The organism is Azospirillum thermophilum, assembly GCF_003130795.1.
GTDB classification, from domain to species: Bacteria; Pseudomonadota; Alphaproteobacteria; order Azospirillales; family Azospirillaceae; genus Azospirillum; species Azospirillum thermophilum.
Genome location: NZ_CP029352.1, coordinates 57,672 through 165,000 on the forward strand (window position 1 = coordinate 57,672; position 107,329 = coordinate 165,000).

Annotated in this window: 94 protein-coding genes, 2 pseudogenes and 1 riboswitch (2 of these 97 only partly in view); of the genes and pseudogenes, 44 read left to right on the forward strand and 52 right to left on the reverse strand. The window is 71.6% G+C overall.

Annotated features, from left to right (window positions below; all coding sequences use genetic code 11):
* From DEW08_RS00285 to treY, 6 genes are all read left to right on the forward strand, one after another.
* Positions 1 to 1,003: the 3' portion of a patatin-like phospholipase family protein gene (locus DEW08_RS00285; protein ID WP_281262030.1), read on the forward strand. It extends 218 nt beyond the left edge of the window; only the last 1,003 of its 1,221 coding nucleotides appear in the window; its start codon lies off the left edge, out of view; the stop codon is at positions 1,001 to 1,003.
* Positions 1,004 to 1,202: 199 nt separating this feature from the next.
* Positions 1,203 to 1,454: a hypothetical protein gene (locus tag DEW08_RS00290; RefSeq protein WP_109323557.1), complete on the forward strand. Its 252-nt coding sequence runs from the start codon at positions 1,203 to 1,205 to the stop codon at positions 1,452 to 1,454.
* Positions 1,455 to 1,695: 241 nt separating this feature from the next.
* Positions 1,696 to 2,004 carry a hypothetical protein gene (locus tag DEW08_RS00295; protein WP_109323558.1) on the forward strand — a complete coding sequence of 103 codons (309 nt, stop codon included), beginning with the start codon at positions 1,696 to 1,698 and terminating at the stop codon, positions 2,002 to 2,004.
* Between the two features lie 116 nt (positions 2,005 to 2,120).
* A complete protein-coding gene (locus DEW08_RS31795; RefSeq protein WP_245986027.1) occupies positions 2,121 to 4,148 on the forward strand; it encodes a putative maltokinase in 2,028 nt (675 codons plus the stop codon).
* On the forward strand, positions 4,118 to 7,696 hold the full coding sequence (gene treZ / locus DEW08_RS31800; RefSeq protein ID WP_245986029.1) for a malto-oligosyltrehalose trehalohydrolase: 3,579 nt from the start codon (positions 4,118 to 4,120) through the stop codon (positions 7,694 to 7,696). The genes DEW08_RS31795 and treZ overlap by 31 nt, the downstream gene beginning before the upstream one ends.
* A gap of 41 nt (positions 7,697 to 7,737) precedes the next feature.
* A complete protein-coding gene (treY, locus tag DEW08_RS00305) occupies positions 7,738 to 10,467 on the forward strand; it encodes a malto-oligosyltrehalose synthase (protein WP_245986030.1) in 2,730 nt (909 codons plus the stop codon).
* A 111-nt stretch (positions 10,468 to 10,578) separates the two neighbouring features.
* On the opposite strand, the gene DEW08_RS00310 is transcribed toward treY, so the two are convergent.
* A complete protein-coding gene (locus DEW08_RS00310) occupies positions 10,579 to 10,929 on the reverse strand; it encodes a hypothetical protein (protein WP_109323559.1) in 351 nt (116 codons plus the stop codon).
* A gap of 287 nt (positions 10,930 to 11,216) precedes the next feature.
* On the opposite strand from DEW08_RS00310, the gene DEW08_RS30915 reads away from it, so the two are divergent.
* Positions 11,217 to 11,369: a hypothetical protein gene (locus tag DEW08_RS30915; protein ID WP_168220213.1), complete on the forward strand. Its 153-nt coding sequence runs from the start codon at positions 11,217 to 11,219 to the stop codon at positions 11,367 to 11,369.
* A gap of 64 nt (positions 11,370 to 11,433) precedes the next feature.
* On the opposite strand, the gene DEW08_RS00315 is transcribed toward DEW08_RS30915, so the two are convergent.
* Positions 11,434 to 11,898, reverse strand: coding sequence for a response regulator (locus DEW08_RS00315; protein WP_109323560.1), 465 nt, complete (start codon positions 11,896 to 11,898; stop codon positions 11,434 to 11,436).
* A gap of 235 nt (positions 11,899 to 12,133) precedes the next feature.
* On the opposite strand from DEW08_RS00315, the gene DEW08_RS00320 reads away from it, so the two are divergent.
* Positions 12,134 to 12,361 carry a hypothetical protein gene (locus tag DEW08_RS00320; RefSeq protein WP_109323561.1) on the forward strand — a complete coding sequence of 76 codons (228 nt, stop codon included), beginning with the start codon at positions 12,134 to 12,136 and terminating at the stop codon, positions 12,359 to 12,361.
* Between the two features lie 12 nt (positions 12,362 to 12,373).
* On the opposite strand, the gene DEW08_RS00325 is transcribed toward DEW08_RS00320, so the two are convergent.
* Positions 12,374 to 13,399, reverse strand: a complete 1,026-nt coding sequence (locus DEW08_RS00325) for a TauD/TfdA family dioxygenase (protein WP_109323562.1) — start codon at positions 13,397 to 13,399, stop codon at positions 12,374 to 12,376.
* Between the two features lie 16 nt (positions 13,400 to 13,415).
* Positions 13,416 to 14,630: an MFS transporter gene (locus tag DEW08_RS00330; RefSeq protein ID WP_109323563.1), complete on the reverse strand. Its 1,215-nt coding sequence runs from the start codon at positions 14,628 to 14,630 to the stop codon at positions 13,416 to 13,418.
* An 88-nt stretch (positions 14,631 to 14,718) separates the two neighbouring features.
* On the opposite strand from DEW08_RS00330, the gene DEW08_RS00335 reads away from it, so the two are divergent.
* A complete protein-coding gene (locus DEW08_RS00335; protein WP_109323564.1) occupies positions 14,719 to 15,633 on the forward strand; it encodes a LysR substrate-binding domain-containing protein in 915 nt (304 codons plus the stop codon).
* A gap of 27 nt (positions 15,634 to 15,660) precedes the next feature.
* On the opposite strand, the gene DEW08_RS30920 is transcribed toward DEW08_RS00335, so the two are convergent.
* From DEW08_RS30920 to DEW08_RS00385, 11 genes are all read right to left on the reverse strand, one after another.
* Positions 15,661 to 15,813 (reverse strand): hypothetical protein, encoded by a 153-nt coding sequence (locus tag DEW08_RS30920; protein ID WP_168220214.1) that lies wholly within the window; start codon positions 15,811 to 15,813, stop codon positions 15,661 to 15,663.
* A gap of 88 nt (positions 15,814 to 15,901) precedes the next feature.
* Complete coding sequence (locus DEW08_RS00340) at positions 15,902 to 16,885, reverse strand: NAD(P)H-dependent flavin oxidoreductase (RefSeq protein ID WP_181449409.1); 984 nt, start codon at positions 16,883 to 16,885, stop codon at positions 15,902 to 15,904.
* A 5-nt stretch (positions 16,886 to 16,890) separates the two neighbouring features.
* The gene (locus DEW08_RS00345) at positions 16,891 to 17,661 is read right to left on the reverse strand and encodes an oxepin-CoA hydrolase, alternative type (RefSeq protein ID WP_245986032.1); all 771 of its coding nucleotides are present in this window, start codon (positions 17,659 to 17,661) and stop codon (positions 16,891 to 16,893) included.
* A gap of 8 nt (positions 17,662 to 17,669) precedes the next feature.
* On the reverse strand, positions 17,670 to 18,113 hold the full coding sequence (locus DEW08_RS00350) for a PaaI family thioesterase (protein ID WP_109323572.1): 444 nt from the start codon (positions 18,111 to 18,113) through the stop codon (positions 17,670 to 17,672).
* Positions 18,114 to 18,126: 13 nt separating this feature from the next.
* Complete coding sequence (locus DEW08_RS00355; RefSeq protein ID WP_109323573.1) at positions 18,127 to 18,849, reverse strand: ABC transporter ATP-binding protein; 723 nt, start codon at positions 18,847 to 18,849, stop codon at positions 18,127 to 18,129.
* A complete protein-coding gene (locus tag DEW08_RS00360; protein WP_109323574.1) occupies positions 18,833 to 19,546 on the reverse strand; it encodes an ABC transporter ATP-binding protein in 714 nt (237 codons plus the stop codon). Before DEW08_RS00360 ends, DEW08_RS00355 begins: the two co-directional genes overlap by 17 nt.
* Entirely contained in the window at positions 19,533 to 20,501 is a 969-nt protein-coding gene (locus DEW08_RS00365) for a branched-chain amino acid ABC transporter permease (RefSeq protein WP_109323576.1), read from the reverse strand. The genes DEW08_RS00360 and DEW08_RS00365 overlap by 14 nt, the downstream gene beginning before the upstream one ends.
* The gene (locus tag DEW08_RS00370; RefSeq protein WP_109323577.1) at positions 20,498 to 21,376 is read right to left on the reverse strand and encodes a branched-chain amino acid ABC transporter permease; all 879 of its coding nucleotides are present in this window, start codon (positions 21,374 to 21,376) and stop codon (positions 20,498 to 20,500) included. Before DEW08_RS00370 ends, DEW08_RS00365 begins: the two co-directional genes overlap by 4 nt.
* Before the next feature lie 139 nt (positions 21,377 to 21,515).
* Entirely contained in the window at positions 21,516 to 22,691 is a 1,176-nt protein-coding gene (locus tag DEW08_RS00375) for an ABC transporter substrate-binding protein (protein ID WP_109323578.1), read from the reverse strand.
* Between the two features lie 70 nt (positions 22,692 to 22,761).
* Positions 22,762 to 24,363, reverse strand: coding sequence for a class I adenylate-forming enzyme family protein (locus DEW08_RS00380; RefSeq protein ID WP_245986034.1), 1,602 nt, complete (start codon positions 24,361 to 24,363; stop codon positions 22,762 to 22,764).
* Positions 24,360 to 25,511, reverse strand: a complete 1,152-nt coding sequence (locus DEW08_RS00385; protein ID WP_109323579.1) for an acyl-CoA dehydrogenase family protein — start codon at positions 25,509 to 25,511, stop codon at positions 24,360 to 24,362. The genes DEW08_RS00380 and DEW08_RS00385 overlap by 4 nt, the downstream gene beginning before the upstream one ends.
* 296 nt (positions 25,512 to 25,807) lie before the next feature.
* Between DEW08_RS00385 and DEW08_RS00390 the strand changes: the two genes are divergently transcribed.
* Complete coding sequence (locus tag DEW08_RS00390) at positions 25,808 to 26,506, forward strand: glutathione binding-like protein (protein ID WP_109323580.1); 699 nt, start codon at positions 25,808 to 25,810, stop codon at positions 26,504 to 26,506.
* A gap of 57 nt (positions 26,507 to 26,563) precedes the next feature.
* Here the strand turns inward: DEW08_RS00390 and DEW08_RS00395 are convergent, their stop codons facing one another.
* From DEW08_RS00395 to DEW08_RS00420, 6 genes are all read right to left on the reverse strand, one after another.
* Positions 26,564 to 27,976: a sigma-54 interaction domain-containing protein gene (locus tag DEW08_RS00395; RefSeq protein ID WP_109323585.1), complete on the reverse strand. Its 1,413-nt coding sequence runs from the start codon at positions 27,974 to 27,976 to the stop codon at positions 26,564 to 26,566.
* Between the two features lie 249 nt (positions 27,977 to 28,225).
* On the reverse strand, positions 28,226 to 29,140 hold the full coding sequence (locus tag DEW08_RS00400; RefSeq protein WP_211107102.1) for a branched-chain amino acid ABC transporter permease: 915 nt from the start codon (positions 29,138 to 29,140) through the stop codon (positions 28,226 to 28,228).
* A 63-nt stretch (positions 29,141 to 29,203) separates the two neighbouring features.
* Positions 29,204 to 30,091, reverse strand: coding sequence for a branched-chain amino acid ABC transporter permease (locus DEW08_RS00405; RefSeq protein WP_109323587.1), 888 nt, complete (start codon positions 30,089 to 30,091; stop codon positions 29,204 to 29,206).
* A gap of 85 nt (positions 30,092 to 30,176) precedes the next feature.
* Positions 30,177 to 31,379 carry an ABC transporter substrate-binding protein gene (locus DEW08_RS00410; RefSeq protein ID WP_109323588.1) on the reverse strand — a complete coding sequence of 401 codons (1,203 nt, stop codon included), beginning with the start codon at positions 31,377 to 31,379 and terminating at the stop codon, positions 30,177 to 30,179.
* A gap of 137 nt (positions 31,380 to 31,516) precedes the next feature.
* A complete protein-coding gene (locus DEW08_RS00415) occupies positions 31,517 to 32,239 on the reverse strand; it encodes an ABC transporter ATP-binding protein (protein ID WP_109323590.1) in 723 nt (240 codons plus the stop codon).
* Complete coding sequence (locus tag DEW08_RS00420; RefSeq protein ID WP_109323594.1) at positions 32,232 to 32,987, reverse strand: ABC transporter ATP-binding protein; 756 nt, start codon at positions 32,985 to 32,987, stop codon at positions 32,232 to 32,234. The genes DEW08_RS00415 and DEW08_RS00420 overlap by 8 nt, the downstream gene beginning before the upstream one ends.
* Before the next feature lie 372 nt (positions 32,988 to 33,359).
* A riboswitch (cobalamin riboswitch) is annotated at positions 33,360 to 33,610 on the forward strand.
* Positions 33,611 to 33,643: 33 nt separating this feature from the next.
* Between DEW08_RS00420 and DEW08_RS00425 the strand changes: the two genes are divergently transcribed.
* From DEW08_RS00425 to cobJ, 8 genes are all read left to right on the forward strand, one after another.
* Positions 33,644 to 33,826, forward strand: coding sequence for a CbtB domain-containing protein (locus tag DEW08_RS00425; RefSeq protein ID WP_109323598.1), 183 nt, complete (start codon positions 33,644 to 33,646; stop codon positions 33,824 to 33,826).
* Positions 33,827 to 33,836: 10 nt separating this feature from the next.
* Positions 33,837 to 34,607, forward strand: coding sequence for a CbtA family protein (locus DEW08_RS00430; RefSeq protein WP_109323599.1), 771 nt, complete (start codon positions 33,837 to 33,839; stop codon positions 34,605 to 34,607).
* A 4-nt stretch (positions 34,608 to 34,611) separates the two neighbouring features.
* A complete protein-coding gene (cobW, locus tag DEW08_RS00435; protein WP_181449410.1) occupies positions 34,612 to 35,649 on the forward strand; it encodes a cobalamin biosynthesis protein CobW in 1,038 nt (345 codons plus the stop codon).
* Between the two features lie 130 nt (positions 35,650 to 35,779).
* Positions 35,780 to 39,172, forward strand: a complete 3,393-nt coding sequence (cobN, locus tag DEW08_RS00440) for a cobaltochelatase subunit CobN (RefSeq protein ID WP_109325214.1) — start codon at positions 35,780 to 35,782, stop codon at positions 39,170 to 39,172.
* A gap of 83 nt (positions 39,173 to 39,255) precedes the next feature.
* Entirely contained in the window at positions 39,256 to 40,482 is a 1,227-nt protein-coding gene (gene cobG / locus DEW08_RS00445; protein ID WP_245986036.1) for a precorrin-3B synthase, read from the forward strand.
* On the forward strand, positions 40,475 to 41,113 hold the full coding sequence (locus tag DEW08_RS00450) for a precorrin-8X methylmutase (RefSeq protein WP_109323602.1): 639 nt from the start codon (positions 40,475 to 40,477) through the stop codon (positions 41,111 to 41,113). The genes cobG and DEW08_RS00450 overlap by 8 nt, the downstream gene beginning before the upstream one ends.
* The gene (locus DEW08_RS00455; protein WP_109323603.1) at positions 41,110 to 41,898 is read left to right on the forward strand and encodes a precorrin-2 C(20)-methyltransferase; all 789 of its coding nucleotides are present in this window, start codon (positions 41,110 to 41,112) and stop codon (positions 41,896 to 41,898) included. Before DEW08_RS00450 ends, DEW08_RS00455 begins: the two co-directional genes overlap by 4 nt.
* A complete protein-coding gene (gene cobJ / locus DEW08_RS00460) occupies positions 41,895 to 42,668 on the forward strand; it encodes a precorrin-3B C(17)-methyltransferase (RefSeq protein WP_109323604.1) in 774 nt (257 codons plus the stop codon). Before DEW08_RS00455 ends, cobJ begins: the two co-directional genes overlap by 4 nt.
* A gap of 31 nt (positions 42,669 to 42,699) precedes the next feature.
* Here the strand turns inward: cobJ and DEW08_RS00465 are convergent, their stop codons facing one another.
* Entirely contained in the window at positions 42,700 to 43,437 is a 738-nt protein-coding gene (locus tag DEW08_RS00465; RefSeq protein ID WP_109323605.1) for a cobalt-precorrin-6A reductase, read from the reverse strand.
* A 43-nt stretch (positions 43,438 to 43,480) separates the two neighbouring features.
* Here DEW08_RS00465 and cbiE point away from each other — a divergent pair, with 43 nt between their 5' ends.
* The 3 genes from cbiE to cobM are packed head-to-tail and all read left to right on the forward strand — an operon-like array spanning position 43,481 to position 45,866.
* Entirely contained in the window at positions 43,481 to 44,707 is a 1,227-nt protein-coding gene (gene cbiE, locus DEW08_RS00470) for a precorrin-6y C5,15-methyltransferase (decarboxylating) subunit CbiE (protein WP_109323606.1), read from the forward strand.
* On the forward strand, positions 44,704 to 45,108 hold the full coding sequence (locus DEW08_RS00475) for a cobalamin biosynthesis protein (RefSeq protein ID WP_245986037.1): 405 nt from the start codon (positions 44,704 to 44,706) through the stop codon (positions 45,106 to 45,108). The genes cbiE and DEW08_RS00475 overlap by 4 nt, the downstream gene beginning before the upstream one ends.
* A complete protein-coding gene (gene cobM / locus DEW08_RS00480; protein WP_109323608.1) occupies positions 45,105 to 45,866 on the forward strand; it encodes a precorrin-4 C(11)-methyltransferase in 762 nt (253 codons plus the stop codon). The genes DEW08_RS00475 and cobM overlap by 4 nt, the downstream gene beginning before the upstream one ends.
* 17 nt (positions 45,867 to 45,883) lie before the next feature.
* Here cobM and DEW08_RS00485 read toward each other — a convergent pair whose 3' ends face one another.
* Positions 45,884 to 47,032 carry a cobalt-precorrin-5B (C(1))-methyltransferase gene (locus DEW08_RS00485; RefSeq protein WP_109323610.1) on the reverse strand — a complete coding sequence of 383 codons (1,149 nt, stop codon included), beginning with the start codon at positions 47,030 to 47,032 and terminating at the stop codon, positions 45,884 to 45,886.
* Between DEW08_RS00485 and cobA (DEW08_RS00490) the strand changes: the two genes are divergently transcribed.
* The 4 genes and pseudogenes from cobA (DEW08_RS00490) to DEW08_RS00505 all read left to right on the forward strand — a co-directional run bounded on the left by cobA (DEW08_RS00490) (position 47,031) and on the right by DEW08_RS00505 (position 52,194).
* A complete protein-coding gene (gene cobA, locus DEW08_RS00490; RefSeq protein WP_109323611.1) occupies positions 47,031 to 47,834 on the forward strand; it encodes a uroporphyrinogen-III C-methyltransferase in 804 nt (267 codons plus the stop codon). The genes DEW08_RS00485 and cobA (DEW08_RS00490) overlap by 2 nt on opposite strands.
* Positions 47,827 to 49,154 (forward strand): annotated as a pseudogene (locus tag DEW08_RS00495) (cobyrinic acid a,c-diamide synthase CobB). The gene cobA (DEW08_RS00490) and the pseudogene DEW08_RS00495 overlap by 8 nt, the downstream one beginning before the upstream one ends.
* A complete protein-coding gene (gene bluB / locus DEW08_RS00500; protein ID WP_109323612.1) occupies positions 49,151 to 49,813 on the forward strand; it encodes a 5,6-dimethylbenzimidazole synthase in 663 nt (220 codons plus the stop codon). The pseudogene DEW08_RS00495 and the gene bluB overlap by 4 nt, the downstream one beginning before the upstream one ends.
* A 350-nt stretch (positions 49,814 to 50,163) precedes the next feature.
* Complete coding sequence (locus DEW08_RS00505; RefSeq protein ID WP_109323613.1) at positions 50,164 to 52,194, forward strand: putative bifunctional diguanylate cyclase/phosphodiesterase; 2,031 nt, start codon at positions 50,164 to 50,166, stop codon at positions 52,192 to 52,194.
* Positions 52,195 to 52,198: 4 nt separating this feature from the next.
* Here the strand turns inward: DEW08_RS00505 and DEW08_RS00510 are convergent, their stop codons facing one another.
* The 14 genes from DEW08_RS00510 to qhpG all read right to left on the reverse strand — a co-directional run bounded on the left by DEW08_RS00510 (position 52,199) and on the right by qhpG (position 69,694).
* A complete protein-coding gene (locus DEW08_RS00510) occupies positions 52,199 to 52,456 on the reverse strand; it encodes a hypothetical protein (protein WP_146214600.1) in 258 nt (85 codons plus the stop codon).
* 127 nt (positions 52,457 to 52,583) lie between these two features.
* The gene (polA, locus tag DEW08_RS00515; protein ID WP_109323616.1) at positions 52,584 to 55,478 is read right to left on the reverse strand and encodes a DNA polymerase I; all 2,895 of its coding nucleotides are present in this window, start codon (positions 55,476 to 55,478) and stop codon (positions 52,584 to 52,586) included.
* A 334-nt stretch (positions 55,479 to 55,812) separates the two neighbouring features.
* Positions 55,813 to 56,535, reverse strand: coding sequence for a hypothetical protein (locus tag DEW08_RS00520; RefSeq protein ID WP_146214601.1), 723 nt, complete (start codon positions 56,533 to 56,535; stop codon positions 55,813 to 55,815).
* Positions 56,466 to 56,792: a helix-turn-helix domain-containing protein gene (locus tag DEW08_RS00525; RefSeq protein ID WP_168220215.1), complete on the reverse strand. Its 327-nt coding sequence runs from the start codon at positions 56,790 to 56,792 to the stop codon at positions 56,466 to 56,468. Before DEW08_RS00525 ends, DEW08_RS00520 begins: the two co-directional genes overlap by 70 nt.
* A complete protein-coding gene (locus DEW08_RS00530) occupies positions 56,789 to 57,970 on the reverse strand; it encodes a type II toxin-antitoxin system HipA family toxin (RefSeq protein ID WP_109323619.1) in 1,182 nt (393 codons plus the stop codon). Before DEW08_RS00530 ends, DEW08_RS00525 begins: the two co-directional genes overlap by 4 nt.
* 212 nt (positions 57,971 to 58,182) lie before the next feature.
* A complete protein-coding gene (gene fbaA / locus DEW08_RS00535) occupies positions 58,183 to 59,265 on the reverse strand; it encodes a class II fructose-bisphosphate aldolase (protein ID WP_109323621.1) in 1,083 nt (360 codons plus the stop codon).
* 160 nt (positions 59,266 to 59,425) lie between these two features.
* Positions 59,426 to 61,126: an AMP-binding protein gene (locus DEW08_RS00540; protein WP_109325215.1), complete on the reverse strand. Its 1,701-nt coding sequence runs from the start codon at positions 61,124 to 61,126 to the stop codon at positions 59,426 to 59,428.
* Positions 61,127 to 61,348: 222 nt separating this feature from the next.
* Entirely contained in the window at positions 61,349 to 62,041 is a 693-nt protein-coding gene (qhpE, locus tag DEW08_RS00545; protein WP_109323622.1) for a subtilisin-like serine protease QhpE, read from the reverse strand.
* Entirely contained in the window at positions 62,041 to 63,735 is a 1,695-nt protein-coding gene (locus DEW08_RS00550; RefSeq protein WP_109323623.1) for an ABC transporter ATP-binding protein, read from the reverse strand. Before DEW08_RS00550 ends, qhpE begins: the two co-directional genes overlap by 1 nt.
* 99 nt (positions 63,736 to 63,834) lie before the next feature.
* On the reverse strand, positions 63,835 to 64,923 hold the full coding sequence (gene peaD / locus DEW08_RS00555) for a quinohemoprotein amine dehydrogenase subunit beta (protein WP_109323625.1): 1,089 nt from the start codon (positions 64,921 to 64,923) through the stop codon (positions 63,835 to 63,837).
* A 23-nt stretch (positions 64,924 to 64,946) separates the two neighbouring features.
* Positions 64,947 to 65,267 (reverse strand): quinohemoprotein amine dehydrogenase subunit gamma, encoded by a 321-nt coding sequence (gene qhpC / locus DEW08_RS00560; RefSeq protein WP_109323626.1) that lies wholly within the window; start codon positions 65,265 to 65,267, stop codon positions 64,947 to 64,949.
* On the reverse strand, positions 65,264 to 66,694 hold the full coding sequence (peaB, locus tag DEW08_RS00565) for a quinohemoprotein amine dehydrogenase maturation protein (protein ID WP_109323628.1): 1,431 nt from the start codon (positions 66,692 to 66,694) through the stop codon (positions 65,264 to 65,266). Before peaB ends, qhpC begins: the two co-directional genes overlap by 4 nt.
* Positions 66,695 to 66,713: 19 nt before the next feature.
* On the reverse strand, positions 66,714 to 68,318 hold the full coding sequence (peaA, locus tag DEW08_RS00570) for a quinohemoprotein amine dehydrogenase subunit alpha (protein WP_109323629.1): 1,605 nt from the start codon (positions 68,316 to 68,318) through the stop codon (positions 66,714 to 66,716).
* A 26-nt stretch (positions 68,319 to 68,344) separates the two neighbouring features.
* Positions 68,345 to 69,694, reverse strand: coding sequence for a flavin-dependent monooxygenase QhpG (qhpG, locus tag DEW08_RS00575; protein ID WP_146214603.1), 1,350 nt, complete (start codon positions 69,692 to 69,694; stop codon positions 68,345 to 68,347).
* A gap of 554 nt (positions 69,695 to 70,248) precedes the next feature.
* Between qhpG and DEW08_RS00580 the strand changes: the two genes are divergently transcribed.
* Positions 70,249 to 71,226: a helix-turn-helix domain-containing protein gene (locus DEW08_RS00580; protein WP_109323632.1), complete on the forward strand. Its 978-nt coding sequence runs from the start codon at positions 70,249 to 70,251 to the stop codon at positions 71,224 to 71,226.
* 37 nt (positions 71,227 to 71,263) lie between these two features.
* Here DEW08_RS00580 and DEW08_RS00585 read toward each other — a convergent pair whose 3' ends face one another.
* Together DEW08_RS00585 and DEW08_RS00590 are read right to left on the reverse strand one after the other, a co-directional pair.
* A complete protein-coding gene (locus DEW08_RS00585; RefSeq protein ID WP_109323637.1) occupies positions 71,264 to 72,697 on the reverse strand; it encodes a sodium-dependent transporter in 1,434 nt (477 codons plus the stop codon).
* Between the two features lie 29 nt (positions 72,698 to 72,726).
* Entirely contained in the window at positions 72,727 to 73,791 is a 1,065-nt protein-coding gene (locus tag DEW08_RS00590; RefSeq protein WP_109323642.1) for a Glu/Leu/Phe/Val dehydrogenase dimerization domain-containing protein, read from the reverse strand.
* Positions 73,792 to 74,499: 708 nt separating this feature from the next.
* On the opposite strand from DEW08_RS00590, the gene DEW08_RS00595 reads away from it, so the two are divergent.
* Positions 74,500 to 75,249 (forward strand): phytochelatin synthase family protein, encoded by a 750-nt coding sequence (locus tag DEW08_RS00595; RefSeq protein WP_109323643.1) that lies wholly within the window; start codon positions 74,500 to 74,502, stop codon positions 75,247 to 75,249.
* 30 nt (positions 75,250 to 75,279) lie between these two features.
* Here DEW08_RS00595 and DEW08_RS00600 read toward each other — a convergent pair whose 3' ends face one another.
* Complete coding sequence (locus tag DEW08_RS00600; protein WP_109323646.1) at positions 75,280 to 75,624, reverse strand: hypothetical protein; 345 nt, start codon at positions 75,622 to 75,624, stop codon at positions 75,280 to 75,282.
* A gap of 139 nt (positions 75,625 to 75,763) precedes the next feature.
* Here DEW08_RS00600 and DEW08_RS00605 point away from each other — a divergent pair, with 139 nt between their 5' ends.
* Together DEW08_RS00605 and DEW08_RS00610 are read left to right on the forward strand one after the other, a co-directional pair.
* On the forward strand, positions 75,764 to 76,291 hold the full coding sequence (locus DEW08_RS00605; protein ID WP_109323647.1) for a DUF3305 domain-containing protein: 528 nt from the start codon (positions 75,764 to 75,766) through the stop codon (positions 76,289 to 76,291).
* Positions 76,278 to 76,850, forward strand: a complete 573-nt coding sequence (locus DEW08_RS00610; protein WP_109323649.1) for a DUF3306 domain-containing protein — start codon at positions 76,278 to 76,280, stop codon at positions 76,848 to 76,850. The genes DEW08_RS00605 and DEW08_RS00610 overlap by 14 nt, the downstream gene beginning before the upstream one ends.
* On the opposite strand, the gene DEW08_RS00615 is transcribed toward DEW08_RS00610, so the two are convergent.
* Positions 76,792 to 77,604, reverse strand: coding sequence for an SDR family NAD(P)-dependent oxidoreductase (locus tag DEW08_RS00615; RefSeq protein WP_109323650.1), 813 nt, complete (start codon positions 77,602 to 77,604; stop codon positions 76,792 to 76,794). The genes DEW08_RS00610 and DEW08_RS00615 overlap by 59 nt on opposite strands.
* A gap of 134 nt (positions 77,605 to 77,738) precedes the next feature.
* Here DEW08_RS00615 and DEW08_RS00620 point away from each other — a divergent pair, with 134 nt between their 5' ends.
* The 5 genes from DEW08_RS00620 to DEW08_RS00640 all read left to right on the forward strand — a co-directional run bounded on the left by DEW08_RS00620 (position 77,739) and on the right by DEW08_RS00640 (position 83,332).
* Entirely contained in the window at positions 77,739 to 78,356 is a 618-nt protein-coding gene (locus tag DEW08_RS00620; RefSeq protein ID WP_342760724.1) for a TorD/DmsD family molecular chaperone, read from the forward strand.
* The gene (locus DEW08_RS00625; RefSeq protein ID WP_109323651.1) at positions 78,353 to 78,568 is read left to right on the forward strand and encodes a twin-arginine translocation signal domain-containing protein; all 216 of its coding nucleotides are present in this window, start codon (positions 78,353 to 78,355) and stop codon (positions 78,566 to 78,568) included. Before DEW08_RS00620 ends, DEW08_RS00625 begins: the two co-directional genes overlap by 4 nt.
* Positions 78,569 to 78,662: 94 nt before the next feature.
* On the forward strand, positions 78,663 to 81,557 hold the full coding sequence (locus DEW08_RS00630; RefSeq protein ID WP_109323652.1) for a formate dehydrogenase subunit alpha: 2,895 nt from the start codon (positions 78,663 to 78,665) through the stop codon (positions 81,555 to 81,557).
* A 17-nt stretch (positions 81,558 to 81,574) separates the two neighbouring features.
* Positions 81,575 to 82,210, forward strand: coding sequence for a formate dehydrogenase FDH3 subunit beta (fdh3B, locus tag DEW08_RS00635; RefSeq protein ID WP_109323653.1), 636 nt, complete (start codon positions 81,575 to 81,577; stop codon positions 82,208 to 82,210).
* A 99-nt stretch (positions 82,211 to 82,309) separates the two neighbouring features.
* Entirely contained in the window at positions 82,310 to 83,332 is a 1,023-nt protein-coding gene (locus DEW08_RS00640; RefSeq protein WP_181449411.1) for a formate dehydrogenase subunit gamma, read from the forward strand.
* A 90-nt stretch (positions 83,333 to 83,422) separates the two neighbouring features.
* On the opposite strand, the gene DEW08_RS30925 is transcribed toward DEW08_RS00640, so the two are convergent.
* Positions 83,423 to 83,599 carry a hypothetical protein gene (locus tag DEW08_RS30925; protein ID WP_168220216.1) on the reverse strand — a complete coding sequence of 59 codons (177 nt, stop codon included), beginning with the start codon at positions 83,597 to 83,599 and terminating at the stop codon, positions 83,423 to 83,425.
* 149 nt (positions 83,600 to 83,748) lie between these two features.
* On the opposite strand from DEW08_RS30925, the gene nadA reads away from it, so the two are divergent.
* The 4 genes and pseudogenes from nadA to nadC all read left to right on the forward strand — a co-directional run bounded on the left by nadA (position 83,749) and on the right by nadC (position 87,347).
* Positions 83,749 to 84,792, forward strand: coding sequence for a quinolinate synthase NadA (gene nadA, locus DEW08_RS00645; protein ID WP_109323654.1), 1,044 nt, complete (start codon positions 83,749 to 83,751; stop codon positions 84,790 to 84,792).
* A 118-nt stretch (positions 84,793 to 84,910) separates the two neighbouring features.
* Positions 84,911 to 85,920 (forward strand): annotated as a pseudogene (locus DEW08_RS31805) (FAD-binding protein); the annotation flags it as partial.
* Positions 85,921 to 86,157: 237 nt separating this feature from the next.
* Entirely contained in the window at positions 86,158 to 86,487 is a 330-nt protein-coding gene (locus DEW08_RS31810; RefSeq protein ID WP_245986120.1) for a hypothetical protein, read from the forward strand.
* 29 nt (positions 86,488 to 86,516) lie between these two features.
* Positions 86,517 to 87,347 carry a carboxylating nicotinate-nucleotide diphosphorylase gene (gene nadC / locus DEW08_RS00655; protein WP_425429090.1) on the forward strand — a complete coding sequence of 277 codons (831 nt, stop codon included), beginning with the start codon at positions 86,517 to 86,519 and terminating at the stop codon, positions 87,345 to 87,347.
* A gap of 34 nt (positions 87,348 to 87,381) precedes the next feature.
* Here nadC and DEW08_RS31815 read toward each other — a convergent pair whose 3' ends face one another.
* The 3 genes from DEW08_RS31815 to gltA all read right to left on the reverse strand — a co-directional run bounded on the left by DEW08_RS31815 (position 87,382) and on the right by gltA (position 89,877).
* Positions 87,382 to 87,699 carry an NUDIX hydrolase gene (locus DEW08_RS31815; protein WP_245986038.1) on the reverse strand — a complete coding sequence of 106 codons (318 nt, stop codon included), beginning with the start codon at positions 87,697 to 87,699 and terminating at the stop codon, positions 87,382 to 87,384.
* A complete protein-coding gene (locus tag DEW08_RS00660) occupies positions 87,639 to 88,412 on the reverse strand; it encodes an NUDIX hydrolase (protein WP_245986040.1) in 774 nt (257 codons plus the stop codon). The genes DEW08_RS31815 and DEW08_RS00660 overlap by 61 nt, the downstream gene beginning before the upstream one ends.
* A gap of 133 nt (positions 88,413 to 88,545) precedes the next feature.
* The gene (gene gltA, locus DEW08_RS00670) at positions 88,546 to 89,877 is read right to left on the reverse strand and encodes a citrate synthase (protein WP_109323657.1); all 1,332 of its coding nucleotides are present in this window, start codon (positions 89,875 to 89,877) and stop codon (positions 88,546 to 88,548) included.
* Positions 89,878 to 89,999: 122 nt separating this feature from the next.
* On the opposite strand from gltA, the gene DEW08_RS00675 reads away from it, so the two are divergent.
* The 4 genes from DEW08_RS00675 (at position 90,000) to DEW08_RS00690 (ending at position 92,899) form a co-directional block, all read left to right on the forward strand.
* Positions 90,000 to 90,212, forward strand: a complete 213-nt coding sequence (locus DEW08_RS00675) for a hypothetical protein (RefSeq protein ID WP_109323658.1) — start codon at positions 90,000 to 90,002, stop codon at positions 90,210 to 90,212.
* Positions 90,213 to 90,356: 144 nt separating this feature from the next.
* Positions 90,357 to 91,466: an AAA family ATPase gene (locus DEW08_RS00680; protein WP_109323659.1), complete on the forward strand. Its 1,110-nt coding sequence runs from the start codon at positions 90,357 to 90,359 to the stop codon at positions 91,464 to 91,466.
* Positions 91,467 to 91,469: 3 nt separating this feature from the next.
* Positions 91,470 to 92,117, forward strand: a complete 648-nt coding sequence (locus DEW08_RS00685) for a DUF3226 domain-containing protein (protein WP_109323662.1) — start codon at positions 91,470 to 91,472, stop codon at positions 92,115 to 92,117.
* A gap of 23 nt (positions 92,118 to 92,140) precedes the next feature.
* Complete coding sequence (locus DEW08_RS00690) at positions 92,141 to 92,899, forward strand: C40 family peptidase (protein WP_109323663.1); 759 nt, start codon at positions 92,141 to 92,143, stop codon at positions 92,897 to 92,899.
* On the opposite strand, the gene cobA (DEW08_RS00695) is transcribed toward DEW08_RS00690, so the two are convergent.
* Genes cobA (DEW08_RS00695) through nirB form a run of 4 tightly spaced genes read right to left on the reverse strand, consistent with a single transcriptional unit; the run spans position 92,843 to position 99,239 of the window.
* On the reverse strand, positions 92,843 to 93,760 hold the full coding sequence (cobA, locus tag DEW08_RS00695) for a uroporphyrinogen-III C-methyltransferase (RefSeq protein WP_109323666.1): 918 nt from the start codon (positions 93,758 to 93,760) through the stop codon (positions 92,843 to 92,845). The genes DEW08_RS00690 and cobA (DEW08_RS00695) overlap by 57 nt on opposite strands.
* Positions 93,735 to 96,422 (reverse strand): nitrate reductase, encoded by a 2,688-nt coding sequence (locus DEW08_RS00700; RefSeq protein WP_109323667.1) that lies wholly within the window; start codon positions 96,420 to 96,422, stop codon positions 93,735 to 93,737. The genes cobA (DEW08_RS00695) and DEW08_RS00700 overlap by 26 nt, the downstream gene beginning before the upstream one ends.
* Positions 96,415 to 96,768, reverse strand: a complete 354-nt coding sequence (gene nirD / locus DEW08_RS00705) for a nitrite reductase small subunit NirD (RefSeq protein WP_109323669.1) — start codon at positions 96,766 to 96,768, stop codon at positions 96,415 to 96,417. The genes DEW08_RS00700 and nirD overlap by 8 nt, the downstream gene beginning before the upstream one ends.
* A 5-nt stretch (positions 96,769 to 96,773) precedes the next feature.
* Complete coding sequence (nirB, locus tag DEW08_RS00710) at positions 96,774 to 99,239, reverse strand: nitrite reductase large subunit NirB (protein WP_109323670.1); 2,466 nt, start codon at positions 99,237 to 99,239, stop codon at positions 96,774 to 96,776.
* Positions 99,240 to 100,055: 816 nt separating this feature from the next.
* On the opposite strand from nirB, the gene DEW08_RS00715 reads away from it, so the two are divergent.
* On the forward strand, positions 100,056 to 100,637 hold the full coding sequence (locus DEW08_RS00715) for a mismatch-specific DNA-glycosylase (RefSeq protein ID WP_109323671.1): 582 nt from the start codon (positions 100,056 to 100,058) through the stop codon (positions 100,635 to 100,637).
* Here the strand turns inward: DEW08_RS00715 and DEW08_RS00720 are convergent.
* Together DEW08_RS00720 and DEW08_RS00725 are read right to left on the reverse strand one after the other, a co-directional pair.
* Positions 100,622 to 101,491 carry a ParB/RepB/Spo0J family partition protein gene (locus DEW08_RS00720; RefSeq protein ID WP_109323673.1) on the reverse strand — a complete coding sequence of 290 codons (870 nt, stop codon included), beginning with the start codon at positions 101,489 to 101,491 and terminating at the stop codon, positions 100,622 to 100,624. The two genes, DEW08_RS00715 and DEW08_RS00720, sit on opposite strands and share 16 nt — an antisense overlap.
* Complete coding sequence (locus DEW08_RS00725) at positions 101,481 to 102,515, reverse strand: AAA family ATPase (protein ID WP_109323674.1); 1,035 nt, start codon at positions 102,513 to 102,515, stop codon at positions 101,481 to 101,483. Before DEW08_RS00725 ends, DEW08_RS00720 begins: the two co-directional genes overlap by 11 nt.
* A gap of 1,055 nt (positions 102,516 to 103,570) precedes the next feature.
* Between DEW08_RS00725 and DEW08_RS00730 the strand changes: the two genes are divergently transcribed.
* Complete coding sequence (locus DEW08_RS00730; RefSeq protein WP_109323675.1) at positions 103,571 to 104,548, forward strand: replication protein RepA; 978 nt, start codon at positions 103,571 to 103,573, stop codon at positions 104,546 to 104,548.
* Between the two features lie 49 nt (positions 104,549 to 104,597).
* Here the strand turns inward: DEW08_RS00730 and DEW08_RS00735 are convergent, their stop codons facing one another.
* On the reverse strand, positions 104,598 to 107,329 hold the 3' portion of the coding sequence (locus tag DEW08_RS00735; RefSeq protein WP_245986042.1) for an AAA family ATPase. It continues 1,009 nt past the right edge of the window; 2,732 of the gene's 3,741 nt are visible here — the last part of the coding sequence; its start codon lies off the right edge, out of view; its stop codon occupies positions 104,598 to 104,600.

Sequence of the window (107,329 nt, forward strand, 5' to 3'; positions counted from 1 at the left end):
CATCGACCTGACCTTCCGCAAGGGCGGCCTCGTCTCCACCGAACGCGCCTTCGAGCGGTTCCGCAACGACCGCAGCAGCGTGCGGATCGAGGATCTGCCGCGCCCCTTCGCCACGGTGGCGACCGACCTGTCCACCGGCCGCGAGATCTGGCTGCGCGAGGGGCCGCTGCTGGAGGCCGTCCAGGCCTCCGCCGCCATGCCCGGCCTGTTCCCGGCGGTGCGGCTCGACGGGCGCTGGCTGGTCGACGGGGCGATGGTCAACCCGGTGCCGGTCTCGCTCTGCCGGGCGCTCGGCGCCGACGTGGTGGTGGCGGTCAACCTGAACAGCGAACTGGCGCCGCTCGCCCGGCCCGGCAAGGCGAGCCGCGCCGAGATGGCCGCGAAGGAGGCGGCCGCCAAGGCCGCGGCAGCGAAGGAGGCGGAGAAGGAGGCCGCCCTGGACGAGGTGGCGGTGCCGGCCGCCGCCGCGGGCGATGCCACCTCCCCCGCCCTGTCGCAGCTCACCGGGCAGATTTCCTCCTGGCTCGGCCGCCGGCCCAGCCGCCGCACCCGCTTCCTCGCCGACCAGCTCGACCATGCCTGCGAGCCGGTGCCCAACGTGCTGGAGGTGATGGCGGGCTCGATCGACATCATGCAGGACCGCATCACCCGCTCCCGCCTCGCCGGCGAACCGCCGGACGTGCTGATCGCCCCCGGCTCGGCCATGTCGGCATCCTGGAGTTCGACCGGGCGGAGGAGGTGGTGGAGATCGGCTATGCCGCCGCCTCGATGCTGCGCCCGGCGATCGACCTGGCGTTGCGCCGGCTGTAGGGCCGGTCGAAAAGCCGGGCGGGCCGGGAAACCAACGGGACCTCGGCCGGTTGTAGGAGGCAGCGCCGATCACGGCCGACCGACAACCGGAAGGGGACCCGCCCATGACCAAGCAGCCGCACACCGAAGAGACGGTCAAGCACACCGACGACCAGCAGAACACCGGCAACCACAAGAAGCCGGACGCGCCTGACGCCAAGGGCGCCGACCGCTTCGGCGGCACCCGCGCCGGGGCCGGGAACGTGGAAGGCGGCTCCGGCGGCTCCCGCAAGGGCTGACGCCCTCCGGCCGGGCGGGGGCTTGCCTGCGGCGGGGCTGCCATGCGACACCGGAGCATCGGATCCGAACGCCACCGCCCGCGACGCGGAGGCAGCCACAAGGAATGACGCGCCGTGGCGCACGCGATGTTCAAACGCTTCCGCATCCATTTCACCCGCCCCCTGCCCGGCCTGCGCCCCGGCCGGCCGGAACGCGACGCGATGGTCGAGCGCGTGAAGCGCTTCGCCGGCGAGAACGGCATGGCGGGCGACCTGCACGCCATCGCCCCCAATGCCGGCTTCGGCATCCTGGAAATCCTCTGCACCGAGAAGCTCGCCCGCCGCCTCTCCGACCTGCCGGAGGTCGAGACGGTGATGGAGGGGTGAGGGGGAGGCCCGCTGGGCCATCCCCCACCGGCACCGCCGCCCTCCCCCGTCAGGCGACTTGACGGCACCCCCGCACGCGGCACCCTTGCCAGACGGGGCGGGCGGTCCCATTTGCGGCCCCTGACCGCGTTTACCATATGTGGACGGACGGATAGCCGGCGGGACAGGTCGCCCGCTGCGCTGTTTTGCAATGGTAACGCGCTTCCGGCCGACAGACGTGCCCAGCCCGAGGACCGCCGCCATGGACGAAACCCTTCTTGCCGAATTGCTGGAGCCGGTGCTCGGCGCCGCGGACCAGGAGGATGAGGATCTGTCGGAGGCGGTGAACCTCTCGGCGGAGGCGCTGGCGGCTCTCGGCGCCGTGGTGCTCGACCCCGACGGCCAGCCCGCCCGGGGGGTGAGCGACGAGCGGGCCATCGTCGCGGCGCTGAACACCCACGCCCACAACCTGATGCAGGCCGGCCGGCTGGACGACGTGGTGGAAGCCCTGCAGGTGGCGGAACGGATCGGCAAGCTCGCCCGGCTGCCCCACCACCCCCGGACCGTGTAGGAGTCCACCGGCCATACCACCTGTCTTTCGGCGATAGTCTTTTTGCCCGTGCGGGAGGAACCGTCACCTGAAGTGTTGAGCGAGGGCCGTACAAGCGCTCAACACGGAGACGTCTCTTGCCGACCGCGCCCAAACCGAACGCTTTCCCCGGCCCGCTGGAAGGGGAGGCGCTGTCCCTCCTCCAGGACACGCTGCTCCCCGATTTCCTGCTGACGCGCCGCTGGTATGCGGCGAAGGATGCGGGACGGCCGGTGGTGCGCGTGGTCGATGCGCTGCCCCTGCCGCTTCCGGGCGGGTCGGCACAGCTCTGCCTCCTGCGGGTGGAGCCGCCGGGGCGCGACCCCCAGCTCTACCAGCTTCCCCTGATCCTCGACCGCGGCGGCAGCGGCGGCGATCCCGCCACGCTGGTCGCCGCGGCCGACGCCCTGCCCTGGGCCGGGGACCTGCGCGACGGCTATGGCGAGGATGCGGTGATCCGCGCCTTCCTGGAGGCGATCCGCAGCGGGGCCGCCCCCTCCGCCGGGCTGAGCGGCCAGCGCACCGGCGCCTGCGAGGCGGTGCTCGACCGCATCGGGCCGGAGGCGCCGCTGCGGCGGTCGAGCGCCGAGCAGTCCAACACCTCCATCCGCGTCGGCGACGCCGCCATCCTGAAGGGCATCCGCAAGCTCGAACCCGGCATGCATCCGGAGCTGGAGATGTCGCGCTTCCTGACCGAGGTCGCGAAGTTCCCCAACACCCCGCCGCTGCTCGGCTGGGTCGAGCGCACCAGCAGCTCGGGCAACACCACGCTGTGCGTGCTGCAGGGGCTCGTCCAGGGGGCGGAGGACGGCTGGAGCCGGGTGACCGGACGGCTGAGCCGGCGGGTCACCCGCTTCGACGATTCCGACGCGGCGCAGGACCAGCAGGCGACCGCCCTGCTCCGCCTGCTCGGGCGACGCACGGCCGAACTGCACCGGGCGCTCGCCACTCCCGGCGACGATCCCGCCTTCACGCCGGAGCCGGCGACCCGCGAGACGGTCTCCGCCTGGGCCGACGGCGTGCGGCGGCTCGCCCGCCGGGTGATGGAGCAGCTCCGCCAGTCGATCCCGCGGCTCGACGGGGCGACCGCCGCCTATGCCCGCTCGCTCGCCGACGCCGAGGGGACGGTGATGGCGCAGATCGACGCGCTGACCCCGGCACGGGCCGCGCTGGCCGCCATGCGGCTGCACGGCGACTACCACCTGGGGCAGGTGCTGGTCGCCGGCGACGACGTGCAGATCGTCGATTTCGAGGGCGAGCCGATGCGCCCGCTGGCCGAACGGCGAGCCAAGCACTGCATCCTGCGCGACGTGGCCGGCATGCTGCGCTCCATCGCCTATGCCGCGGCCACCGCCCGCGCCGCCCTGCCGGACGACCTCGACGAGCCGTCCCGCGCCTCCCGCGAGTCCTGGATCGCCTGGTGGGAGGGGGCGGCGACCAACGCCTTCGTCGACGGCTACCGCGAGGCCATCGGCGACTGTCCCGGCTATCCGCGGGACGGCGAGACGGCGAGCTGCCTGCTCAAGCTGTTCCTGCTGGAGAAGGCCTTCTACGAGATCGGCTACGAGCTGGCCAACCGGCCGGACTGGGTGGCGATCCCGCTGGCCGGCGTGCTGGGCATCCTGGGAGCCGACGCCGGACCGGACGTCGCCGACCATGTCGCCGTGCGGTCCGCCGGGACGCGCAGCCACTCGATGCCCTATGGCGCGCAGGTGCTGCCGGACGGCTCGGTCCGCTTCGCGCTGTGGGCGCCGACGGTCGACCATGTGTCGCTCTGGCTGGAGGAGACGCACGCGCTGCTGCCGATGATGCGGCGCAGCGACGGCTGGTTCGAGTGGACGACCTCCCAGGCCCATGCCGGCACCCGCTACAGCTTCGAGTTGCCCGACGGGCTGCGCGTCCCCGACCCGGCCTCGCGCTACCAGCCGCAGGACGTGCATGGCCCGTCGGAGGTGATCGACCCCACACTCTACCGCTGGGGCGACACCGCCTGGACCGGCCGGCCCTGGCACGAGACCGTGCTTTACGAGCTGCATGTCGGCACCTTCACCCCGAAGGCACCTTCCGCGCGGCCATCGAACGGCTGGACGATCTGGTGGAGCTCGGCGTCACCGCGATCGAGCTGATGCCGGTGGCCGATTTCCCCGGCGAGCGGAACTGGGGCTATGACGGCGTGCTGCCCTTCGCCCCGGACTCCCGCTACGGCCGGCCGGAGGACATGAAGGCCCTGGTCGACGCCGCCCACGAGCGGGGGCTGATGGTCTTCCTCGACGTCGTCTACAACCATTTCGGGCCGGACGGGAACTACCTGCACGCCTACGCCGACGCCTTCTTCACCGACCGGCACAAGACCCCCTGGGGGGCCGCCATCAATGTGGACGGCCCGCGCAACGCGGCGGTGCGCAACTTCTTCATCCACAATTCGCTCTACTGGCTGGAGGAGTTCCATCTGGACGGGCTGCGCTTCGACGCCGTCCACGCCATCCTCGACGACGGACCGAAGCACTTCCTGGAGGAGCTGGCCGAGCGGGTGCACGACCGCTTCCAGGGCCGCCGCCACGTCCATCTCGTGCTGGAGAACGACGCCAACCAGGCGCGCTTCCTCGCCCGCCACGCCGAGGGCGATCCGCACTGGCACACCGCCCAGTGGAACGACGACCTGCACCACGCGCTGCACAGCTTCGCGAGCGGCGAGGCCGGCGGCTACTACAGCGACTATGCCGACGACCCGACGAAGCTCGCCCGCGCGCTGGCCGAGGGCTTCGCCTTCCAGGGCCACCCCTCCGCCTATCGCGACGGCGAGGCGCGCGGCGAGCCGTCCGCCCACCTGCCGCCGACGGCCTTCGTCGGCTTCCTGCAGAACCACGACCAGATCGGCAACCGCGCCTTCGGCGACCGCATCACCGCCATCGCCAAGCCGGAGGCGGTGCGCGCCGCCGCCTGCCTCTATCTGCTCGGCCCGCAGGTCCCCATGCTGTTCATGGGCGAGGAATGGGGCAGCGCCCGGCCCTTCCCCTTCTTCTGCGACTTCGGCGAGGAGCTGGCCGAGGCGGTCCGCCAGGGCCGGCGGGAGGAGTTCGCCAAGTTCCCCGAGTTCCAGGATCCGGAGGCGCGCAAGCGCATCCCCGACCCGACCGCGCCGGACACCTTCCAATCCGCCATCCTCGACTGGGAGAACCGCGACAAGGCCCCGCATGCCCGGTGGCTCGACTGGTACCGCCGGATGCTGGCCCTGCGCCGGAGCGAGATCGTGCCGCGGCTGGCCGGCGCGCCGGGCGGCACCGCCCGCTTCGAGGTGGTGGGGAACGGCGGGATCCGCATCTGCTGGCGGCTCGGCGACGGCAGCCGGCTGCATCTGATCGCCAACCTGTCGGATACGCCGGTCCCCGGCCTGACCGAACCGTCGGGCCGCATCCTGTGGACCGAGGGCGGCGGGGTGCGCGACGGCGTGCTCGACCGCTGGTCGGTGGTCTGGTCGCTGGAGGACACCTCGGCGCTCGACCGGCTCGGCGAGCGGATGGGCATCGAGACGGAGTTCCGCAACGCCGCCGGCGAGACCGTCCGGGCCAGCGAGGAGACGATCCGCGCGCTGCTGTCCGCCATGGGGGTGGACGCCCCGGACGAGCAGGCGGCCGGCCGCCATCTGGAGGCGATGGAGCGGGCGGAGCTGTCCCGCGTCCTGCCGCCGGTCGTGGTCCAGCGCGTCGACCAGTCGCCCTTCGCCGTCCCGGTGACGCTGCCCCAGGGCGCCGGCGCGCTGCGCTGGACCCTGACGCAGGAGGACGGCACGGTGCGGCAGGGCGACGTGCCGTTCGCCGACCTGCCGCTGATCCGCACCGCCGCCCTCGACGGCCACCCGGTGGAACTGCGCCGTCTGCCGCTGGGCGAGGCGCCGCCCGCCGGCTATCACCGGCTGTCGGTCGAAGCCGGCGGACGGCAGGCCGCGACGACGCTGGTCGCCACGCCCGAGCGCTGCCACCTGCCGGCGCCGATCGCGCTCGGCGAGCGGCTGTGGGGCCTGTCGGTCCAGCTCTACACCCTGCGCAGCGCCGGCGACTGGGGGATCGGCGACTTCGGCGACCTGATGCGGCTGACCGACATCGCGGCGGCGCGCGGGGCGGCGGTGATCGGGCTGAACCCGATGCATGCGCTGTTCCTCGACAACCCGGCGCATGTCAGCCCCTATTCGCCGGCGAGCCGCCTGTTCCTCAACCCGCTCTACATCGACGTCACCGCCCTGCCGGAGCTGATGGCGTGCGAGCCCGCCCGCGCCCGCATCGCGTCGGAGGCGTTCACCCGCGCGCTGGAGGACGCCCGCCGGTCGGAGCTGGTCGACTACGCCGCGGTGGCGTCGCTGAAGCTGCCGGTGCTGGAGATGCTGTTCGACGCCTTCGAGGCCGGCGCCTCCCCCGAACGCCGCGCCGCCTTCGACGCCTTCCGCGCCGAGCTGGGCGAAGGGCTGGAGCGCTTCTGCCGGTTCCAGGCGCTGCGCGAGCATTTCGCCGCGCAAGGCAAGGCAGACTGGCACGGCTGGCCCGAGGGCTGCCGCGACGCCGCCGGGCCGGAGGCCGACCGCTTCGCCGCGGAGAACCGGCGGCGCATCGACTTCTTCGCCTGGCTGCAATGGGTGGCGGACTGCCAGTTCGCCATGGCGGCCCGGCGGACGGAGGACACCGGCATGGCGGTCGGCTATTACCGCGACCTTGCGGTCGGCGCCGACCGGTCGGGGGCGGAGACCTGGAGCAGCCCCCAGGTGGTGGTGGACCGGGCGGAGGTCGGCGCCCCGCCGGACCTGTTCAACCCCGCCGGCCAGGGCTGGGGCCTGCCGCCCTTCCATCCCCACGCGCTGACCGAGGCCGGCTACGGCCCCTTCATCGAGCTGGTGCGGGCCAACATGCGCCATGCCGGGGCGCTGCGCATCGACCATGCCATGGCGCTTCAGCATGTCTATTGGATACCCGAGGGCAAGCCGCCCTCCGATGGGGCGTATGTCTCCTACCCGATGGACGACCTCGTCGGGATCCTGGCCCTGGAGAGCCAGCGCAACCGTTGCCTCGTCGTCGGGGAGGACCTGGGCACCGTGCCCGAGGGCTTCCGCGACCGGATGACGGAGGCGGGCATTCTGAGCTACCGGGTGGTCTTCTTCGAATGGCGCGAGGACGAGAGCCTGAAGGGGCCGGACGAGTACCCCGCGCTGGCGCTCGCCACCGTCGGCAGCCACGACCTCGCCACGCTGCGCGGCTGGTGGGAGGGGCACGACATCGCGCTGAAGGAGGAGAAGGGCCTCTATCCCGGCGAGGAGGAGGCGGACCGCCAGCGCGACCGCCGCGCCAAGGACCGCACCCGCCTGATCCAGGCCCTGCGCGACGCGCGCCTGCCGCTGACCGCCAGCTTCGGCCCCGACAGCCCCTATGACGACAGCCTCGGCCATGCCGTCCATGCCTTCCTGGCGCGGACGGACTCGGCCCTGGCGGTGGTCCAGCTCGACGATCTGACCGGCGAGCGGGAGCAGGTCAACCTGCCGGGGACCGTCGACGAGTACCCGAACTGGCGCCGCAAGCTGTCCATGACGCTGGAGGAGTTCGCCGATTCTCCCGAAGCCGCGGCGGTCGCCGCGATCCTGGGTGCGGCGCGCCCCGCCGCCGTGCCCGACCACCGCCCGCCCGCCCCCTGACCCGTCTGCTGAACTGGCGCACCCCAACACCAGGAGCCCCCATGCCGTCCACCGCCGGCAAGCCGATCCCCCGCGCGACCTACCGCGTGCAGCTCAATGCCGACTTCGGGTTCGACCGCACAGCGGAGATCGCCGACTACATCGCCCGCCTGGGGGTCAGCCACCTCTACGCCTCCCCCTACATGAAGGCGCGGCCGGGCAGCACCCACGGCTATGACATCGTCGACCACAACGCCCTGAACCCCGAACTGGGCGACGAGGGCGCCTACCGCCGGCTGGTGGAGGCGCTGAAGCGCAACGGCCTGGGCCAGATCCTCGACTTCGTGCCGAACCACATGGGGGTCGGCGGAGCGGACAACGGCTGGTGGCTCGATACGCTGGAATGGGGGCCGGACAGCCCCTATGCCGGCTATTTCGACATCGAGTGGGAGTCCGACCGCCGCTACCTGCAGGGCAAGGTGCTGGTGCCGATGCTGGGCGACCAGTATGGCGCGGTGCTGGAGTCCGGCGGGCTGGAGCTGCGCTTCGACGCCGCCGCCGGCTGCTTCGCCGTCTGGGCCTACGGCACGCACAAGCTGCCGGTGCGGCCGGGCGACTATGTGATGGTGCTGGGCACCGACCACCCGGACCTGGAGCGGATCGGCGATGCCTTCGCCAACCTCGCCGTCGCCCAGCCGCACCAGCGCAACCGCGCCGCGGCGCTGAAGGCCGAGCTCGCCGCCCTGGTGGCGGAGCGTCCCGACGTCGCCCAGGCGGTGGAGCGGCGGCTGGAGGCCTTCCGCGGCGAGCCGGGGGACCTGGAGAGCTGGAGCCGGCTCGACGCCCTGATCGCCCGGCAGAACTGGCGGGTCGCCTACTTCAAGGTGGCGGCCGACGACATCAACTACCGCCGCTTCTTCAACATCAACGAGCTGGCCGGCCTGCGCATGGACGAGCCGGAGCTGTTCGACGTCGCCCACCGCTTCGTCCTGCGGCTGGTGGAGGACGGCACGCTCGACGGCATCCGCATCGACCACATCGACGGGCTGTACGATCCCAAGGGCTATTGCTGCCGTCTGACCCAGGCGACCGGCACGCCCTTCTACCTCGTCGTCGAGAAGATCCTGGCGCGGCACGAGCGGCTGCGCGAGGACTGGCCGATCGACGGCACCACCGGCTACGAGTTCGCCAACCTGATGGGCGGCCTGTTCGTCGACGCCAGGGGGGAGGAGGCGTTCTCCCGCCTCTACGCCGGCTTCATCGGCGACCGCACGCCGTTCGAGGAGGTCGTCCGCCTCGCCAAGATCCGCATCATGGAAAGCGAGATGGCGAGCGAGCTTCTGGTCCTGGCGCGCGAGGCGGCGCGCATCGCCCGCTCCAGCCCGCGCACCGCCGACTTCACCGCCAACATCCTGCATCAGGCGCTGAAGGAGGTGATCGCCCGCTTCCCCGTCTACCGCACCTACGTCGACGGCGGGAAGCCGTCCGAGCTCGACCGGCGCGACATCGACTGGGCGGTGGCGCAGGCCCGGCGGGCGGAGCCGGGGCCGGACGGCTCGGTCTTCGACTTCGTGCAGAAACTGCTGACCACCGACCTGGTGGGCGAGCCGCGCAGCGGCTACAGCCGCCAGCGGGTCATCCGCTTCGCCATGCGCTTCCAGCAGTACAGCGGTCCGGTGATGGCCAAGGGGCTGGAGGACACCGCCTTCTACCGCTACAACCGGCTGGTCGCCCTCAACGAGGTGGGCGGCCACCCCGACCATTTCGGCGTCACCGTCTCCGCCTTCCACCGCGCCAACCAGGACCGGCTGAAGGGCTGGCCGCACGCCATGCTGGGCAGCACCACCCACGACACCAAGCGCGGCGAGGACACCCGCGCCCGGCTCTACGCCCTGTCGGAGATGCCGGAGGAGTGGGAGCGCCAGCTCCAGGCCTGGAGCCGCCTGCTGCGCGCCCGCCGCGGCGACGTCGAGGGCACCGCCCCGCCCGACCGCAACGACGAGTATCTGTTCTACCAGCTCCTGCTCGGCGCCTGGCCGGCCGGGTTCACCGGGGCGGACCCGGACCGGCTCGATCCCCAGGCGATGACCGAGTTCGCCGAGCGCATCGTCGGCGCCATGACCAAGTCGATGCGCGAGGCGAAGGTCCGCTCCACCTGGGCCTCCCCCAACGAGGCCTATGAGGGCGCCGTGATCGCCTTCATCCACGACGCGCTGGACGTCACGCGCCGCAACGCCTTCCTGGAGGCCTTCCTGCCCTTCCAGGCGGCGCTGGCGCGCGCCGGCATGGTCAACGGCCTGTCGCAGACGCTGCTGAAGCTGACCTGCCCCGGCGTGCCGGACATCTACCAGGGTTGCGAGCTGTGGAACCTCAGCCTCGTCGACCCGGACAACCGCCGCCCGGTCGACTATGCGCAGTGCAGCCGCCTGCTCGACGAGGTGGAGGGCCTGCTGGAGCAGGGCGAGGGCGCCATCGCGACGCTGCTCGACCGCTGGCAGGACGGGGCGGTGAAGCTGGCGGTGACCCGGCGGATACTGGCCCTGCGGGCGGAGCGGCCGGACCTGTTCGGCCGCGGCGACTACACCCCGCTGGAGGCCACCGGCAGCCGCGCCGAGCACGTCGTCGCCTATGCCCGCTGCCTGGAGGATCAGGCGGTCGTGGTGGCGGTGCCGCGGCTGGTCGCCACGCTGGGTCCCGCGCCGGACTGGGCGGATACCGCCATCCCGTTGCCCCGCGGCGTCCGCTGGCGCAACGCGCTGACGGGCGCGGTGCTGGACGGGGGGACGCCGTGATGGCGGCGGCGCTGTTCGACCGCTTCCCGGTCGCCCTGCTGGTCAGGGAGGGATGAGAAAAGGGGGAAGGCGCCGCCCGCCCGCCCCCCGTTCCCGTGACCGGCCGGCGCCCTACTGGCCGCTGCCGCCGCCGGTCATGCCTTTGGAGGAGCCGGAGCCGCCCGCCGGGCTGTCCCCGCCCGTGGCGCCCGGCCTCATGTCGCCCTGCGGGGAGCCGGTCGGGGAGTTGTCGCCGGAGTTGCCGCTGGAGCCGCTCGTCCCCGTCGCGGTGCCGGTGCCCGAGGTGCCGGGCGTGCCCGGCGCGCAGCCGGCGTCGGCGGTTCCGGGGATGCAGGGAGTGTTGGACAGCGCGCGGCTGGCGCCGCTGCTCTGCGCCGCCGGCTGCTGAGCGCCGGAGGTCGAGGTGCCCGCGGCGAAGGCCGGACCGGCCATCAGGGCGAGCGCCGTCGCGGTACCGATCATCCACCTTGTCATTGCGCAATCCTTCTGCTGTGGCCGCGCCGGCGCCCGGCGGCCGCCAGGCTGAAGCGGTGCGGCGGACCCGGTACGGGGGCGGGCCCGGCGAAGCCTGACGGGCAAAGCCGGCACCCGCCCCGCGGATCCGTCACAACAGCGGTTCGGCCCGATCGTCGCAGACTCCCCGACGGCAGGCCCCTGATGATTATCAACCGAATGATTGGGGAAGTGAACCTATCGCCTCTTCGCCTGTTGTCCTGGTCCGGGAGAACTTTTCACGCGATGGAGCCGCCATGAGCCAGGATCGCCAATGGGTCATTCTCGACCCCGCCAACGGGGCCGAACCCGAGACGCTCGAGGACAAGGCGCAGGAGGCCGACCTGCCGGGCGGGCCGGCGACGGCCGTTCCCGCCACCGCCGTCGATGCGGACAGGCCCGCCGAATAGGCGGGCCTTGCCGTTCACGGCCTTTCCGTTCGCAGAGGTGGCGGCGCCGGACGCCGCGTTCCCTTCAGGCGCTGTGCGCCCGGTGGGCGCCGGCAGGCTCCGCCGTCATCTCGGCCAGGGCCGCCTGGGACCGGAACAGCTCCAGCGACGGCGGGATGTAGCTGGGGCGCAGGCCCCCCAGGAGTTCGCCGACCGCGCCGATGGCGTCGACCAGCGCATCGGGCATCACCGGCTTGCGCAGCAGGCCGATGGCGAAGTCGCGCGCGGCTTCCCCATGATGGTCGAAGCCGGTGAGCAGCAGCGAGGGGATCCTGTTGTCCTCCCACAGGCGGCGGGCCAGCGTCAGCCCGGTCTCGCCCCCGGCGAGATAGACGTCGACGAGCGCGAGGTCCGGACGCTCCCTGGCGCCAAGGCGGGCGGCTTTGTTCGCATCACGCAGCGGCCCGACGACCGTGTAACCGGCATTCTCCAGCACAGCCTTCACGGCCGGACCGATCAACGGATCGTCTTCCACGACGAGCAGCTTCAAGGCACGTGCTCCCAAAAGGAATTCCCGGACCCGGGCCGCGCCCCGTCGCATCGGGCAGGGCGGGTCGAACCGCCCATGTTTGTCGCGGCCTGTCCCGGTTCAAGAGGCCGGAGGGGTATCACCCTTTGAACCGGCCGGGGTCGGGAGCAAAACACACCATCCGCCTTGTTTGTTGCTTCTGAGGAACGACGCTTCGGAACAGCGTCGCCTTGGCAGAACGACAGGGGAGCAGGGCATGAGGTTTGTCGAGCTGACCGATACCGCCGGGGCCGCCGTGATGCTGAACGGGGCCGGCGTGCTGTTCCTGCGCGCCGCCGCCGACGGCATCACCGAGATCCATCTGTCCGGCCGTGCGGAGCCGCTGCGGGTCGCCCTGCCGCTGGACGACGTGGCGAGGGCGCTGGAGGATGCCGTGCCGGAACCGCGGGAGCCGCCGGACCCGACGATGGCGCTGCTCTCCTGACCATGGACGGCCTCACCTGCCGGTCTCCAGCGCCTCGGCACGGACCGTCGACACCATCGGGAACCCCATGGCCTCCCGCCGCTCCTCCCCCCGCATGCGGATGCGCAGCAGATGGCGCTGCCGGTCGCTGAAGGCGGTGCGGGCATGCAGCGCCCGGTGGTTGTCGGCGACCAGCAGGCTGTCCCGCGGCATGGCGAAGCGCACGGCATGCGGGGTGCGGACCAGTTCCGCCTCCAGGACCCGCACCGCGGCCTCCGCCTCGGCGCTGCGGTAGTCCGGAAAGTGGGACCAGCCGTCGAGCAGCGTATCGCGGCGGTAGCGCACGCCGGGGCAGGAGGAGAAGACCGGGGCGACGGTGGCCTGGACCACGCCCGGCCGCCGGTCGGTGGAGAAGACGCTGGGCACCCGGAAGGGAAGCGGCTGGCCTTCCAGCACCTGCCGGGCCCAGCGGGTCTCCGGCCCGTCCAGCGCGTCGCGGACGGCCTCGCCGTCGCACAGGATCGACAGGCCGCCGCCGCAGCGGGCGGGCGTCATCACATAGAGCGCGATCCAGCGCTCCGGTGCCGGATAATACTGCGTGTCGGTGTGGAACGCCGCCTCGCCGTCATGCTCCGAGAAGGTGGCGTAGTAATCGCCCGCCGTGCGGCGCGGCACCACGTCCCAGACGATGCGGCCGTCGCGGGCATCGGTCGGCGACGGCATGCCGATGCAGGCGGCCAGGGCATAGAGCAGCCGCGCCCGCCGGTCGGCGTCGAACCCGCCGAGCCCGAGTTCCGGCACGAAGGCCGCGCAGCCGGCGGCCTGGAGGTTGGCCTGCAGATGGTCGACGAAGGCCGCCATGCTGGGGGCCACGCTGCGCAGGTCGTCCCGCAGGGTGGCGGCCACCTGCTCCGACCGCAGGCCGGTGATCTCCTGGTAGGGAGCGGCGTAGCGGTGGTAGGAGTCGAGCGTTTCCAGGATCACCGCCGCTTCGGCATCCCATCGCGGCACGAGGTGGGGCGCCACCACGGCGACGCCCGCGCGCATGAAGTCCTGCATCGGTTCCCCTCCAGTTTCAGGCCTTGCGCTTGTCGGGGCGGCGGGTGCCGCCCGCCGCCGGCGCGGCCCAGGCCAGTGCCGCCAGCGACAGTTGCAGCGCCGCGACGAGGCCGAGGCAGCCCGCCCAGCCGAAGCGCGGCCACAGCAGGGCCGGAGCCATCGAGCCGAGGCTGCCGCCCAGATAGTAGAAGAAGAGATAGCCGCCGCTCGCCCGCGCCCCGGACGCCGCCGGGCAGAGGCTGAGCGCGTGGGCCAGCACCGCCTGCACGAAGAAGACGGCGGTGCTGAAGGCCACGAGACCGGCGATGATCGCCGCCGGCAGATCGGTCAGCGTCGCCAGCAGGCCGCACCAGGCGACCGCCGCCGCCGCCGCGACCGCCCGGGCGTGGCCGATCCCGGTGACCACCTGCCGCGACCCGTGCACGAAGGCGAGCGACGGCAGGAAGACGAGGTAGAGACTGCCGAGCGCCGCCGTGCTCCAGCCGAAGGGCGGCTCCGCCAGCCGGAAGGCGATGTAGGTGAAGACCGCGATCTGCGAGAAGAGCAGGGCGAACCCGCCGGCATAGACCGCCGTCAGCGTCGGCCCGCCCCCCTGCCGCCGCTCCCGCGGCGCCGCCCCACGCCGCCCCGCCGGACCGCCGCGGAAGCCGGCGAGCGCCAGCAGCACCGCCAGCCCGTGCAGCGCGGCCAGCGCCAGGAACGCCGGGGCCCAGCCGAACGCCGGCACCAGCGACGCCGGCAGCAGCCGCCCGATCACCCCGCCGCAGACCGTCCCCATCACGTAGGTCGCGGAGATGCCGAGCGCGGCGCGGGCGGAGGGCTGCCGCTCAATGCTGGTCAGCAGGGCGGACAGCACCATCGGCATGGCGATCCCCTGCACCGTCCGCAGCACCAGCAGCGCCGGGAAATCACCGGCCACCGCAAGCCCGGCGTCGAGCAGCCCGAGCAGGGCGAGCCCGGCGAGCAGCGCCCGCCGCGGCCCCGCCCGCTGCACCAGCAGTCCGGCCAGCGGCGACGCCACGGCGAGGCCGAGGGTCGTCGCGGTCAGCAGGGCCGCGCATTCCTGCACCGACAGCCCGTGCAGCCTCTGCAGCTCGGTCCCCAGCGATTGCGTGAGGTAGAGGCTGCTGAAGCCGACCATGGCGCAGCCGAGCATCACCAGATGGTCGCGCCACCGTCCGGTGGAGCCGGTTGCGTCAAGGCCGGCGAGGCTGTCGGGTGAGGCGGTCATGCGGCGATGCTAGACACGCGCCGAAGCCTGTGTGAAATACTACCTTTGATGGCTGTGAGACGGAAATCGGATCACCGGGACGGCCCTGATGGACTTTCGCCAGATCACCTGCTTCGTCGCCGTGGCGGAGGAGCTGCATTTCGGGCGCGCCGCCGCCCGGCTGAACCTGTCGCAACCGCCGCTGAGCCAGCAGATCAAGGCGCTGGAGGACCAGCTCCGCGTCCGCCTGTTCGACCGCAACCGCCGCGGCGTGCGGCTGACCGCGGCGGGGGAGGCCTTCCTGCGCTACGCCTACCAGGTGCTGCGCACGGCCGACGCGGGGGCGGAGGCGGCGCGCCGGGCGGCGAGCGGCGAGGTTGGGGCACTGCGCATCGGTTATTCCGCCTCGGCGCTCTATTCCGACGATGTGCTGCGGGCCATCGTGCGCTACCGCCGCCGCTATCCGGCGGTGGACATCCGGCTGGCGGAAGGCACCACCCGCGCCAACACGCACGAGCTGGAGGCCGAGCGCATCGACCTGGCCCTGGTCCGCGGGCCGCTGCCGGAGCTTGTCCGCGACTGGCCGGCGGAGCGGCGGGTCGTCGTCTCGCGGGAACGGCTGCTGGTCGCGCTGCCGCAGGACCATCCCCTGTCGGACCGCGACACGGTATCGCTGGAGGAGTTGCGGGAGGAGCGTTTCGTCACCATGGCGCGGCATCTCGGCACCGCGCTCAACGACCTGCTCGACCGGCTGTTCGACGCCGCCGGCATCCGCCCGCAGGTCGCGCTGGAGACGGCGGAGATGGCGTCGCTGCTGGGGCTGGTCGGAGCGGGGGCCGGCATCGCCGTCGTGCCGGCCGCGGTGGCGCGCCACCGCTCCCACTACATCGTCTTCCGCCCGCTCACCGACCGCGATGCGGAGGTGGAACTGTTCCTGCTCCTGCCGCCCAACCCGGTGCCGACGGCCTGGAACCTGCGCGCGGAGCTGGCAGCCGGGAGCGAAGGCGCGACGCCCCCGCCCTGACCGGTCCGGCATCCATGGCCGCCGGCATCACACGTCGTAGACCGGACCCGGCGTGTTCTTGTTCTCGCCGCCGCGGCGCTGCTCTTCCTTTTCGGTCAGGCTGCGCTCGCCGCCGGTCCGGTCCTTCTGCGGCTTGTCGGTCTGCGGCTGCTGGTCCGGCTGCTTGGGCTTGTCGGACATGGTGACGGTCCTCCTGGAGGTTGCGGGATCATTCCTCCGTCCAACAGGCGGACCGCCGCTGTTGTTGCCCCCGGATCGCCGCCGGAGGTTATCGCCGCACCACCGCCGACAGCCGGTCGATCGCCCGTTCCGCCTCCGCCTCCAGCCGGGCGACGATGGCGGCGAGAGGCTCGATGCGGTCGGCGAAGGCGACGGAGTGGCCGACCGACAGGGCGCCGCGGCTGGTGTCGCCCGTCTCGTAGGCGACCCGGCCGAGCTTGCCCGAGACATGCGGCAGCAACGTCTCCAGGCTGCCCTCCCCGGCCGCCTCGATGGCCGCCACCTGCCGGCTGGTCTCGTTGCGCAGCACGCGCATGGTGTTGCGCAGGCTCGACAGGATCAGCTCGGTCCCCGTCTCGTCCGTCTCGATCAGCCGCCGCTTGAAGTCGGGGTGCGCCCAGATCTCCTCGGCGACCAGGAAGCGGGTGCCGATGGTCACCCCCTCCGCCCCCATGGCGAGCGCCGCGACGAGCTGCTCGCCCGTGCCGATGCCGCCGCCGACCGCGACCGGAACCGGCACGTCGCGCGCCGCCAGCACCGCCTGCACGATGCTGCCGACGAGGTCGAGGCCGGGATGGCCACCGCATTCCGCTCCGACCACCGTGACGGCGTCGGCCCCCACCGCCGCCGCCTTGCGGGCGAAGCGGACCGCCGGCACCTTGTGGATCACCTTGATCCCGGCGGCGTGCAGACGGGGGATGTAGGCCTCCGGACTGCGGCCGGAGGTCTCGACGAAGCGCACCTCCTCCCGGACGATCAGGTCGAAGATGGCGTCCGTCCGCTCCCCCTGCACCAGCTTGGGCAGCATCGAGACGTTGACGCCGAAGGGCGCGCCCTCGCACAGGTCGCGGCAGCGGCGGATCTCGTCGCGCAGGCCGGCGTCGTCGGGAAAGCTGGCGGCGGTGATGAAGCCGATCATGCCGGCCCGGCCCGCCGCCGCCACATAGTCGGCGTTGGCGAGCCAGTGCAGCCCGCCCGCCACGATGGGCAGGCGGATGCCGAACAGGTCGGTCAGGCGGGTGCGGAACTCCATGCCGCTCACCCCCGCGGGAAGCGGGCCGGCCGCTTCTCGAAGAAGGCGGCGATGCCCTCGGCCGCCTCGGGATGGCGCAGCGCCTCGGCGAAGAAGTCGGCCTCGCGGTCGAGCTGGGCGTCGGGCGCGCCGAAGCCGGCCTCGATCAGCGCCTTGGCGCGGCCGATGGCGACCGCCGGCCCGTCGGCCAGCCGCTCCGCCCAGGCCATCGCCTCCTGCAGCGCCGTGCCCGGCGCCACCACCCGGTTGACGACGGCGAGCTGGGCCAGCCGCTGCGTACCGATCCGCCCGCCCTCGAACATGATCTCGGCGGCGAGCTGCGGCGTCACCGCCCGCGTCAGGAAGGCGGAGGCGCCGCCATCCGGGTTCAGCCCGACCTTGACGTAGGCCAGCGTGAAGACCGCATCCTCCGCCGCCACGATCAGGTCGCAGCCGAGCGCGATGGAGAAGCCGGCCCCGGCCGCCGCCCCCTCGATGGCGGCGACGATCGGCTTCGGGCAGGTCCGCATCGCCCGCACCCAGCCATGGAAGCGGTCGAGATTGCCGCGGATCACCGCCGGGTCGGCCTGCGCGTTCTTCATCAGCCGGCCGAGATTCCCGCCGGAACAGAAGGTGCCGTTGGCCCCCGTCAGCACCACCGCGCCGATCCCCGGATCCTCGGTCGCCCGGATCAGCGCGTCGCGCGCCGCCTCCATCATCTCCGGACCCAGCGCGTTCTTGGTCTCCGGCTGGTCGAGCGTCAGAACCAGAACCCGCCCCGCCTGCGTAACCGTCACCTGCCCCGTCATAGCTGCGTTCCCTCCGCCGATTCGCTTCCCGGCCTGTATTTGAACATGCCCTCCGCGGTGGCCAGCAGGGCGCCGGTCCCGCGGTGGCGGACCTCGCCGGCGGCGCCGATGATCTTCCGGCCTCCCCCGCGCAGTCGCCCTATGACGTATACGTCACCCTCGCGCGCCTGGCCAAGGAAACTTGTGGACAGCGACAGCGTCACCACCCGGCGGACGCGGCCGGGAAAAGGGCAATAGGTCGCCGAGAAGCCCATGGCGGTGTCGAGCAGCGTGGTCAGCACCCCGCCATGCACCACGCCGGCGCGGTTGAGGTGCCGCTGGTCGACGGGCATCTCCAGCTCCGCCTCGCCCTCCTGCCAGCGGACCAGCCGGTAGCCCAGCAGCTTCTGGAAGCCGGACGGCTCCTCCCCGTTCAGCAGATCCACCAGCTCAGCGGTCATGGACGCTTTCCCCTCAGGCAGCCGTTTCATGCGCGAAGTAGAGCGCATGCAGGCGATCCAGATCCACCCGGTCGCCGCGCTCCGACATCACCACCTTGCCCGACTGCATCAGATAGACCTGGTCGGCGATCTTCAGCGCCCGGCTGGTGTTCTGCTCCACCAGCACGATGGTCATGCCCTGGTCGCGCAGGCGGCCCAGGATGCGGAAGATCTCGTCCACCACAACGGGCGCCAGCCCCAGCGACGGCTCGTCGATCAGGCAGACGCGCGGCTGTTCCATCAGCCCGCGGCCGATGGCGAGCATCTGCGCCTCGCCGCCCGACAGCGTGCCGGCGATCTGGTGGCGGCGTTCCACCAGACGGGGGAACATCTCGAACACCATCTCCTTGTTGCGCTTCCAGTCGCGCCGGCAGCCGCGCGGGAAGGCCCCCATCATCAGGTTGTCCTCCACCGTCATGTCGGGGAAGATCATCCGGCCTTCCGGGATCATCACGATTCCGCTGGCCACGGTGTCCCAGGTCTTCGCCCCCCTGCGGCTGGCGCCGTCGACGCGGATGTCGCCGCCCTCGACCGGGATCAGCCCCATGACGGCGCGCAGCAGCGTCGTCTTGCCCGCCCCGTTGGGGCCGACGATGACGGTGGTCTTGCCGGCCTCCACCGTCAGCGAGACGTCCCACAGCACGTTGATCGCGCCATAGCCGGCGCGCAGGCTTTCGATCTCAAGCAGCGGCTTCACCGGTATAGCTCCTGATCACTTCGGGGTCGCGGAAGACGGCGTCGGGCGTGCCGTCGGCGATGATCTGGCCGAAATTCAGCACCAGCACCCTTGGGCACAGCGCCGTGACGGTGGGGATGTCGTGCTCGATCACCACCATGGCGAGGCGGAAGCGCTCGCGCACCGCCGCCAGACGCTCCATGAAGGCGCGCTTGCTGTTGGTCTCCAGCCCGGCCAGCACCTCGTCCAGCAGCAGCAGGCTGGGGTTGGTGGCGAGCGCCTTGCCGACCTCCAGCGCCTTGTGCTCGGTCAGCGCCAGCTCGGTCGTGGCGTCGCGGTCGGCCTTGCCGGCGAGGTTCAGGATGTCGAGGATCTCGTCGATGCGCTCGGGATCGACCGTCCCGGCGCCGAAGCGCTGGGCGACGATCAGGTTCTCGCGCACCGTGCAGTGACCGAGCGGCCGGGGAATCTGGAAGCTGCGCCCGATGCCGAGCCGCGCCCGCTTCCATTCCGGCAGCGTCAGCAGCGACCGGCCGCGGAACTCCAGCCGGCCCTCCGTCGGCTTCACCACGCCGGAGATGACGTTGAACAGCGTGGTCTTGCCCGCCCCGTTCGGCCCGACGAGGCCGATGGTCTCCCCCTCGGCGACCGAGAAGCTGGCGCTCTTCAGCGCCTGCACGCCGCCGAAGCGGACCTGCACCCCCTCAAGCGTGAGCATGGGCCTGCACTCCTTCCTTCTTGCGGCGGCGGCGGCGGACCAGCAGAGGCATCAGGCCGCCGGGGCTGAACAGGATCATCACGCACAGCAGGGCGCCGAGGACGAGCTGGTGCCCGTGCGGCATCAGCTCCTTGAAGACGAGCTGGTCGAGCAGGTAGATCGCCAGCGACCCCACCACCGGCCCCCACACCGTGCGGTAGCCGCCGAAGATCGCCGCCGCGATCGGCAGCACGGTCCAGGTCGAGGCGAAGGCGTAGTCCGGCTGCAGGAAGCTGATGAAGTGGGCGTTGAAGGCGCCGACCACCCCGGTGATGAAGGCCGACAGCACCAGCATCGCCGCCTTCAGGTGCGTGCTGGGCACCCCGACGACGCGGGTCGCCTGCTCGGTGTCGTGCATCGCCTTCAGCGCCAGCCCCCAGGCGCTGCGCCGGATGGCGTCATAGGCCAGCGCCGCCAGCACGACGATGGTCAGCACGATGAGGTAGCCGCCGGTCTTCTCGCCGAACTCCACCCCCATCACGGTCGGGAAGCGCGGGATCGACAGCAGCCCGCCGGCGCCGCCGGTGACCGGGGTCATCTCGGTCGCCAGGATCTGGAAGATGTGGGCGTAGGCCAGCATCGCCAGCGCGAAGTAGGGCCCCTTCAGCCGCAGCGCCGGCATGGTGGCGACCGAGGCGACGGCCGCCCCGACCCCGCCCAGCACCATCGCCGCGAAGACCGGCACCCCCAGCTTCATCGCCAGCACCGCCGAGACGTAGGAGCCCACGCCGAAGAAGGCGGCGTGCCCGAAGCTGACCATGCCGCCCAGGTTGCCCAGCAGCGCCCAGGCCACCGAGACGCCGGCGATGGTCAGGGCGGCGACGATCAGGCCGAGGATGTAGGCGTTGCCGCCGAAGACCAGCGGCACCCCGACATAGGCGAGCGCCAGGACCGCGATCAGAACCACTGCTTTCATCGGGCGAGCGCCTTTCTGCCGCCGAACAGGCCCGAGGGCGAGACGAACAGCACGACGAGGAAGAGGATCATCCCGGCCAGCTCCTGCAGCGAGGCCGAGAAGAAGGTGACGGTGAGCGATTCGATCACCCCGATCATCAGCGCGCCGACCAGCACGCCGGGGATGGAGCCCAGTCCGGCCAGAACGGTGATGATGAAGGCCTTCACCGTCATGACGTGGCCCAGCGCCGGGAAGATCGTCTTGCCGGTGTAGATCGCGATGCCGGCGAAGGTGGCGAGCAGGGCCGCCAGCAGGAAGGACAGCACCTCCGTCTGCCGCGGGTTGACGCCCATCAGCTTGGCCGCGTTGCGGTTGGACGACAGCGCCCGCACGGCGCGGCCCTGCCAGCTGTGGTTCAGCCACCAGTAGACGCCGGCCATCAGCGCGAGGCCGCCGACGAAGAAGACCACCTCCGCCCGCATGGCGAACAGCGTGTCGGCGATCACCATCGAGTCCTGGAACCAGGCGTCGGTCGTCGAATGGATGTCGGCCGCCCAGATCATCAGGATGGCGTTGGTCAGGATGATGCCGATGCCGAAGGTCAGGATCAGCGAGTTGATCTCGCGGTCCTCCTCGATCCGGCTGAGCAGCCCGTAGATCGCCGCCGAGGTCGCGCCGACGATCAGCAGGGCGAAGGGGATCGCCGCGACCGGGTTCATCCCGTAGCGTGACTCCGCCGCATAGGCGATGTAGGCGGCCAGCAGCACGAGTTCGCCGTGGGCCAGATTGATGACCCGCATGGTGCCGAACACCAGCGCCAGCCCGACCGCCACCGTGGCGTAATAGCCCCCGGCGAGCACGCCGGAGAACAGGGCCTGAAGGATCAGTTCGAACATGTTGCGCCTTTCGCTGAGCGCTGCGTCACCTCTGTGACGGGGGCGGGACGAGGGGGACGTCCTTGCGGGACTGGCGGGGTCGCGCCGGTGCCGCCCCCTCACCCTCCCTCTCCCCCTGGCGGGGAAGAGGGGGACCGGATCACCACGGAACGCCGGGGAACCTCATCGCGCCGTTGGCGGCGTCCTTCGGCCACACCAGCACGACCTTGCCGGTCTGGTGCTGGCCCATGCGGTGGGAGAAGTTGGTGTTGTCGCCCTTGGCGTCGAAGGTGACGCGGCCGATCAGCGTCTGCGCGTCGGTCCTGCGCAGCTCGTCCGCCAGGCCGCCCTTGGCCAGCGTGCCGGCCTCCTCGGCGCGGACGATGGCGTCGATCAGCAGGCGGGTCTGCACATAGCCGAACTGGCCGAGATAGTCCGGCTCCTTGTTGAACAGTTTCTTGTATTCGGCCGCGAACTCCAGCGCCTCGGGCTGGGTGAACTCCACCGGGTAGGGCAGCATGGAGGTGCCGTAGACATTCTCCATCAGGTCGGGGAATTCCTTGGCCATCTGGGCGGTCGCCAGCGACCAGACCCCGACCACCGCCTTGACCTGGGGCTTCAGCACCTTGGCGGCGCGCAGAATGCCGACATAGTCGTTCTCGTAGCCCACCATGGCGATGGCCTCGGAGCGGTCCTGCAGCTTCACCTTGTTCAGCAGCGGCTTGAAGTCGCTGGTGGCGGCGTCGAACTCGTGCATGCCGACAGTGACGCCCTTGGCCGACAGGGCGGACTGCACCTGCTTGGCGAGGTTGGTGGTGGCGTCCTTGTTCAGATAGACGACCGAGACCTTCTTGACGCCCATGTCCTCCAGCAGGCCGATCATGGCCTTGGCGTAGCCCTCGGAGTTGTTGATGCGGAAGAAGGTGGGATAGCCGCGGGCGGTCAGCTCCGGCGTCACGCCGCCCGAGGTGATGTAGACGACGCCGGCCTTCTGCGCCGCCTCGGACGCCGGTCCGATGATGTTGGAGCCGTAGCCGCCGGTCAGCGCCACCGCCCCGTCGCCGATCAGCCGCTCCACCGCGGCGACCGCCTTGGCCGGATTGGTCTCGTCGTCGATGGTCGAGACCTTGAAGCTGTGCTTGCCGGCATAGGCACGGTTGGCCATCTCGATCGCCACGGCGATGCCCTCGTGCATGCCCTGGCCGACGCGGGCGAGGTTGCCGGTCAGCGGCAGCTCGGAGCCGAGCAGGAACTCCTTCGCCTGGGCCAGCGAGGAGGCGCCGAGCGCCACGCCGAGGGCGACGGTGGCGGCCAGTTGGGTGAGCGTCCGTTTCATGCAGCTTTTCCTTCCCGGTCTGTCGTGCACCCGTCGCGCGGGCGCGTAATTATTGATTGCGGGCGCCGCGTCAGGCGCCGTTTCCCGCTCCTTGCGCCATCACCTCGGCGGCGAGGCCGCGCAGGCCGCTCTTCAGCAGCTTGCCGGTCGGGCTGGCCGGCAGGGCGTCCAGCGCGACGATGCGCGCCGGCCGCTTGTAGGGGGCCAGCCGTTCGGCGGCGAAGGCCTTCAGCTCCTCCTCGGTCGCGCCGCGGCCGGGAACGAACTGCACGAAGGCGACCACCTCCTCGTTGCCCGCCGCGGCGACGCCGACCACCGCGGCCAGAGTCACCGCGGGGTGGCTGGTCAGCACGCCCTCGACCTCCTCCGGGTAGACGTTGAAGCCGGAGCGGATGACGATCTCGCGGATGCGGCCGACCACGGCGATGCAGCCGTCCGGCTCCTGCCGCGCCACGTCGCCGGTCTTCAGCCAGCCGTCGTCGGTCAGCACCTGGCTGGTCAGCGCCGGCTCGTGGTAGTAGCCCAGCATCACGTTGGGCGCCTTCACCCACAGCTCGCCCGGCTCGCCGGCCGGCATGTCGCGGCCGGTGGCATGGTCGACGAAGCGCACCTCGATCAGCGGCAGCGGCGGACCGATGGAGGTGTCGGCGCGCGGCGCGTCCAGCCGGGTCTGCGTCACGGTGGGGGAGCATTCCGTCAGGCCGTAGCCGTTGTGCAGCGTCAGGCCGAAGGTCGCCTCGACCTCCTGCTTCAGCTCCAGGTCCAGCACCGAACCGCCCGACGACAGGTAGCGCAGGTGCGGCGCCTGCGGCGGCGAGCCGGTGACCTTCAGATGCTCGATCAGCTTGGCGTACATCGCCGGCACGCCCTGGAAGACGGTGATGCCGTCCTCGCGCAGCGCCCGCCACACGTCGGCCGGGGCGAAGCGGGCGATGGTGTGCAGGCAGCCGCCGGCATAGAGCGTGCCGAGGCAGGTGGAGGCGAGGCCGAAGACATGGCTGACCGGCAGCACCCCATAGGTGTGGTCGGCCCCCGTCAGGCCGCGCATGTGGCCGGACACCGCCGCGACGAACAGCAGCCCGCGGTGGGACAGCATCACCCCCTTGGGGTGGCCGGTGGTGCCGGAGGTGTAGATCAGCGCCCCGACCTGCCGCGCGCCGTCGAGATGGACCGGTTCCGGCTCGGCCTCCAGCAGCGGGCCGACCGCCATCGGCGGCAGGTCGCCGTCGCCGAGCGGCTCCGCCCCGCTGCGCCGGGCATGGGCCGCCGCGTCGGGGGAGATGGCGTCGGTGAAGACCATCCGGCGCGGCCGGCAATGGTCGCGGATGGTGTCGATCTCGCGGTCGGACAGCCGGGCGTTGACGATCACCGGCCAGGCGTTGCGCTCGCTCGCCGCCATGATCAGCGTGACCAGCGCCAGCCCGTTCTCGCCGACGATCATCAGCCGGTCGCCGCCGCGCACGCCCAGCCGGTCGAGGTGCCCGGCCATCCGGCGGATCGCCTCGCCGAAGCGGCGGTAGCTCCACTCCTCCCGGCCGTCGTTCAGCGCGGGGGCGTCGGGGGTCGTCTCGGCCCAGGCGAGGGCGGGGTGGCTGATGCGCCGCGGCAGCGCCGCCACCATCTCGGCGAAATCGGGGGCGGCGAAATCGGGAGTTTGCGCGGCCACGGTCACCGGGCCTCCCGGATCATGTTGCGGGCGATGACGAGCTGCTGGATCTGCGTCGTGCCCTCGTAGATGCGGAACAGCCGCACGTCGCGGAAGAAGCGCTCGATGCCGTAGTCGGCGATGTAGCCGGCGCCGCCATGGATCTGCACCGCCCGGTCGGCGACGCGCCCGACCATCTCGGCGCAGAACAGCTTGCAGCAGGCGGCATCGGTGCTGACGGTCTGCCCGGCATCCTTCCTGCGCGCCGTCTCCAGCACCATGCAGCGGCCGGCATAGGCCTCGGTCCGGCTGTCGGCCAGCATCGCCTGGACGAGCTGGAATTCGGCGATCGGCTGGCCGAACTGCTTGCGCTCCATGGCGTAGGCGAGGCTGTCGCGGATCAGCCGCTCGGCCGCCCCGACGCAGACGGCGGAGATGTGCAGGCGGCCGCGGTCCAGTACCTTCATCGCCGTCTTGAAGCCCTGCCCCTCCTTGCCGCCCAGGATGGCGCTGGCCGGGACGCGGCAGTCCTCGAAGATCACGTCGCAGGTGTGGGCGCCCTTCTGGCCCATCTTCCGGTCGTTGGGGCCGAGCGACAGGCCGGGGGTTCCGGCCTCCACCAGGAAGGCGCTGACGCCGCGGGCGTCCCGGCTTTCCAGGTCGGTCCGGGCGAAGACGGTGAACAGGCCGGCGTGCGGCGCGTTGGTGATGTAGCGCTTGGTGCCGTTCAGGACGTAATGGTCGCCGTCGCGCCGGGCGGTGGTGCGCAGCGAGCCGGCGTCGGAGCCGGCCTCCGGCTCGGTCAGCGCGAAGGAGCCGATGATCTCGCCGGCGGCCATCCCGGGCAGGTATCGGCGCTTCTGCTCCTCGGTGCCGTCGATGACGATCCCCTGCGAGCCGATGCCGTTGTTCGTCCCGATCAGCGAGCGGAAGGCCGGGGAGGTCTGGCCGATCTGGAAGGCGACCTGCACCTCCTCCTCCATCGACAGGCCGAGCCCGCCATACTCCTCCGGGATGGACAGGCCGAACAGGCCCATCGCGCGCATCTCCTCGACGATCGCCGGGGGAATCTCGTCCTCTTCCGCGACCTTGTGCTCCAGCGGCACCAGCCGCTCGCGCACGAAGCGCGACAGCGTGTCGAGAAGCTGGTCCAAGACGTCCTTTTCCAAAGCCATTCTCGTCTCCGTCCCGGGAGCGCCGGCGCCCCGTCCCCGTCTGCCGCCCCAGTGTCCGGGTGCCGGCAAGGACGCCGCTCCTTTGTTCGCTGGGGACACTGACAGACCGCCGGAGCCGAGTCAACGGCAATGAAATTTAATTCCGTATGGTGAAACTTGTTCCGCTTTACCGTCGGATTCGCCGGGACGACAGGGGGCGCAGGGCCGCCCCGCGTCCGGCCGCTCTTGCCAGGAGGCGGCGCGCTGCTACGCTCTTGCGCAATTCCCGGACCACCGGGACCACAGGAGGGACAGGCATGATCGAGCTGTATTACTGGCCGACGCCGAACGGCCATAAGATCACGATCTTCCTCGAGGAGGCCGGCCTCGATTACGAGATCAAGCCGGTGGACATCCGCACCGGCGACCAGTTCAAGCCGGAATTCCTGGCCTTTTCGCCGAACAACCGCATGCCGGCGATCATCGACCGCGCGCCGGCCGACGGCGGCGAGCCGATCAGCGTCTTCGAATCCGGTGCCATCCTGCTCTATCTGGCGGAGAAGACCGGCAAGTTCCTGCCCTCCGACATCCGCGGCCGGAAGACGGTGACGGAGTGGCTGTTCTGGCAGATGGGCGGGCTCGGCCCGATGGCCGGGCAGAACCACCATTTCACGCAGTATGCGCCGGAAAAGATTCCTTACGCCATCGACCGCTATGTGAAGGAGACCGGCCGGCTCTACGGCGTGATGAACAAGCGCCTCGCCGACAACGCCTATCTGGCCGGCGCCGATCTCTCGATCGCCGACATGGCCTGCTATCCCTGGATCGTCCCGCACGAACGCCAGCAGCAGAACCTGGACGATTTCCCCCACCTGAAGCGCTGGTTCGAGGGGATCAAGGCGCGCCCGGCCGTGGTCCGCGCCTATGAGAAGGGCGTGGTGCTCGCCACCACCCCGACGGTGACGGAGGAGAGCAAGAAGATCCTCTTCGGCCAGTCCGCCTCGACGGTGCGCTGACCGGCGCGGTCCGGTCCCTCTCCCGCCCCGCCCGCGCGGGGTGCGGGAGGCCCCGGCTCACCCGTTGGCGCCCAGCCCCAGCGAGACCATCCGCTCGTAGAGCGAGGCGCGGGAGATGCCGAGCAGCTTGGCCGCCCGCGCCTTGACTCCGCCGGTCGCCTCCAGCGCCGCCGCGATGGCCGAGCGCTCGGCGTCGTGCAGCACCTCCGACAGGGGCCGCGCCCCGGCCTGGAGGGGAAGGCCGGCCGGCCTGGCGCCCTGGCCGCCCGGCAGCACGCCGCGGATATGCTGGGCGGTCAGGATCGGCGCGTCGGTCAGCGCCATCACGCGCTCCAGCGTGTTGTAGAGCTCGCGCACATTGCCGGGCCAGTCATACTCCCGCAGCACGTCCACCGCCGATTCCAGCAGCTCGCGCGGCGGCGTGCCCTGCTGGATGGCAAGCTGCTCCAGGATGCGGTCGGCGATGCTCTCGATGTCCTCCGGCCGTTCGCGGAGCGGCGGCACGGTGATCGGCACCACGTTGAGGCGGTAGTAGAGGTCGGCGCGGAACTGCTTGTCGCGCACCAGCGCATGCAGGTCGCGGCTGGTCGCGGCGATGATCCGCACATCCACCCGCATCACCTTGTTGGAGCCGAGCGGCTCGATCTCCCGCTCCTGCAGGACGCGCAGCAGCTTGGCCTGCAGCGGCAGCGACATGTCGCCGATCTCGTCGAGGAACAGCGTGCCGCCGTTGGCGAGCTGGAACTTGCCCTCGCGGTGGCGGCGGTCGGCCCCGGTGTAGGCGCCGGGCGCCACGCCGAAGAACTCCGCCTCCAGCAGCGTCTCGGGGATCGCCGCGACGTTGACCCCGACGAAGGGACGGGAGGCGCGCGGGCTGGCGGCGTGGATGGCCTGGGCCAGCAGCTCCTTGCCGGTTCCCGTCTCGCCGAGCAGCAGGACGGTCGAGTCCATCTGCGCGGCGCGGCGGCCCAGCCGCTTGATCTCGCGCACCGCCTCGCTGGTGCCGATGAACTGGGAGAAGGAGTATTTCGCCCGCCGCTCCTGCGCCAGCTCGGCCTGGGCGCGGCTCAGCTCCTCCTGCAATCTCTGGTACTTGGAGACCACAGGGCGGAGATATTCGGCGCGGTCGAACAGCACATAGCCGATCGCCCCGATGGTCGAGCCGTCGGCCCCCAGCAGCGGCAGCCGGATCACCACGAAGGAACGGTCGCCGAAATCCATCAGGTCGATGGGCATCGGCTGCCCCGTCTCGATCACGTGGCGCAGCATGCTGTTGGGGATCAGCTCCTCGATCGGGCGGCCGCGCGGATCCTCCGCGACGCCCAGCAGGGCCTTGTACTTCTCGTCCATCCAGGCGATGCGCCCGTTGCGGTCGACGGTGACGGCGCCGACGCACATGCCCTCCAGATGTTCGGAAAGGGACTGCACGGCGCGCTGGCGCAACGCCTCGTAATCCGCGTCACTGTCCACCCCATCCTCCCAGATCGGACCTGTATTCGTCTTATCGGCGCCGAGTTTCGCCGCATCACGGCGAATTCGCTCAACAAGGTCAGACGTCAACATCGTAATCCATCCCGGAAAGACAAGGGAAGCCACGCCTCCGGCAGGCCCCCGGCATAGGCCGGGGACTTGACGGAACCCGCTCCAGTCCCGGCGGATGCCGCCGGGCATCTCGCCGAAAGTGATACAACCGGAAATCCGGACGGCCCGGCGCCCGGCCTATCGCCGGGGCAGGCGGGCCAGCAGCTCGCCGACGATGCCCCGGCGGAAGACCAGCACGCAGACCACGAAGATGGCGCCGATCACCACCGGCACCGGCAGGCTGGTGGAGGCGAGATAGCTTTCCAGCGTCACCACGATCGCCGCCCCGACCACCGGGCCGAACAGGGTGCCCATGCCGCCGAGCAGCGTCATCAGCACCACCTCGCCCGACATCTGCCACGTCACGTCGGTCAGCGAGGCGAGCTGGAAGACGATCGCCTTGGTCCCGCCGGCCAGCCCCGCCAGTCCGGCCGACAGCACGAAGGCGAGAAGCTTGTAGCGCTCCGTCCGGTAGCCGAGCGAGACCGCCCGCGGCTCGTTCTCGCGGATCGCCTTCAGCACCTGGCCGAAGGGCGAGTTCACCGTCCGCCAGATCAGCGCGAAGCCGGCCACGAAGATCGCCAGCACCGTGTAGTACATGGCGAGCGGCTGGTTGAGGTCGATGGCACCGAACAGCAGGCCGCGCGGCACGCCCTGGATGCCGTCCTCGCCGCCGGTGAACTTGAGCTGCAGCGCCAGGAAGAACACCATCTGGCTCAGCGCCAGCGTGATCATCGCGAAGTAGATGCCCTGCCGGCGGATGGCGAGCGCACCGAACACCAGCCCCATGGCCGCCGCCACCGCGGTGCCCAGCAGGATGCCGAGCTCCGGCGCCAGCCCCCACACCTTCACCGCATGGGCGGTGACATAGGCGGCCGAGCCGAAGAAGGCGGCATGGCCGAAGCTGAGCAGCCCGGCGAAGCCGATCAGCAGGTTGAAGGCGCAGGCGAACAGCGCGAAGCACAGCACCTTCATCAGGAAGACGGGATAGAGGGCGAAGGGGGCGGCCACGGCGATCAGCAGGCCGGCCCCGCAGAGCAGCGCGGCGCGCATCAGGCGCCCGTTCTGGTCGGGAAATGTGGTCACGGGCGAAACATCCGATTGTGCGGTCATGGCTCAGCGCTCCCGTCCGAACAGGCCGGCAGGCTTGATCATCAGCACCACGGCCATGATGACGAAGACGACGATGTTGGAGGCCTCGGGGTAGAAGACCTTGGTCAGCCCCTCCAGAAGCCCCAGCGACAGGCCGGTGACGATGGCGCCGAGGATCGAGCCCATGCCGCCGATCACCACCACCGCGAACACCACGATGATCAGGTTCGAGCCCATCAGCGGGCTGACCTGGTAGATCGGCGCCGCCAGCACCCCGGCGAAGCCGGCCAGCGCGACGCCGAAGGCGTAGGTCATCGACACCATCACCGGCACGTTGATGCCGAAGGCCTGCACCAGCGTCGGGTTCTCGGTCGCCGCCCGCAGATAGGCGCCGAGCCGCGTGCGCTCGATGGCGTACCAGGTGCCGAAGCACACCACCAGCGAGGCGACCACCACCCAGCCGCGGTAGTTGGGCAGGAACATGAAGCCGAGGTTCTGGCCGCCGCGCAGCATCTCCGGGATCGGGTAGGGCTGGCCGGAGACGCCGTAGAAATGGCGGAAGGCGCCCTCGAAGATCAGCGCCAGCCCGAAGGTCAGCAGCAGGCCGTAGAGGTGGTCGACCTTGTAGAGCCGGCGCAGCATGGTGCGCTCCAGCACCAGCCCGATGGCGCCGACCACGATGGGCGAGAGGATCAGCGCGATCCAGTAGTTGATGCCGAGATAGGTCAGCAGCAGCCAGGCGACGAAGGCGCCGACCATGTAGAGGGCGCCGTGCGCCATGTTGACGACGTTCAGCATCCCGAAGATCACCGCCAGCCCGAGGCTGAGCAGCGCGTAGAAGGAGCCGTTGATCAGCCCCAGAAGAAGCTGGCCGAACAGCGCCTGGGGCGGAATCCCCAGAATGGTGGACATGTCCGTCTCCCTGCAGTCTTTATGGTGATTTGCCGGAGGGGCGGGACCGGCGCGCCGGTCCCGCCCCTCCGGATCGGTCGGTCCGTTACTTCACCAGCGGGCAGCCGCTCTTGGCCGGGTCGAGGTAGGCCTGTTCCGCCGGGATCGTCTTGACGATCTCGTAATAGTCCCAGGCGCCCCTGGACTCGTTCGGCTTCTTCACGCGGACCAGATACATGTCGTGGAACATGCGGCCGTTGGCGGCGACCTTGCCGTTCTTGGCGAACATGTCCTGGACCGGCAGCTCCCTCATCTTGGCGGCCACCTTGTCGGGATCGTCGCCACCGGCCGCCTCGACCGCCTTCAGGTAATGGCGGACCGCGGAATAGACGCCGGCCTGGACCATCGTCGGCTTCTTGCCGGCCTTCGCCTCGAACTTCTTCGACCACTCGCGGGTCTGGTCGTCGAGGTCCCAGTAGAAGCCCTCGGTGAACATCAGGCCCTGCGCCGCCTGCAGGCCCAGCGCATGGATGTCGGTGATGAACAGCAGCAGCCCGGCGAGGCTCTGGCCGCCCTGGGTGATGCCGAACTCGGCCGCCTGCTTGACCGCGTTGGTCGCGTCGGCGCCGGCGTTGGCGAGGCCGATCACCTGGGCCTGCGACGCCTGCGCCTGCAGCAGGAAGGAGGAGAAGTCGGCGGTGCCCAGCGGATGGCGCACGCTGCCGGCGACCGTGCCGCCGAGCTGCTTGACCATCTTGGTGGTCTCCTCCTCCAGCGACTGGCCGAAGGCGTAGTCGGCGGTGACGAAGTACCAGCTCTTCTTGCCCTGCTCCATCAGCGCCCGGCCGGTGCCCGCCGCCATGGCGTAGTTGTCGTAGGCCCACTGGAAGCCGTAGGGGCTGCACTGGGCGCCGGTCAGCGCGGTGGCGCCGGGACCGGACATCAGGAAGATGCGCTTCTTGTCGCGGGTGATGCCCTGCACCGCCAGCGCCGCCGCCGAGTTCGGCACGTCGGCGATGACGTCGACATTCTCGGCGTCCACCCATTCGCGCGCCTTGCTGGCGGCGATGTCGGCCTTGTTCTGGTGGTCGGCGACGACGATCTCGATCGGCGCGCCGGCGACCTTGTTGCCGAACTCCTCGGCCGCCATGCGGGCGGCGATGGCCGAGCCCTCGCCCGCCAGGTCGGCATAGATTCCGGAGCGGTCGTTCAGCACGCCGATCTTGACGGTGTTGTTGGACACCTGCGCGGTGGCGGCGGTGGAGGCCAGGGCCATCAGCGCGGTGCCGGCCAGAAGAAGCATACGCATGGTTCGTCTCTTTCCCTCGGTTTTCTCGGGTGTCGTTGCGGTCAGCGTCGGCAAGGCCCGGGGTGCCGCGCCGCCCTCCCGTCCCGCGGGAATGGCGGCGCGCCCTCGTTCATCCTGTCGTTGGAAAGGGCCCGACCTCAGACGCCGAGATAGGCGTGGAGCTTGTCCATGTTCCGGTCGAGCTGGTCGTTGGGGATCATGTCGACGACATGCCCCTCCTCCATCACGTAATGGCGGTCGGCGATGGTGGAGGCGAAGCGGAAGTTCTGCTCCACCAGCACGATGGTGAAGCCGCGCGCCTTCAGCGCCCGCACCGCGACGCCGATCTGCTCGATGATGACCGGGGCGAGGCCCTCGGTCGGCTCGTCCAGCAGGATCAGGTTGGCGCCGGTGCGCAGGATGCGGGCGATCGCCAGCATCTGCTGCTCGCCGCCCGACAGGCGGGTGCCCTGGGTGGTGCCGCGGCCCTTCAGGTTGGGGAACAGCTCGTAGATCTGCTCCACCGTCATGCCGCCTTCCTTCACCACCGGCGGCAGGGTCAGGTTCTCGTCGACGTTCAGCGAGGAGAAGATGCCCCGCTCCTCCGGCACATAGCCGATGCCGAGCCGCGGGATCCTGTGCTGCGCCATGCCGATCAGCTCCTTGCCCTGGAAGCGGATCGAGCCGCTGCGCTTGGACACGATGCCCATGATGGCGCGCATGGTGGTGGTCTTGCCGGCGCCGTTGCGGCCGAGCAGGGTCACCACCTCGCCCTGCCGCACCTCCAGGCTGACGCCGTGCAGGATGTGGCTCTCGCCATAGAAGGCGTGGAGGTCGCTGACCTCCAGCATGGCGGTCTTGGTCATCGCGCCGTCAGGCATGTCCCGTCCCCATGTAGGCTTCCATCACCTGGGCGTTCTTCGAGACCACCTCGTACGGCCCTTCGGCCAGGATTTCGCCGCGGCGCAGCACGGTGATGGTGTCGGACAGATGCGCCACCACCGACAGGTTGTGTTCGACCATCAGCACGGTGCGGTCGGCGGCGACCCGCTTGATGAGCTGGGCGGTGCGCTCGATGTCCTCGTGGCCCATGCCGGCCAGCGGCTCGTCCAGCAGCATCACCTCGGGATCGAGCGCCAGCGTGGTGGCGATCTCCAGCGCGCGCTTGCGGCCATAGGGCAGCTCGGCCGCCAGATGGCCGGACCAGGGGGTGAGGTTCACCGCCTCGATCAGTTCCACCGCCCGGTCGTGCAGGGCGTGCAGGCTCGATTCGGACTTCCAGAAATGGAAGCTGGTGCCGAGCGGCCGCTGCAGGGCTACGCGGACGTTCTCCAGCACCGTCAGGTGCGGGAAGACCGCCGAGATCTGGAAGGACCGCACCAGCCCCATCCGGGCGATGTCCGCCGGCCTGGCGCGCGTGATGTCGCGGCCCTTGTAGAGGATCTGGCCGCTGGTCGGGGTGAGGAACTTGGTGAGCAGGTTGAACACCGTGCTCTTGCCGGCGCCGTTCGGCCCGATCAGCGCATGGATGGTGCCGCGGCGGACCTGGAGATCCACCTCCTTCACCGCAACGAAGCCCTTGAACTCCTTCGAGAGTCCACGGGCCTCCAGAATGATGTCGTCGGTCATGGGTCCGGTCTTCTCCTCCCTGTCGCTCTCGGTTCTTGCGCCTTCGCGTTTTCCGGCCACGTTTTCCGGCCGCGTCTTCCAGCCGGCCCGGCTTCCCCGTCCGGCCGCGGCTGCACTCCCTCGGGACGCTGTGCCGTTTCATAAGCACGCCGCATGCCAAACTATGCGTGCAGGAAACGGATGCCCGAGATTCCTCGACTCCCGCCCGGCCGGCTCCTCTCGTATACAAATCATCAAGTGTCTTGAGTGTCGGTTTCCCGGACACTCTGTCTTGCCAACATGACACCATACGCCACCGTCGGCGCAAGCCCCGCGTGGACCGGCGCCGGCCCGCCGGCCGGATTCCCGGCTTGCCAAACCGGCCACGTCCTGCAATTGTGCCGGACCGATGGTGCCTCGCCGCCCGAATGGGGGGCGGGGGTAAAAGGGAATGCGGTCCGGGTCCGGCGACGGTCCCAAAGCCGCGGCTGCCCCCGCAACTGTGTGCGGCGAGCTCTCCCTTCGCGACGCCGGCGGCCCGACGGGCCGATCGGCAGCCACTGGCCCGGAACCGGGCCGGGAAGGCAGCGAGGGAGGAGCGACGACCCGCGAGCCAGGAAACCTGCCATCGCCACCGTGCAACCACCAGCTCCCGCCGGGTGTGGCGGGAAGGGACCATGACCATGCTGAATTCCGCCATCCGTTCCGGCGCCGCCTCTTCCGTCCAGACCGTCGCCGCAGCCTTCGGCGCCTTCCTGCTGGGCGCCTTCATCCTGTTCGGCGTCGGCTTCGCGCAGCCGCAGGCGATCCACGACGCCGCCCACGACGGCCGTCACTCCTTCGCCTTCCCCTGCCACTGAGCGTCTCTCCATGACGCTGTTCCGGCGGCTCTTCGTAGCCGCCCTGGTCGCGGGCGTGCTCTCCGGCACGGCCGCGTCCGTCGTTCAGCGCGTGACGACCGTCCCGCTGATCCTCGAAGCCGAACGCTACGAGGTGGTGACCACCTCCCCCCCCGTGGCCCCGACCCAGTTGACCCCGGCCGCCCCGGCGCATGCCGGCCATGACGGCGCGGGACATGCCGCCCATCCGGCCCCCGTGCGCGAGCTGGGCGAGGCCGTGCCCGAGACGGCGGAGGAGGCGTTCCAGCGCCTGTGGCTGACGGTGGCGACCAACCTGCTGGTCGGCATCGGCTATGCCCTGCTGGTCGCCGGCGCCATGCTGCTGGTCCGGGCCCCGGTGGATGCCCGCCGCGGGCTGGTCTGGGGCCTCGGCGGCTTCATCGCCTTCGCGCTCGCTCCCGCCACCGGCCTGCCGCCCGAGCTGCCGGGCATGGGCGGGGCGGAGCTGGAGGCGCGCCAGATCTGGTGGCTCGCCGCTGCCTTCTGCGCCACTGCCGGCCTGTTCGCCGTCGCCTTCGCCCGCAACCGGCTGGTGGTGGCCGCCGGCGTGGTCGTCGCCGCCCTGCCGCATCTGGTCGGCGCCCCCCATCCCGAGAGTGCGGCCGGCGCCGTCCCGCCGGAGATGGCGGCGCGCTTCGCCGTGCTGTCGCTGGGCACCGCCGCCCTGTTCTGGGCCCTGCTGGGCAGCGCCTGCGGGGCCATGATGCAGCGGGTGCTCGGCCGCCCGGACGAGGAGGCGTGAGGCCATGGCGATGCTGTCGAAGACACCCGCCACCATCGTCACCGGCTTCCTCGGCGCCGGCAAGACGACGCTGATCCGCAGCCTGCTGGAGCGGGCCGGCGGGCGGCGCCTCGCGCTGATCATCAACGAGTTCGGCGACGTCGGCATCGACGGCGAGATCCTGCGGGCCTGCGGCAACCCGACCTGCACCGAGGACGACGTGATCGAGCTGGCGAACGGCTGCCTGTGCTGCACCGTCGCCGATGATTTCGTCCCGGCGATCGAGAAGCTGCTGGCCCGCCCGCAGCCGCCCGAGCACATCATCATCGAGACGAGCGGCCTCGCCCTGCCGAAGCCGCTGGTCCAGGCCTTCCACTGGCCGGCGATCAAGTCGCGGGTGACGGTGGACGGGGTGGTGGCGGTGGTCGACGCCGCCGCCGCGGCGGAGGGGCGCTTCGCCCCCGATCCGGCGGCGCTGGCGGCGCAGAAGGCGGAGTCCGGCACGGTCGACCACGAGACGCCGATCGAAGAGGTGTTCGAGGACCAGCTCCTCTGCGCCGACCTGATCGTGGTCAACAAGACCGACCTCGTGGCCGCCGCCGACCTCGCCCGCGTCGAGGACCTGATCCGCGGCGCGCTGAACCGGGACGCCAAGCTGCTGCGCGCGGCCAACGGCTCGGTCGATCCGCTCGTCCTGCTGGGGGTCGGCGGCGCGGTGGAGGACGACCTCGCCAACCGCCCGAGCCACCATGACGACGAGGAGGGGCACGACCACGACGACTTCACCAGCTTCGTGGTCGAGCTGCCGGCCCAGCCCGACCCGGCGGCGCTGACCCGCCTGCTGGAGGAGGTCGCCGGGGTCCACGGCGTGCTGCGGCTGAAGGGCTTCATCGACGTGCCCGGCAAGCCGATGCGGCTGCTGGTCCAGGGTGTCGGCACCCGCATCCAGACCCATTACGACCGCCTGTGGAAGCCGGACGAGCCGCGCCGCAGCCGCCTCGTGGTGATCGGCGAGACCGGCCTCGACCGCGAGGCCGTGACCCGCGCGGTCGGCGGGGTGTAGAAAGCGGCGTCAGGCGGAGGGCATCCGCCGAGCGCCGGGTGAGGACGGCTGCGGGGACCGATGATGGTCCCCGCAGCCCCTCGCCCTCCTTCTCCCGGGGCGGGAGAGGGGAAGTTTGGACCGTTTCGACATGCATCTGCTCGCCGCCCGCCAGGACGACCTCGACGCCGGCCCCCAGGCCATCGACCTGGGGCAGACGCCGGCCGACCTGATCGTCCTGTCCTTTTCCGACAGCGACCTGACGGCGCTGGCCGCCGCCTGGCGCGCCGGGCGGGAGCGGCTGCCGTCGCTGCGGCTGGCGAACCTCGCCAAGCTCGGCCATCCCCTGTCGGTCGACCTCTATGTCGAGCAGGTGGTGGTCCGGGCGAAGCTGGTGATCCTGCGGCTGCTCGGCGGTCCCGGCTACTGGCGCTACGGCCTCGACCGCATGGCGGAGGCCTGCCGCGCCGCCGGTGTGGCGCTCGCCGTGCTGCCGGGGGAGGCGCAGCCCGATCCCGCCCTCGACGGCTACGGCACCGTCCCGGCGGAGGCGGCGCAGCGGCTGTGGCGCTTCTTCACCGAGGGCGGTCCGGACAACATGGCGGGCCTGCTCGGCTATGCCGCCACGCTGGCCGGCCGCCCCGCCCCATGGAGCGAGCCCGCCCCGGTCCCGCGCTTCGGCGCCTATGAGGGCTGGCACGCCGAGTCGCCTGCAGGCGCGCCGGCCGCGCCCGTGGTGTTCTACCGCTCCCACCTGCTGGCCGGCGACCTGGAGCCGGTGCATGCGCTGTGCGACGCCCTGGCCGCCCGCGGTCTCGCCCCCCTGCCGCTCTTCGTGGCGAGCCTGAAGGAGCCGGACTGCGCCGCCTGGATGCGCGCGACGCTGACCGCCCGCCGGGCGGCGGTGGTGCTGAACGCCACCGGCTTCTCCGCGGCGCGCGAGGACGGCTCGCCGCTGGAGGCCAACGGCACACCCGTCCTGCAGGTGATCCTCTCGACCACGCCGGAACCGGCATGGCGTGCCTCCGCCCGCGGCCTCGGCCCGTCCGACCTCGCGATGAACGTGGTGCTGCCGGAGATGGACGGCCGCATCCTGACCCGTGCGATCGCCTTCAAGGCGGAGGGGGAGCCCGATCCCGACCTGCAGTTCGCCGCCACCCTGATCCGCCCGATCCCCGACCGGGTGGCCGTCGCGGCGGATCTTGCCGCCGCCTGGGTGCGGCTGGCGCGGACGCCGCGGGCGGAGCGGCGGGTGGCGCTGGTGCTGTCGGACTATCCCGGCCCCGGCGGCGGCATCGGCCATGCCGTGGGGCTGGACACCCCGGCGAGCACCGTCGGGATCCTGGACAGGCTGTCCGCCGCCGGCTACGCGCTGGACGGCCTGCCGGCGGACGGCAAGGCGCTGATGGACGCCCTGACCGGACCCGCCGTCATCGCGCTGCCGCTGGAGGAGTACCGCCGGCTCGCCCCGGCCGAGGCGCTCGCCCGCATCAACGAAGCCTGGGGCACGCCGGAAGCCGATCCGCTGGTGGCGGACGGCGCCTTCCGGCTGCGCATCCTGCGCTGCGGCAACGCGGTGGTGGCGGTGCAGCCCAGCCGCGGCCACGGCCCGCTGACGACGGCGCAGCACCATGATCCCGACACGCCGCCCAGCCACGGCTACCTCGCCTTCCATCTCTGGCTGCGCCACCGCTTCGCGGCGCAGGCCCTGGTGCAGATCGGCGCGCACGGCACGCTGGAATGGCTGCCGGGCAAGGCGGTGGCGCTGTCCGCCGCCTGCTGGCCTGAGATCGTCTGCGGCCCGCTGCCGGTCCTCTACCCCTTCATCGTCAACAACCCCGGCGAGGGGGTGCAGGCCCGCCGCCGTCTGGGCGCCGTGCTGATCGGCCACCTGACGCCGCCGCCGGTCGAGGCCGGGCTGCACGGCGATCTCGCCCGGCTGGAGCAGGCGATCGACGAGTATTCCATGGCGACCGGCCTCGACCCGCGCCGGCTCGGCATGCTGCGCGAAACGATTCTCGACCTCGCCTGGCGGTCCGGCGTCGCCGCCGACTGCAACCTGCGGCCCGACGACGATCCCGACGCCATCCTCAGCCGCCTCGACGCCCATCTCTGCGACATCAAGGAGATGCAGATCCGCGACGGCCTCCATGTCTTCGGCACCACGCCGGAGCCCGAACGCCGCGACCGGCTGCTGGCCGCCGTCGCCCGGCACAGGGAGGCGGACGCGGTCGCCCCGGCGCTGGACGCCTGCGGCGCGGCGGAGATGCGGGCGCTGCTCGACGGGCTCGACGGCCGCTTCGTGCCGCCCGGCCCCGGCGGTTCCCCGGCGCGCGGCCGGGCGGACACGCTGCCGACGGGGCGCAACCTCTATGCGCTCGACCCGCGCGGGGTGCCGACGCCGACCGCCTGGACGCTCGGCTGGCAGGCCGCCGACGCGCTGATCGCCCGCTACCTGCAGGACCATGGCGACTGGCCGAAGCGGCTGGTGGTCGATTGCTGGGGCACGCCGGCCATGCGCACCGGCGGCGACGAGCTGGCCCAGGCGATGGCGCTGCTCGGCGTGCGGCCGCTGTGGGAGAACGGCTCCGGCCGCGTCACCGGCTACGAGATCATGCCGGCCGGCGTGCTGGGCCGGCCGCGGGTCGACGTGACGCTGCGCATCTCCGGCCTGTTCCGCGACGTCTTCCCGCAGCAGATCGCCCTGTTCGACCAGGCGGTGCGTGCCGTCGCCGGGCTGGACGAGGCGGCGGACGTCAACCCGCTGGCGGATGCCGCACGGGCCGACGCCGCGGCGCTGCGGGCCGGCGGCACCGCGGCGGAGCAGGCGCTGCGGCTGGCCACCGCCCGCATCTTCGGTTCCGCCCCCGGCGTCTACGGCACCGCCCTGTCCGGCATGATCGCGCGGGGCGACTGGAGTTCGCGGGCCGATTTCGGCGCCGCCTATCTGGAGGGGAGCTGCCACGCCTACGGCCGCGACCTGGAGGGCGTGCCCCTGCCGGCCCTGTTCCGCCGCCGTGTCGGCGGGGCCGACGCGCTGGTCCATCACCAGGACCAGCGGGAGCATGACGTGCTCTCCACCGACGGCTTCATGCAGTATGAGGGCGGCTTCGCCGCCGCCGCGGCGCTGGAGAGCAGCGACCCGTCGCTCTACCACCTCGACAGCGCGGAGCCCGACAAGCTCACCGTGCGCACGCTGGACGAGGAGATCGCCCGCACCCTGCGCGGCCGGGCGGCCAACCCGCGCTGGATCCAGGGGATGATGCGCCACGGCTACCGCGGCGCCGCCGAGCTGGCGGCCAGCGTCGACACGCTGTTCGCCTTCGCCGCCACCACGCTGGCGGTCCGGCCGCACCATTTCGACCAGCTTTTCGACGCCTATGTCGAGGACGAGGCGGTCTGGGACTTTTTGACCACTGCCAATCCGGCGGCGGCCCGGCACATCCTGCGCCGCATGGCGGACGCCCTCGACCGCGGCCTGTGGCACCCCCGCCGCAACGCCACGGGCGAGGAGCTGCGCCGCCGTCTGGAGAAGGCCGTCTGATGACCTCCCCCCGCACCACCCCACGGAGCGCCCCACGGAGCGCGCCCCGCCGCCGCGGCAGTTGCCCCGGGGTGCTGGCCCCCATGGCGGTGGGTGACGGGTTCCTGGTGCGGGTGCGTGTCCCGGCGGGCGTGCTGCCGGCGGACAAGGCGCGGGCCATCGCGGAGCTTGGCGGCCGCTACGGCAGCGGCCTGATCGACCTCAGCCAGCGCGCCAACCTGCAGCTCCGCGGCGTGGCGGAAACGGATCTGCCGGCGCTGACCGAGGGGCTGCGGATGCTCGGCTACGTCTCCGCCGACGCGGCGAGCGAGGGCGTACGCAACGTCATGGCCTCCCCCGCCGCGGGGCTGGATGGAACGGAGGTGCTGGACGTACGCCCGTACGTGCTGGCGCTCGACGACCGTCTGGCGGCGGACAGGGACCTTCACCGCCTGCCGGCCAAGTTCGGCTGGCTGGTCTGCGGCGGCGGCCGCCTGCCGCTGGCCGGCAGCCGTACGGACGTACGCTTCGACGCGGTGGCGACGGAGTTCGGCCCCTGCTTCCGCGTGGCTCTGGGCGGTACGCTGACCGACGCCGTGCCGCTCGGCCTCTGCCGCCCGGCGGATCTGGTGGAGGTTGCCGCGGCACTCGGCCGGGCCTTCCTCGCGCTGCGCGCCGAACTGCCCGAGCCGCCGCGCCGCATGGCCGGGCTGGTCGCGGCGGTGGGGGCGGAGAAGATCGCGGCGGCGCTGCCGATGCGCCTGCTCCCCCTTCCGGCCGGGGAGGGGGTCGCCGGCCCGGCAGCCTTTCCCGATCCGGGGGCCGCGGATGACCGCTGGCTGCCGGCCGCCTTCCCCTTCGGCCGGCTCACCTGCGCCACGCTGGCCGCCCTCGCCGAACTGGCGGAGGAGCTGCGGCTGACCCCCTGGCGGGGGGTCCTGCTCGTCCGGCCGCGGGCGGGAGCGGCGGAGGCGGCGCGCAGGCTGGGCGCCATCCTCGACCCGGCCGACCCGCGGCTTAAGGTCACGGCCTGCAGCGGGATCACCGGCTGCGACGTCGGCACCACCGACACCCACGCCGACGGCGTCGCCATCGCGGAACGCGCAGGCCTCTTGCTGGCGGCGGCGCGGATGGTGCATGTCTCCGGCTGCGCCAAGGGATGCGCCCATCCCGGCGTCGCCGATGTCACCCTGACGGCGCGCGAGGGGGTGTATGACCTCGCCCTGGCGGCAGCGCCGGGCGCGCCGCCAAGGCTGGCCGGCCTGTCACCGGCCGACGCGGTGGCGGCGGTGGCCGATCTGACTATCGAGGAGGTTTTGTCCGGTGCCTGAGCCGCTCTACGACTACATCCGCGACGGAGCGGCCATCTACCGCCTGTCCTTCGCCACCATCCGGGCGGAGGCCGACCTGTCCGCCCTGCCCGAGGACCTGAAGCCGGTGGCGGTGCGCGTCATCCACGCCTGCGGCATGGTGGACGCGGCGCAGGACCTGCTGTTCTCCCCCGATGTCGGAACCGCGGCGCGCCAGGCCCTGCGCGGCGGCGCGCCGATCCTCTGCGACAGCGAGATGGTCGCCCACGGCGTCACCCGCGCCCGGCTGCCGGCCGACAATGACGTGGTCTGCACGCTGCGCGACCCGGCGGTCCCCGGCCTCGCCCGCGAGGTGGACAACACCCGCTCGGCGGCGGCGCTGGAGCTGTGGCGCGACCGGCTCGCCGGCTCGGTGGTCGCCATCGGCAACGCCCCGACGGCCCTGTTCCGCCTGCTGGAGATGATCCGCGACGGCGCCGCCCGGCCGGCCGCCATCCTGGGCTTCCCCGTCGGCTTCGTAGGGGCGGCCGAGAGCAAGGAGGCGCTGGCCGGGAATCCGTTCGGCATTCCCTATCTGGCGATCCGCGGCCGGCGCGGCGGAAGCGCCATGGCCGCCGCGGCCGTCAACGCGCTGGCGAGCGACGTCGAATGAACAACAGCTTCTCTCCCCGGACGGGCTCTCCCCAGGCCGGTTCTCAACAGGTCGGTTCTCAACAGGTCGGCCGGCTCTACGGCGTCGGCGTCGGCCCCGGCGACCCGGAGCTGATGACCGTCAAGGCGATCCGCACCATCGCCGCCTGCCCCGTCGTCGCCTATTTCTGCAAGCGCGGCACCAAGGGCCATGCCCGCCGCATCGCCTCGGACGCCATCACGGCGGAGCATGAAGAGCTGCCGATGGTCTATCCGGTGACGGTGGAGCTGCCGCCCGACCATCCCGACTATGGCCGCCAGATCGAGGCCTTCTTCGACGAGTCCGCCGAGCGGATCGCGGTCCATCTCGCCGCCGGCCGCTCCGTCGCCGCGCTGAACGAGGGGGATCCGTTCTTCTACGGCTCCTTCATGCACCTGTTCCTGCGGCTCGCCTCGCGCTTCCCGACCGAGGTGATCCCCGGCGTCACCTCCATGGTGTCGAGCGCCTCGCTGCTGCCGCGCCCGCTGATGCTGCGCGACGACGTGCTGTCGGTGATCCCCGGCACGCTGGACGAGGAGTCGCTGGTCCGCACGCTGCGCCACACCGATGCCGCGGTGGTGATGAAGCTGGGCCAGAACCTGCCGAAGGTCCGCCGGGCCATCGCCGCCGCCGGCCTCGCCGACCGCGCCTGGTACGTCGAGCGGGCGAGCATGGCGGAGCAGCGGGTGCTGCCCTTCGCCGAGGCGCCGGACACCGCCCCCTATTTCTCGCAGATCGTCATTCCCGGCGAGGGGAAGCGCGGATGACCGACCACGCTGCCGCAGGCTGGCTGAAGGTCGTCGGGCTCGGCCCCGGCACCGAGGACTGGCTGACGCCGGAGGCCAGCCGCGACCTTGCCGGGGCCACCGACCTCATCGGCTACAAGCCCTATGTGGACCGGGTGCCGCCGGGCCCGCAGGAGCGCCACGCCTCCGACAACCGGGTGGAGCTGGACCGGGCACGCCATGCCCTGTCGCTCGCCGCCGCCGGCCGGCGGGTCGCCGTGGTGTCGGGGGGCGATCCCGGCATCTTCGCCATGGCCGCCGCGGTGTTCGAGGCGCTGGACGATCCCGCCGCCCCGGCGGAGTGGCATCGCGTGCCCCTGTCGGTCGATCCCGGCATCTCCGCCATGCAGGCCGCCGCGGCGCGGGCCGGGGCGCCGCTGGGCCACGATTTCTGCGCCATCTCGCTGTCCGACAACCTGAAGCCCTGGGAGGTGGTGCTGAAGCGCCTGCGTCTGGCGGCGGAGGCGGACTTCGTCATCGCGCTCTACAACCCGATCTCGCGCGCCCGGCCCTGGCAGCTCGGCGCCGCCTTCGACGCCCTGCGCGACATCCGCACGCCGGAGACGCCGGTGATCCTGGCCCAGGCGGTCGGCCGGCCGGACGAGGCGCTGACCGTCACCAGCCTCGGCGCCGTCGATCCGGCGCAGGCCGACATGCGCACGCTGGCGCTGATCGGCGCCTCCCACACCCGCCTCGTCCCGCGCGTGGGCGCGCAGCCGTGGGTCTACACCCCGCGCAGCTACAAGGGGTGAGGCGATGGGGGCCGGGATGACGGGCCGGGACTCACAGCCCCTCCAGCCACGCCAGCGCCGCCGCCGGGTCGTGCAGCTCCGGCACGCCGTTGCCGGGGGGACGCTCCACCATCACCACCGGCAGCCCCAGCCGGCGGGCGGCCTCCAGCTTGGCGTCGGTGGCGTGGCCGCCGCTGTTCTTGCTGACCAGCACGTCGATGCTGTGCCCGCGCAGCAGGGCAAGCTCGCCGTCGAGCGTGAAGGGGCCGCGGTCGAGGATCAGGGTGGCGCGCGGCAGGTCCGGCATCGGCTCCGGCGGGTCGACCGCGCGGATCAGGTAGCGCTTGTCGGGCACCGCCTCGAAGGGGGCGAGCTCCTGCCGGCCGATGGTCAGGAAGACGCCCTCGCCCAGCCCGCGCAGCGCCGCGGCCGCCGCGGCCATGTCGGGAACCGGCACCCAGCGGTCGCCCGGTCCCGGCCGCCAGGGCGCCCGCGTCAGGACGATCAGCGGAACGCCGGTGGCGGCGCAGGCCGCCGCCGCGTTGGCCGACATCCGGTCGGCGAAGGGATGGGTGGCGTCGATCACCGCGCCGATGCCCTCGCGCGCCAGGAAGGCCGCCAGCCCCTCCGGTCCGCCGAAGCCGCCGATGCGGGTGGGCAGCGGGGGAAGCACCGGGTTCTTCGTCCGGCCGGCCAGCGAGACCAGGGCGTCGATCGCCGGATGCCCCGCCAGCAGGCGGGCCAGCGCCGTCGCCTCCGTCGTGCCGCCCAGGACCAGTGCCTTCACCATCGCCATTCCTCCCCCTTCGCCCCCTCCCCCTCCGGAGCGCGCCATGGATAGCACATCGCCCGGCCGCTGGCTCTCCATCGTCGGCATCGGCGAGGACGGGTGGGACGGGTTGTCGCCCGCCGCCCGGGCGCTCGTTACGCAGGCGGAGCGGCTGATCGGCGGCGCCCGCCACCTGTCGCTCGTGCCGGAGCGGCCGGGGCAGCAGCGCGAGTCCTGGCCGTCGCCCCTGTCCGACGCCTTCCCCGCCCTGCTGGAGCGGCGCGGCCGGCCGGTCTGCGTGCTGGCGAGCGGCGATCCCTCCTGGTACGGCATCGGCGCCACCCTGTCCCGGCTGGTCGCGGCGGAGGAGATGCGGGTGATCCCCGCCCCCTCGGCCTTCAGCCTCGCCGCCGCGCGGCTGGGCTGGGCGCTGCAGGAAACGGTCTGCCTGACCGTGCATGGCCGGCCGCTGGATCTCGTCGTTCCGCATCTGCAACCGGGTGCGCGCCTGCTGATCCTGTCGTGGGACGGAACGACCCCGTCCAGGCTGGCCACCCTGCTGTGCCGCCGCGGCTTCGCCGCGTCCCGCCTGACGGTGCTGGAGGCGATGGGCGGCCCGCGGGAGCGGCGCAGCGACGGGACGGCCGCCGGCATGGCCGCCGCCGACCGGATGGCCGACCTCAACACCATCGCGCTGGAGTGCGTCGCCGAGCCCGGCGCCCGCGTCCTGCCGCTCGCCCCCGGCCTGCCCGACGAGTGGTTCGAGCATGACGGCCAGATCACCAAGCGCGAGATGCGCGCCGTCACCCTCTCCTTCCTGGCGCCGCGCCGGGGCGAGCTGCTGTGGGACGTCGGCGCCGGCTCCGGCTCCATCGGGATCGAATGGATGCTGTGCGATCCCGCCAACCGCGCCGTGGCGGTCGAGCATCACGAGGAACGCGCCGCCCGCATCCTGGCGAACGCGGCGGCCTTCGGCGTGCCGGGGCTGGAGCTGGCGCGCGGCAAGGCGCCCGATGCGCTGGCGGGACTGCCGGCGCCCGATGCGGTCTTCATCGGCGGCGGCCTGACCGCGGCGGGCGTGCTCGACGCCTGCTGGGAGGCGCTGAAGCCCGGCGGTCGTCTCGTCGCCAACGCCGTGACGCTGGAGACCGAGGCGGTGCTGATCGAGGCGCACTGGCGGCTGGGCGGCACGCTGTCGCAGATCGCCGTCAGCCGGGTCGGCGCGGTCGGCGGTTTCCGCGGCTGGCGCCCGTTGATGCCGGTGACCCTGTGGCAGGTGGAAAAGCCATGATGGCCGCCGGGATCTTTGCCGGGATCGGCTGCCGGACCGGGTGCGGGGGCGAGGAGATCGCCGGGCTGCTGACCGCCTGCCTGGACGAGGCCGCGGTGCCCGCCGAGGCCCGTGCCGCCGTCCGCATGGCCGCACCGGACCGCAAGCGGACCGAGGCCGGCATCGCCGAGGCGGCCGGCCGCCTCGGCCTCGCCCTGGTCTTCGTTCCGCAGGCGGAGCTGGCGGCGGTGCAGGACCGGGTGGCGACCCGCTCCGCCGCCGTCCGGACTGCCGTCGGCCTCGACTCGGTGGCGGAGGCGGCGGCGCTGGCCGCGGCCGGGCCGGGCTCCCGCCTTCTTTTGCCGCGCCGCGCCACCGCGCGGGCGACCTGTGCGCTTGCCATTTCGGGGGACATGCCATGACCGTCCATTTCATCGGTGCCGGACCGGGCGCCCCGGACCTGCTGACGATCCGCGGGCGGGACCTGATCGCCGCCTGCCCGGTCTGCCTCTATGCCGGATCGCTGGTGCCGAAGGAGATCCTGTCCTATGCCCCGCCGGGCGCCCGGGTGGTCGACACCGCGCCCATGACGCTGGAGCAGATCGTCGCTGAATTCGAAACGGCGCACGCCGCGGGGCAGGACGTGGCGCGCCTGCACTCCGGCGACCTGTCGGTCTACAGCGCGCTCGGCGAGCAGACCCGCGCCCTGCGCGAGCGCGGCATCCCCTACACCATCACCCCTGGCGTTCCGGCCTTCGCGGCGGCGGCGGCGGCGCTGGGGCGCGAGCTGACCCTGCCGGAGGTCAGCCAGACGCTGATCCTGACACGGACGGAGGGACGCGCCTCGGCCATGCCGGCCAACGAGACGCTGGAGGTGCTGGGCGCCTCGGGCGCCACGCTGGCGATCCACCTGTCGATCCACGCCATCGACCGGGTGGTGGAGCGGCTCACTCCGCTCTATGGTGCCGATTGCCCCGCCGCCGTGGTCTACCGCGCGAGCTGGCCGGACGAACGGGTGCTGACCGGCACGCTCGGCGGCATCGCGGCCCGGGTGGCGGCGTCGCCGATGGAGCGCACCGCGCTGATCCTGGTCGGCAGGACGCTGGAGCGGGAGGATTTCCGATGCAGCGCGCTCTACGACGGCTCGCACGTCCGGCGCTACCGGGGGCTGGGGGAGTGACCTCGGCCGGCGCGGCCTCACCAGCCGGGGGCCCGGCCGACGACGGCCCCCTGCCGGTCGGTCACCAGCACCTCGACCGCCACCGGGGCATCCTCCAGCACCGCGAGCGCCGCTTCGCGGGCGAGCGCCGCGACGCGGTCGGCAAGCGGCAGGCCGGCGGCCCGCGCCATGTCCAGCACCTGGGCGGCGGTGTTGGCGGTGCGCGCCTCCGCCACCAGGGCGGGATCGGCGCCCAGCTCGGCCAGCCGCCCGGCCAGCCAGTCGAGATCGACGCTGTTGCGCTTGGAATGCAGGTCCATCAGGCCGCGCGCCAGCTTGCCGAACTTGGCGAAGCCGCCGCACAGGGTCAGCCGCGGCAGCGGGTGGCGGCGCAGGTACTTCAGCGTGCCGCCGACGAAATCGCCCATGTCGATCAGCGCATGGTCGGGCAGGCCGTAGCGCGCGACCACCGCCTTTTCCGACCGGTCGCCGGTGCAGGCCGCGACATGGCCGAGCCCGGCGGCGCGCGCCACGTCGATGCCCCGCTGGATGGAGGCGATCCAGGCGGCGCAGGAATAGGGAACGACGATCCCCGTGGTGCCGAGGATCGACAGGCCGCCGACGATGCCCAGCCGGCCGTTCATCGTGCGGCGGGCCAGCGCCTCGCCATTGTCCACCGACACCTCGACCACCAGGTCGGCGGGCTGGCCGGCGGCGGCGGCGGCATCCTCCACCGCCTGGCGGATCATGCCGCGCGGGACCGGGTTGATCGCCGGCTCGCCGACCGGCAGCGGCAGTCCGGGCCGCGTCACCGTGCCGACGCCGGGGCCGGCGCGGAACAGCACCCCCCGGCCGGGCGCGGCGCGCCACACCCGGCTGCGGATCAGCGCGCCGTGGGTGACATCCGGATCGTCCCCGGCATCCTTCACCACGCCGGCCTCCGCCCAGGGGCCGTCGGCGCCCTGCCCCGTCCGCGTGACGGCCAGCGCGAAGGCCGGCTGCTGGCCGCCCGGCAGGGTCACCGTGACCGGATCGGGGAAACCGCCGGTGAACAGGGCCTCGGCCGCCGCCCGCGCGGCGGCGGCGGCACAGGCTCCGGTCGTCCAGCCCCGCCGCAGCGCCCGCCCGGACTCGTCCGTGCCCCGACCGCTCCCGCCTTCCGCTTCCGTCGTTGAGTCCCGTTCCATGCTGACCGAGCCGTTGCCCGACTCCCTCCTCGTCCCCTTCGCCCCCGGCAGCGTCTGGCTGGCGGGCGCCGGCCCCGGCGATCCGGGACTGCTCACGCTCCTGGCCCTGCAAGGTCTACGGCAAGCCGACGTCATCGTCCATGACGCGCTGGTCGGCGACCGGATCCTGGCACTCGCCGCGCCCGCGGCAAGGCTGGAGTTCGCCGGGAAGCGCGGCGGCCGCCCCTCCGCCCACCAGGACGACATCACCAGCCGCCTGATCGAGCTGGCCCGCGAAGGCCATCGCGTGCTGCGGCTGAAGGGCGGCGACCCCTTCGTCTTCGGCCGCGGCGGCGAGGAGGCGGAGGCGCTGGCCGAGGCCGGCATCCCCTTCCGCATCGTCCCCGGCATCACCTCCGGCCTCGCCGGGCCGGCCTATGCCGGAATCCCGGCGACCCACCGATCGACCAACCAGGCGGTCGTGCTGGCGACCGGCCATTCCAACAACGGCGGGCCGGACTGGAAGGCGCTGGCCGCCACCGGCGTGCCGCTCATCCTCTATATGGCATGGAAGGCCCTGCCGGACATCGCCGCCGCCCTGCGGGAGGGCGGGCTTTCCCCCGACACCCCGGTCGCCGTGGTGACGGAGGCGACGACCGAGCGGCAGGACACCCTCGTCACCACGCTCGGCACCTGCGTCGCCGACCTGGAGGCGAGCGGGCTGGAGCCGCCGGCCATCATCGTGGTCGGCGAGATGGTGCGGCTGCGGCCGCAGCTCGACTGGCTGCAGGGCCAGCGCGCCGGGCAGGTGCCCCATGGCTGAGCAGGCGCCGCGCGGGCTCGTCATCGGCGCCCCGGCCTCCGGCACCGGCAAGACGACGGTCACGCTCGGCCTGCTGACGGCGCTGCGCGAGCGCGGCGTCCGGGTGGCGGCGGTGAAGTCCGGGCCGGACTATATCGACCCCGCCTTCCATCAGGCGGCGACCGGACGGCCGAGCGTCAACCTCGACAACTGGGCGATGGGGCCGGATCTGCTGGACGGGCTGGCCTGGAAGGCCGGGCGGGACGCCGACCTCGTGGTCTGCGAGGCGCTGATGGGCCTGTTCGACGGCGTCGCCGGCGTCGGCGCCACCGGCACCGGCTCGACGGGGAGCTGGCGGCGCGCACCGGCTGGCCGGTCCTGCTGGTGGTGAACGCCAAGGGCCAGTCGCAGTCGGCCGCGGCATTGGTCAAGGGCTTCGCCACCTACCGGGAGGAGGTGCGGATCGGCGGCGTGATCCTGAACAATGTCGGCAGCCCGCGCCACACCGCGCTGGCCGGCACCGCCATCCGGGAGCTCGGCATTCCCGTGCTGGGCGCCCTGCCGCGCGATCCCGGGCTGGTTCTGCCGGAGCGCCACCTCGGCCTCGTCCAGGCCGGCGAGACGGAGGGGCTGGCGGAGCGGCTGGCCGCGTTGGGCCGCTTCATCGCCGACCATGTCGATGTCGAGGCGGTGGCGGCGCTGGCGGTACCGTCGCGCGCCGGGCGCGGCAGCGACCGGCCGGCGCTGCGCCCCCTCGGCCAGCGCATCGCCGTCGCCCGCGACGCCGCCTTCACCTTCGCCTACCCCCACCTGCTGGAAGGCTGGCGCAGCGCCGGAGCCGAGATCGCCTTTTTCTCGCCCCTGGCGGACGAGGGGCCGCCGGAGGAGTGCGACGCCGTCTATCTGCCCGGCGGCTATCCGGAGCTGCACGCCGCCCGCCTGTCGGCCGCCGCCCGCTTCCGCGCCGGCCTGACCGCCGCCGCGCGGTCGAAGCCGGTCTATGGCGAGTGCGGCGGCTATATGGTGATGGGGGAGACGCTGGAGGACGCGGCGGGCGTCACCCACCCGATGCTCGGTCTGCTCGGGGTGCGCACCTCCTTCGCCAAGCGGCGGCTGCATCTCGGCTACCGGCGGGCGGTGCTGCTGGCGGACGGGCCGCTCGGCCGCCGCGGCGGCGTCCTGATGGGGCACGAGTTCCATTACGCCTCCACCCTGTCGCGCGGCACCGACGAGGCGCTGGTCACCGCCACCGCGGCGGACGGCGGCGACCTCGGCCCGCTGGGCGGGCGGCGGGGGCTGGCGCTGGGCTCCTTCTTCCACATCATCGCGGAGGGATCATGAGCGACGCCTTCACCGCGGCGGAGCGCGAGGCGCTCTACAAGGCGATCTTCTCGCGCCGCGACGTGCGCGGCCAGTTCCTTCCCGACCCCGTGCCGGAGGAGATCCTGCACCGCATCCTGGAGGCGGCGCACCACGCCCCCTCCGTCGGCTTCATGCAGCCCTGGAACTTCATCGTCGTCACCGACCCGGCGGTGAAGGCGGCGGTCCATGCCGACTTCCAGGCGGCCAACGAGGAGGCCGCGGCGATGTTCGAGGGGGAGCGGCGGACGCTCTACAGCCGGCTGAAGCTGGAGGGCATCCGCGACGCCCCGATCAACCTCTGCATCACCTGCGACCGCGAGCGGTCGGGGCCGGTGGTGCTCGGCCGCACCCACATGCCGACCATGGATCTCTATTCCTGCGTCTGCGCCGTGCAGAACCTGTGGCTGGCGGCGCGGGCGGAGGGGCTGGGAGTCGGCTGGGTCAGCATCCTGCACGAGCAGGCGCTGAAGACGACGCTCGGCATTCCCGGGCGGATCGTGCCGGTCGCCTATCTCTGCCTCGGCTATGTCAGCCATTTCGAGGCGGGTCCGGAGCTGGAGAGCAAGGGCTGGCGCCGCCGGCTGCCGCTGGAGTCGCTGGTCTTCCGCGACCGCTGGGAGGATCGCGAGCCGGGCTGAGCGAACCGGGTTCGCCAGGGCGAGGGGGGTGAAAAAAAAGGCCGCGCAACAGCGCGACCTTTCAGTTTAGGGAGGAAACGCCCCGAGAATGGGCAAGCCCAAGATATGCTGCGGCGCACCCAAACTGGTATTACCAATCCTGAATGGGGGCTATGCGCCCAGCGCATAGGACAAATGTTACGCATGCAGCATACGCGTAACCGGAGCCTGCACTCTGTTTCAAAACTTTCATAGTTCCGACTCTCCGATGTCACGTATGCCCGAATAAATGGGCTCTCTCCCGCAATCGTTCGGCTGCGGGTTGTGGAGCCTGCCCGGAAGCCCGGCGCCCGTGATGAAGGACCGATGCGATGACACCCCGCGCCCTGCGCAGCCTGACGCTGAAGCAGACCCTCTGTGCGCTCGCGGCCGCCTTCGGAGTCGGATTCGCCATCACGGCGGCGGAAGTGTCCTGGACCGTCATGCGGGAGCGGACGGAGGCGCTGGAACGCGCGGCGGAGGTCGCGGCCCTGGCCCAGGCGCCGGCCGCCGTCGCCGCCTATTCGTCCGACGGGGAGCTGGGGCAGCGGGTGCTGGACGGCGTCATGGGCGCACGCATCGTGCGCTGGGCGACCATCGACCTCGGCCGCGGCCGGACGCTGGTCGAACGCTCGCGCCCCCGCGAGCAGGAGACGCTGCCGGAACGGCTGGCCGCCTCCCTGCTGTTCGGCGGGCAGCCGGTGGTGGAGCGCCCGCTTCCTGTCCTCAGCGACCGGCGGGAGACGGCGGGGGTGCTGCGCATCGGCATCGACACCCGGACGGCGGCCGAAGACCTCCTCGGCTATGCGGCGACGGCGCTGCTGGCCGACCTGCTGCGCAACCTGCTGATCGGGCTGGCGGTGGCGCTGGCATTGCACCGTCTGCTGGCCCGCCCGCTGGCGCAGATCGGCCGGGACGTCGCGCGCATCGATCCGGCCCGGCCGGAGGATGCGGCGATCGCCGTGCCGGCCGGCCATGAGGACGACGAGATCGGGCTGATGGTCGGCCAGTTCAACCGCAAGCTTTCCCAGCTCCACCGGGAGCAGGGGGAGCTGCAGCGGCTGGCGACCAGCGACCTGCTGACTGGTCTGGCCAATCGGACGCTGCTGATCGACCGGCTGACCCATGCGATCGAGCTGGCCTGCCGGTCGAAGCACCGGCTGGCCGTGCTGAGCGTCGGGCTCGACCGCTTCAAGCAGGTCAACGACAGCCTGGGCTACGGGGTCGGCGACGGGCTGCTGCGGCTCGCCGCCCAGCGCCTGAACGAGAGCGTGCGGCGCTGCGACAGCGTCGGCCGCTTCGGCGGCGACGAGTTCCTGGTGATCCTGGAGCGGGTGCAGGACGCGGCGGAGGCCGCGGCGGTGGCGGAACGGCTGCTGGCGGCCCTGTCGGCCCCGGCCCTGGTGGAGGGGCACCGCATCCATGTGGCGGCCAGCGTCGGCATCGCGCTGCACCCCGACGACGCGACGGACGGCCCCTCGCTGGTCCGGATGGCGGAGGCCGCCATGCATGCCGCCAAGGCCGACGGCGGCGGGCGCTTCGTCTTCTACACCGGCGACCTGACCGAGCGGGCGATGGCCCGGCTGCGGCTGGAGGCCAGCCTGCGCGAGGCGGTCGCGTCCGGCGCCTTCGAGCTGTTCTACCAGCCCAAGATCAGTGCGGCGACCGGTACGCTGACCGGCTTCGAGGCGCTGGTGCGCTGGCGCCACGAGGGGGCGCTGGTGCCGCCCTCCGACTTCATCCCGGTGGCCGAGGACACCGGGCTGATCCTGGAGATCGGCGCCTGGGTGATGGACGAGGCCTGCCGCACCGCCGCCCGCTGGGCGCGGGACCATGCGCCGGTTCCGGTCGCCGTCAACGTCTCGGCCCGCCAGCTCGCCGACGCCGGCTTCGCCGCGATGGTGGAGGAGGCGCTGCGCCGCAACGGCACCCGGCCCGAGCTGCTGGAGGTGGAGATCACCGAGACGGTCATCATGAAGGACGTCCGCCACCACCTGCCGGTGCTGAGCCGGCTGCGGGCGCTGGGGGTGCGGATCGCCATCGACGATTTCGGCACCGGCTATTCCTCGCTGGCCTACCTGCGCCAGCTTCCCGTCGACGTGCTGAAGATCGACCGCAGCTTCGTGTCGGACCTGCCGCACGCGCCGGACATCGCCTCCACCGTCATCGCGCTGGCCCAGCGGCTGTTCCTGTCGACGGTGGCCGAGGGGGTGGAGACCGAGGAGCAGCACCGCTGGCTGGCCGATGCGGGCTGCGACTGCGTCCAGGGCTTCCTGATCTCCCGCCCGGTCCCGGCGGACGCGGCGGAGGCCATGGTGCTGGCATCCGCCGCCAGATCGGGCGAGCTTGCCCTGACGGCCTGAGGCCTTACGCCTCGCCCGCCGGACGGTCGAGACGGAAGGGCAGGATCTCGCCGCCGACCCGGCTGGCGGCGGCGAACACCGCCTCGCACTGGCGGTTGAAGGCTTCGAGCTGGCGCTGGGCTGCCCGGTGCTGCTCCATCATGCGGGCCATCTCGCCGGCCGCCTCGTCCTCCTGCAGGAAGGGGAGGTCGGCGGCGTCGAGCGCGGCGCGGGTCGGGGTCCGCTTGGGGGAGGAGTGCGGGAAGGTCAGGATGACGGCCATGGGGTCCTCCACCAATCGGTTCCTTCAATCGATGGGCCCATTGAAACCCATCCGGAGTACCAACGCTAGGGTTAATGAAGCGTTAACAGCCGTTCGGCCGTGACAATCCTGGGACGCGGGGCGGGCGTCAGTGCGCCTCGTCCCAGTTGTCGCCGATCCCGGCATCGGCCACCAGCGGCACGCCGAGGCTGGCCGCCCCCTCCATGACCCGGCGAACCAGGGCGGCGGCCTCCTCCGCCTGCCCCTCCGGCACCTCGAACAGCAGTTCGTCATGCACCTGCAGCAGCATGCGGGCGCCCGATCCGGCCTCCTCCAGGGCCTTCGGCACGCGGGCCATGGCGCGCTTCATGATGTCGGCGGCGGTGCCCTGGATCGGGGCATTGATCGCCTGACGCTCGGCGAAGCCGCGGCGGGCCGGGTTCTTGTCCTGGATCCCCGGCATGTAGCAGCGCCGGCCGAACAGGGTGGTGACGTAGCCGTGCTGGCGGGCGAAGGCCTTGGTCGCCTCCATCCAGGCCTTCAGCTCGTGGAAGCGCTCCAGATAGGCCTTGATGAAGGCGTTCGCCTCTCCCGGCGGAATGCCGAGCTGCCGGCCGAGCCCGAAGCCGCTGATGCCGTAGATGATCCCGAAATTGATCGCCTTGGCCTTGCGCCGGATGTCCGAGGTCATCTTGTCGAGCGGGATGCCGAAGACCTGGCTGGCGGTGGCGGCGTGAATGTCCAGCCCCTCGTGGAAGGCCTGCTTCAGGGCGGCGATGTTGGCCATCTCCGCCACCAGCCGCAGCTCGATCTGCGAGTAGTCGACGCTCAGCAGCTTGTGGCCGGGGGCCGCGACGAAGGCGCGGCGGATCTTGCGCCCCTCCTCGGTGCGGACCGGGATGTTCTGCAGGTTCGGGTCGGTCGAGGACAGGCGGCCGGTGTTGGTCGCCGCCAGCGCGAAGGCGGTGTGGACGCGGCCGGTCGCCGGGTCGATCTTCTCCTGCAGCGCGTCGGTGTAGGTGCTCTTCAGCTTGGCGAGCTGCCGCCAGTCGAGCACGCGCTGCGCGATGGTGTGGCCCTGCTCCGCCAGCTCCTCCAGCACGCTGGAGTCGGTGGAATAGGCGCCGGTCTTGCTCTTCTTGCCGGCGCCGAGCTTCAGCACGTCGAACAGCACCTCGCCGAGCTGCTTGGGCGAGCCGATGTTGAAGCTCTGCCCGGCAAGGGCGTGGACGTCCTTCTCGATCTCGGCCAGCCGCACCGACAGATCCTGCGACAGCCGGGCGAGCGCCGCCTGATCGACGCGCACGCCGCAGCGCTCCATGTCCGCCACCACCGGCACCAGCGGCCGGTCGAGCGTCTCGTAGATGGTCACCATCCGCTCGTCGACCAGCCGCGGCTTCAGCAGGGTCCACAGGCGCAGCGTGATGTCGGCGTCCTCCGCCGCATAGGCCAGCGCCTTGTCGAGCGGCACCCGGTCGAAGGTGATCTGCGACTTGCCGCTGCCGCAGACCTCCTTGAAGGGGATCGGCGTGTAGGCGAGGTGGAGTTCCGCCAGCTCGTCCATGCCGTGGCCGTGGCTGCCGCCCTCCAGCACGTAGGAGATCAGCATGCTGTCGTCGAGCGGCGCCACCCGGACGCCGCGGGCGGAGAAGAGCTGGTGATCGAACTTGAAGTTGTGGCCGACCTTCAGGACCGCCGGGTCCTCCAGCACCTCCTTGAGGATGGCGAGCGCCTCGTCGGCCGGGATCTGCTTCGGCGCCTCGGCCGCGCTGAAGTCGAGCAGCCCGTCGGCCGCCGCCCCCTCCGCCCGGTGCGCCAGCGGCACGTAGCAGGCGAGCCCCGGCTCGGTCGCCAGCGAGATGCCGACCAGCGTCGCGGTGGCGGGGGTCAGCGAATCGGTCTCGGTATCGACGGCCAGCACGCCGGTCTCGCGCGCCCGCTCCACCCAGCGCCGCAGGGCCTCGGCGTCCTGCACCAGCTCGTACCGCTTCTCGACCGCATGGAGGCTGTGGCTGCGCACGCGCGGCGCGGCCTCCCCCGAAGCCTGCGGCGCGGCGGGGGCCGCGGCCGGGGCGCCGGCGGCCGGCGCGGCCGAGGGAGCCGCCGCGTCGGCGATGCTGCCGTCCTTCGCCATTTCCGCCTGGACCCGCGCCACGATGGTGCGGAAGCCCTGCGCCTTCAGGAAGTCGACCAGCTTCTGGTGGTCGGGCTCGCGCACCCGCAGCTCGTCCAGCGGCTTGGGCAGCGGCGCGTTGTCGTCCAGCAGGACCAGCCGGCGGGACACCCGCGCCTGCTCGGCGAAGTCGATCAGCTTCTGCCGGCGGGCCGGCTGCTTGATCTCGCCGGCGCGGGCGAGCAGCGATTCGAGGTCGCCGAATTCGGTGATGAGCTGGGCGGCGGTCTTGATGCCGATGCCCGGCACGCCCGGCACATTGTCGACGCTGTCGCCGGCCAGCGCCTGGACGTCCACCACCTTTTCCGGCGGGACGCCGAACTTCTCCACCACCTCGTCCGGCCCGATCATCCTGTTCTTCATCGGGTCCATCATGCGCACGCCCGGCCGGACGAGCTGCATCAGGTCCTTGTCGGAGGAGACGATGGTGACATCGCGCCCGGCCTCGCGGGCCAGGCGGGCGTAGGTGGCGATCAGGTCGTCGGCCTCATAGCCCTCCATCTCCAGGCAGGGCAGGCAGAAGGCCTCCGTCGCCTCGCGGATCAGGGAGAACTGGGGCTTCAGCTCCTCCGGCGGCTCCGGGCGGTGGGCCTTGTATTCGGGATAGAAGTCGTTGCGGAAGTTCAGCCGCTTGCTGTCGAACACCACGGCCACCGCCTCGGCCTTCAGGTCGGCCAGCAGCTTCAGCAGCATGTTCGAGAAGCCCAGCACCGCGTTCACCGGCGTGCCGTCCGGCCGGGTCAGCATCGGCAGGGCATGGAAGGCCCGGAAGATGAAGCCCGACCCGTCGACCAGATAGAGGCTGCTGCCATCCCCCGAGGGGGCGGCGGCCGGAGAGACGGGGGAGGCGGCGGTGCTGGTATCGGTCATGGCGCGATCTCGTTCCCTCTTGGGCCGCTACCATGGCCGAAGGCGGCACGGGAGTCGAGGGGCGGCGGCAACCGGACCGCCCCGTGCCCCGGCGGGCCGGGCTGGGCGCATTGTGCAGCGACACGATTCCGCACAATGGGTGCGGGCGGGTCTTTCGTATTTCAAATCAACCGGTTAAGCGGTTCCATACGTGTACGGCCGTTGTGCAGCGGCCGCACAACCGGTCCGGCAGGCGCAGGGCGCCGCCGGAGGCAGGGGCCGGGGATCGGGGCCGACTCGGGGTGGTGATGGAGGCAGGATACCGGGGAGAGGGACGGCCGGCAAGACACGGTTCCTACGGCCGCTTCCGGCCCTCCATCTCCTGCACCTCCCGCTCGACGAGGGCGCGGTCCAGGACATAGCCGTCGAAGCGGCCGTAGAGCGGCGCCAGAAGCTGGTGGACCAGTCCGGGCAGGTCCTCCGCGATCCGGGCCGGCGTGGCGCGGACGGCGAGGTGGGCTTCCGGCAGGCGGCTGCGGTGGACGCCGACGACCAGCCCGCGGTCCGCCGGCTTCGCCCAACTGACGAGGTCGCGGCCCTCCAGCCCGGTGTAGCGGAGGCGCAGGTTGATCCCGGCATCCTCGGCCGCCCCCATCGCGCGGGCGAACCCCGCGGCATGGGCGAGCAGCTCGCCGGCCCGCCAGATCGGCAGGATCACGTCGAAGACGCGGCCGGGCTGCAGCGTCCCCGACCCGTCCTCCTGATAGCCGGACTGCAGATAGAGCCGCCCGTCCGTCGAGGCGCGCCAGTAGTCGCTCAGCCCGGCATCGGTGAAAAGCCGGTTGGCATCCGGGTTGCCGAGCCAGCAGGCCACGCCATCCTCGTCGCACACCGGCGCAAGGGCCGGAGCGGTCGGAATCCGGAAGGGCGGCCAGCCGGTGTAGCGCACCACCGATCGTTCCAGGATATCGAGCAGCCGCCTCGGCGACGGCCGTCCGGTAATGCCGGTCACTTCGGTATCGACGCTGTAATGGCCGAGCGGGTGGCGCGACGGGTGGTCCGGCGGCAGCCTGGCCACCAGTGCCTCCCACCGCTGCCGGCAGGCGGCCAGGAAGGCGTCCTGGGCGAGTCGCCGCCCTCCGCGACCAGACCGACCACGCGCAGGATGGCCAGCGCGCGGCCGAGCGAGAGGGTGGTGTCGCCCTGGTCGAAGGCGATCAGCGTGGTCCGGCCGACGCCGGCAAGGGCGGCATGCTGCGCCTGGGTCAGCCCCTCCTCCTTGCGGCGGCGGATGGTTTCGGCGACCAGGGCCGGCCAGTCGAGCGGCTGGATCATTCCTCGAACAGTCGGCTGCATGCGTTTTCCACGATTTCGGCGTAACGATGGAGGAAGCCGTCCTCAGGCTCGGCGTCCGGCGGTTGGATGGCCGTGCTGCGCCGGATGCGGTCGCGAAGCTGCCGCAGGGCCAGACGGGCGGCGGCGGCGGGAAGGCCGATGGCCTCCGCGAAGGCGAGGATCCGCCTGCGGTCGATCCGGTCGGTCGGGATGCGGTCGCCGCCCAGGGCCAGCGCGAACTCGGTCTTGTAGGCGCCGCGGTAGACCAGCGTGTTCAGCAGGTCGTAGGCCGGCGACAGCCGCAGCCCGTCCGGCGTCTCCAGAAGCGAGAAGTTCTTCAGATGCGCGTCGGCATTGCCGATCAGCACGCAGAACACGACGCAGCGGAAGAACTGGTCGAGGTCGATCAGCGGTCGGGCCGAGTGCTGCCGGATGGCGGCGGCAATCTCCTCGTAGCTCCCGGCATATTTTCCGCCGAAATCGCGGCCCTGCGGACGGGCGAGGATCTGGGCGAAATCCTCCAGCCGGAGCTTCGCCCCCGTCGCCGTGCGGTCGAAGCGCGTCACGATCAGCGCCGGCTCGTCCAGGCCGGCGACGAAGCCCCTGTCGAAGGCGGTGACCTGCTTCGCCCCCAGCACATCCCGCGCCAGCCGCAGCGACAGCAGCTCGTTGCGGACCAGCGTGGGCTCCGACTGGCCGTTGTATTTGGCGATGTGGGTGGCCGGGCCGTCGGCCTCCGCCGGGAGGTAGCGGTCGCCGTCGTGATAGGCCAGGAGCTTCTTCTGGACGCCGGACACGGTGCGCCCGCCCACCGTCGCCGCCCTGGTCTCTGCGTCACCCCCCCAGCCGGACGGCGTGATCGGTTGCACCGGACGGATGCCGATGGCGCCGATGCAGTCCCGCCCGTAGCGCAGAAGAAGGCCGAAATCGTCCTCCTCCTCCACCCGGCCGGCCCGCGCCTGCTTCTCGCGAAGCCAACCCTCCGGCCCCAGATGCTGGAAGACCGGATGCAGGCCGGCCGGCCAGCCATGCTCGCGTGTCGCGACCGGCAGGGCGCAGGCAATCGTTTCCGTGACGTCCGGCCCGTAGACGAAGCGCGTTCCACCGTCCGGAGTCTCTAAGAGCACCCCGACCGGCCGGTCCTTGAACAGGATCTCCGCGCTGCGTTCCGCCGCCATGGTCGCCTTTACCGGACAAGACTGCCCCGCCAAGCAAGAAGGAGGGCCAGAAGTCCAATATAGCGACCACCGGCATTCGATAACAAGGGGAAGTCCGTTATCCCGGACATCCGGCCGGAACCGCCGGCCTTGCGCCGGGATAACGGACATTCAGGCAGCGGACGGCGCCGGAAAGCCGGCCCCGTCCGCGATCACGGACAGACGGGCGTCCGTTACGCCTTGGCCAGCGAGCGGCCGGCCGAGCCGAGGTCGGCGAAGGCCTCGTCCAGGCGGCGGACGACGCCCGTCTCTCCCTCGCGCAGCCACTTGCGGGGGTCGTAGAGCTTCTTCTGCGGCTTGCCGGTCGCCGGGTCGATCTGGTGACGGAACGCCACCTCGTTGGCGAAGACGAAGCGGCCGACCGCCTCGGCGAAGGCGAACTGGGTGTCGGTGTCGATGTTCATCTTGAACACGCCGAAGTCCACCGCCTGGGCGATCTTCTCCTTCTCCGACCCCGACCCGCCGTGGAACACCAGGGCGAGCGGCTTCCTGCCGCCGCCATGGCGGCTCGCCACCAGCTCCTGCGAGGCGCCGAGGATTTCCGGCCGCAGCTTGACGTTGCCCGGCGCATAGACGCCGTGGACGTTGCCGAAGGAAGCGGCGACCGAGAAATGGCCGATCGGCGACAGCAGCTCGTAGGCGCGCAGGACGTCTTCGGGCTGGGTGTAGAGGTGGGCGTTGTCGGCGCTCTCCAGATCCTCGGACCCGATGCCGTCCTCCTCGCCGCCGGTGACGCCCAGCTCGATCTCCAGGCTCATGCCCAGCGGGGCGAGGCGCCGCAGGATGCGGGCGCATTCCGCCAGATTCTCCTCCAGCGGCTCTTCCGACAGGTCGAGCATGTGCGAGCTGAACAGCGGACGGCCGGTGTCGCGCACCGCCTGCTCGCTGTGGCCGATCATGCCCTCGACCCAGGGGATCAGGCCCTTGTTGGCGTGGTCGGTGTGCAGGACGACGCAGACGCCATACTGCTCGGCCAGCAGATGGACGTGGCGGGCGGCCGACACGGCCCCCAGGATGCGGGCCTGCAGCGCGTCCTTCATGCCTTCGCCGGCAAAGAAGCGCGCACCGCCGTTCGAGAGCTGGATGATCACGTCCGAACGGTTCTTCGCCGCCGCTTCCAGCACCGCGTTGATCGTGTTGGTGCCGATGACGTTGACCGCCGGAAGGGCGTAGCCGCCCTCCTGGCAGGCGGCGACCAGGGTGCGGTATTCCTCGCCGGTGACGACGCCGGGCTTCAGTCCTGACAGGGTGGCCATCGGGGCCTCTCCTTCTTTGTAATCGCGTTCCTGATACTCGTGGCCGCCCGGCGTTGCGGGTCCGGGCGGCCGTGCAAGGATATGGGGCCACACTGCGCCTTTTGCCGGAAACATTGTCCGGAAAGGCGCGACATAGTGCTGCCCCCCGCGGCCGCGCGCGTCAAGCGGTGCGCTGCTCCTCCAGGCCGAGTTCGCGGATCATCGCCTGGCGCATCAGGAACTTCTGGATCTTGCCGGTGACCGTCATCGGGAACTCGTCCACGAAGCGGATGTATTTCGGCACCTTGTAGTGCGCGATCTGGCCCTTGCAGAAGGCCAGAACCCCGGCCTCGTCCAGCGACGCCCCGTCCTTCACGCGGATCCAGGCGCAGAGCTGTTCGCCGAACTGCTGGTCCGGCACGCCGAACACCTGGACGTCGGAGATGTCGGGGTGGGTGTAGAGGAACTCCTCGATCTCGCGGGGATAGATGTTCTCGCCGCCGCGGATGACCATGTCCTTGATGCGGCCGACGATGTTGCAGTAGCCGTCCTCGTCGATGGTGGCGATGTCGCCGGTGTGCATCCAGCGCGCCTCGTCGATCGCCTCGCGCGTGCGCTGCTCGTCGCCCCAATAGCCGCGCATCACCGAATAGCCGCGGGTCAGCAGCTCGCCCGGCGTGCCCGGCGGGACGATGCGCCCCTCGGCGTCGACGATCTTGACCTCCAGATGCGGCTGGATGGTGCCGACGGTGGAGACGCGGCGCTCCAGCGGGGTGTCGGTGAAGGACTGGAAGCTGACCGGGCTGGTCTCCGTCATGCCGTAGGCGATGGTCACCTGGTCCATGTGCATGTCGCCGACGACGCGGCGCATCACCTCGATCGGGCAGGGGCTGCCGGCCATGATGCCGGTGCGCAGGCTCGACAGGTCGAAGGTGGCGAAGTCCGGGTGGTCGAGGATGGCGATGAACATCGTCGGCACGCCGTGCAGGCCGGTGCAGCGCTCCTCCTGCACCGCGGTCAGCACCGCCAGCGGGTCGAAGCCCTCGCCGGGGATGACCATGCAGGCCCGGTGCGTGACGCAGGCGAGGTTGCCCAGCACCATGCCGAAGCAATGGTAGAAGGGCACGGGGATGCACAGCCGGTCCTGCTCGGTCAGGGCCATCGCCTCGCCGATGAAGAAGCCGTTGTTCAGGATGTTGTGGTGGGTCAGCGTGGCGCCCTTGGGGCTGCCGGTGGTGCCGCTGGTGAACTGGATGTTGACCGGGTCGTCGAACTGCAGGGTGGAGGACAGCCGCCCCAGCTCCGCCACGTCGGCCGGACGGGCGAGGCCGGGGATGTCGTCGAAGTTCAGCATGCCCGGCGTCTTCTCCGCCCCCAGGCGGATGACGGTCTTCAGCGACGGCAGCTTGTGGCTGGAGAGGTCGCCGGGGCGGCAGCGGTCGAGTTCCGGCGCCAGGGTGCGGACCATGCCGATATAGTCGCTGCTCTTGAAGGCGGGGGCGAGGATCAGCGCCGTGCAGCCCACCTTGTTGACGGCGTATTCCAGCTCGTGCAGGCGGTAGGCCGGGTTGATGTTGACCAGGATCAGACCGGCCTTGGCGGTGGCGAACTGGGTCAGCACCCACTCGGAATTGTTCTGCGACCAGATGCCGATGCGGTCGCCCGGCTTCAGCCCCAGCGCCAGGAAGCCGGCGGCCAGCGCATCGACGCGGCGCTTGAACTCGGAATAGGTCCAGCGCACCCCCTGGTGACGGACGACCAGCGCCGGCCGGTCGGGGGCGGCGGCGGCGACGCGGTCGAGGTGCGCGCCGATGGTCTCGCCGATCAGCGGCTTGTCGCTCGCGCCGTGGACATAGCTCTGCGTCAGCTTGGTGCTCTGCATGGGCATTTCCTACTCCGGTCGGTCTCGCGGGGACTTGCCCGCCCGCCGGCGGGAGCCGTCCCCTGCTTGTTGTGCGTCCTCCGGTCCGCTCCGGCCCCACCGCCGCAACCAGCTCCGCGGCGGGTTGCGATACGGAGCCGTATGGTCCGATGACCCCGGTTGTATCACGATTTCATTGCGGGTTCGGGACAAAACATGCGGCCCGACGGCGGTATGGCGGAGCTAGGCGGTCCGCCGCTCCGGCCCGTGGAACCGCGCGATGCGCCTGAGATGGTCCGCCGCCCGCCCGCGGTCCATGTCCGGGTTTCCGGCCGCCGCCAGGATGCCGGCGAGATGGGCGACGGCGAGGCTGGCGCCGCCCGCCCGCGGCCTCTCCCCGTCCGCCGCGTCGAGGGGGCGGGGGCAGGCGCCGAAGGCGGCCGGCAGGACGGAGACCTCGCCCGGCCGGCAGCGGGCGTCACCGGTGGCGGCGAGGACGCCGGGATAGGCGGCCGGCCAGACGGGACCGCCGCGCGCCGGCGAGGCCGCCACCAGCAGCACGCCGGCGGCCAGCGCCTCCTCCACCGCCGCGCGCAGGACCGGGCGGTCGGCGGGCAGGCCGAAGCTCAGGGTCGCCAGCCGCGCCCCCTGCCCGACCGCCCAGCGCAGGCCGGCGGCGACCGCGGCGGCGGAGGTGACGGGGGCGGCGCCGAAGACCTGGGCATCGACCAGCTCCGCCGCCGGAGCGAGGGCGCGCAGGATGGCGGCGACGGCGCTGCCGTGACCGACCCGGTCAGGCCGGGCCGGCACCTGCGCCACCCCGTCGTCGGTCAGGACGAAGGCGGCAGCGGACCTGACGGTCGCCGCGCCGGAAGCCGTGACGGAACCGGGGGCGATGCCGGGGGCGATGCCGCTGTCGATCACCGCGATCCGCATCACGCCACCGCCTTCCGGCCGGCGGGCGCGGCTTGCGGGTGGGGCAGGAGCAGCCCGTCCTCGATCCGGTAGAGCGCATCGCAGCCGGCCAGCGCCTCCGCCCGGTGGCTGACGACGATGCGGGTGCGGCCGGCGAACAGCCGGTCGATCTCGGCCGACAGCCGCAGCGCCGCCGCCTCGTCCAGCGCCGAGACCGGCTCGTCGAGCACCAGGACCTCCGGCGACCGCAGCAGGCAGCGGGCGAGCGCGATGCGCTGGCGCTGGCCGCCCGACAGGGCGGAGGCCCAGGCGCCGACCGGCGTGTCGAGCCCGCGCGGCAGCGTCGCCAGCCAGCCGGACAGCTGGGCCGCCCCGACCGCCTCGCGCAGCGCCGCCTCCTCCGGCGCGGGCAGGCCGAAGCGCAGGTTGTCGGCGATGGTGCCGGGCAGCAGCGGCGTCTCCTGCCCCAGCACGCCGATGCGCCGGCGCAGCAGGGCGGGGTCGAGGTCGCGCAGGTCGACGCCGTCGAGCAGGATGCGCCCCGCCTCCGGGTCGTAATGGCGGTGGAGCAGGTCGACCAGCGTGGATTTTCCGGCGCCGGAGGGGCCGAGGATGCCGACCTTGGCCCCGGCGGGAACGGCGAGGCTCGCGCCGCGCAGCACCGGGCGGCCGGGCTCATGCGCGAAGGTGACGCCGTCGACAGCCAGGGCGCCGCCGCCGGGGGCGGGGGCGAGCGGCACGGCGGGCGGGCGGATGGCCGGCTGTTCGGCCAGCAGCTCCCGCACGCGGTCGAGCGAGACGCGGGCGCGCTGGGCGGAGACGACGAGGCCGAGCAGCCCCTGAACCGGCCCGCTGGCGCGGCCGAGATAGGAGGTGAAGGCGATCAGCGCGCCCAGCGTCAGGCTGCCGTCGATCACCTGCAGCCCGCCCCACAGGAAGACCGCCGCGGTGCTGGCCGAGGACATCAGCCCCGGCACGCCGCCCGCCGTGAAGGAGGCCATCTGCTGGCGCAGCAGGCTGCCGAGGAAGGCCTCGTCGAGCCCGGCCAGCCGCTCCGCCTCCTGCCGCTCGGCGCCGGCGGACTGGATCAGCTTCATCGCCGACAGCCGCTGCACGAGGAAGCCCGTCAGCGCGGCGGTGCCGTCGCGCACCGCGCGGGTGGTGCGCTCGACCCAGGGGCGGGTGCGGCGCAGGACGAGGATCTGCGCCGGCAGCAGGACGAAGGCGACCAGCGTCAGCGCCGGGTCGATCAGCAGCATCAGCGCCACCGCCCCGGCCAGCGTCAGCACGGCATTGACCGCCGACAGCGGCGCGTCGACGGCGAAGCGCTGCACCTCCGCCAGATCGCCGTCGAGCCGCCCCAGCACGTCCCCTGCCGACCAGCGGGCATAGAAGCGGGGCGGCAGCGACTGGAGATGGCCGTAGAGCGTCTCGCGCATCGCGAAGAGGACGCGGGCCGAGCTGCGGACATAGAGCCAGCGGATCACTCCCGACAGCAGGGTGGAGACCAGCGCGACCCCCAGCATGGCGAGCGTCGCCGCCACCAGCAGCCGGACGTTCCCGGCCACCAGCCCGTCGTCGATGATGTGCTTGGTCAGCCAGGGCTGCGCCAGCCCGGCCACGACGCCGGCCAGCGACAGCCCGAAGCAGACCGCCAGTCCGCCGGCCTGGGGCCGGACGAAGGACCAGGCCCACCGCAGGGAGGATGAGGGCATGGGCAAGGCTCTTTCAGAGGGTGGCGGAGGGCGGTCGTTCCCCCGTCGCCGCGGCCGGGACGGACCCGGCCACGACGCCGCGGAGCGGGGACCCCGCCGCTACCAGCGCACCGTCCTCAGCGACGCCACGCCCTGGTCGGGGCAGCCTTCGATCTGGATGCCGCCCAGCTTCTCCAGCGTGTCGGTGCTGTAGACGCCGACGTCGCAGGTGGTGCCGCCGACATAGACCTCCTTGCCGTCGCCGGAGATGTTGATGGCGTAGTAGGTGTGCGGCAGGTCGATCCGCTTCACCAGCTTGCCCGCCGTGGCGTCGATCTTGGACAGCTGGGTGTAGACCGAGAAGACCTCCCCCTTCTTCTGCGGGTTGACGACGGAGGAGAAGATCACGGCGCTGGTGTCCTCGAAGTCCTTCATCGCCACCTTGCCCGACGCCAGATCCAGCGTCAGCATGCCGGTCCTGGCGGCGCTGGGATCGGTCGGCGGCAGGTCCTTGCGCGAGGTGAAGTAGGGGGTGGAGAAGACCGCCGCCTGCTCGAACTGCGGCCAGACGTCGAGGATGTCCGGCGGGTTGTAGTTCTTGCGCGTCCAGTTCAGCACCTTGTGCGTCTGGCGGACGGCGCCTGTCTTGGGGTCCATGGCGTAGAGGTCCCAGCCCAGCGCCCACAGCGTGCCGCCGTCGCGGGAGAAGGCGAGCACGGCGATGCGGCGCGGCGCCTTCATCGTGCGCACCGGCTTGGCGCCCACGCCGTCGGCGGTTCTGAAGACGGCGATGCGCGTGTCCTCCACCTTGTACTCGCCGGGCAGGATGCGCACCGGCGACTGGAAGACGAACAGCTCCTTGCCGTCGGGGCTGACGTCCATGGCGAACATCGCCTTCACCCGGTGGTCCGGGGTGGAGAAGTCGGCGCGGAACACCTGCTCCCCGGTCTGCAGGTCGATGCCGGAGACGCTGTTCAGGTGGTTGGTGACGACGTAGGCGACCTTGCCGTCCGGCGAGGGCACGATGGTGCCGGGGGCGATGCCGCCGCCGGGGATCTCGTGGATCTTCGTCACCTGCCGGGCGGCGGCGTCGATCACCACCAGCTTGTTCGGCTTGGCGCCGGTGACCAGATACTCCTTCGCGGAGACGGCGGGTGCCGCCGCAAGCAGCAGGGCGGCCAGCAGGGCGGCCAGAATGCGTGTGGTCATGGTATGGGCTCCCTTGTCCCCGCTCACTTCTTCGGGAAGACCGACTGCAGCTCCCGCCAGTCGTTCTGGGCGGAGGGCGCCTTGGCGTTCCAGTCCGGATAGGTGTTGATGGTGTCGGGCACCTGGGCCGGCCACCAGCAGGGGTCGGAGCAGCCGTAGAGGTCCGCCTCCATCGGCGCGCAGAGGGCGGCGACGCTGCCGAAGGGATCGACCTCCCAGCCGGGGTCGAGGGTGGAGGCGCAGCCGACCACCACCTGCATCGCCACCACCTCTTCCATCCGGCCGTCCTCGACCGCCTGGTCGACCAGCGAGGCCTTCCTGTTCAAGGGCTTCAGATGCTTCATTTCTTCCCCCTCCGCGGTGCGACGTGCCGCTCGATGAAGGTCGGGTTGGCGACGGTGATCTCGGCGTAGGCGCGGATGCCGAAGTCGATCCAATCCCGCATCAGGTTGCAGTAGTGGTAGGTGGGATGCGCCGGGTCGGAATAGCGGGCGTAGGATTCGTGATAGCAGCCGCCGGCGCACAGCTTGCGGATCCAGCAGGTCTCGCAGCCCGTCCCCGTCCGGTTCGCCATGCCCTCCAGGAAGGCGGCGAGGCTTTCCCGGGCGATGCCGTCGCCGACATTGCCGTAGGTCGGCTGGGTCGATCCGGTGAAGCGGTGGCAGAGATGCAGGTCGCCCTGGCGGTCCACCGCCAGCATGCCGAGCCCGGCGCCGCAGGGCAGCGACTTGGTGGTGCCCTCCGACAGGTCGGTCATGAGCTGGTGCATGTTGGAGAAGCCGATGTTCTCCCCGCGCTTCGCGGCCTCGACATACTCGCGGCCCAACGCCTTCATGTTGGCGAAGACCTCGGCCAGCTCGTCGCCCGACAGGTTGAAGGCGGTCATGCCGCCGGAGGTCACCGGCGAGAAGCCCACCTCGAAGAAGCCGATCTCGTCCTTCAGGTGATGATGGATCGCCTGCACGTCGGTCACCCCGGCGGTCAGCGTCACCCGCGCCCCGACCGGCCGCGACCGGTAGCGCGAGAGCAGCATCCGCGCCTTGGCCGACACGATGTCGTAGCTGCCCTTGCCGCCGACCGTCCGGCGGTTGCGGTCGTGCAGCGGCTTCGGCCCGTCCATGCTGACGGTGATGCCGAAGCGGTGGGCGTCGAGCCAGTCCACCACCTCCTCGGTCAGCAGCACGGCGTTGGTGGTCAGCGAGAAGTCGATGCGCTGGCCGGTCTCCCGCCCGCGGGCCCCGGCATACTCCACCACCCGGCGGATCAGCGGCAGGTTGGTCAGCGGCTCGCCGCCGAAGAAGACGACGTTGACGCTGTCGCGGCCCTTCGCCTCCTGCAGCAGCAGGTCGACGCTGCGCGCCGCGGTGTCGAAGTCCATCCGTTCCCCCTTGGCGGGGGTGGTGAGATCCTCCTTGTAGCAGTAGGTGCAGCTCAGGTTGCAGCCGGTGTTGACGTTGAGCACGACGGTGCTGAGCGGGAATTCCCGGATCTCGATGGGGGCCGCGGCCGGTCGGGCCATGCCGTCGTCGATGACGCGCAGCGTGATCAGCTCGCGCAGGGTCTCCACCACCTGGGCCGGCTCGGCGATGCCGTCGAAGCGGCGGCGGATGTCGTCCTCCCCCACCCGCTCCAGCTCGGCGAACAGGTCGTAGAGGTGGGTGCCGACCTCGTCCAGCTCGAACAGGCCGCTGGTCGGGACATGGAACAGCAGGCGCCGGTCGCCGACCGTCATGGCGCGGACGTCGTTGCGCGCCAGTTGAAGGGTAGTCATGGGCTCGTCTCCCCTGGGGTCAGCGGATGGGCGGATCGTTCCAGCGCTGCACGGTGCTGATCAGCCGGCCGGAGCCGCTGACGCCGTGCTCGCCGTCCCTGACCGTCGCCACCACCTTCAGGTCGCCGATGTTGTTGGTGCCGAAGACGCGCTGCGGGTTGGGGCCGGCGGCGGCGGGCTGGAACAGGCCGGACGGGCCGATACCGCCGGAGAACTTCACGTCCTCCATCTGCTTCGCGGCCTCGTTGTAGGGCTCCAGGCTCCAGTCGGCGGGCAGCGGGCCGACGCGCACGTCGTCCCTGGTGCCGGGCTTGCCGTCCTTGCCGTTGAGGTAGCCGACCGCCTCGAACTGGGCCGTCACCGGTGCCGTGGTGCCGCCGTTTCCGCCGACGCGGGCGATGGTGTAGGGCGGTTCGACCTGGACGCTGTCGATCTTCGCATAGACCGTGAAGCCGTCGCCCCTGGCCTTGCCGACCGTCACCTTGCGGGCGCCGGGGGCCGCGCCGGCGGCGGCGGTCGCCTCGACCACCACGGCGCCGGGCGCCTGGGAGACGACCTTCGCCGTCACGCCGGGGCCGAAGTCGGCCGTGCCGCCGTCGAGCCCGGTGCCCCAGACGGTGATGCGCGCGGTGGTGCCGGCCTTCAGGGATTCCTGGCTGTAGCCGAGGATGGCCGGGGCGCCGGCCTCCGCCTTCACGGCGGTGAAGCTGGCGCCGATCTCGTCATGGTCGGCGAGGAACCAGCGGCCGGTCATCCGGCGGCCGTCCTTGGAGGCGGCGAAGACCTCCCGCACCTCCTGGCCGCCGAGCGTCGTCGAGCCGCGCCACTCGTAACCGGTATAGACGACCGAGCGGCCCTTGCCCGACAGCGGCTTGCCGGCGGCGTCCGTCAGGTCGTAGGCGACGCTGTAGCCGTCGCCGTCCCGCGTGACGGTGGCGGTGCCGCCATAGCTGCCCAGGCCCGGCCGGTGGCCGCTGACCGTCCAGGTGCCGGCGAGCTCGGGCTTCGGCGCCTTCGCCCAGGCGGTCCATTCCTTGGTCTGGAAGGGGAACTTGCTGCCCAGCAGCGTCGGCGTCCGGGTGGAGACGATCTCCCACCATTTGCGGTCGCGGCCCAGCGCCTGATACTCCGCGGTCGGCCACTGGCCGAGGTGGAAGTGGGCGAGGCGGCGCCATTCGTCGGCGTCGCGCCGCTGCAGCCCGACGCGCGCGATGGAATGGCAGCGGCCGCAGGTGACCGACAGGTCGCCTTCGGCGATCGGCGTCTCCACCACCGAAGGCTGGCGTTCCAGGATGTAGCGGAAGGGGGCGGCCTCCTCCGGCGCCAGCCCCTGGCGGTCGGACAGGTAGGCGACCAGCTTGCGGCTTTCCTCCGGCGTCAGGTTCGCCCCGTGGATCTGGTTCATCCGGAACAGCGTCATCGTCCAGCCTTCCGGCGTCTTGCGGACGTGGTCGATGCGGTTGAGCGTTCCGTCGGCCTGCCGTTCATGGCAGGTGGTGCAGCGCTCCTTGATGATCGCCTGGGCCGCCGCTGCCCCCGGCGGTTCGGCGGCGGCGGCCCCGCCCTGGACCGCCAGCACCGCGGCCAGCGTCAGGCCGCCGGCCAACCCTGTCTTCAGTCCCATATGGTTGTTCTCCCCGTTCTTGCCCCTCAGGGGAGCGGCATCCCTCCGCCGACTCCCAGAAAACCGTTCCGGCCGAGCCAGGCCAGAGCGGTCGCAACGCGCGGCGGCTCTTGGCCCAGCCGCCGCGCAAGCTCGATCGCCGACGCCGGCGCGGCGGATGCCCCCGCCGCCTGCCCGGCCAGCCGCATCAGCGGCGCCAGCTCCACCCCCTCGATGGTCAGCACGCCGCGCGGAAGCTGCGGGGTGACCAGGACCTCGCGCTCCTCGATGCGGTCGCCGATCACCACCGGGCAGTGCCGCACCCCGTGCCGGGCCGGCGGCGGCGGGGCCGGCGGCCAGGCGGCGCGGGCGCGCCAGAAGGGGCGGTCGGCCCAGCGCGTCTCCTGCCGGTAGAAGGCGTTGCCGACCGCTGCGCCATGGGCGAACAGCTCGGCGCAGCGTCCCTCGACGAAGCGGCGGACGAGCGGCAGCGCGCCGGGGTCGGCCAGCAGCGTGTTGACCGCCGCGGTGGCGGCGAAGGCGCCGGAAAGGGCGGCATGGACGCCGTGGCCGGAGAGCGGGTCGCCGGTGAAGGCGGCGTCGCCGATGCGCAGCCAGCCGGGGCCGATCACCTCCGTCCGCAGCACCGCCGTGGCGTCGCGCGCCGCGGCGTCGTGGAGGGGCGCGCAGCCGGCGATCCAGGCCAGCGCCTCCGGCGAGGCGGCGACGCACTGTTCCTGCAGCCCGGTCAGCCCGCCGCGCGCCGGCACCGCCGCGGCGTCCACCATGACCTGCACCATGCGGCGGCCGTCCGGCAGGCGGGCCATCCAGGCCCAGCCGTCGGGAAAGGCGGCGGCAGCGCTGGCCGCCGAGCCATCCGGGCCGTGGGGTCCCTGGTAGAGCCGGGCGACCGCCACGGTGCGCGGGCCGCGGTCGCGCAGGCCGCCCGACCGCGGGGCGCGGCGGCCGCGCGCCTCCACCAGGAAGCGGCCGGCGGCGAGCGGCCGGCCGGCGGCGTCCAGCGCCAGCCAGCCCTCCGGCCCCGGGCGCAGGTCGGCCACCGTGGCGGACAGCGGCGCCACCCCCGCCGCCGCCGCGTCGCGCAGCAGGGCGGCGTCGAAGGCCGGCCGTTCCACCAGATGCTCGCCGTTGAGGCCGGAGGCGAGGCCGTTCCAATGGGCGCTGCGGCGCACCGGCCCGCCCGCCGCGGCCACCGCCTCGCGGCAGCCGGCGCGGCGCAGCCCCTCCACCACGCGGGGCGACATCCCTTCCCAGGCGGGGGCGCGGGGGGCGGAGAGCAGGGCGACCGACCAGCCGAGCGCCGTCAGGCGGCAGGCCAGCGCGACCCCGGACGGACCGGCCCCCAGGATCAGCACGTCTGCCGTCTTTTTATGCATTTGCCCCACTTTCAGACAGTCAGCCCCACCAACCGCTTGAGTCTGCACCAGCGGAAGCAGGGCGATCTATCCGCTATGCGAAATGGCGGGATTTATCTTCATCGGCTGCTGATCTTCCAGAGTCGCCGCCGGTTCTCATGTCTTTCAAAGACCGATGTACTTTAAACGGGCGCAGTCCCGGTCAAGCCGTCACGGCTCTTATGTCATACGGAAATTGGCCGATCCTTTGACCGGCCGCATTTCGACGGCATGACGGACTGATCTCTGCGAACTAGCCGGGAAGGCCATCCATCTCTTCATTGCACTGCCGCATGAACGGGCAGGTTGCACAAAGCGTGTCATGGCACTGCACAAAGATAATACGATCGTTATTTCGGCTGTCTTGACGGCTTACACTATCCGCTTTGCGAAGTGCCTGACACCCTCTGCGGAACAGTTTGACATCCGCCGCCGATATGGGAGCATTCGGACGGGCAACAGGGCATGGGGCTGCCCTGGAACAAGACGAAAAGTCACACCGCAAGGGCGGCCCGGCAACGACGGGAGCAACGGAGATGGGCGATCCGGAATCCGTGGAGGTGATCACCGACCGCGCGGAGGATGTGTGCGACCAGGAGAAGGCGCTGCGCGGCTGGACGCAGTGCTACAGCCAGCTTCAGCCCGGGCGCTTCGCGGGCGAGCTGCGGGAGGTGGTGATCCCCGGCGTCCGCCTGATCCGCGAGACGACCAACCTGCGCCTGCACCAGCACACGGCGCCGCCGCCGGACATGGTGGTGATCGGCCTGCCGTCGCTGCGCTCGGCCCCCGCCCGGTTCGAGGGCAAGGAGGTGGAGGAGAACGACATCATGGCCTTCAGCGGCGCCAAGGTGTGCGAGTTCATCTGCTCCGGCCCGATGTCGGTGCTGGCGATCGCCATCGACGCCAGGCGGCTGAAGGACTACCGCCTGACGCTGCCGGGGATGGACCGGCTGCGCAGCGGCTGTTTTCCCAGCAGCCATGCGACGAAGCTGCGCGCCGAGCTGGAGCGGCTGCTGAACAGCGTTCCGGAGGCCGGCGCCGCGCCGCAGGAGGCCGCCGGGCCGGGCGGGCTGCTGCGCCATGCCGGCGTGCACATGCCGATCCTCGACCGCTGCCTGCAGGTGGTGGAGCAGATCACCTCCGACGCGCCGGAGCCGGAACGGTCGCTGGCGCCCTCGCAGCGCCACGTGCTGGTCGACCGGGTGGTGGAGTATGTCCGCGCCCATCCGGACGACACGCTGTCGGTGGCGCAGATCGCGCAGGCGGTCGGGGTGACCACCCGCATGCTGGAATACAGCTTCGCCAGCGTGCTGGGCATCACGCCCAAGGCCTGGCTGCGGATGATCCGGCTGAACGCCGCCCGCCGGGCGCTGAAGGCCGCCGACCCGCGCAGCGCCACCGTGGCGGGCATCGCCATGGACCACGGCTTCTGGCACCTCGGCCGCTTCTCGACCTACTATGCGGCGATGTACGGGGAGAAGCCGTCGGACACGCTGAAGGCGCGGGCGCAATAGCGGCCCGCGCCTTCAGCGCCGCCGTCTTCGGACGGGCTCAGCCGAGATTGTGCCAGAAGACCGCGGCCACCGCGACCGGGCTGACCCAGCGGATCAGGAAACGCCACAGCCGGAAGACGTGGCCGCGGCCCTCCGACAGCTCGCCCTCCAGGATGCGGGGGGACAGGACCCAGCCGGCGAACACCGCGGTGGCGAGGCCGACCAGCGGCAGCATCAGGTTGGCCGTCAGATAGTCCAGCAGGTCGAAGATGCCCTTGTCGGCGAAGGCCGCGAACATTCCCAGCGGCCGGACGTCGGCCCACAGGTTGAAGGACAGGGCCGACGCGATGCCGATCACCCAGGCCACGATCCCGGCGGCGGCGGCGGCGATCCCGCGGCGCACGCCGCGATGCTCCTCCAGCCACTCGACCAGCGGCTCCAGCAGCGAGATGGAGGAGGTCCAGGCGGCGAAGACCAGCAGCACGAAGAAGGCCGCCCCGAACAGCCCGCCGAGCGGCATCTGCCCGAAGGCGAGCGGCAGCGTCTTGAACACCAGCCCCGGCCCGGCCGAGGGCTCCAGCCCGTTGGCGTAGACCAGCGGGAAGATGGCGAGCCCGGCCAGCAGCGCCACCGTGGTGTCCATCACCGAGACGGAGACGGCGGTGCGGGTGATCGACACGCCGCGCGGCAGGTAGGAGCCGTAGGCGATCATCACCCCCATGCCGAGGCTGAGCGTGAAGAAGGCGTGGCCCAGCGCCGCCAGCACGCCGCCGACCCCGATCTTCGAGAAGTCGGGGGAGAAGAGGAACCGCAGGCCCTGGGAGAAGTGGCCGCTCGCCAGCGCATAGCCGACCAGGACCAGCAGGATGACGAACAGGGCCGGCATCAGGATGGAGGTCGCGCGCTCCAGCCCGCCGCTGACGCCGCGCGCCACCACCGCGACGGTCAGGGCCATGAAGACGCCGTGCCAGAACAGCAGCTCGCCGGGGCTGGCCAGCAGGCCGGAGAACAGCGCGGCGATCCCGTCGGAGGAGGCGCCGGAGAAGGCCCCGCCGCCCGCCCGCACCACATAGGCGACCGCCCAGCCGCCGATCACGCTGTAGAAGGTCAGGATCAGGAAGGCCGCCGCGACGCCCAGCCAGCCGATCAGCGCCCAGTGGCGCGACCGCCCGTCCTCGCGCAGGATGCGGCGCATGGTGTTGATCGGGCTCTGCCCGCCGCGGCGCCCCAGCGCCACCTCCGCCATCATGATGGGGATGCCGATGACGGCGATGCAGGCGAGATAGACGAGGACGAAGGCGCCGCCGCCGTATTCGCCGGTGATGTAGGGGAACTTCCAGATGTTGCCGAGCCCCACCGCCGAACCGGTGGCGGCCAGGATGAAGGCGAGGCGCGAGGACCACTGCGCGTGCCGGACCGGCGCCGCATCACTCGCGCTGCCGGAGGGGGCGGCGGCCCGGAGGCCGTCCGCGGTGCTGTCGATGTCGGTCATGGGCCGATCTCCGTCCTGTCGGGCGCCGGTCAACGGGCGCGCGCGTTCTCGATCCGCTGCCGCGCGATGCGGTCGGCGACCGCCGCCGTCGGCAGGCGTTCCGCGTCGGACCGCTCGAAGATTTCGGCAAGGGTGCCGCCGATCGACTCGATGTGGCGCAGCACGCGCCCGTGGTCGTAGCCGGCCCGCTCGTAATGGACGTCGATCACGCCGCCGGCATTGATGACGTAGTCCGGGGCGTAGAGGATGCCGCGGTCGAACAGGGCGCGGCCGTGATGCGCCACGGCGAGCTGGTTGTTCGCCGCCCCGGCCACCACCGGCGCGTTGAGGCGCGCCACGGTGTCGTCGTTCAGGATGGCGCCCAGCGCGCAGGGGGCGAAGACGTCGACCTGCAGGTCGAAGATCTCGTCCACCCCGACCGGGACGGCGTCCAGCTCCTCGGCCACGCGGCGGACCTGCTCCCGGTCGATGTCGGCGATCCACAGGCGGGCGCCGGCCTCGCGCAGATGGCGGGCGAGATGGGCGCCGACGCTGCCCACGCCCTGGATGGCGACGGTCAGCCCGTCGAGGTCGCCGCGGTCGAGCCGGTGGCGCACCGCCGCCTTCAGCCCGACGAACACGCCGTAGGCGGTGGCCGGCGAGGGGTCGCCGTTGCGCGCGCCGCCGTCGGCCGTCGGCTTCTCGAAGATGCCGGAAACATGGGCGGTCTCGGTCGCCATCGCCTGGATGTCGGGCACGCCGGTGCCGGAATCCTCGGCGACGATGTAGCGGCCGTTCAGCCGCTCGACGTTGCGGCCCATGGCGCGCAGCAGCGCCTCGCTCTTGCCGGTGCGCGGGTTGCCGATGATCACCGACTTGCCGCCGCCCAGCGGCAGCCCGGCCATCGCCGACTTGTAGGTCATGCCGCGCGACAGGCGGAGCACGTCGCGCAGGGCCTCCTCGTCGCTGGCGTAGGGCCACATGCGGCAGCCGCCCAGCGCCGGCCCCAGCGTCGTGTCGTGGACGGCGATGATGGCGCGCAGGCCGGACTCGGAATCGGAGCAGAAGACCACCTGCTCATGATCGTCGAAGTCGGGATGGTCGAACACACGCATGGGGTAGCTTCCTTCCCTATCTTAAGTATTAGACGATCCCCGCGCCGCGGCGACACCCGTCGCTCGCGGTCCACCGGCCGGGGCCGCCGTCGTTTCGTTGATCAGTGGGCTATAGGCACAGCATCGGCGGTGCGCGCAGCGTAATGCCGCGCGCCGGATATCCTGCCGGCATGGAATTGTCTCCCTCCATTTGCTTCTTCTCTTCATGCTAGCCGAAGAAGCGAACGGCCTATTCTTTGGGCAGCAAGCTAACCACGACGTTGAATGTTGGCAAGACCGACATTCCCGACCCGGAGAAAAAGCAAGGACGTGAGCCGTCCGGCCGCCGCGGCATGGGGGAAGTGTCACGCCGAGCCGGCGAAAGATAATTTCCTATCCTGAATGGTGTGAAACCGCCCGGGGCATCGGGAGTAACGCCCCGCGCGGCGGGAGCGGCGGGAGAACGGGTCCGTTCCTTGCATGGCGGGATGCTCTGCCCCGTCACCCGCGCGGAAGGAGGCCCAGCCCTTGTCCCATCCCCCGCCACCGGACCCGGAGCCTGCCGCCGGGCGACGACGCCCTGCCGGCCTTCCAGCCATTTGTCCCGGCTTCGGGCAAGCGAAGCGGCTTGGCGCCTCCGCCCCGCTCCACCATATTCCGCTGCACCTCCGCGGCGGCCCGGTCGGGCGACCGCCGCCGCCGCACCGCCGCAACCGAAGACCCCGTGTGATGAAGCAACTGAAGACGCTGGCCGCCGTGACGATCTGGACCGCCTGCATCGCGGTCTCGGCCCAGGGCCAGGAGGAGATCAGGCCGAAGTTCGGACCGGACGCGGTTCCGCTGACCCAGGACCGCGAGTATCTGAAGCGGGCGGAGGCGCCGGACTATTGGGCGCTCAGCCCCTACTACATCGCCCAGTCGACGGGCAGCTCCTGCTCATCCACCAGCGTCGTGATGATGCTGAACGCACTGCGCGGCCTGCCGAAGCAGGCGTCGCAGCGTCTGGTCACCCACAGCCAGCTTCTGAACGCGGTCAACGACGACCACTGGCGCGAGGCGGTGGCGGAGAACGGCGAGGGCATCTCCTTCACGGAGCTGGCCGACTATGTGCGCCGGAGCCTGGAGGCGTTCGACATCGACGCGGACGTGGAGGTCTTCCGCCCGCGCGACATGTCGCCGGAGACGCTGGCCGAGCTGCGCCGCATCCTGAACGAGAACGAGCAGAGCGCCGGCGACGTCATCCTGGCCGCCTTCGACCAGGGCACCCTGACCGGCGACCAGCCCTTCGGCCACATCTCGCCCATCGCCGCCTATGACGCGGTGCGGCGGCGGGTCCTGGTGATGGACGTGGACCGCGCCTGGTACGTCCCCTACTGGTCGAGCGACATCAAGCTGCTGGAGGCCATGCTGAAGCCCGACCGCGCCGACCCCGAGGGCAGCGGCCTGATCCGCGTCCGCCTGCGCCACGCCTCCGGCTGATCGGGCAGGCTGATCGGAACGGCGCGAGGCTCACTTCACCTCCTGGCTGCTGAGGTCGGAGGGATCCCGGGAGCGCGACGGTTCGTCGGGCTGGTCCGGCTCGCTCGCCAGCCAGTTGGGGCGCGGCACCGGGTTGCCCTGGAGGTCGGGCGGCGCCCGCCGCACGGCGGCCAGCGCCTGCTGCAGGTCGGGGTGCTGCGTCGCGCCGCTGGTCGAGGCCTCGGGCGAGCGGGTGCCCTGGGGCGTGGGGTTCGGCTGCTGGCTGTCCTGGACGGCCTTGTCCCCCGACAGCGCATCCTTGGTCGCGGCGTCCTGCGCCAGGGCGGGAAAGCCGGCGAGCAGGACGGCGACGGCGAGCGGCAGGATGGTGCGCATGGGTCCGGTTCCCTGAAAGATCGCGCCGGAAATCGCGACGCGGCGGCATCAGACGGGAACAGCGGCGGGCACCAAAGCTCCCTCCCGGCCGTTGTCTCTTTCGGAGAGAGCGCTGAAAGAGGCAGGAGCCGGACCCCGCATGGATCGCAGCGAACGCAGAACGGTCGGCGTGCTGGTGGAGCGCCGCCGGCTGGACAGCCCCTGGGCGGACGCCTCCTGGCGGCCGGTCGCCATCGTACCGGAGCAGCCGCAGCTTGCCCCCTGGACGGTGCTGGAGGAGGCCGGCGGCGCCACCCTCTTCCACGCCGGCCCGGCGGAGGTCGCGCTGTTCCCCAGCGAGGCGGAGAACTACAGGCACAATCTCGACGGCGGCCGGCCGTCGATCTACGTCGTGCTGCGGCGCGGCGCCGGGGAGCCCGGCATGCGCCTGCTGCTGGCGACGGTCGATCCCGGCGAGGTGGACGCCCATTCCGACGCCGGCGACGACCTGATCGAGGCGCTGCCCCTGCCGGCGCCGCTCGTCCTGAGGATGGAGCGCTTCGTCGCCCGCCATTACGTCCCCCGCCCCTTCCACAAGCGCCGCCGCGACCGCGCCGACACCGAGGCGCTGGCCCGCCACCGCCCGGACGGCGCCGCCCCGCAGGAGACGCCGCATGGCCGATCGTGAGAGCTTCCTCGACCGCTGGTCCCGCCTGAAGCGCGGGACCGCGACGCCCGCCGCCGGGGGGCCGGCCCGCGAAGAGCCGGCCGGCGAAAGCGCAGCCCCGCCGCCGGAGGAGGAGGAGGAGGCCGCCTCCGTCCTGCCGCCGCTCGACAGCCTGGGCGCCGACAGCGACTACAGCGCCTTCCTGGGCGAGCGCGTCCCGGAGGAGCTGCGCCGCCTCGCCCTGCGCAAGGCCTGGAGCAGCGACCCGAAGATCGCGGAGTTCCGCGGCTTCGCCGAGTATGACTGGGACTTCAACGCGCCGGGCTACGGCAGTCTGCTGCCCACCGACGACATCGCCCGGCTGCTCGACCGCGTCTTCCCCGACCAGCCCGCGCAGGAGGTGGCGGAAGAGGAGGCGCCGGAGGAAGCGGACCAGACGGCCGGCGGGACGGCCGCGGAGCCCGCCGCCATCGAGGATCCGCCCGCCGCCCTGCCCTCTCCGGGACCGGACGGGGAGATCGTCACGGCATCAGCTGACCGCCATTCACCTCCACCACCTGACCCGTCACATAGCCGCTGAGCCGCTCCGACATCAGGAACAGATAGGCGCCGACGCAGTCCTCCGCCGTGCCGATGCGGCCGAGCGGGATGCGCGCGGCGGTGGCCGCCAGCTTCTCGGGCGTCGAGTAGCGCTGGTGGAAATCGGTGTCGATGGTGCCCGGCGACACCGCGTTGACGCGGATGCGGTCGCCGGCCAGCTCCGTCGCCAGCGAGCGGGTGAAGGTCGCCACGAAGGCCTTCGACGCGCTGTAGAGGGAGGAGCCGGGGCTGCCGCCGCTCCGCGCTGAAATTGAAACGGTGTTGACGATCACCCCGCCGCCGGCCGCCTTCAGGGCCGGCAAGGCCCGCCGGCAGGCGACCACCACCGAGCGCAGGTTCAGGTCCACCACCTCGTCGAGGAAGCCGTCCTCCAGCGCCGCCAGCGGCATGCGCCCGACCATGGTGCCGGCGTTGTTGACCAGCACGTCGAGCCCGCCCAGCGTCTCCACCGCGGCGTCGACCACCGCCTCCACGGCGTCCGGCCGGCGGAAGTCGCCGGTCACCGCCCGCACGTCGGCCCCCTGCTCCGCCAGCGCCGCGGCGAGCCGATGCGCCGCGGCGCTCGATCCCGAGCCGTGCAGCACCACCCGCGCGCCCAGCCCGGCCAGCGCCACGCCCAGCGCGGCGCCAATCCCGCGGCTGCTGCCGGTCACCAGCACGCGCCGTCCGCGCAGGTCGTCGCCCAGCACCGTCGCCGGCCAATCGCCCATGGTCATCGGCTCCGTCATGGTCATCGTTCCCTTCCCCCTTCGTTCCGGTCTCCAGGCCGGGAGCGGCAGCATACCGGCAGCGCCGGCCGGCCGCGTGACTTTTTCCCCGCCGCCCTGTTGTCGCTTCAACCGGAGCTGTGGGCAGAAGGGGGGCATCCGTGCCGTTCGGGGGAGTGACAGCATCGACGATCGACGACACCGACCTGATGCGGGCGCATGCCTATGCCCTGCTGGCCCGCACGCTGGCCCGGCCCCCGTCGGAGCTGCTGCTGACGACGCTGGGCGGGCTCGAAGGCGACGGCACCCCGCTGGGCGAGGCCTTCTCGGCGCTGGCCGCGGCGGCCCGCGCGACGGACGAGGCGGCGGCCGGCGCCGAGTACCACGCCCTGTTCATCGGCGTGGTCCAGGGCGAGCTGGTGCCCTACGCCTCCTACTACCGCACGGGGCTGCTGCACGACCGGCCGCTGGCCGAGCTGCGCGCCGACCTGGAGGCGCTGGGCATCGAGCGCGCCCCCGACGTGGCGGAGCCCGAGGACCATATCGCGGCCCTGTGCGAGACGATGGCCGCCCTGGCGGACGGCACGCTGGGTCCGCCGGACCTCCGGCTGCAGCACATCCTGTTCCGGCGCCACCTCGCCCCCTGGGCCGGGCGCTTCTTCGCCGATCTGGAGACCGCCCGGTCGGCCAGCCTCTACCGGCCGGTCGGAACCATCGGCCGGCTTTTCCTGTCCATCGAGACGGACTGCTTCGCGATGCTGGAGGACAGCGGGTCATGAGTGCCGACAAGACCAGGGATTCAGGAGCCGGCAAGCCCGGATTCGACCGCCGCGACCTGCTGAAGGCGCTGGGCCTCGGCACCGCCGGGGCGGCGGCGGCCGTGCTTCCGGCCGGCGGGGCGCAGGCGGATGAGTCGCCGCAGGACCAGGTGAAGTCCCGCTACCGCGAGACCGAGCACGTCAAGCGCTTCTACGCCCTGAATCGCCTGTAGCCGGACCGCCCACAACCGGACCGCCCATGACCCAATTGCCCGTGACCCAGTTGCCCGTGACCCAATTGCCCGTGACCGCCGAAGGGGACCCGCCATGCTGAAGAAGACCGGCTCCGCAACCCCGCGCGGCTCGCTGTCGAGGGCGCTGGCCGGCGCGCTGGGGGACGGCGTCAGCCGCCGCGGCTTCCTGCGCCGTTCCGGCCTCGCCACCGGCGGTCTCGCGGCGGTCGGCGCGCTGCCCGCCACCATGATCCGCAAGGCGGACGCCGGGCCGATCCTGCCGAACGTCGAGCTGGTGACGCGCAAGAACGTCTGCACCCACTGCTCGGTCGGCTGCACGGTGATCGCGGAGGTGCAGAACGGCGTCTGGGTCGGGCAGGAACCGGGCTGGGAAAGCCCGATCAACCAGGGCACCCACTGCGCCAAGGGCGCCTCGGTGCGCGAGCTGACCAAGGGCTCGCGCCGGGTCAAGTACCCGCTGAAGCTGGTGGACGGCCAGTGGCAGCGCATCTCCTGGGACCAGGCGATCGGGGAGATCGGCGACAGGCTGATGGAGATCCGCCGGCAGTCCGGGCCGGACGCCGTGTTCTGGCTGGGCTCGGCCAAGTTCTCCAACGAGGGGGCCTATCTCTACCGCAAGCTGGCGGCCTTCTGGGGAACCAACAACGTCGACCATCAGGCGCGCATCTGCCATTCCACGACCGTGGCCGGGGTGGCGAACACCTGGGGCTACGGCGCCATGACCAACAGCTACAACGACATCCAGAACTCCAAGGCGCTGCTGATCGTCGGCGGCAACCCGGCGGAGGCGCACCCCGTCTCCATGCAGCACATGCTGCGCGGCAAGGAGCACAACCGCGCCCCCTTCATCGTCATCGACCCGCGCTTCACCCGGACGGCGGCGCACGCCACCGAATATGTCCGCATCCGTCCCGGCACCGACATCCCCGTCGCCTGGGGCCTGCTGTGGCACATCTTCGAGAACGGCTGGGAGGACAAGGAGTACATCCGCCAGCGCGTCTACGGCATGGACGAGGTCCGCGCCGAGGTGAGGAAGTGGACGCCGGAGGAGGTCGAGCGGGTCACCGGCGTTCCCGGCACCCAGATGCGCCGGGTGGCGGAGGCGCTGGCGAAGAACAAGCCCAGCACGGTCATCTGGTGCATGGGCGTGACGCAGCACACGGTCGGCACCGCCAACGTGCGGGCACTGTCGATCCTGCAGCTCGCACTGGGCAACATCGGCGTGGCCGGCGGCGGCGCCAACATCTACCGCGGCCACTGCAACGTGCAGGGGGCGACGGATTTCGGCCTCGACGTCTCCACCCTGCCCGCCTACTACGGGCTGGCGGAAGGGGCGTGGAAGCACTTCTGCCGCGTCTGGGACGTCGATTACGACTATATGAAGTCCCGCTTCGCCTCGAAGGACCTGATGGAGGCGAAGGGCATCCCGACCACCCGCTGGTTCGACGCGGTGCTCGCCCAGCCGGGCCAGATCGAGCAGCCGAGCCCGCTGCGCGCCATGATGTGCTTCGGCCACGGCGGCAACACCGTCACCCGCATGCCGGAGATGGTGAAGGGGCTGGCGGCGCTCAGCCTGCTGGTCATCGCCGACCCGCACCCGACGACCTTCGCCGCGATCAGGGAGCGGCGCGACGGCACCTATATCCTGCCGGCCTGCACCCAGTTCGAGACGGACGGCTCGCGCACCTGCTCCAACCGCTCGATGCAGTGGGGGGAGAAGGTGGTGGAGCCGATCTTCGAATCGAAGGACGACTACACGATCATCTACCTGCTGGCGCGCAGGCTGGGCTTCGCCGAGGAGATGTTCAAGCACATCACGGTGGAGGGCACGCGGCCCGTGCCGGAGGACATCCTGCGCGAGATGAACCGCGGCTGCCTCGCCATCGGCGCCACCGGCCAGTCGCCGGAGCGGCTGAAGATGCACATGAAGCATCAGGCCGACTTCGACAAGATCACCATGCGGGCGGCCGACGGCCCTTGCCGGGGCGACTATTACGGCCTGCCCTGGCCGAGCTGGGGCCATCCGGAGATCCGGCACCCCGGCAGCGCCGTGCTCTACGACACCTCCAGGCATGTGATGGACGGCGGCGGCGTCTTCCGCGCCCGCTTCGGGGTGGAGCGCAACGGCGTCAGCCTGCTGGCCGACGGCTCCTACTCGAAGGGGTCGGACATCCGGGACGGCTATCCGGAATTCACCATGGCCGTGCTGAGGAAGCTGGGCTGGGACAAGGAGCTGACGGCCGAGGAGAGGCGCGTCATCGAGGCCATCGGCGGCGACAAGATCGACGAGGTGAGCTGGCAGACCGACCTGTCCATGGGCATCATCCGGGTGGCGCTGAAGCACGGCTGCGTGCCGCACGGCAACGCCAAGGCCCGCGCCCTCGCCTGGAACCTGCCCGACCCGGTGCCGGTCCACCGCGAGCCGATCTACTCGCCGCGGCCGGAACTGGTGAAGGCCTATCCGGCCATCGAGGACCGGCGCGACTTCCGCCTGGTGCAGCTCGCCCGCTCGCTGCAGTTCAAGGTGGCGGACAGCGACCTGCGCGAGAAGTTCCCCATGGTGCTGACCTCCGGCCGGCTGGTCGAGTATGAGGGCGGCGGCGAGGAGACGCGCTCCAACCCCTGGCTCGCCGAGCTGCAGCAGAGCATGTTCGCCGAGATCAACGTGAAGGACGCCGAGCGGCTGGGCATCCGCGACGGCGCCTGGGTCTGGGTCCATGGGCCGGAGAACGCGGCGCGCGCCAAGGTGCGCGCGCTGGTCACCGAGCGGGTGGGCAGCGGCACCGTCTTCATGCCCTTCCATTTCTCCGGCTACTGGCAGGGCGAGAGCCTGCGGGGCAACTACCCGCCGGACACCGACCCGATCGTGCTGGGCGAGCCGGTGAACGGGGTGACGACCTACGGCTACGACCCCGTCACCTTCATGCAGGAAACCAAGGTCACGCTGTGCCGCGTCGAACCGGCGTGAGGGGAGGACCGACGACGATGGCCCGCATGAAGTTCCTGTGCGACTCCGAGCGCTGCATCGAGTGCAACGCCTGCGTCACCGCCTGCAAGAACGAGCACGAGGTGCCCTGGGGCATCAACCGCCGCCGGCTGGTCACGCTGAACGACGGCATGCCGGGCGAGCGGTCGGTCTCCATGGCCTGCATGCACTGCAACGACCCGCCCTGCGCCGCGGTCTGCCCGGTCGACTGCTTCCTGCAGACGGCCGACGGGGTGGTGCTGCATTCCAAGGACCTGTGCATCGGCTGCGGCTACTGCTTCTACGCCTGCCCGTTCGGCGCGCCGCAGTTCCCGCGCTCCACCGACTTCGGCAGCCGCGGCAAGATGGACAAGTGCACCTTCTGCGCCGGCGGCCCCGAGGCCGACAACACGCCGGAGGAGTACCAGAAGTACGGCTCCAACCGGCTGGCCGAGGGCAAGCTGCCGCTGTGCGCCGAGATGTGCTCGACCCGCGCCCTGATGGCCGGCGACGGCGACGTGCTGGCCGACATCTATGCCGAGCGGGTGGTCCGCCGCGGCTACGGCAGCGGCGCCACCGGCTGGACCACCGCCTATGGCCGGCGCGACGCCGGCAGCGCGCTGGCACCCGGCGGGGCGGCGACCGGCGGATCGTAAGGGGCGGATCCCGGGCGCCACCGCCCCGCCCCTTTCGTCCGCCCCTCCCTTCGTCCGCCCTTTCATCCGCCGCGCCGGGATCATTCGGAGACGACCGCCATGCCCCTGCTCCGCCTCTTTCCGACCCTGGGCCTCTTTCCGTCTCTGGGCCGCCTTCTGGTCCTGGCCGCGATGCTGCTGGCCGCCCCGGCGGTCCAGGCGCAGCTCTACCAGACGCCCGGCCCGGCCACGCCCGCCACGAAGGACCAGGTGCAGCTCTATGTGCCGGAGGACAAGGAGATCGGGCGGATCAGCCTGCCCGACGAGAAGCTGTCGGTGCTAATCCAGCCGCAGGGGCGGGAGTGGCGGGAGTTCCGGTCGCACACGCTGCGGCTGCTGGTCGGCGGGCTGGTGCTGGCGATGCTGGCGGCGCTCGGCCTGTTCTACCTGTTCCGCGGCACCATCCGCATCCATGCCGGCCGCTCCGGCCGCATGGTCCCGCGCTTCGGCGGGCTCGACCGCTTCGCCCACTGGACGACGGCGGTCAGCTTCCTGGTGATGGCGGCGACCGGGCTGGTGCTGACCTTCGGCCGGCCGCTGCTGATCCCGCTGATCGGCCACCCGGCCTTCACCGGCCTCGCCGTCTGGTCGAAGTCGGTGCACAACTTCGTCAGCGTCCCCTTCGTCTTCGGCCTGCTCCTGATCCTCGTGCTGTGGGTGCGCGACAACATCCCGGAGAAGGCCGACTGGATCTGGCTGCGCACGCTGGGCGGCCTGCTCGACAAGGGCGGCGAGCATCCCGAGGCCGGCCGCTTCAACGCCGGGCAGAAGGGCGTCTTCTGGTCGGTGGTGTTCGGCGGGGCGGCGATGGCGTTGACCGGCTATCTGCTGATGGTGCCCTTCACGGTGACGGGGATCGGCGGGATGCAGATCCTGCACGTCATCCACGCCGTGCTGGCCGGGCTGATGATCGCCGCCATCATCGGCCACATCTACATCGGCACCATCGGCATGGAAGGCGCCTTCGACGCCATGGGCCGCGGCGAGGTGGACGAGAACTGGGCCATCGAGCACCATCACCGCTGGTACGAGGAGCAGCGCCGCAAGGGTCTTGCCCCCCCGCCGCCGCAGGCGGCGGAATAAAAGGGGGCGCCGCAGGCGGCGGAATAAGACAAGGCGCCCGCCGGCGGCGGAGCAGGAGAGGCCACCGCCCCGGCCGCGGAGCGGGAAGCGTTACCGCCGCGGCTGGCCGCTGAAGTTGCGGTGCCCGATCGAGGCGTCGTCGCCCACCCGCGTGGAGGAGGTGGCGAAGCTCTCGTCCGACGAGCGCGCCAGCAGGTCCGGCAGCAGGATGCCGGCGCCGACCGCCAGCACCACCACGGCGATCACGGCGCTCAAGAAGGCTTTCATCGCGGCTCTCTCCCAGGTTCGACCCGACATTCGTCCTCCCCCACAACAGCCCGGCCCCGGCTGCGGTTTCGCCACCCTCTTTTCGCGCTTGATATGCTCGATAAGAGCATATAGCTTTTTGCTCGCAACGAGCATTAAGGGAGCGACCCATGCCCGACACCGCCTTCCCGAAGCCGCCGCAGGCCCCGGAGGTCGGCGACCTCGCCTATACGCCCGAGATCGCGGAGGCGACCCGGCCGGCCTATGAGCGGATGAAGCGCGTCATGCCGGCGGTGGAGTGGCCGTTCCACGCCCCGCTCGTCCATGCCATCACCGAGTTGAAGCGCGAGCGCAACGCGGTGGTGCTGGCGCACAATTACCAGACGCCGGAGATCTTCCACGGCGTGGCCGACATCGTCGGCGACAGCCTGGCGCTGGCCGCCCGCGCGACCGAGACCGACGCCGACGTGATCGTGCTGGCCGGCGTGCACTTCATGGCCGAGACGGCGAAGCTGCTGAACCCGGCGAAGATCGTGCTGTGCCCCGACCTGTCGGCCGGCTGCTCGCTCGCCGAGTCGATCACGCCGGAGGACGTGCGGCTGCTGCGCCAGCGCTATCCCGGCGTGCCGGTGGTCGCCTACGTCAACACCTCGGCCGCCGTGAAGGCGGAGGTGGACATCTGCTGCACCTCCGGCAACGCGGTGGAGGTCGTGGAGTCGCTGGGGGCGGAGCGGGTGATCTTCCTGCCCGACGAGTATCTCGCCAAGCATGTCGCCAGCCAGACCAGGGTCGAGATCATCGCCTGGAAGGGCCATTGCGAGGTGCACGAGCGCTTCACCGGGGCGGAGATCGCCGACTTCCGCAGCCGCTTCGACGATCTGGTGGTCATCGCCCATCCGGAATGCCCGCCCGACGTGCTGGCCGCCGCCGACTTCGTCGGCTCCACCGCCCGCATGATCGACTATGTCGGCAAGGAGCGGCCGCCGCGGGTGCTGATGGTCACCGAATGCTCGATGAGCGACAACGTCGCCGCCTCCGCCCCGGAGACCGAGTTCGTGCGGCCCTGCAACCTGTGCCCGCACATGAAGCGGATCACGCTGGCGAACATCCTGGCCTCGCTGCGCACGCTGGAACCGCGGGTCGAGATCGCCCCGGATCTGGCCGCCCGCGCCCGGCTGGCGGTGGAGCGCATGCTGGCGGTCAAGCCGCGGTAGCGCCCCCTCCCCCTCCCCCCTCACCACGAGGTGCGTCATGACTGCACCGGTTCCCCATCTCGTCCCCTATCTCGTCCGGGACGCCGAGGTGATCGTCGTCGGCTCCGGCCTCGCGGGCATGACGGCGGCGCTGCGGCTGGCGCCGCGGGCGGTGACGCTGCTGACCAAGACGCCGGATCTGCCCGGCGGCTCCAGCGCCCATGCCCAGGGCGGCATCGCCGCCGCCATCGGGCCGCAGGACAGCCCGGCCGCCCATGCCGCCGACACGGTCGCCGCCGGGGCCGGGCTGGTCGACGCCGCCATGGCCGCCCTGCTGGCCGAGGAGGGGGCGGAGCAGGTCCGCGCCCTGCTGGCCGCCGGCCTGCCCTTCGACCGCGGGCCGGACGGCGCGCCGCTGCTCGGCCGCGAGGCCGCCCACGGCGCCGCCCGCATCGTCCATGCCGGCGGCGACGCCACCGGCCGCACGCTGGTCACGGCGCTGGCCGCCATCCTGCGCGCCACCCCCTCCGTCCGCGTCGAGACCGATGCCTTCGCGGTGGATCTGGTGGTGCGCGCCGGGCGGGTCTGCGGCCTGCTCGCCTTCCATCCCGAAGGCTGGGTGTTCCACCGCGCCCCGCGGATCGTGCTGGCGACCGGCGGCATCGGCGCCGCCTTCGCCCGCACCACCAACCCGCCGGAGGCGACCGGCGACGGTCTGGCCCTGGCGGCGCGGGCCGGCGCCCGGCTGGCCGATCTGGAGTTCGTCCAGTTCCACCCCACCGCCCTGGCGGTCGACGCCGATCCCGCCCCCTGCTGACCGAGGCGCTGCGCGGGGCCGGCGCCCTGCTGCTCGACCGGCAGGGCCGGCGCTTCATGCCCGACGAGCATCCGCTGGCCGAGCTGGCGCCGCGCGACGTGGTGGCGCGCGCCATCGGCCGGCGCGTGGCGGCGGGCGAGCCTGTCTTCCTCGACATGGCGCCGGCACTGGCCGCCCGGCCCGACGGCTTCCCGACCGTGCTGGCGCTGTGCGCCCGGCATGGGCTCGACCCGCGGCGGGAGCCGGTGCCGGTCGCGCCGGCCGCACATTACCACATGGGCGGGGTGCTGACCGACGCCGACGGGCGGACCAGCCTGGACGGGCTGTGGGCCTGCGGCGAGGTCGCCTGCACCGGCGTCCACGGCGCCAACCGGCTGGCCAGCAACTCGCTGCTGGAGGCGCTGGTGTTCGGCGCCCGCGTCGCCCGCGACATCGCCGCCCGCGAGCTGCCGCCGCTGCCGCCCGTCGCCCTGCCCGACCCGCCGGTGGCGCCGGCCGGGGTCGGCGGTTCCCTGCTCGACGCCATCTCGGACGAGGCGCGCAGCGTTCTCTACGAAGGAGCCGGGCTGGTGCGCAGCGAGCTGGGCCTGCGCGGCGCCCGGCGGCGGCTCGACCGGCTGGCGGCGGCGCTGGACCTGCTGCGGGACGAGGCCGGGACGGGGTCCGATCCGGAGGCCGTCCGCCGCTGGGGCGAGGCGCGCAACCGGCTGCTGGTCGGCCGGCTGGTCGTCTCGGCGGCGCTGGCCCGGCGGGAAAGCCGCGGCGCCCATTGCCGCACCGACCATCCCGACGCCGCCCCGGCCGCCGAACGTTCCATCCACACCCTGACCGACCTGTTCACCCTTGGCGCCGGCGCCGCCGGCCCGCTGCCCGGAGACGCCGCATGCCGCATCCTCTGAGCCCCGGCCCGTACCCGACCGGCTTCTCCATGGCCGAGCCCATCGTCCGCACCGCCCTGGCGGAGGATCTGGGGCGGGCCGGCGACATCACCACCGACAGCATCATCCCCGCCGACGCCACCGCGACCGCCCGCATCAACGCCCGCAAGGACGGCCGCGTCGCCGGGCTGGAGGCTGCGCTGCTGGCCTTCCGCCTGCTCGACCCCGAAGCCTCCTTCGCCATCGAGCGGCCCGACGGCACCGACGTGGCGCCCGGCGGCACCATCGCCACCGTCTACGGCAAGGCCCGCGCCCTGCTGACGGCGGAACGCACGGCGCTGAACCTCATGGGCCGGCTGTCGGGCATCGCCACCGCCACCCGCACCCTGGTCCGCGAGGTGGAGGGCACCCGCGCCCGCATCGTCTGCACCCGCAAGACCACCCCCGGCCTGCGCGTGCTGGAGAAGCAGGCGGTGCGGCTCGGCGGCGGCTTCAACCATCGCTTCGGCCTCGACGACGCGGTGCTGATCAAGGACAACCACCTCGCCGTCGCCGGCGGCATACGCCCGGCGGTGGAACGGGTGCGCGCCGCCATCGGCCATATGGTGAAGGTGGAGGTGGAGGTCGACACGCTCGCCCAGCTCGAAGAGCTGCTGGACCTGCCGGCGGCCCTGAGGGTGGACGTCGTGCTGCTCGACAACATGGATCCGGCGACGCTGCGCCGCGCGGTCGCCCTGGTCGACGGCCGCCTGCTGACCGAGGCGTCGGGCAACGTCACCCTCGCCACCGTCCGCGCCATCGCCGAGGCAGGCGTCGACATGATCTCCTGCGGCTGGCTGACCCACAGCGCCCCGAACCTCGACATCGGGCTGGACATGTAGGGGGCCTGGGTACACAGGGGGCGGAGCCGCCTCCTCACTCCCCCGCCGAGGGGATGGCGCCGGCACTGGTGCGTTCGTGGATGGCCTGGCGGCGGAAGCGGTAAAGCTCCGCCGGCCGGCCGCCGGTCTGGCTTTCGAAGCTGCCGGTCGGTTCGACGAAGCCGCCGGAGATCATCAGGCGGCGGAAATTCTGCTTGTGCAGCCGCTCGCCCGACAGCGCCTCCACCACGCGCTGGAGCTGGTGGAGCGTGAAGGTGCCGGGCAGCAGTTCGAAGACGATGGGGCGGTACTTCAGCTTGCCGCGCAGCCGCTCCAGCGCCGCCGCCAGGATGCGCCGGCCGTCGCGCGCCATCGGCCGGCCGAGCGCGCGCGGCATGATGCCCCCGGCGGCCGGTCGAGCCGGCCGGCCCGGTGGGCGAGGTCCCGGTCGCGGAACGCCTCCACCACCAGCCCGGCTTCGTAGAGCAGCTCGTAGCGCTCCAGCACGCGTTCCATGTCCCAGCCGCTGCCGTCGCCGTCGATGGCGAAGGCGAGCTGGGCGCGCTCGCGCCGCCGCGCCCGCAGATCCGTCTCGCGGGTCGCGGCGATCCAGTCGCGCAGCGCCGGCAGGATCACCCCGTCGAGCAGGGCCGGCCGGCTGTCCCGCCAGTCCTCCCACGGGAAGAAGTCGTAGAGGTCGCGCCACTCCGCCCCGGCCTCGCCCCCGCTCCCGCCCAGCGGAGCCTCGCGGACGAGTGCCAGATAGCCGACGACGACGGAGCGCGGGCCGCCGAACAACTCGTGCGGGTCGCGGAAGCGGTCGCCGAAGGTGTAGAGCTGCTCGACATAGCGCAGCGACAGGCCGGACAGCCCCTCCGCCACCGCGCGCACGCCGTCCTGCAGGGTGCGGAAGCGGCCGGGTTCGAAGGCGGCGCCGGGAAGCGCGTCGCGGTGGGGAAGCGGCTCGTCGCCGCGGCGATGGCTGGCCGGAACCTCGAAGCCGCTGCGCACGGCCACCACCCGGGGACGGCCGTCCTCCACCGCCACGATGGCCGCCGCCAGCCCCACCTGCACCCCGTCCGTCACCCGCGCCGCCTTTTCGGTTCTTGTCGCTTGCGCCCTGCGCCCGAGCGTCCCCGTCCGGGACGATCCTCCCCGCTCCCGCCATGATGGCCGGGGCAGGCCCGGCCATCTGACGGGATGTCCCCCTCGCGGGCCGTTACCGCCTGGCGAGCGGCACGAACTCGCGGGCCGGCGTGCCGGTGTAGAGCTGGCGGGGACGGCCGATCTTCTGGGCCGGATCCTCGATCATCTCCTTCCACTGGCTGATCCAGCCGACGGTGCGGGCCAGCGCGAACAGCACGGTGAACATGCTGGTCGGGAAGCCCATCGCCTTCAGGATGATGCCCGAGTAGAAGTCGACGTTCGGATAGAGCTTCTTCTCGACGAAGTAGGGATCCTCAAGCGCGATCTTCTCCAGCTCCATCGCGATGGCGAGGTGCGGCTCGTCCTTGATGCCCAGTTCGTTCAGCACCTCGTAGCAGGTCTCGCGCATGATCTTGGCGCGCGGGTCGTAGTTCTTGTAGACCCGGTGGCCGAAGCCCATCAGGCGGAAGTTGTCGTTCTTGTCCTTGGCGCGCTTGATGAATTCGGGGATGCGCTCGACCGAGCCGATCTCCTCCAGCATCTTCAGCACGGCCTCGTTGGCGCCGCCGTGGGCCGGGCCCCACAGCGCCGCGATGCCCGACGCGATGCAGGCGAACGGGTTGGCGTGGGAGGAGCCGGCGAGGCGGACGGTGGAGGTCGAGGCGTTCTGCTCGTGGTCGGCGTGCAGGATGAAGATCTTGTCCATCGCCTTGGACAGGATCGGGCTCGGCATGTACGGCTCGCAGGGCGTGCCGAAGGTCATGTAGAGGAAGTTCTCGGCATAACCCAGGTCGTTGCGCGGGTACATGAAGGGCTCGCCGACCGTGTATTTGTAGGCCATGGCGGCCATGGTCGGCATCTTGGCGATCAGGCGGTGCGCCGCGATCTTGCGCTGCAGCGGGTCGAAGATGTCGGTCGAATCGTGGTAGAAGGCCGACAGCGCGCCGACCACGCCGACCATGATGGCCATCGGGTGGGCGTCGCGGCGGAAGCCGCTGTAGAACTTGGCGAGCTGCTCATGCACCATCGTGTGGTAGGTGATGGTGCGCTCGAAATCGTCCTTCTGCTGCGCGTCGGGCAGGTCGCCGTTCAGCAGCAGGTAGCAGACCTCCAGGAAGTCGCAGTTCCGCGCCAGATCCTGGATGGCGTAGCCGCGGTGGCGCAGGATGCCCTCGTCGCCGTCGATGTAGGTGATCGCGGAATCGCAGGCCGCGGTGGAGGTGAAGCCCGGGTCGAAGGTGAAGTAGCCGGTCTCGCCGTAGAGCTTGCGGATATCGATGACCCGCGGCCCTTCCGAGCCGCCGAGGACCGGCAGCTTGACGGTCTTGCCGGTGGCGTCGTCGGTCAGGGTGACGGTCCCGACCTGCTGTCCGGTGCCGTGGGGGTGGGGCGTGTTGGTGTCCATGGCCTTCTCGGTCTCCTCATTCCCGGCTGGTCCGGCCGGCGTGGCGACGGCCCGGCATGATGTCCGGCGAAACATCCGACGCTTCCGGTCGTTTATCGACAGGACAGTAACACGAGGACGCCATGACCGACACGCCCCGAAACGACAATTCCGGCTCAGGGGAAACCCCGCGGCCGGACGATGTGGCGCAGGACCGGCCGAAGGACCGGCAGGAGCCCGGCCGCACCCCCGGCGACGGCACCCTGCAGGACGCCACCCCCGCCGGCCTGTCCTCCGACGAGCTGCGCGACCGCGCCGAGGACACCGAAGGCTCGGTCCAGCCGGGGACGGGGTGACCCAGGGGACGGCTCCTCCGCCCGCCCCTCCGGCCCGTCCCTGGGCCGGGGCCGGGGCCGGGCGGAGGGACGTTCCGGCGTGGCGAGCCGCGGGGCCATCCGCTAGAATGGCGCGGGCCCGACGACCTGCAAAGACTGGCGGACATGTTCCAAAGCGTTGAAATCAAAGGCTATCGCGGCCTCGACCGCCTGACCATGAGCGGCCTGGGCAGGATCAACCTGCTGGTCGGCACGAACAACAGCGGCAAGACCTCGGTTCTCGAGGCGCTCTATCTCCTGGCATCCGATGGTGATCTGGGAGCGATCTGGGAAATCCAGACGAGCCGCGGGGAAAGGTTCGGCGATCTGAGAGGGGAAGGCGATCCGCCGGAGATCGAGGTCTGCCATCTTTTCCATGGGCATGACTTGAACAATTTCGCTCAATTTACTGTGTCAGGCGCAGAACAGGATGTGCGCCGCAGGCTTCATGTTTATGTTGATGCCGTTCTAGAAAGAAACGAAGCGCAAGTTAAATTCTCTTTTCTTGAGGATGAGAGAGAGGAAGGGGTTTACTTAGTTGTTCGCATGGATGACGAGGTCCTTGACCCGCCCCATTTCCCTTTGACAGAGCGTGGAGGCATTTCACTCCGCACTTTCCAAACAGGCCGACATAGATCCCGCCGAAACCAGTCTGGGTCGAGCGCACGTTACATCTCGACGGGATCACTTTCCCCTCTCCAACTCCACGAATTGTGGAACGGCATAGTCCTGACCGAGGGGGAGGATCAGATCCTCGATGCTCTGCGTGCCGTGGAGCCGAAGATCGAACGGATCGCGCCGCTGACGGCGGCCCCCTCCTCACTTGCCGCCTCCCGGCGCGGCGGGTTCGTCGTGAAGATTGCCGGAAACGATGTTCCGGTGCCGATCGGCAGCCTGGGGGACGGTATCTGGCGCATGCTGTCCATGGCGCTCGCGCTGGTGCGGGCCAAGGACGGCGTCCTGCTGGTCGATGAAATCGATACGGGCCTGCACTATACGGTCATGGACAAGATGTGGACGCTGATCGCGAAGACGGCGGAGGCGCTGAACGTGCAGGTCTTCGCCACGACGCACAGCCAGGATTGCGTCCACAGCCTCGCCTCCATCTGCCGCAGGGACGTCGAGGCCGGCAGCCGGGTGACCATCCAGCGCATCGAACCGGGGCAGCAGGCCGCGGTCCCCTACAGCGAGGCGGAGATCACCGTCGCCGCCGAACGCCGGATCGAGGTTCGCTGACCCATGGGCACCGCCAACCGGAAGCATCTGCTGGTCGAAGGCCATGACGACCTGTACGCGATCGTCCAACTGATGGCCGCCCATGTCCCCTGGGGAAACACCAAGGAAGAGCGGCCGGTGGTAATCGAGCAATGCGGCGGCGTCGAGAATATCCTGGCCACCGGCTTCATCTCCACGAAACTGAAGTCGCGTGAAGTGGAAACGCTGGGCATCGTCGTCGATGCGGATGCGGATTTCACCACCCGCTGGGCCCGCCTGCGCTCGTTATGCCTCGGCCAGTTCCCGGAAATCCCGGAAACCGTCGCCCCCGGCGGGCTGGTGATCGACAACGCGCAGGGCAAGCGGCTGGGCATCTGGATCATGCCCGACAACAGCTCCCGCGGCATGATGGAGACCTTCCTGGGCTTCCTCGTCCCCGATGGTGAGGAACCGGTCTGGCGAAAGGCGCAGGCGGCCGTCCGCGAGGCCCTGGAACTGGGGGCGAAGTGCCGGGACGCCCATCTCGACAAATCCAACATCCACACGTGGCTGGCGTGGCAGGACCCGCCGGGGCAGAGCTTCGGAACGGCTCTCCTCCAGAAGATTCTGGACCCGAAGTCTTCGCATGCCGGCCCCTTCGTGACCTGGTTCCGCACCCTTTACCGGCTCTGACCGGCCCGCAGAGAGAGTTTCCGATGACGATCCGCCAACTGACCGCCCCGCAAGCCCTGATTCTGGAGGAGCCGCGGGCCGGCGTGTCCCAGGTCAGCGAAATGCTGTTCGGCGAGACCTTCGCCGTGCTCGACGAGGCGGGCGGCTGGCTGAAGGTGGAAAGCCGCTTCAACGGCGAGACCGGCTGGCTCGCCCCCGGCACGCCGGCGGCGGAGCCGGTCGCCCCCACCCACCGCATCCGCGGCCTGCGCGCCGACCTGCACCCCGCCCCCACCCACCGGGCCCCGCCGGTCGGCACGCTGAGCTTCGGGTCGGGGGTGACGCTCGACGGGCGGGCGGAGAATGGCTGGGTCGGGCTGAGCAACGGGCTGTGGCTGTTCGGCGGGATGGTGGAACCGGTGGACGCCCCGCCCGCCCGCGATCCCGTGGCGACCGCCCTGCGCTTCCTGGAGACGCCCTATGTCTGGGGCGGGCGCAGCGCCTTCGGCATCGACTGCTCCGGCCTCGTCCTCACCGCCATGGCGGCGGCCGGGCTGGTCCTGCCGCACAGCAGCGGCCGGCAGCGCGCCGACGAGCGGCTGGGCGCCTGGCTGACCGACGACGGCGTCGGCACCGAGTGGCGGCGCGGCGACATCGTCTTCTTCCCCGGCCATGTCGGGATCATGCTGACCGGGACGGAGCTGCTGCACGCCACCGTCTTCACCATGACGGTGGTGGTCGAGCCGCTAGCCGAGGTCGCCGGCCGCGCACCGATCAACGGCGGCCGGCGCCCCGCCCTGTAGCCCGTCCCGCTGGGCCCCATCCCGCTGGGCCAGGGCCCCGCCGATCAGCAGCAGCGTCGGGCCCTTGCCGGCGGCGATCCCCTGCCCGGCCATCGCGCCGAGCGTCGTGCGCCAGCGCCGTTCGTCCGGGCGGCAGCCGTTCTCCACCGCCAGCACGGGCGTCGAGGCCGGAAGGCCGGCACCGGTCAGTCCCTGCCCGACGGCGCGGGCCTGGTCCCGCCCCATGTAGATCGCCAGGGTCCCCTGCGGGTCGGCCAGGCGCGCCCAGTCCGGCTCGAACCGCTCGCCGTCGCGGCCGTGGGCGGTGACGAAGGTGACGGCGCGGGACACGCCGCGGCGGGTCAGCGACAGGCCGGCACCCGCCGCGCAGCCGAGCGCCGCGGTGATGCCGGGGATGACCGTCACCGGGATGCCATGGGCGTCGAGCGCGTCGATCTCCTCCCCCGCCCGGCCGAAGATCATCGGGTCGCCGCCCTTCAGCCGCACCACCCGCCGGCCGGCCAGCGCGCGGGCGACGATCAGGGCGCTGATCTCCTCCTGCGGCAAGGAGTGGCGGCCGGAGCGCTTGCCGACGCAGATCCGCTCGGCCGTCGCCGGGACCAGATCCAGGATGCCCTCGCCGACCAGATGGTCGTAGAGCACCACCTCCGCCGCCGCCAGCGCCTTGACCGCCGCCACCGTCAGCAGGTCGGGATCGCCGGGGCCGGCGCCGACCAGCGCCACGCTGCCCGGCGGAGGGCGCCGCGTCGAGCGGGCGCCGGAGGCGGAGCGGCGCAGCGTCACCACCGCCCGCAGCCCCTCCCCCACCCGCAGCAGGAGGCCGAGCAGGCCGGGGTCAGGCAACTTCACGCTGGCGTGCATGCTGAAGCACCTCCTTCAATTCGGGAACGCATGACCCGCAGTTGGTCCCCGCCTTCAGCGCGCGGCCGATCTCCGGGACCGAGGTCAGACCCTGATCGCGGATCGCGGCGATCAGGCGGGTGAGGCCGACGCCGAAGCAGGAACAGACGATCCGGCCCTGGTCCGCCGTCCCGGCCGCGGCACCGGGCGCCCGCCCGGCCAGCACGGCCGCGCGGTCCCCGGCGTCGAGCCCGTCCGCCGCCAGCAGCCCGGCGAGCCAGGAGCGCGGCGGCAAGGCGTCGCCGGCCGCCAGGAACAGGCAGCCCTCCAGCCTGTCCTGGCACAGCCAGGCGCGGCGCCGCACGCCGCGGGCGTCGTCGCTGTACTCCACCACCGCGCCGTCGGGGGCGAAGCCGGGCAGCCAGGCCAGCTCCTCCAACGCCGGCAGCCGGCCGGTGCCCGCCAACTCCACCAGATGACCACCGGTCACCACGCGACGCGCCCAATAGCCGTCATGGGCCGGCTCCACCGGCCGGCGCGCCAGCAGGAAGCCGGTCCAGGTGGGCCGGTAGGGCTCCACCGCCGCCGGCATCCGCTTGAGGTCCGGCTGGCCGGAGTGGGGGTCGACCGCCTCGTCGTCGATCAGCCGCCCGATCACCGCGCGGGCGGCGAAGCGGTCGGTCCAGTGCATCGGCAGGAAGAGGGTGCCTTCGGCCACCGCCTCCGTCACGCGGACACGGACCAGCGCTTCCCCGGCCGCCGTGGTGACGCGGGCGAGGCCGCCGTCCGCCACGCCGCGCGCCGCGGCGTCGGCCGGATGGATGTCCAGGCAGGGCTCCGGCGCATGGGCGGACAGGCGGGGTGACAGGCCGGTGCGCGTCATGGTGTGCCACTGGTCGCGCAGCCGTCCGCTGTTCAGCAGCAGAGTTCCGGCCGGCAGCGGGCGGGGCAGCGGCGCCGTCCGCACCGGGACGAGCCGCGCCCGGCCGCTGCCGGTGAAGAACCGCCCGTCGCCGAAAAGCCGCCGCTGCGGACCCTGCCCTGCCCGCCGCGGCCAGGCTGCCGGGGCGAGCGTTTCAAATTCAGCGTCGCTCAGATCCGCCAGCGCGCCGATGTCGAAGGCGCGGCGGCCGTCATTCTCGAAGGCCGACAGGGCGGCATGCTCGCGAAAGACCGCCGCGGCGGTCTCATAGGGGAAGGCGTCGGCGAAGCCCATGGCGCGCGCCACCTGCGTGACGATCCACCAGTCGGGCCGCGCCTCGCCGGACGGCGGCAGGAAGGCGCGCTGGCGGGAGATGGTGCGGTCGGAGTTGGTGACGGTGCCGTCCTTCTCGCTCCATCCCACCGCCGGCAGGCGGATATGGGCGAGGCGGGCGGTATCGGTGTCGGCGATGCAGTCGGAGACGATCACCGTCCCGCAGGCGGCCAGCGCCCGGCGGACGCGGCCGGCGTCGGGCATGCTGACGGCCGGATTGGTGCCCATGATCCAGACCGCCCTGATCTCCCCCCGCTCCACCGCGCGGAACAGGTCGACCGCCTTCAGCCCCGGCCGGGCCGCCATGCGCCGGGCCCGCCAGAAACGGCCGACGCGCTCCACCTCCTCCGCGCCGAAGCCCATATGGGCGGCAAGCTGGTTGGCGAGGCCGCCGACCTCGCGCCCGCCCATCGCGTTGGGCTGGCCGGTGACGGAGAAGGGCCCCATGCCCGGCCGGCCGATCCGCCCGGTCAGGAAATGGACGTTCAGGATGGCGTTGACGGTGTCGGTGCCCTGGCTCGACTGGTTGACGCCCTGGGAATAGACGGTGACGACGCGCTCGGCCGTTGCAAATTCAGCGTAGAATCCGCTGACGTCGTCCACGCTGATTTTGCAACGCTCCGCCACCGCCGCCGGGTCGGGCGCCTCGGCACGGGCGGCGGCCAGCGCCTCCCCCTCTCCCTCCGCATGCTTGCCGACGAAGACGCCGTCGGTGAGGCCTGCATCATGCAGATGGGTCAGCAGCCCGTTGAACAGCAGGGCGTCGGTACCGGCGCGAATGGCGAGATGGCGGTCGGCCCCGTCCGCCGTCGCCGTGCGCCGCGGATCGACCACGACGATGCGGGTGCCGCGCGCCGCCTTGGCCGCCAGCAGCCGCTGGTACAGCACGGGATGGCACCAGGCGAGGTTGGAGCCGACCAGCACCACGAGGTCGGCCAACTCCAGATCCTCGTAGGTCACCGGCACGGTGTCGGCGCCGAAGCCGCGCTTGTGCCCGGCGACGGAGGAGGCCATGCAGAGCCGCGAGTTGGTATCGACGTTGGCCGAGCCGATGAAGCCCTTCATCAGCTTGTTGGCGACGTAGTAATCCTCGGTCAGGAGCTGGCCGGACAGGTAGAAGGTGACCGATTCCGGCCCGTGCTGCGCCACCGTCCGGGAGAGCCGCGTTGCGACTTCAGCGATGGCGGTGTCCCAGCCGACCCGGCGCCCCCCGATCTCGGGGTGGAGCAGGCGGCCGCCGCCCCGCTCGTTCGGCACCAGCGTTTCCGCCAGCGCCGACCCCTTGGAGCAGAGCCGCCCGGAATTGGCGGGATGGTCGGGATCGCCGCGCACGGCGACCGTGCCGTCCGCCGCCACGCTGGCGACGACGCCGCAGCCGACCCCGCAATAGGGGCAGGTGGTCCGGATGTCCCTCCCGGCATCAGCCATGGCAGCCACCCCGGCCGGGGGTGCGGGCGGCGAGAGCCAGCGAGATCACCCCGCCCTCGATCCGCACCGGGACATGGCCGGCACAGCCCTCGTCGGGGGCCACCGCCTCGCCGGTGGCGAGTTCGATCACCCAGTTGTGCAGCGGGCAGGTGACGCGGCGGCCGTGCACGATCCCCTGCGACAGCGGCCCGCCCTTGTGCGGGCAGCGGTCCTCCAGGGCGAAGACCTCGTCGGTCGCCGTGCGGAACAGCGCGACGTCGCCGAAGGCCGTCTTCACGACACGGGAGCCCTGGCGGGGAATGTCCGCCACGCTGCCGACTTCGGTCCAGGCAATCATCTGATCCATGGTCGTTACCCCACCAGTTCGGCAAGCGGTGCGAATTCGTGACGATCGACGCCCCTGGCGGCGCGCTCCGCCCACGGGTCCTCCTGCGAGAAGCTCTGGGAGAAGAGGAAGCGGGCGTGCAGCGCCCTGCGCCCCCCGGCATCCCCGACCAGCCGCCTGCGGATGTGGTCGAGGCCGACGCGCTCGACCCAGGGCGCGGTCCGCTCCAGGTAGCGGGCCTCCTCGCGGTAGAGCTGCAGGAAGGCGCCGGTGTATTCCAGCACCTCCTCCTCCGTCGCGACCTTGGCCAGCAGGTCGCAGGCGCGGACATGCATGCCGCCGTTGCCGCCGACATGCAGCTCGTAGCCGCTGTCGACGCAGACGACGCCGAGGTCCTTGATCGTCGCCTCGGCACAGTTGCGCGGGCAGCCGGAGACGGCCAGCTTCACCTTGTGCGGCGTCCAGGTGCCCCAGGTCATCTTCTCCAGCTTCACGCCGAGGCCGGTGGAATCCTGCGTGCCGAAGCGGCACCATTCGGAGCCGACGCAGGTCTTCACCGTGCGAAGCCCCTTGGCATAGGCATGGCCGGAGACCATGCCGGCGGCGTTGAGGTCGGCCCAGACCGCCGGCAGATCCTCCTTCTTCACGCCGAACAGGTCGATGCGCTGCCCGCCGGTGACCTTGACGGTGGGAATGGCGAACTTCTCGACGACATCGGCGATCGCGCGCAGTTCGCTCGCCGACGTCAGCCCGCCCCACATGCGCGGGACGACGGAATAGGTGCCGTCCTTCTGGATGTTGGCGTGGGCGCGTTCGTTGATGAAGCGCGACTGGTAGTCGTCCCGGTACTCGCCCGGCCAGGCGCACAGCAGATAGTAGTTCAGCGCCGGCCGACAGGAGGCGCAGCCGTCCGGCGTGGACCACTCCAGCGCCTGGAAGACGTCGGACATCGTCTTCAGCCCGTGTGCGACGATGGCCGCCCGCACCGCGTCATGGCCGTGCGTGGTGCATTTGCACATCGGCTTGACCGCCGGGGCCGCGGCATAGCCGTCGCCCAGCGTCGCCGCCAGCAGCGTCTCCACCATGCCGGTGCAGCTTCCGCAGGAGGCGGAGGCCTTGGTGTGGGCGCGCACCTCGTCCAGGCTGGTCAGGCCCTTGTCCCTGATGGCCGCGGTGATGGTGCCCTTGCACACGCCGTTGCAACCGCAGATCTCCGCACTGTCCGGCAGGGCGGCGACGGCGGCGGCAGGGCTCGCTGCCTCTCCTCCTCCGAACCCCTGGCCGAAGATCAGCGTATCGCGCTCGGCGGAGACGTCGGCACCGTCCTTCAGCAGCGAGAAGTACCAGGGGCCGTCCCTGGTATCGCCGTAGAGCACGGCGCCGAGCAGCCGGTTGTCCTTGAGGACGAGGCGCTTGTAGACGCCGCGGGCGGCGTCGCGGAAGACGATGTCCTCCGTCCCCTCGCCGCCCGAGAAGTCGCCGGCGGAGAAGACGTCGACGCCCGTCACCTTCAGCTTGGTCGAGGTGACGGAGCCCGCATAGGCCGCCTCCGTCCCGCCGGCCAGCCGCTCGGCCAGCACCTTCGCCATCTCGAACAGCGGCGCCACGAGGCCCCAGGTGACACCGCGATGCTCGACGCACTCGCCGACCGCATGGATCGCCGGGTCGGAGGTCCGCATGGCGTCGTCGACCTTGATGCCGCGCCCGCAGTCCAGGCCGGCCGCCTTGCCGAGCGCGATGTTCGGCCGGATGCCGACCGCCATGACGACGAGGTCGGCCGGCAGCTCCCGCCCATCCTTCAGCCGCACGGCGGTGACACGCTCGCTGCCGCCGATCCCGCCACCGATGATCTCCGCGGTGTCGGCACCGGTCAGCACGGTGATGCCGCGCGCCTCCAGCTCCCGCTGCAGCAGCGTGCCGGCGGAGGGATCGAGCTGGCGTTCCATCAGCGTCGGCATCAGGTGCACGACGGTGACGTCCATGCCCTTCAGCGCCAGCCCGTTCGCCGCCTCCAGCCCCAGGAGTCCGCCGCCGATCACCACGGCCCGGCCGCCCTTCGCCGCCGCCTCCAGCATCGTTTCAACATCAGCGAGGTCGCGGAAGCCGATCACCCCCGGCAGGGTCGCCCCCGGCACCGGAATGATGAAGGGCATCGATCCGGTCGCCAGCAGCAGCCGGTCATAGCCCAGCGTCCGGCCGGACAGCGAGGTGACGGTGCGGGCGGCGCGGTCGATCGCCTCCACCGGCTCGCCGGTCAGCAGCGTGATGCCGTTCGCCTCGTACCAGGCGCGGTCGTTCAGGATGATCTGCTCGAAGCTCTTTTCCCCGGCCAGCACGGGGGAGAGCATGATGCGGTTGTAGTTCGGGTGCGGCTCGGCCCCGAACACGGTGATGTCGTAGCGGTCCGGCGCCCGCGCCAGCAGCTCCTCCACCGTGCGGATGCCGGCCATGCCGTTGCCGACGACGATCAGGCGTTCCTTCTGGGCGGTCATGCGCGGTGCTCCCGGCTGGAGGGGAGACCGGGGGTTAGGGCCGGAAACGGGTGGTGCATGCTCATGGCGTCTGCCTCGTCTTCGGTCCGGTCCGCCGCGATCGCGCGGGGGGAGCCGGTGCGGAAAAAAGAAATGGCGCCCGAACCGGCCGGCTTCCCCGGTGGGGAAGCCTGCCAATTCGGACGCCATTGCCCGGACGGTTCGTCGTCGAACCCTTATTGTTCGGCCCCGGCGTCGCTGCGTCGCGCCGCCCGGGCCTCAATTCGCGGGTACCGACGACGTTGCCGGTCTCCCGTGAAGCCTCGCATCCGGTATCGCAAGCCGCGTGCCAGAGCCCCGGGTCCGGTGGGGCAGGGACGGGAAAGCGAGGGAGTCCGCGGGTCGGGGCGGTCGGAAGGGCCGCGGCGGACCGGGCAGGGGCTGCTGCGGTGCGGCACCGGCTTTGACCAGAGTATGGGCAGAGGCTGCCTTTCTGGCGAAAAATTGATCAGGCTTCTGCACGGGAATCAGCCGGGATGGCAACGCTGAATTTGAAACGGGCAGGGCGATGGACACAGGTTGCTTGTCCGGTCCGCCCGTCCATGGCACACTCCGGCCATCCTGAAAAGCTGCGAACACCGCCCCGGATCGCCGGCCACAGCCGATACCGGCGCCTCTCGAGTCGCGGAAGCGATTCTCAGGTTTGGTAGCATTCGGAGCCGGAAAGCCTTGAAAAGCCTGGGTTGCCGGAGGCCGGCGTTACGACTTCAGCGTTGCCGCAATGGCCGCCGGCGATTCCCTGTTGCATCTGTCATCGGCCAACGCTGAAGTCGCAACATGGACAGGATGCTCCCCCCACCGGAAGGCCCGCTGCCGGACATCGTCGCCCCCGGTATCGCCGTGCTGTTCGTCGGCTTCAATCCCGGCCTGAGGTCGGGCGCGCTCGGCCACCACTATGCAGGGCGCGGCAACCAGTTCTGGCGGCTGCTGGCGGCGGCCCGCCTGACACCGCGCCTGTTGCCGGCGGAGCAGGACCACACGCTGCCCAGCCATGGGCTCGGCTCGACCAACCTCGTGATGCGGGCGACGGCGACCGCCGCGGACCTGAGCCGGGCGGAGCTGCGGGCCGGCGTGCCGCGGCTGCGGCAGATCGTCGAGGCGATCTGGCCGCGGATCCTCGCCTACACCGGCAAGGGCGTCTATCTGGCAGCCAGCGGACTCGCCGACGCCCCCTGGGGAATCCAGGACAGCGGCCTGTTCGACGGCGTGCTCGACATCGTCGTGCCGTCACCGAGCGGTCTCGCCCGGCTGCCCTTCGAGGACAAGCTGCGCTGGTACCGGCTGGTGAAGGAGGAGGCGGACCGCCTCGTCGCTCAGACCCCTGTGACTAAGGCCCCCTTCACTCAGGCCAGGAGCTGATCCAGCAGGGCGTGCAGCCGCCGCAGCTCTTCCCACTGGCTGTCGGTCAGTTCCTTGCGGTGGTCGCGCAGATCCCGCACATCGACGGCGGCGAAGTCGCGGGCGATGCGCTGCGCCGCCTCGACCAGACGGAAGACCGGCGGGGGAGCCGGCTTGCGCTCCGCCCGGGCGGCGTCGCCGCCGGCGCGCTTGGCCTCGCGCAGAGCCTTGACGGTGCCGCCGTCCTTGATGGTGTCCCACAGGCGGCGCTGCAGCGCCGGGTCGTCCACCGCGGCGATCTCCGTCAGGATGCTCTTGGGCACGCTGCGGTACCGGCCCTCATACTCGTCCAGAATGTCATCGGGCAGGCGGAGCAGAGACAGGGTGCGGGTAACCTCGGCCTGGCTGCGGCCGATCACCTGCCCCAGCTCCTCATGGGTGTAGTCGTGCCGCTCGATCAGCCGGGCGAAGGCGCGGGCAAGCTCCAGGGCGTCGAGGTCGACACGCTGGATGTTCTCGATCAGCGCCAGCTCGTCGGGGTCGCCGTCGGTGACGATGGCGAAGATGGTCTTGCGGCCGGCCAGCGCACAGGCGCGCAGGCGCCGCTCCCCCGCCACCAGACGATAGGTGCCGTCGTCCGCCTCCTGCACCAGCACCGGCTGCTTCAGCCCGTGCCGCTCGATGGAGTCGGCCAGCTCGCGCAACTGCTCCTCGTCGAAGTGCCGGCGCGGCTGGTCGGGGTTGCGGTACACCTTATCTATGTCGACTTCGATCAGCCGGGGGAAGTCGGCCGACAGTCCGAACAGCGCATCGCCGCCGCGCTGGGCCGCCTTGTCGAGGATACGGCTGCTGGTGCGTTCGAGCTTACGGGGCATGGGCGCTCTCCGCCGGGCTGGTCGTGTTCGTCAGATGCGCGATGACGGCCCGCGCCAGCTCCGCATAGGCCTGCACGCTGGTCGAGTTGGGATCGGCCTCGATCGCCGGGCGGCCGGCGCCCGACGCCTGGGCGAACAGCGTGGCGCGGGGAACCGGCGGCAACACGCGGGTGCGGCCGACATAGTGGGTCTGGATTTCCTTCAGGCTCGCCTGATCCTGGGTGAGGCGCGCGGAGTACATGGTCGGCAGGATGCCGAAGATGTTGAGCGACGGGTTGGAGCGCCGGCGGATCTTGGCGATCGTCTCCATCAGCAGCGGCACGCCGAGTCCGGCGAACACCTCGGTCTGCACCGGGATCAGCACGAGGTCGGACGCCGCCAGCGCATTGATGGTGAGCAGGCCGAGGTTGGGCGGACAGTCGATCACCATCACGTCGTAGCGGCCGCGCAGCTCCGCCAGCTTCTCCTTCAGCACCAGGGAATTGTCGGGCTCCGCCACCAGCTCCGTCTCGGCGGCGGCGAGGCCGATGCTGGAGGGGGCCAGCGTGAAGGCGCCGTCGCAAACCGGCCGCAGGATGGTGTCGAAGGAGGCGCCGCCCCGCAGCACGCCGTAGAGCCCCTTGCGCGCGGTCTCGATCTCCCCCGGATCGAGACCGACATGCACCGTGGCGTTGGCCTGCGGGTCGCTGTCGATCAGCAGGACCCGTAGCCCCTGGCTGGCCAGCGCATAGGAGAGGTTGACCGCCGTCGTCGTCTTGCCGACCCCGCCCTTCTGGTTGGCGACCGCGATCACCGCCCGGCGGACGAGTCGCGGCTTTCCGTCATCGGGCTGGTCGGCCTCGGCGACTGCCTGCGACTGCAGGAAGGCGGCGACCTGCTGGGGAATGCGCTCGGCCCCGCTCTCCCACCGGCTGACGCGGGAGCGGTCATAGCGGCGGTTGAGGTGGCCGTTCAGCCATCCGGCGAATCCCTGCTGGTCTTCGCCGCGCCGTTCGCGGATGGCGCGCAGTTCTTCGCCCGTCATGGGACCTCCGGGAATTTCTCGCGGCCGACTTTACGGATGTGACGCAAGCGGTCAAGCCCGGGCGTGCGGCTTGCGTCACCGAACCGGCGGATCCTCGTTTCATACGACGTCGTATGAGACAGCGATCCTATACGACGTCGTATGAGGAGGCTTCTTGTGCAGTGCCGCGACTCGCCGAGTCGTTCCGCCGTCGCATCGATCGCAGGCAAATCGGCCACGGCGTGCCGGAGCGTTACAAATTCAGCGTCGATTCCGCTCCACTATAGCGAGTCGGTCATTGAAGAGTCACGATTCCCATGTTTCAAATTCAGCGTCCGGTCCACGACTGATCCAGGGGACTCCCCGTTACAAATTCAGCGTCGACTCGCCGATTCGCTGGAAGCCCTGGAAAGCCTCGCTTTTGTCGCTCCGCGTTACAAGATCAGCGTGCCCAAAATCCTGTCCCGCCGAGCCTTCGCCATGAGCCGGACGTTTCAAATTCTGCGACGCTCAGCCCTGGAAAGCCCCGACTCGCTCCGCCACAGGTCCGTGCCGTTGCGTTTTCAGCGAAGATCGAGGTTCCGGGGAGGGCAGGGTGCCCGCCTGTCCGCCGGCAAGCCCGCGCGCACCGGTCTACAGGGACTCTGAATCGGGAGTCTCATATAGGACATGGTTGCGAATTCAGCGTGGAAAACCGCCCTTTTCGTTGCGACTTCAGCGCAAACAAGTGCCCCGGCGTTGCGACTTCGGCGAGACTGCCGTTGCGTCTTCAGCGCGGCGGATCCGCTGCCGTCCCGCCTGCTGTTGCGGACTCAGCGAGGACAACGGCCCGTCCCCTGTGGAAAAGCCGCTGCAGTCCTGCAGCCGCGTCGCTGAGTTTGTAACGCCCCGTCCCGGAAGCCGGCCGCCGCACCGGGGCTGCCGCCCGTCCTATCGCTGAAGTCGCAACGGAATCTGCACGGAGCGTTGCAAACTCAGCGAATCGTGGTATCGACACCGCTTCACAGCCACCACATTTTGTGGTTTGTGAGAGACGGTGATGTCGCGGCGGTAACGAAAGTCGGTTGAGGGTGTCCATGGCCAAGATCCACGAGCAGCTGACCCTGGAGGGGTTCGAAGCGGTCCTTGCCCGCACCGAGGACCCCAAGGAGCGGCGGCGCGTGATCATGGCGCACGAGGCGCTGTCCAACGAGATGGACGCCATCGGCTACCTCCATGCCGGCTTCTGCCAGGCCTCGCTGCCGCACCGCAAGCCGAAGGACGAGACCGCCCCCTGGGTGCGCAACAACGGCCGCTACCAACTCGTCGTCCGTCCCGGCATCCTGCCGCTGCGCGACGGCACCGTGCTGGACGTCGGCGTCCCCTACGGCGCCAAGGCGCGCCTGATCATGATCTACCTGCAGACCGAGGCCCGCAAGACGCGCAGCCCGCACGTCGACCTCGGCCCAAGCATGAGCGCCTGGCTGCGCCGCCTCGGCCTCGCCCCGACGGGCGGCGAGCGCGGCAACTACAAGCCGGTGCGCGAGCAGGTGCTGCGCATCGCCCGCTGCGAGTTCACCCTGCGCACCACCACCGGCAACAGCAGCGCGGAAATCTCCGATCAGCGCCTGATCGACGGCATCAAGCTGTGGCGCGACGACGAGGACACCCCCGACCTGTTCCGCACCGGCGGGGAGTGGGTGCGCTTCGTCCGCCTGACCCAGAGCTTCTTCGAGCATCTGATGGAGCATGCCGTCCCGCTCGACGAGCATGCCATCGCCAAGCTGAAGAACTCCGCCCTGGCGCTCGACGCTTATGTCTGGCTGGTCCACCGCCTGCACCGGCTGGACAAGCAGACCTTGGTGCCCTGGCACGCGCTGTCCCAGCATTTCGGCTCGGTCAGCGAGCACCGCGTGCTGGCCTTCCGCCTGAAGGAGGCGCTGAAGGACGTCATGGCCGTCTATCCCGACGCCAACATCGAGCCGACGTCGAAGGGCCTCGTCCTGCGACCGTCGCCGCCGGCCGTTCCCTCCAACAAGCACCTGATCCTGCGCCCCGCCGCGATCCGCGGCTGAGGCCGGGAGCGATCCGAACGGAACGGTGCCGGGGATCAGCCCAGCGCCATCATCTCCTCCTGAACCAGCGGGGTGCCGGACGCCCCGCGCACCCGCACGACGCTGCGGCCGCCGCCCAGCGGCTCCACCCGGATCTGCACGCCGATCCGGTCGACCATCGCCGGCACATGGCTGATGACGCCGACCTGTCGGCCGCTCGCCTGCAGGGCCTCCAGGCAGGAGAGCGCGACGTCGAGGCTGTCGGATCGAGCGTCCCGAATCCCTCGTCGATGAACAGGGTGCCGATCCCGCCGGCCGTCCCCGCCGCCATCGCCGACAGGCCTAGCGCCAAGGCCAGCGACACCAGGAACAGCTCGCCGCCCGACAGGCTGTGCACCCCGCGCCGCTCGTCGGCCATCTCGCGGTCCACCACCTGGATTTCCAGGTCCGCCCCGGCGACCCGTTCCAGCCGATAGCGGCGCGCCAGATCCTCCAGATAGCGGTTGGCCTGGACCAGCAGCGCATCCAGGCTGAGGCTCTGGGCGAAGTTGCGCATCTTCTGCCCGTTGGCCGAACCGATCAGCTCGTTCAGCGAGGCCCATAGCCGGTAGCGTTCCCGCTGCGCCTCGACCGCCCCCATGATCGAGGCGAGCCGATCCCGGTTCTGCCGGTCGGCGTTCAGCCGCCCGCGCAGCTCGGCCAGCCGGTCGCGCAGCGCCCGCAGCCGCTCGCCCGCTTCCGCCAGGGCGGCCTGCGCCTCCTCGGCGGTCAGGGCGGGGACGCCGGCCGCATGATGCTCCCGCCGCTGCCGCTCGCGCTCCGCCAGCAGCAGGGAGGCGTCGCGCCGTGCCGTTTCAAAATCAGCGAGGGCGGCTTCCTCCCGCTCCAGCCAGCCCTCGTCATGGGAGAGGTGGCGCCGCGCCTCCTCCACGCCGACCGCGCAGGCCTTCGCCCCGTCCTCCAGCCGCTCCGCCGCCTCGGCGGCCTTGCCGGCGCAGGCGTGGGCCGCTTCGCGCCGCGTCGCGACCTCCTGTTCGGCGGCGGACAGGCGGGCGGCGGCATCCTGCCGGGCGATGGTGGCGTGATCGACCAGCGCATGGGCGCGGGTCCGGCGGGCGTCCAGCCCGGCCCGCACCTCCGCCACCGGCCGGCCGTCGAGCAGTCCCGCCCGCTCCCGCCGGGCATCGCCGACCAGCCCGGCCAGACCGTCCACCCGCTCCCCGGCCGCCGTCGCCGCCGTCTGCGCCGACTCATGGGCGGCGGCGCGGGCGGCCAGCGCGGTCTCCGCCTCGGCCGTCCGGCCTGCCGCCTGGGCCAGCGCGGCTCGCTGAGTTTGAAACGCCGTGACCTTCCCGGCGAGCGTCGTGGAGAAAACCTGCGGATCGCGGGCCAGCTCCGCCCGCCAGCCCTCCAGGGCGGCGAAGGGCAGGGCGAGCTCCTCCAGCGCCTCCGTCCGGTCCTGGTCGGCGCGGTCGCGCCGGGCGCCGGCGATCTCCCCGGCATGGCGGGCGTCGGCCAGCTTGCGGTCCAGCGCGTCCATCGCCGCCGCGGCCTCGGCACGCGCCGCCTCGCACCGCCGCCGCTGCCCCTGAGCCGCGTCCAGCCGGCCGCGGTGGTCGATCGCCAGCGCCTCCGCCGCCGCGACCTCGGTCAGGTCCGCCTCCACCGCCGCCAGCGCCGTGCGCACCGCGGTTCCGTCCGGTTCGGCCGGAAGCGCAAGACCGGAATGGGCTGCGGTCCACACCGCCAGCCGGTCCGCCTGCTCCCGTGCGCAGTCGGCACGCCGACCGGCGGCCTTCGCCGCGCCCTCCCGCGCGGCCCGGCCGGCCGCCTCGTGCGCGCCATGGGCGCGGGAGTGGCGGGCGAGATCGGCCTTCAGCGCGGCGACGCGGTCCTCCTGCTCGTGGGCCAGCCGGGCCAGCGGGCTGTCGCCGCCCGCTGCCCAGGGATGTTCGGCCGCCCCGCAGACCGGGCAGGGCTCCCCCTCCACGAGCTGGGCGCGCAGGCTGCCGACATCCTCCCGCCTCGCCAGCCGCAGCCGGTGAAGCGTCGCCTCCGCCTCGGCAAGCGCCGCCTCGCAGAGCCGCTGGGCCTCTCCCGCCGCGCGGGCCAGCCCGTCCTGCGCCTCCGCCTCCTCCAGACAGCGGGCCTGCTCCGCCTCCGCCTCCGCGCGTTCGCGCGCCAGCCGGTCCAGCGTATCGGCGAGGACGGCAAGCGTGGTCAGCCGGTCGCGCCGCTGCGCAAGGGATTTCCGGCGCTGACCGGTGTCCTCGAGCGGCGGCACGGATTCGGCCTGCAGGGCGGCAAGTGCCGCCTCCGCCGCAGCGAGCGCCTCCGTCGCCCTGGCGTGGTGTCCGGCCAGGGACTCGCGCTCGCCCATGAGGGTCGCGCTGGTTTCAGCCTGGCGCCGCACCTCGCGCTGCGCCTCGGCCAGGGTGCGCGACGCCGCGGCATGGCGCGACATCGCCGCCTCCCAGCGCGACCATTGCTCGACCACCGGGGCGAGGGGACCACGGGCGGCAAGCCACGCCTCCCGCTCCGCGACCTCGGCGCGGGCCTCGTCGAGCGTGCGCTTCGCCTGCTCCAGCGCCGCTGCGGCCTCGGCCAGCCGCCGCCTGGCACTGCTGCGCTCCGCCTCGGCCGCCCGCTGCTGGTCCTCCAGCGCGGCGATCTTGCCGTCGAGATCGGCGGCGCGGACGAGCTGCGGTTCCGCCTCCTGCTGGGCGAGGCAGGCTGCCTCATAGTCCCGCCGCGTGCCGGCATGATGGGCCGTCGCCGTCTCCACCGCCTTGCGCGCATCGG

Excerpts from the sequence above, each read along its gene's own strand:
- DEW08_RS30915 (WP_168220213.1), top strand. The coding sequence starts at position 11,217 with ATGAGCCAGGATCGCCAATGGGTCATTCTCGACCCCGCCAACGGGGCC.
- cobA (WP_109323666.1), bottom strand. The coding sequence starts at position 93,760 with ATGCACGCCAGCGTGAAGTTGCCTGACCCCGGCCTGCTCGGCCTCCTG.
- nadA (WP_109323654.1), top strand. The coding sequence starts at position 83,749 with ATGCCCGACACCGCCTTCCCGAAGCCGCCGCAGGCCCCGGAGGTCGGC.
- cobN (WP_109325214.1), top strand. The coding sequence starts at position 35,780 with ATGCATCTGCTCGCCGCCCGCCAGGACGACCTCGACGCCGGCCCCCAG.
- DEW08_RS30920 (WP_168220214.1), bottom strand. The coding sequence starts at position 15,813 with ATGTCCGACAAGCCCAAGCAGCCGGACCAGCAGCCGCAGACCGACAAG.
- DEW08_RS00425 (WP_109323598.1), top strand. The coding sequence starts at position 33,644 with ATGACCATGCTGAATTCCGCCATCCGTTCCGGCGCCGCCTCTTCCGTC.
- DEW08_RS00595 (WP_109323643.1), top strand. The coding sequence starts at position 74,500 with ATGAAGCAACTGAAGACGCTGGCCGCCGTGACGATCTGGACCGCCTGC.
- DEW08_RS00335 (WP_109323564.1), top strand. The coding sequence starts at position 14,719 with ATGGACTTTCGCCAGATCACCTGCTTCGTCGCCGTGGCGGAGGAGCTG.
- DEW08_RS00615 (WP_109323650.1), bottom strand. The coding sequence starts at position 77,604 with ATGACCATGACGGAGCCGATGACCATGGGCGATTGGCCGGCGACGGTG.
- DEW08_RS00295 (WP_109323558.1), top strand. The coding sequence starts at position 1,696 with ATGGACGAAACCCTTCTTGCCGAATTGCTGGAGCCGGTGCTCGGCGCC.
- DEW08_RS00530 (WP_109323619.1), bottom strand. The coding sequence starts at position 57,970 with ATGGCGGCGGAACGCAGCGCGGAGATCCTGTTCAAGGACCGGCCGGTC.
- DEW08_RS00610 (WP_109323649.1), top strand. The coding sequence starts at position 76,278 with ATGGCCGATCGTGAGAGCTTCCTCGACCGCTGGTCCCGCCTGAAGCGC.
- DEW08_RS00585 (WP_109323637.1), bottom strand. The coding sequence starts at position 72,697 with ATGACCGACATCGACAGCACCGCGGACGGCCTCCGGGCCGCCGCCCCC.
- DEW08_RS00730 (WP_109323675.1), top strand. The coding sequence starts at position 103,571 with ATGGCCAAGATCCACGAGCAGCTGACCCTGGAGGGGTTCGAAGCGGTC.
- nirB (WP_109323670.1), bottom strand. The coding sequence starts at position 99,239 with ATGACCGCCCAGAAGGAACGCCTGATCGTCGTCGGCAACGGCATGGCC.
- DEW08_RS00640 (WP_181449411.1), top strand. The coding sequence starts at position 82,310 with ATGCCCCTGCTCCGCCTCTTTCCGACCCTGGGCCTCTTTCCGTCTCTG.
- DEW08_RS00630 (WP_109323652.1), top strand. The coding sequence starts at position 78,663 with ATGCTGAAGAAGACCGGCTCCGCAACCCCGCGCGGCTCGCTGTCGAGG.
- peaB (WP_109323628.1), bottom strand. The coding sequence starts at position 66,694 with ATGACTACCCTTCAACTGGCGCGCAACGACGTCCGCGCCATGACGGTC.
- treY (WP_245986030.1), top strand. The coding sequence starts at position 7,738 with ATGCCGTCCACCGCCGGCAAGCCGATCCCCCGCGCGACCTACCGCGTG.
- DEW08_RS00485 (WP_109323610.1), bottom strand. The coding sequence starts at position 47,032 with ATGGAACGGGACTCAACGACGGAAGCGGAAGGCGGGAGCGGTCGGGGC.
- DEW08_RS00720 (WP_109323673.1), bottom strand. The coding sequence starts at position 101,491 with ATGCCCCGTAAGCTCGAACGCACCAGCAGCCGTATCCTCGACAAGGCG.
- DEW08_RS00310 (WP_109323559.1), bottom strand. The coding sequence starts at position 10,929 with ATGATCGGTACCGCGACGGCGCTCGCCCTGATGGCCGGTCCGGCCTTC.
- nadC (WP_425429090.1), top strand. The coding sequence starts at position 86,517 with ATGGCCGAGCCCATCGTCCGCACCGCCCTGGCGGAGGATCTGGGGCGG.
- fdh3B (WP_109323653.1), top strand. The coding sequence starts at position 81,575 with ATGGCCCGCATGAAGTTCCTGTGCGACTCCGAGCGCTGCATCGAGTGC.
- DEW08_RS00685 (WP_109323662.1), top strand. The coding sequence starts at position 91,470 with ATGGGCACCGCCAACCGGAAGCATCTGCTGGTCGAAGGCCATGACGAC.
- DEW08_RS00700 (WP_109323667.1), bottom strand. The coding sequence starts at position 96,422 with ATGGCTGATGCCGGGAGGGACATCCGGACCACCTGCCCCTATTGCGGG.
- DEW08_RS00420 (WP_109323594.1), bottom strand. The coding sequence starts at position 32,987 with ATGACCGACGACATCATTCTGGAGGCCCGTGGACTCTCGAAGGAGTTC.
- DEW08_RS00390 (WP_109323580.1), top strand. The coding sequence starts at position 25,808 with ATGATCGAGCTGTATTACTGGCCGACGCCGAACGGCCATAAGATCACG.
- cobA (WP_109323611.1), top strand. The coding sequence starts at position 47,031 with ATGCTGACCGAGCCGTTGCCCGACTCCCTCCTCGTCCCCTTCGCCCCC.
- DEW08_RS00475 (WP_245986037.1), top strand. The coding sequence starts at position 44,704 with ATGATGGCCGCCGGGATCTTTGCCGGGATCGGCTGCCGGACCGGGTGC.
- DEW08_RS00675 (WP_109323658.1), top strand. The coding sequence starts at position 90,000 with ATGACCGACACGCCCCGAAACGACAATTCCGGCTCAGGGGAAACCCCG.
- qhpE (WP_109323622.1), bottom strand. The coding sequence starts at position 62,041 with ATGCGGATCGCGGTGATCGACAGCGGCATCGCCCCCGGCATCGCCCCC.
- DEW08_RS00690 (WP_109323663.1), top strand. The coding sequence starts at position 92,141 with ATGACGATCCGCCAACTGACCGCCCCGCAAGCCCTGATTCTGGAGGAG.
- DEW08_RS00725 (WP_109323674.1), bottom strand. The coding sequence starts at position 102,515 with ATGACGGGCGAAGAACTGCGCGCCATCCGCGAACGGCGCGGCGAAGAC.
- cobG (WP_245986036.1), top strand. The coding sequence starts at position 39,256 with ATGGCGGTGGGTGACGGGTTCCTGGTGCGGGTGCGTGTCCCGGCGGGC.
- peaA (WP_109323629.1), bottom strand. The coding sequence starts at position 68,318 with ATGGGACTGAAGACAGGGTTGGCCGGCGGCCTGACGCTGGCCGCGGTG.
- DEW08_RS00330 (WP_109323563.1), bottom strand. The coding sequence starts at position 14,630 with ATGACCGCCTCACCCGACAGCCTCGCCGGCCTTGACGCAACCGGCTCC.
- DEW08_RS00405 (WP_109323587.1), bottom strand. The coding sequence starts at position 30,091 with ATGTCCACCATTCTGGGGATTCCGCCCCAGGCGCTGTTCGGCCAGCTT.
- DEW08_RS00505 (WP_109323613.1), top strand. The coding sequence starts at position 50,164 with ATGACACCCCGCGCCCTGCGCAGCCTGACGCTGAAGCAGACCCTCTGT.
- DEW08_RS00325 (WP_109323562.1), bottom strand. The coding sequence starts at position 13,399 with ATGCAGGACTTCATGCGCGCGGGCGTCGCCGTGGTGGCGCCCCACCTC.
- DEW08_RS00525 (WP_168220215.1), bottom strand. The coding sequence starts at position 56,792 with ATGATCCAGCCGCTCGACTGGCCGGCCCTGGTCGCCGAAACCATCCGC.
- DEW08_RS00550 (WP_109323623.1), bottom strand. The coding sequence starts at position 63,735 with ATGCCCTCATCCTCCCTGCGGTGGGCCTGGTCCTTCGTCCGGCCCCAG.
- DEW08_RS30925 (WP_168220216.1), bottom strand. The coding sequence starts at position 83,599 with ATGAAAGCCTTCTTGAGCGCCGTGATCGCCGTGGTGGTGCTGGCGGTC.
- fbaA (WP_109323621.1), bottom strand. The coding sequence starts at position 59,265 with ATGGCCACCCTGTCAGGACTGAAGCCCGGCGTCGTCACCGGCGAGGAA.
- DEW08_RS00605 (WP_109323647.1), top strand. The coding sequence starts at position 75,764 with ATGGATCGCAGCGAACGCAGAACGGTCGGCGTGCTGGTGGAGCGCCGC.
- DEW08_RS00410 (WP_109323588.1), bottom strand. The coding sequence starts at position 31,379 with ATGCGTATGCTTCTTCTGGCCGGCACCGCGCTGATGGCCCTGGCCTCC.
- DEW08_RS00415 (WP_109323590.1), bottom strand. The coding sequence starts at position 32,239 with ATGCCTGACGGCGCGATGACCAAGACCGCCATGCTGGAGGTCAGCGAC.
- DEW08_RS00340 (WP_181449409.1), bottom strand. The coding sequence starts at position 16,885 with ATGGAGTTCCGCACCCGCCTGACCGACCTGTTCGGCATCCGCCTGCCC.
- DEW08_RS00465 (WP_109323605.1), bottom strand. The coding sequence starts at position 43,437 with ATGGTGAAGGCACTGGTCCTGGGCGGCACGACGGAGGCGACGGCGCTG.
- DEW08_RS00580 (WP_109323632.1), top strand. The coding sequence starts at position 70,249 with ATGGGCGATCCGGAATCCGTGGAGGTGATCACCGACCGCGCGGAGGAT.
- cbiE (WP_109323606.1), top strand. The coding sequence starts at position 43,481 with ATGGATAGCACATCGCCCGGCCGCTGGCTCTCCATCGTCGGCATCGGC.
- DEW08_RS00360 (WP_109323574.1), bottom strand. The coding sequence starts at position 19,546 with ATGCTCACGCTTGAGGGGGTGCAGGTCCGCTTCGGCGGCGTGCAGGCG.
- DEW08_RS31815 (WP_245986038.1), bottom strand. The coding sequence starts at position 87,699 with ATGGCGCGCGACGGCCGGCGCATCCTGGCGGCGGCGCTGGAGCGGCTG.
- DEW08_RS00600 (WP_109323646.1), bottom strand. The coding sequence starts at position 75,624 with ATGCGCACCATCCTGCCGCTCGCCGTCGCCGTCCTGCTCGCCGGCTTT.
- DEW08_RS00365 (WP_109323576.1), bottom strand. The coding sequence starts at position 20,501 with ATGAAAGCAGTGGTTCTGATCGCGGTCCTGGCGCTCGCCTATGTCGGG.
- bluB (WP_109323612.1), top strand. The coding sequence starts at position 49,151 with ATGAGCGACGCCTTCACCGCGGCGGAGCGCGAGGCGCTCTACAAGGCG.
- DEW08_RS00540 (WP_109325215.1), bottom strand. The coding sequence starts at position 61,126 with ATGCAGAGCACCAAGCTGACGCAGAGCTATGTCCACGGCGCGAGCGAC.
- DEW08_RS00510 (WP_146214600.1), bottom strand. The coding sequence starts at position 52,456 with ATGGCCGTCATCCTGACCTTCCCGCACTCCTCCCCCAAGCGGACCCCG.
- cobM (WP_109323608.1), top strand. The coding sequence starts at position 45,105 with ATGACCGTCCATTTCATCGGTGCCGGACCGGGCGCCCCGGACCTGCTG.
- qhpC (WP_109323626.1), bottom strand. The coding sequence starts at position 65,267 with ATGAAGCATCTGAAGCCCTTGAACAGGAAGGCCTCGCTGGTCGACCAG.
- qhpG (WP_146214603.1), bottom strand. The coding sequence starts at position 69,694 with ATGCATAAAAAGACGGCAGACGTGCTGATCCTGGGGGCCGGTCCGTCC.
- cobW (WP_181449410.1), top strand. The coding sequence starts at position 34,612 with ATGGCGATGCTGTCGAAGACACCCGCCACCATCGTCACCGGCTTCCTC.
- DEW08_RS00385 (WP_109323579.1), bottom strand. The coding sequence starts at position 25,511 with ATGGCTTTGGAAAAGGACGTCTTGGACCAGCTTCTCGACACGCTGTCG.
- DEW08_RS00680 (WP_109323659.1), top strand. The coding sequence starts at position 90,357 with ATGTTCCAAAGCGTTGAAATCAAAGGCTATCGCGGCCTCGACCGCCTG.
- nirD (WP_109323669.1), bottom strand. The coding sequence starts at position 96,768 with ATGGATCAGATGATTGCCTGGACCGAAGTCGGCAGCGTGGCGGACATT.
- DEW08_RS00375 (WP_109323578.1), bottom strand. The coding sequence starts at position 22,691 with ATGAAACGGACGCTCACCCAACTGGCCGCCACCGTCGCCCTCGGCGTG.
- cobJ (WP_109323604.1), top strand. The coding sequence starts at position 41,895 with ATGACCGACCACGCTGCCGCAGGCTGGCTGAAGGTCGTCGGGCTCGGC.
- DEW08_RS00320 (WP_109323561.1), top strand. The coding sequence starts at position 12,134 with ATGAGGTTTGTCGAGCTGACCGATACCGCCGGGGCCGCCGTGATGCTG.
- DEW08_RS00430 (WP_109323599.1), top strand. The coding sequence starts at position 33,837 with ATGACGCTGTTCCGGCGGCTCTTCGTAGCCGCCCTGGTCGCGGGCGTG.
- DEW08_RS00400 (WP_211107102.1), bottom strand. The coding sequence starts at position 29,140 with ATGCGCGCCGCGCTGCTCTGCGGGGCCGGCCTGCTGATCGCCGTGGCC.
- polA (WP_109323616.1), bottom strand. The coding sequence starts at position 55,478 with ATGACCGATACCAGCACCGCCGCCTCCCCCGTCTCTCCGGCCGCCGCC.
- gltA (WP_109323657.1), bottom strand. The coding sequence starts at position 89,877 with ATGGACACCAACACGCCCCACCCCCACGGCACCGGACAGCAGGTCGGG.
- DEW08_RS00350 (WP_109323572.1), bottom strand. The coding sequence starts at position 18,113 with ATGACCGCTGAGCTGGTGGATCTGCTGAACGGGGAGGAGCCGTCCGGC.
- DEW08_RS00625 (WP_109323651.1), top strand. The coding sequence starts at position 78,353 with ATGAGTGCCGACAAGACCAGGGATTCAGGAGCCGGCAAGCCCGGATTC.
- DEW08_RS00455 (WP_109323603.1), top strand. The coding sequence starts at position 41,110 with ATGAACAACAGCTTCTCTCCCCGGACGGGCTCTCCCCAGGCCGGTTCT.
- DEW08_RS00715 (WP_109323671.1), top strand. The coding sequence starts at position 100,056 with ATGGACAGGATGCTCCCCCCACCGGAAGGCCCGCTGCCGGACATCGTC.
- DEW08_RS00370 (WP_109323577.1), bottom strand. The coding sequence starts at position 21,376 with ATGTTCGAACTGATCCTTCAGGCCCTGTTCTCCGGCGTGCTCGCCGGG.
- DEW08_RS00590 (WP_109323642.1), bottom strand. The coding sequence starts at position 73,791 with ATGCGTGTGTTCGACCATCCCGACTTCGACGATCATGAGCAGGTGGTC.
- peaD (WP_109323625.1), bottom strand. The coding sequence starts at position 64,923 with ATGACCACACGCATTCTGGCCGCCCTGCTGGCCGCCCTGCTGCTTGCG.